115 protein-coding genes, 1 tRNA gene and 1 pseudogene (2 of these 117 only partly in view) are annotated in these 112,047 nt (G+C 64.7%); 74 read left to right on the top strand and 43 right to left on the bottom strand.

The genetic code is table 11. The annotated features are described in order from the left end of the window. Together fumC and KBY77_RS04750 are read left to right on the top strand one after the other, a co-directional pair. On the top strand, positions 1-1,137 hold the 3' portion of the coding sequence (gene fumC, locus KBY77_RS04755; RefSeq protein WP_255102416.1) for a class II fumarate hydratase. 258 nt of this gene lie to the left of the window's left edge; only the last 1,137 of its 1,395 coding nucleotides appear in the window; its start codon lies beyond the left edge, outside the window; the stop codon is at positions 1,135-1,137. 179 nt (positions 1,138-1,316) lie between these two features. Further along, entirely contained in the window at positions 1,317-1,541 is a 225-nt protein-coding gene (locus KBY77_RS04750) for a hypothetical protein (protein WP_255102415.1), read from the top strand. A 93-nt stretch (positions 1,542-1,634) separates the two neighbouring features. Here KBY77_RS04750 and KBY77_RS04745 read toward each other — a convergent pair whose 3' ends face one another. Genes KBY77_RS04745 through KBY77_RS04735 form a run of 3 tightly spaced genes read right to left on the bottom strand, consistent with a single transcriptional unit; the run spans position 1,635 to position 4,647 of the window. Beyond that, positions 1,635-2,444: a hypothetical protein gene (locus KBY77_RS04745; protein ID WP_255102414.1), complete on the bottom strand. Its 810-nt coding sequence runs from the start codon at positions 2,442-2,444 to the stop codon at positions 1,635-1,637. After that, positions 2,441-3,265, bottom strand: coding sequence for a hypothetical protein (locus KBY77_RS04740; protein ID WP_255102413.1), 825 nt, complete (start codon positions 3,263-3,265; stop codon positions 2,441-2,443). The genes KBY77_RS04745 and KBY77_RS04740 overlap by 4 nt, the downstream gene beginning before the upstream one ends. Beyond that, complete coding sequence (locus KBY77_RS04735; protein WP_255102412.1) at positions 3,265-4,647, bottom strand: PhoH family protein; 1,383 nt, start codon at positions 4,645-4,647, stop codon at positions 3,265-3,267. Before KBY77_RS04735 ends, KBY77_RS04740 begins: the two co-directional genes overlap by 1 nt. A gap of 111 nt (positions 4,648-4,758) precedes the next feature. On the opposite strand from KBY77_RS04735, the gene KBY77_RS04730 reads away from it, so the two are divergent. From KBY77_RS04730 to fba, 15 genes are all read left to right on the top strand, one after another. Next, on the top strand, positions 4,759-5,979 hold the full coding sequence (locus KBY77_RS04730; RefSeq protein ID WP_255102411.1) for a F420-0:Gamma-glutamyl ligase: 1,221 nt from the start codon (positions 4,759-4,761) through the stop codon (positions 5,977-5,979). Positions 5,980-6,092: 113 nt separating this feature from the next. Then, on the top strand, positions 6,093-7,184 hold the full coding sequence (locus KBY77_RS04725) for a hypothetical protein (protein WP_255102410.1): 1,092 nt from the start codon (positions 6,093-6,095) through the stop codon (positions 7,182-7,184). After that, positions 7,181-7,666 carry a Holliday junction resolvase RuvX gene (gene ruvX / locus KBY77_RS04720; protein WP_255102409.1) on the top strand — a complete coding sequence of 162 codons (486 nt, stop codon included), beginning with the start codon at positions 7,181-7,183 and terminating at the stop codon, positions 7,664-7,666. Before KBY77_RS04725 ends, ruvX begins: the two co-directional genes overlap by 4 nt. Before the next feature lie 19 nt (positions 7,667-7,685). Next, on the top strand, positions 7,686-8,255 hold the full coding sequence (locus KBY77_RS04715) for a DUF3727 domain-containing protein (RefSeq protein ID WP_255102408.1): 570 nt from the start codon (positions 7,686-7,688) through the stop codon (positions 8,253-8,255). A 29-nt stretch (positions 8,256-8,284) separates the two neighbouring features. Further along, positions 8,285-8,767, top strand: coding sequence for a YqeG family HAD IIIA-type phosphatase (locus tag KBY77_RS04710; protein ID WP_399212228.1), 483 nt, complete (start codon positions 8,285-8,287; stop codon positions 8,765-8,767). Continuing rightward, on the top strand, positions 8,764-9,903 hold the full coding sequence (gene proB / locus KBY77_RS04705; protein ID WP_255102406.1) for a glutamate 5-kinase: 1,140 nt from the start codon (positions 8,764-8,766) through the stop codon (positions 9,901-9,903). Before KBY77_RS04710 ends, proB begins: the two co-directional genes overlap by 4 nt. Before the next feature lie 41 nt (positions 9,904-9,944). Next, a complete protein-coding gene (lpxD, locus tag KBY77_RS04700) occupies positions 9,945-10,973 on the top strand; it encodes a UDP-3-O-(3-hydroxymyristoyl)glucosamine N-acyltransferase (RefSeq protein WP_255102405.1) in 1,029 nt (342 codons plus the stop codon). A 25-nt stretch (positions 10,974-10,998) separates the two neighbouring features. Continuing rightward, on the top strand, positions 10,999-12,072 hold the full coding sequence (gene leuB / locus KBY77_RS04695) for a 3-isopropylmalate dehydrogenase (protein WP_255102404.1): 1,074 nt from the start codon (positions 10,999-11,001) through the stop codon (positions 12,070-12,072). 57 nt (positions 12,073-12,129) lie between these two features. Next, positions 12,130-13,032 (top strand): phosphoribulokinase, encoded by a 903-nt coding sequence (locus KBY77_RS04690; RefSeq protein WP_255102403.1) that lies wholly within the window; start codon positions 12,130-12,132, stop codon positions 13,030-13,032. A gap of 112 nt (positions 13,033-13,144) precedes the next feature. Next, positions 13,145-13,441 (top strand): hypothetical protein, encoded by a 297-nt coding sequence (locus tag KBY77_RS04685; RefSeq protein ID WP_255102402.1) that lies wholly within the window; start codon positions 13,145-13,147, stop codon positions 13,439-13,441. Between the two features lie 26 nt (positions 13,442-13,467). After that, positions 13,468-14,316: an A24 family peptidase gene (locus tag KBY77_RS04680; protein ID WP_255102401.1), complete on the top strand. Its 849-nt coding sequence runs from the start codon at positions 13,468-13,470 to the stop codon at positions 14,314-14,316. Between the two features lie 33 nt (positions 14,317-14,349). Then, positions 14,350-15,225, top strand: a complete 876-nt coding sequence (accD, locus tag KBY77_RS04675) for an acetyl-CoA carboxylase, carboxyltransferase subunit beta (protein WP_255102400.1) — start codon at positions 14,350-14,352, stop codon at positions 15,223-15,225. Further along, complete coding sequence (locus KBY77_RS04670) at positions 15,222-15,620, top strand: hypothetical protein (protein WP_255102399.1); 399 nt, start codon at positions 15,222-15,224, stop codon at positions 15,618-15,620. Before accD ends, KBY77_RS04670 begins: the two co-directional genes overlap by 4 nt. Positions 15,621-15,639: 19 nt before the next feature. After that, positions 15,640-16,737 carry a Gfo/Idh/MocA family protein gene (locus KBY77_RS04665; RefSeq protein WP_255102398.1) on the top strand — a complete coding sequence of 366 codons (1,098 nt, stop codon included), beginning with the start codon at positions 15,640-15,642 and terminating at the stop codon, positions 16,735-16,737. A gap of 220 nt (positions 16,738-16,957) precedes the next feature. Further along, entirely contained in the window at positions 16,958-18,031 is a 1,074-nt protein-coding gene (gene fba, locus KBY77_RS04660; protein WP_255102397.1) for a class II fructose-bisphosphate aldolase, read from the top strand. Positions 18,032-18,107: 76 nt separating this feature from the next. Here fba and KBY77_RS04655 read toward each other — a convergent pair whose 3' ends face one another. Then, positions 18,108-21,005 carry a UPF0182 family protein gene (locus KBY77_RS04655; RefSeq protein WP_255102396.1) on the bottom strand — a complete coding sequence of 966 codons (2,898 nt, stop codon included), beginning with the start codon at positions 21,003-21,005 and terminating at the stop codon, positions 18,108-18,110. Positions 21,006-21,157: 152 nt separating this feature from the next. Between KBY77_RS04655 and thrC the strand changes: the two genes are divergently transcribed. From thrC to KBY77_RS04640, 3 genes are all read left to right on the top strand, one after another. After that, positions 21,158-22,444 carry a threonine synthase gene (gene thrC, locus KBY77_RS04650; RefSeq protein ID WP_255102395.1) on the top strand — a complete coding sequence of 429 codons (1,287 nt, stop codon included), beginning with the start codon at positions 21,158-21,160 and terminating at the stop codon, positions 22,442-22,444. Between the two features lie 62 nt (positions 22,445-22,506). Then, positions 22,507-22,782 carry a MoaD/ThiS family protein gene (locus KBY77_RS04645; protein WP_094556518.1) on the top strand — a complete coding sequence of 92 codons (276 nt, stop codon included), beginning with the start codon at positions 22,507-22,509 and terminating at the stop codon, positions 22,780-22,782. 106 nt (positions 22,783-22,888) lie between these two features. Beyond that, positions 22,889-23,749: a cupin gene (locus tag KBY77_RS04640; RefSeq protein ID WP_315856582.1), complete on the top strand. Its 861-nt coding sequence runs from the start codon at positions 22,889-22,891 to the stop codon at positions 23,747-23,749. Between the two features lie 117 nt (positions 23,750-23,866). Here the strand turns inward: KBY77_RS04640 and ftsH are convergent, their stop codons facing one another. Then, the gene (gene ftsH / locus KBY77_RS04635; protein ID WP_255102467.1) at positions 23,867-25,675 is read right to left on the bottom strand and encodes an ATP-dependent zinc metalloprotease FtsH; all 1,809 of its coding nucleotides are present in this window, start codon (positions 25,673-25,675) and stop codon (positions 23,867-23,869) included. A 204-nt stretch (positions 25,676-25,879) separates the two neighbouring features. Between ftsH and rpmF the strand changes: the two genes are divergently transcribed. Further along, entirely contained in the window at positions 25,880-26,059 is a 180-nt protein-coding gene (rpmF, locus tag KBY77_RS04630; protein ID WP_255093562.1) for a 50S ribosomal protein L32, read from the top strand. Positions 26,060-26,186: 127 nt separating this feature from the next. Here rpmF and KBY77_RS04625 read toward each other — a convergent pair whose 3' ends face one another. The 3 genes from KBY77_RS04625 to KBY77_RS04615 are packed head-to-tail and all read right to left on the bottom strand — an operon-like array spanning position 26,187 to position 28,329. Then, positions 26,187-27,215 (bottom strand): phosphoribulokinase, encoded by a 1,029-nt coding sequence (locus KBY77_RS04625; RefSeq protein WP_255102394.1) that lies wholly within the window; start codon positions 27,213-27,215, stop codon positions 26,187-26,189. Then, on the bottom strand, positions 27,212-27,556 hold the full coding sequence (locus KBY77_RS04620; RefSeq protein ID WP_255102393.1) for a DUF565 domain-containing protein: 345 nt from the start codon (positions 27,554-27,556) through the stop codon (positions 27,212-27,214). Before KBY77_RS04620 ends, KBY77_RS04625 begins: the two co-directional genes overlap by 4 nt. Then, a complete protein-coding gene (locus tag KBY77_RS04615) occupies positions 27,553-28,329 on the bottom strand; it encodes an HAD-IA family hydrolase (RefSeq protein ID WP_255102392.1) in 777 nt (258 codons plus the stop codon). The genes KBY77_RS04620 and KBY77_RS04615 overlap by 4 nt, the downstream gene beginning before the upstream one ends. A gap of 141 nt (positions 28,330-28,470) precedes the next feature. Here KBY77_RS04615 and recJ point away from each other — a divergent pair, with 141 nt between their 5' ends. Beyond that, on the top strand, positions 28,471-30,279 hold the full coding sequence (gene recJ, locus KBY77_RS04610; RefSeq protein ID WP_255102391.1) for a single-stranded-DNA-specific exonuclease RecJ: 1,809 nt from the start codon (positions 28,471-28,473) through the stop codon (positions 30,277-30,279). A gap of 6 nt (positions 30,280-30,285) precedes the next feature. Here the strand turns inward: recJ and psb30 are convergent, their stop codons facing one another. Then, positions 30,286-30,393 carry a photosystem II reaction center protein Ycf12/Psb30 gene (psb30, locus tag KBY77_RS04605; protein ID WP_006170631.1) on the bottom strand — a complete coding sequence of 36 codons (108 nt, stop codon included), beginning with the start codon at positions 30,391-30,393 and terminating at the stop codon, positions 30,286-30,288. Between the two features lie 116 nt (positions 30,394-30,509). Here psb30 and KBY77_RS04600 point away from each other — a divergent pair, with 116 nt between their 5' ends. The 11 genes from KBY77_RS04600 (at position 30,510) to KBY77_RS04550 (ending at position 40,833) form a co-directional block, all read left to right on the top strand. After that, entirely contained in the window at positions 30,510-30,914 is a 405-nt protein-coding gene (locus tag KBY77_RS04600; RefSeq protein ID WP_255102390.1) for a YkgJ family cysteine cluster protein, read from the top strand. Beyond that, positions 30,911-31,321, top strand: coding sequence for a TMEM165/GDT1 family protein (locus tag KBY77_RS04595; RefSeq protein WP_255102389.1), 411 nt, complete (start codon positions 30,911-30,913; stop codon positions 31,319-31,321). The genes KBY77_RS04600 and KBY77_RS04595 overlap by 4 nt, the downstream gene beginning before the upstream one ends. 16 nt (positions 31,322-31,337) lie before the next feature. Further along, positions 31,338-31,622, top strand: a complete 285-nt coding sequence (locus KBY77_RS04590; protein ID WP_255102388.1) for a TMEM165/GDT1 family protein — start codon at positions 31,338-31,340, stop codon at positions 31,620-31,622. Positions 31,623-31,717: 95 nt separating this feature from the next. Beyond that, positions 31,718-33,973: a ribonuclease R family protein gene (locus KBY77_RS04585; RefSeq protein ID WP_255102387.1), complete on the top strand. Its 2,256-nt coding sequence runs from the start codon at positions 31,718-31,720 to the stop codon at positions 33,971-33,973. A 3-nt stretch (positions 33,974-33,976) separates the two neighbouring features. Beyond that, a complete protein-coding gene (locus tag KBY77_RS04580; protein ID WP_255102386.1) occupies positions 33,977-34,600 on the top strand; it encodes a flavin prenyltransferase UbiX in 624 nt (207 codons plus the stop codon). Between the two features lie 38 nt (positions 34,601-34,638). Continuing rightward, positions 34,639-35,160, top strand: a complete 522-nt coding sequence (locus KBY77_RS04575; RefSeq protein WP_255102385.1) for a hypothetical protein — start codon at positions 34,639-34,641, stop codon at positions 35,158-35,160. A 76-nt stretch (positions 35,161-35,236) separates the two neighbouring features. Beyond that, entirely contained in the window at positions 35,237-35,686 is a 450-nt protein-coding gene (locus KBY77_RS04570) for a DUF2996 domain-containing protein (RefSeq protein WP_255102384.1), read from the top strand. Positions 35,687-35,792: 106 nt separating this feature from the next. Beyond that, on the top strand, positions 35,793-36,884 hold the full coding sequence (gene acsF, locus KBY77_RS04565) for a magnesium-protoporphyrin IX monomethyl ester (oxidative) cyclase (RefSeq protein WP_255102383.1): 1,092 nt from the start codon (positions 35,793-35,795) through the stop codon (positions 36,882-36,884). 41 nt (positions 36,885-36,925) lie between these two features. Then, positions 36,926-38,359, top strand: coding sequence for a TldD/PmbA family protein (locus KBY77_RS04560; RefSeq protein ID WP_255102382.1), 1,434 nt, complete (start codon positions 36,926-36,928; stop codon positions 38,357-38,359). A 2-nt stretch (positions 38,360-38,361) separates the two neighbouring features. Then, entirely contained in the window at positions 38,362-39,753 is a 1,392-nt protein-coding gene (locus tag KBY77_RS04555; RefSeq protein ID WP_255102381.1) for a TldD/PmbA family protein, read from the top strand. Positions 39,754-39,777: 24 nt separating this feature from the next. Continuing rightward, on the top strand, positions 39,778-40,833 hold the full coding sequence (locus tag KBY77_RS04550) for a methionyl-tRNA formyltransferase (RefSeq protein ID WP_255102380.1): 1,056 nt from the start codon (positions 39,778-39,780) through the stop codon (positions 40,831-40,833). Positions 40,834-41,236: 403 nt separating this feature from the next. Here KBY77_RS04550 and KBY77_RS04545 read toward each other — a convergent pair whose 3' ends face one another. Beyond that, positions 41,237-42,505, bottom strand: a complete 1,269-nt coding sequence (locus KBY77_RS04545; RefSeq protein WP_255102379.1) for a DEAD/DEAH box helicase — start codon at positions 42,503-42,505, stop codon at positions 41,237-41,239. Between the two features lie 160 nt (positions 42,506-42,665). Between KBY77_RS04545 and KBY77_RS04540 the strand changes: the two genes are divergently transcribed. Next, positions 42,666-43,136 (top strand): hypothetical protein, encoded by a 471-nt coding sequence (locus tag KBY77_RS04540; protein WP_255102378.1) that lies wholly within the window; start codon positions 42,666-42,668, stop codon positions 43,134-43,136. Between the two features lie 24 nt (positions 43,137-43,160). Here the strand turns inward: KBY77_RS04540 and KBY77_RS04535 are convergent, their stop codons facing one another. The 3 genes from KBY77_RS04535 to KBY77_RS04525 are packed head-to-tail and all read right to left on the bottom strand — an operon-like array spanning position 43,161 to position 46,020. Next, positions 43,161-44,576, bottom strand: a complete 1,416-nt coding sequence (locus KBY77_RS04535; protein ID WP_255102377.1) for an NAD(P)(+) transhydrogenase (Re/Si-specific) subunit beta — start codon at positions 44,574-44,576, stop codon at positions 43,161-43,163. Beyond that, positions 44,576-44,872 carry an NAD(P) transhydrogenase subunit alpha gene (locus KBY77_RS04530; RefSeq protein ID WP_094555566.1) on the bottom strand — a complete coding sequence of 99 codons (297 nt, stop codon included), beginning with the start codon at positions 44,870-44,872 and terminating at the stop codon, positions 44,576-44,578. Before KBY77_RS04530 ends, KBY77_RS04535 begins: the two co-directional genes overlap by 1 nt. Beyond that, positions 44,869-46,020 (bottom strand): NAD(P) transhydrogenase subunit alpha, encoded by a 1,152-nt coding sequence (locus tag KBY77_RS04525; RefSeq protein WP_255102376.1) that lies wholly within the window; start codon positions 46,018-46,020, stop codon positions 44,869-44,871. Before KBY77_RS04525 ends, KBY77_RS04530 begins: the two co-directional genes overlap by 4 nt. 221 nt (positions 46,021-46,241) lie before the next feature. Between KBY77_RS04525 and KBY77_RS04520 the strand changes: the two genes are divergently transcribed. Next, a complete protein-coding gene (locus KBY77_RS04520; RefSeq protein ID WP_185465493.1) occupies positions 46,242-46,523 on the top strand; it encodes a 2Fe-2S iron-sulfur cluster-binding protein in 282 nt (93 codons plus the stop codon). A 30-nt stretch (positions 46,524-46,553) separates the two neighbouring features. On the opposite strand, the gene KBY77_RS04515 is transcribed toward KBY77_RS04520, so the two are convergent. The 5 genes from KBY77_RS04515 to KBY77_RS04495 form a co-directional block, all read right to left on the bottom strand. Then, positions 46,554-48,212, bottom strand: coding sequence for an NAD-dependent malic enzyme (locus KBY77_RS04515; RefSeq protein ID WP_255102466.1), 1,659 nt, complete (start codon positions 48,210-48,212; stop codon positions 46,554-46,556). Positions 48,213-48,285: 73 nt separating this feature from the next. Then, entirely contained in the window at positions 48,286-48,678 is a 393-nt protein-coding gene (locus tag KBY77_RS04510) for an MAPEG family protein (RefSeq protein WP_255102375.1), read from the bottom strand. Positions 48,679-48,684: 6 nt separating this feature from the next. Continuing rightward, on the bottom strand, positions 48,685-48,876 hold the full coding sequence (locus KBY77_RS04505; RefSeq protein WP_255102374.1) for a hypothetical protein: 192 nt from the start codon (positions 48,874-48,876) through the stop codon (positions 48,685-48,687). 337 nt (positions 48,877-49,213) lie between these two features. Further along, the gene (locus KBY77_RS04500) at positions 49,214-49,756 is read right to left on the bottom strand and encodes a hypothetical protein (RefSeq protein WP_255102373.1); all 543 of its coding nucleotides are present in this window, start codon (positions 49,754-49,756) and stop codon (positions 49,214-49,216) included. A 42-nt stretch (positions 49,757-49,798) separates the two neighbouring features. Then, complete coding sequence (locus KBY77_RS04495) at positions 49,799-50,677, bottom strand: PfkB family carbohydrate kinase (protein ID WP_255102372.1); 879 nt, start codon at positions 50,675-50,677, stop codon at positions 49,799-49,801. 23 nt (positions 50,678-50,700) lie between these two features. On the opposite strand from KBY77_RS04495, the gene KBY77_RS04490 reads away from it, so the two are divergent. From KBY77_RS04490 to KBY77_RS04475, 4 genes are all read left to right on the top strand, one after another. Further along, on the top strand, positions 50,701-50,856 hold the full coding sequence (locus KBY77_RS04490; RefSeq protein WP_255102371.1) for a hypothetical protein: 156 nt from the start codon (positions 50,701-50,703) through the stop codon (positions 50,854-50,856). A 361-nt stretch (positions 50,857-51,217) separates the two neighbouring features. Further along, complete coding sequence (locus KBY77_RS04485; RefSeq protein WP_255102370.1) at positions 51,218-51,361, top strand: hypothetical protein; 144 nt, start codon at positions 51,218-51,220, stop codon at positions 51,359-51,361. Between the two features lie 125 nt (positions 51,362-51,486). Next, positions 51,487-52,008, top strand: coding sequence for a hypothetical protein (locus KBY77_RS04480; RefSeq protein WP_255102369.1), 522 nt, complete (start codon positions 51,487-51,489; stop codon positions 52,006-52,008). Between the two features lie 683 nt (positions 52,009-52,691). Further along, positions 52,692-52,976, top strand: coding sequence for a hypothetical protein (locus KBY77_RS04475; RefSeq protein WP_255102368.1), 285 nt, complete (start codon positions 52,692-52,694; stop codon positions 52,974-52,976). 42 nt (positions 52,977-53,018) lie between these two features. Here the strand turns inward: KBY77_RS04475 and KBY77_RS04470 are convergent, their stop codons facing one another. After that, a complete protein-coding gene (locus KBY77_RS04470; RefSeq protein WP_255102367.1) occupies positions 53,019-53,225 on the bottom strand; it encodes a DUF899 domain-containing protein in 207 nt (68 codons plus the stop codon). A gap of 35 nt (positions 53,226-53,260) precedes the next feature. Between KBY77_RS04470 and KBY77_RS04465 the strand changes: the two genes are divergently transcribed. Next, the gene (locus KBY77_RS04465) at positions 53,261-53,746 is read left to right on the top strand and encodes a hypothetical protein (RefSeq protein ID WP_255102366.1); all 486 of its coding nucleotides are present in this window, start codon (positions 53,261-53,263) and stop codon (positions 53,744-53,746) included. Positions 53,747-53,846: 100 nt separating this feature from the next. Here KBY77_RS04465 and KBY77_RS04460 read toward each other — a convergent pair. Then, positions 53,847-53,918, bottom strand: a tRNA-Lys gene (locus KBY77_RS04460). Positions 53,919-54,037: 119 nt separating this feature from the next. On the opposite strand from KBY77_RS04460, the gene KBY77_RS04455 reads away from it, so the two are divergent. The 6 genes from KBY77_RS04455 (at position 54,038) to KBY77_RS04430 (ending at position 58,622) form a co-directional block, all read left to right on the top strand. Continuing rightward, the gene (locus tag KBY77_RS04455) at positions 54,038-54,541 is read left to right on the top strand and encodes a gamma carbonic anhydrase family protein (RefSeq protein WP_255102365.1); all 504 of its coding nucleotides are present in this window, start codon (positions 54,038-54,040) and stop codon (positions 54,539-54,541) included. Positions 54,542-54,628: 87 nt separating this feature from the next. Continuing rightward, positions 54,629-54,751: a photosystem II protein Y gene (locus KBY77_RS04450; protein WP_094555684.1), complete on the top strand. Its 123-nt coding sequence runs from the start codon at positions 54,629-54,631 to the stop codon at positions 54,749-54,751. After that, a complete protein-coding gene (trmFO, locus tag KBY77_RS04445) occupies positions 54,751-56,112 on the top strand; it encodes an FADH(2)-oxidizing methylenetetrahydrofolate--tRNA-(uracil(54)-C(5))-methyltransferase TrmFO (RefSeq protein ID WP_255102364.1) in 1,362 nt (453 codons plus the stop codon). Before KBY77_RS04450 ends, trmFO begins: the two co-directional genes overlap by 1 nt. A 28-nt stretch (positions 56,113-56,140) precedes the next feature. Then, positions 56,141-57,706: a carotenoid isomerase gene (gene crtH / locus KBY77_RS04440; RefSeq protein ID WP_255102363.1), complete on the top strand. Its 1,566-nt coding sequence runs from the start codon at positions 56,141-56,143 to the stop codon at positions 57,704-57,706. A 107-nt stretch (positions 57,707-57,813) separates the two neighbouring features. Further along, positions 57,814-58,047: a hypothetical protein gene (locus KBY77_RS04435; protein ID WP_255102362.1), complete on the top strand. Its 234-nt coding sequence runs from the start codon at positions 57,814-57,816 to the stop codon at positions 58,045-58,047. A gap of 5 nt (positions 58,048-58,052) precedes the next feature. Beyond that, on the top strand, positions 58,053-58,622 hold the full coding sequence (locus KBY77_RS04430) for a hypothetical protein (RefSeq protein WP_255102361.1): 570 nt from the start codon (positions 58,053-58,055) through the stop codon (positions 58,620-58,622). Between the two features lie 14 nt (positions 58,623-58,636). On the opposite strand, the gene KBY77_RS04425 is transcribed toward KBY77_RS04430, so the two are convergent. Further along, entirely contained in the window at positions 58,637-59,374 is a 738-nt protein-coding gene (locus KBY77_RS04425; protein WP_255093599.1) for a response regulator transcription factor, read from the bottom strand. Between the two features lie 174 nt (positions 59,375-59,548). On the opposite strand from KBY77_RS04425, the gene KBY77_RS04420 reads away from it, so the two are divergent. Beyond that, positions 59,549-59,815, top strand: coding sequence for a DUF6761 family protein (locus KBY77_RS04420; protein WP_255093600.1), 267 nt, complete (start codon positions 59,549-59,551; stop codon positions 59,813-59,815). An 84-nt stretch (positions 59,816-59,899) separates the two neighbouring features. Here the strand turns inward: KBY77_RS04420 and grxD are convergent, their stop codons facing one another. The 4 genes from grxD to KBY77_RS04400 are packed head-to-tail and all read right to left on the bottom strand — an operon-like array spanning position 59,900 to position 61,888. After that, on the bottom strand, positions 59,900-60,223 hold the full coding sequence (gene grxD / locus KBY77_RS04415; RefSeq protein WP_094555582.1) for a Grx4 family monothiol glutaredoxin: 324 nt from the start codon (positions 60,221-60,223) through the stop codon (positions 59,900-59,902). Positions 60,224-60,268: 45 nt separating this feature from the next. Further along, a complete protein-coding gene (locus tag KBY77_RS04410) occupies positions 60,269-60,511 on the bottom strand; it encodes a BolA family protein (RefSeq protein ID WP_006170541.1) in 243 nt (80 codons plus the stop codon). A 55-nt stretch (positions 60,512-60,566) separates the two neighbouring features. Continuing rightward, positions 60,567-61,115: a hypothetical protein gene (locus KBY77_RS04405; protein ID WP_255102360.1), complete on the bottom strand. Its 549-nt coding sequence runs from the start codon at positions 61,113-61,115 to the stop codon at positions 60,567-60,569. 17 nt (positions 61,116-61,132) lie between these two features. After that, entirely contained in the window at positions 61,133-61,888 is a 756-nt protein-coding gene (locus tag KBY77_RS04400) for a 1-acyl-sn-glycerol-3-phosphate acyltransferase (RefSeq protein WP_255102359.1), read from the bottom strand. A gap of 161 nt (positions 61,889-62,049) precedes the next feature. Between KBY77_RS04400 and KBY77_RS04395 the strand changes: the two genes are divergently transcribed. Next, the gene (locus KBY77_RS04395; protein ID WP_255102358.1) at positions 62,050-62,799 is read left to right on the top strand and encodes a pyridoxine 5'-phosphate synthase; all 750 of its coding nucleotides are present in this window, start codon (positions 62,050-62,052) and stop codon (positions 62,797-62,799) included. Beyond that, positions 62,796-63,134 (top strand): MgPME-cyclase complex family protein, encoded by a 339-nt coding sequence (locus tag KBY77_RS04390; protein WP_255102357.1) that lies wholly within the window; start codon positions 62,796-62,798, stop codon positions 63,132-63,134. The genes KBY77_RS04395 and KBY77_RS04390 overlap by 4 nt, the downstream gene beginning before the upstream one ends. Before the next feature lie 27 nt (positions 63,135-63,161). Here KBY77_RS04390 and KBY77_RS04385 read toward each other — a convergent pair whose 3' ends face one another. Continuing rightward, on the bottom strand, positions 63,162-63,317 hold the full coding sequence (locus tag KBY77_RS04385) for a hypothetical protein (RefSeq protein ID WP_255102356.1): 156 nt from the start codon (positions 63,315-63,317) through the stop codon (positions 63,162-63,164). A 168-nt stretch (positions 63,318-63,485) separates the two neighbouring features. Next, positions 63,486-63,827, bottom strand: coding sequence for a hypothetical protein (locus tag KBY77_RS04380; protein ID WP_255102355.1), 342 nt, complete (start codon positions 63,825-63,827; stop codon positions 63,486-63,488). A 147-nt stretch (positions 63,828-63,974) separates the two neighbouring features. Between KBY77_RS04380 and KBY77_RS04375 the strand changes: the two genes are divergently transcribed. From KBY77_RS04375 to KBY77_RS04360, 4 genes are read left to right on the top strand one after another with little or no spacing between them, the layout of a single operon-like run. Next, complete coding sequence (locus tag KBY77_RS04375) at positions 63,975-64,661, top strand: metallophosphoesterase (protein ID WP_255102354.1); 687 nt, start codon at positions 63,975-63,977, stop codon at positions 64,659-64,661. A gap of 10 nt (positions 64,662-64,671) precedes the next feature. Then, complete coding sequence (locus KBY77_RS04370) at positions 64,672-68,004, top strand: exodeoxyribonuclease V subunit gamma (protein WP_255102353.1); 3,333 nt, start codon at positions 64,672-64,674, stop codon at positions 68,002-68,004. Then, the gene (locus KBY77_RS04365; protein ID WP_255102352.1) at positions 68,001-71,888 is read left to right on the top strand and encodes a UvrD-helicase domain-containing protein; all 3,888 of its coding nucleotides are present in this window, start codon (positions 68,001-68,003) and stop codon (positions 71,886-71,888) included. The genes KBY77_RS04370 and KBY77_RS04365 overlap by 4 nt, the downstream gene beginning before the upstream one ends. Then, entirely contained in the window at positions 71,885-73,609 is a 1,725-nt protein-coding gene (locus tag KBY77_RS04360) for an ATP-dependent RecD-like DNA helicase (protein WP_255102351.1), read from the top strand. The genes KBY77_RS04365 and KBY77_RS04360 overlap by 4 nt, the downstream gene beginning before the upstream one ends. Before the next feature lie 16 nt (positions 73,610-73,625). On the opposite strand, the gene KBY77_RS04355 is transcribed toward KBY77_RS04360, so the two are convergent. Then, positions 73,626-75,794, bottom strand: coding sequence for a glutamine synthetase III (locus KBY77_RS04355; RefSeq protein ID WP_255102350.1), 2,169 nt, complete (start codon positions 75,792-75,794; stop codon positions 73,626-73,628). A gap of 169 nt (positions 75,795-75,963) precedes the next feature. On the opposite strand from KBY77_RS04355, the gene KBY77_RS04350 reads away from it, so the two are divergent. The 4 genes from KBY77_RS04350 to KBY77_RS04335 all read left to right on the top strand — a co-directional run bounded on the left by KBY77_RS04350 (position 75,964) and on the right by KBY77_RS04335 (position 79,084). Next, complete coding sequence (locus KBY77_RS04350; RefSeq protein WP_094555592.1) at positions 75,964-76,185, top strand: hypothetical protein; 222 nt, start codon at positions 75,964-75,966, stop codon at positions 76,183-76,185. Between the two features lie 6 nt (positions 76,186-76,191). Further along, positions 76,192-76,599, top strand: coding sequence for a phosphomannose isomerase type II C-terminal cupin domain (locus KBY77_RS04345; protein WP_255102349.1), 408 nt, complete (start codon positions 76,192-76,194; stop codon positions 76,597-76,599). Positions 76,600-76,742: 143 nt separating this feature from the next. Then, the gene (locus KBY77_RS04340) at positions 76,743-78,683 is read left to right on the top strand and encodes a DEAD/DEAH box helicase (RefSeq protein WP_255102348.1); all 1,941 of its coding nucleotides are present in this window, start codon (positions 76,743-76,745) and stop codon (positions 78,681-78,683) included. Positions 78,684-78,724: 41 nt separating this feature from the next. Continuing rightward, positions 78,725-79,084: a hypothetical protein gene (locus KBY77_RS04335; RefSeq protein ID WP_255102347.1), complete on the top strand. Its 360-nt coding sequence runs from the start codon at positions 78,725-78,727 to the stop codon at positions 79,082-79,084. 40 nt (positions 79,085-79,124) lie between these two features. On the opposite strand, the gene KBY77_RS04330 is transcribed toward KBY77_RS04335, so the two are convergent. Further along, the gene (locus KBY77_RS04330) at positions 79,125-79,325 is read right to left on the bottom strand and encodes a hypothetical protein (protein ID WP_255102346.1); all 201 of its coding nucleotides are present in this window, start codon (positions 79,323-79,325) and stop codon (positions 79,125-79,127) included. A gap of 441 nt (positions 79,326-79,766) precedes the next feature. Here KBY77_RS04330 and KBY77_RS04325 point away from each other — a divergent pair, with 441 nt between their 5' ends. The 3 genes from KBY77_RS04325 (at position 79,767) to KBY77_RS04315 (ending at position 83,393) form a co-directional block, all read left to right on the top strand. Further along, positions 79,767-81,563 carry an ABC transporter ATP-binding protein gene (locus KBY77_RS04325; RefSeq protein ID WP_255102345.1) on the top strand — a complete coding sequence of 599 codons (1,797 nt, stop codon included), beginning with the start codon at positions 79,767-79,769 and terminating at the stop codon, positions 81,561-81,563. A 57-nt stretch (positions 81,564-81,620) separates the two neighbouring features. Next, positions 81,621-82,262, top strand: a complete 642-nt coding sequence (locus KBY77_RS04320; protein ID WP_255102344.1) for a ParB/Srx family N-terminal domain-containing protein — start codon at positions 81,621-81,623, stop codon at positions 82,260-82,262. 216 nt (positions 82,263-82,478) lie between these two features. Then, complete coding sequence (locus KBY77_RS04315) at positions 82,479-83,393, top strand: LCP family protein (protein WP_255102343.1); 915 nt, start codon at positions 82,479-82,481, stop codon at positions 83,391-83,393. A 3-nt stretch (positions 83,394-83,396) separates the two neighbouring features. Here KBY77_RS04315 and KBY77_RS04310 read toward each other — a convergent pair whose 3' ends face one another. Continuing rightward, entirely contained in the window at positions 83,397-84,560 is a 1,164-nt protein-coding gene (locus tag KBY77_RS04310; RefSeq protein ID WP_255102465.1) for an FAD-binding oxidoreductase, read from the bottom strand. Positions 84,561-84,573: 13 nt separating this feature from the next. Next, complete coding sequence (gene psbP, locus KBY77_RS04305; RefSeq protein WP_255102464.1) at positions 84,574-85,110, bottom strand: photosystem II reaction center PsbP; 537 nt, start codon at positions 85,108-85,110, stop codon at positions 84,574-84,576. 161 nt (positions 85,111-85,271) lie between these two features. Between psbP and recR the strand changes: the two genes are divergently transcribed. The 4 genes from recR (at position 85,272) to KBY77_RS04285 (ending at position 88,598) form a co-directional block, all read left to right on the top strand. Beyond that, complete coding sequence (gene recR, locus KBY77_RS04300) at positions 85,272-85,850, top strand: recombination mediator RecR (protein ID WP_315856459.1); 579 nt, start codon at positions 85,272-85,274, stop codon at positions 85,848-85,850. Between the two features lie 17 nt (positions 85,851-85,867). Beyond that, positions 85,868-86,770, top strand: coding sequence for a lipoyl synthase (gene lipA / locus KBY77_RS04295; protein ID WP_255102462.1), 903 nt, complete (start codon positions 85,868-85,870; stop codon positions 86,768-86,770). A gap of 432 nt (positions 86,771-87,202) precedes the next feature. Continuing rightward, positions 87,203-88,138, top strand: coding sequence for a phycobilisome rod-core linker polypeptide (locus tag KBY77_RS04290; protein ID WP_255102342.1), 936 nt, complete (start codon positions 87,203-87,205; stop codon positions 88,136-88,138). Between the two features lie 130 nt (positions 88,139-88,268). Next, complete coding sequence (locus KBY77_RS04285) at positions 88,269-88,598, top strand: hypothetical protein (protein WP_255102341.1); 330 nt, start codon at positions 88,269-88,271, stop codon at positions 88,596-88,598. Here KBY77_RS04285 and KBY77_RS04280 read toward each other — a convergent pair. Next, complete coding sequence (locus KBY77_RS04280) at positions 88,559-89,716, bottom strand: fatty acid desaturase (RefSeq protein WP_255102340.1); 1,158 nt, start codon at positions 89,714-89,716, stop codon at positions 88,559-88,561. The genes KBY77_RS04285 and KBY77_RS04280 overlap by 40 nt on opposite strands. 134 nt (positions 89,717-89,850) lie before the next feature. Here KBY77_RS04280 and KBY77_RS04275 point away from each other — a divergent pair, with 134 nt between their 5' ends. Further along, positions 89,851-90,099 (top strand): hypothetical protein, encoded by a 249-nt coding sequence (locus KBY77_RS04275; RefSeq protein ID WP_255102339.1) that lies wholly within the window; start codon positions 89,851-89,853, stop codon positions 90,097-90,099. On the opposite strand, the gene KBY77_RS04270 is transcribed toward KBY77_RS04275, so the two are convergent. Beyond that, positions 90,074-90,745 (bottom strand): HAD family phosphatase, encoded by a 672-nt coding sequence (locus tag KBY77_RS04270; RefSeq protein ID WP_255102338.1) that lies wholly within the window; start codon positions 90,743-90,745, stop codon positions 90,074-90,076. The genes KBY77_RS04275 and KBY77_RS04270 overlap by 26 nt on opposite strands. 115 nt (positions 90,746-90,860) lie before the next feature. Here KBY77_RS04270 and KBY77_RS16735 point away from each other — a divergent pair. After that, positions 90,861-91,292, top strand: a pseudogene (locus KBY77_RS16735) (GAF domain-containing protein); the annotation flags it as partial. A gap of 33 nt (positions 91,293-91,325) precedes the next feature. Further along, the gene (locus KBY77_RS04260) at positions 91,326-91,910 is read left to right on the top strand and encodes a GGDEF domain-containing protein (protein ID WP_255102336.1); all 585 of its coding nucleotides are present in this window, start codon (positions 91,326-91,328) and stop codon (positions 91,908-91,910) included. Here KBY77_RS04260 and KBY77_RS04255 read toward each other — a convergent pair. The 3 genes from KBY77_RS04255 to KBY77_RS04245 all read right to left on the bottom strand — a co-directional run bounded on the left by KBY77_RS04255 (position 91,869) and on the right by KBY77_RS04245 (position 95,902). Continuing rightward, positions 91,869-93,782, bottom strand: a complete 1,914-nt coding sequence (locus KBY77_RS04255) for a response regulator (protein WP_255102335.1) — start codon at positions 93,780-93,782, stop codon at positions 91,869-91,871. The two genes, KBY77_RS04260 and KBY77_RS04255, sit on opposite strands and share 42 nt — an antisense overlap. A gap of 127 nt (positions 93,783-93,909) precedes the next feature. After that, positions 93,910-95,547, bottom strand: a complete 1,638-nt coding sequence (locus KBY77_RS04250) for an ATP-binding protein (RefSeq protein ID WP_255102334.1) — start codon at positions 95,545-95,547, stop codon at positions 93,910-93,912. 7 nt (positions 95,548-95,554) lie between these two features. Continuing rightward, positions 95,555-95,902: a PAS domain S-box protein gene (locus tag KBY77_RS04245; protein WP_255102333.1), complete on the bottom strand. Its 348-nt coding sequence runs from the start codon at positions 95,900-95,902 to the stop codon at positions 95,555-95,557. Positions 95,903-96,070: 168 nt separating this feature from the next. On the opposite strand from KBY77_RS04245, the gene KBY77_RS04240 reads away from it, so the two are divergent. After that, the gene (locus KBY77_RS04240; RefSeq protein WP_255102332.1) at positions 96,071-96,403 is read left to right on the top strand and encodes an STAS domain-containing protein; all 333 of its coding nucleotides are present in this window, start codon (positions 96,071-96,073) and stop codon (positions 96,401-96,403) included. 23 nt (positions 96,404-96,426) lie between these two features. On the opposite strand, the gene KBY77_RS04235 is transcribed toward KBY77_RS04240, so the two are convergent. The 7 genes from KBY77_RS04235 to KBY77_RS04205 all read right to left on the bottom strand — a co-directional run bounded on the left by KBY77_RS04235 (position 96,427) and on the right by KBY77_RS04205 (position 105,549). Continuing rightward, the gene (locus KBY77_RS04235; protein ID WP_255102331.1) at positions 96,427-97,599 is read right to left on the bottom strand and encodes a PP2C family protein-serine/threonine phosphatase; all 1,173 of its coding nucleotides are present in this window, start codon (positions 97,597-97,599) and stop codon (positions 96,427-96,429) included. Positions 97,600-97,635: 36 nt separating this feature from the next. Then, a complete protein-coding gene (locus tag KBY77_RS04230) occupies positions 97,636-100,230 on the bottom strand; it encodes an ATP-binding protein (protein ID WP_255102330.1) in 2,595 nt (864 codons plus the stop codon). Between the two features lie 15 nt (positions 100,231-100,245). Further along, on the bottom strand, positions 100,246-100,869 hold the full coding sequence (locus KBY77_RS04225; protein ID WP_255102329.1) for a heme NO-binding domain-containing protein: 624 nt from the start codon (positions 100,867-100,869) through the stop codon (positions 100,246-100,248). A 117-nt stretch (positions 100,870-100,986) separates the two neighbouring features. After that, positions 100,987-102,330, bottom strand: coding sequence for an O-antigen ligase domain-containing protein (locus tag KBY77_RS04220; protein ID WP_255102328.1), 1,344 nt, complete (start codon positions 102,328-102,330; stop codon positions 100,987-100,989). A gap of 15 nt (positions 102,331-102,345) precedes the next feature. Then, positions 102,346-103,863 (bottom strand): hypothetical protein, encoded by a 1,518-nt coding sequence (locus KBY77_RS04215; RefSeq protein ID WP_255102327.1) that lies wholly within the window; start codon positions 103,861-103,863, stop codon positions 102,346-102,348. A gap of 7 nt (positions 103,864-103,870) precedes the next feature. Then, positions 103,871-104,989 carry a polysaccharide biosynthesis/export family protein gene (locus KBY77_RS04210; RefSeq protein WP_255102326.1) on the bottom strand — a complete coding sequence of 373 codons (1,119 nt, stop codon included), beginning with the start codon at positions 104,987-104,989 and terminating at the stop codon, positions 103,871-103,873. A gap of 410 nt (positions 104,990-105,399) precedes the next feature. After that, positions 105,400-105,549: a hypothetical protein gene (locus KBY77_RS04205; RefSeq protein ID WP_255102325.1), complete on the bottom strand. Its 150-nt coding sequence runs from the start codon at positions 105,547-105,549 to the stop codon at positions 105,400-105,402. Positions 105,550-106,023: 474 nt separating this feature from the next. Here KBY77_RS04205 and KBY77_RS16730 point away from each other — a divergent pair, with 474 nt between their 5' ends. The 6 genes from KBY77_RS16730 to KBY77_RS04175 all read left to right on the top strand — a co-directional run. Continuing rightward, positions 106,024-106,500, top strand: a complete 477-nt coding sequence (locus tag KBY77_RS16730) for a hypothetical protein (protein ID WP_399212197.1) — start codon at positions 106,024-106,026, stop codon at positions 106,498-106,500. Positions 106,501-106,540: 40 nt separating this feature from the next. Further along, positions 106,541-107,815, top strand: coding sequence for a lipopolysaccharide biosynthesis protein (locus KBY77_RS04195; protein WP_255102323.1), 1,275 nt, complete (start codon positions 106,541-106,543; stop codon positions 107,813-107,815). A gap of 416 nt (positions 107,816-108,231) precedes the next feature. Next, the gene (locus tag KBY77_RS04190; RefSeq protein WP_399212194.1) at positions 108,232-109,257 is read left to right on the top strand and encodes a glycosyltransferase; all 1,026 of its coding nucleotides are present in this window, start codon (positions 108,232-108,234) and stop codon (positions 109,255-109,257) included. 49 nt (positions 109,258-109,306) lie between these two features. After that, complete coding sequence (locus KBY77_RS04185; RefSeq protein WP_255102321.1) at positions 109,307-111,406, top strand: glycosyltransferase; 2,100 nt, start codon at positions 109,307-109,309, stop codon at positions 111,404-111,406. Positions 111,407-111,410: 4 nt separating this feature from the next. Then, positions 111,411-111,896 (top strand): UDP-N-acetylglucosamine transferase subunit ALG14, encoded by a 486-nt coding sequence (locus tag KBY77_RS04180; RefSeq protein WP_255102320.1) that lies wholly within the window; start codon positions 111,411-111,413, stop codon positions 111,894-111,896. Beyond that, positions 111,893-112,047 carry the beginning of a glycosyltransferase gene (locus KBY77_RS04175; protein WP_255102319.1) on the top strand. The gene runs 370 nt beyond the window's last position, so 155 of the gene's 525 nt are visible here — the first part of the coding sequence; the start codon lies at positions 111,893-111,895; its stop codon lies beyond the right edge, outside the window. Before KBY77_RS04180 ends, KBY77_RS04175 begins: the two co-directional genes overlap by 4 nt.

The raw sequence follows: 112,047 nt of genomic DNA, 5'->3' as shown, positions 1-112,047 counted from the left end.
GGGGCACTGGATGAGGAATTTCCGCTGAAGGTGTGGCAGACGGGTTCCGGCACCCAGACGAACATGAATGTGAATGAGGTGATTGCCAACCGGGCGATCGAGGCAGCGGGCGGTGTGCTTGGCAGCAAGAGCCCGGTGCACCCGAACGACCATGTGAACCTGAGCCAGTCGAGCAACGACACCTTCCCCGCAGCGCTGCATGTGGCGGTGGCGATCGAACTGGAGCAGCGGCTGATTCCAGCAGTGGAGGCGCTGATCGAAGCCCTGCGCAGCAAGGCAGAGGCGTTCGCGGCGATCATCAAGATCGGCCGCACCCATCTGCAGGACGCGGTGCCGCTGAGCCTGGGTCAGGAATTCGGTGGCTACGTGGCCCAGCTGGAGCTGGGACTGGAGAGCCTGCGCCACGCCCAGCCGCAGGTACACCAGTTGGCGATCGGCGGCACGGCGGTGGGTACCGGCCTCAATGCCCCCGCCGGCTTCGGTGAGAAGGTGGCGGAGCGGCTGAGCGAACGGACCGGCATGCCGTTCACCGCTGCACCGAACAAGTTCCAGGCCCTTGCAGGCCATGAACCCCTGGCAGCCGCCCATGGCGCGCTCACGGTGCTGGCCGGCAGCCTGTTGAAGATCGCCAACGACATCCGCTGGCTCGGCAGCGGCCCCCGCTGCGGACTGGGGGAGCTGATCCTGCCGGAGAACGAACCGGGCTCCTCGATCATGCCGGGCAAGGTGAATCCCACCCAGTGCGAGAGCCTCACGATGGTGGCGGTACAGGTGATGGGCAACAACACGGCCGTGCAGATGGCGGCCAGCCAGGGCAATTTTGAACTGAACGTGTTCAAGCCCCTGATCGCCCACAATGTGCTCGAAAGCATCGATCTGCTCGAGGGTGCCTGCAGCAGCTTCCGCACCCTCTGCATCGATGGATTGATGGCCAACGAAAGCCGCATCAGTGAACTGCTCGATCAGAGCCTGATGCTGGTCACCGCCCTCACACCGGCGATCGGCTACGACCGCGCCTGCGCCATCGCCAAACATGCCCACGAGCACCGGCTGAGCCTCAAGGAAGCGGCCCTGGTGCTCGGTGAGATCAACGCCAAAGAGTTCGATCAGTGGGTGAAACCGGAAGCGATGATTTGAGAGAACCCCATGCCGGCCTCAATACGGTGCTGTAATCACCCAGCGACGGGGTGGCCTTGAAGCGGGTATCGGTGTTGCGGCTGCGGGTCGCCACCGATCAGGTGTGTAACGAGTCCTCCTACCAACGGATCCAGCACGACTGGATTCGGACATTCCAGAATCCGTGGATCGGGCGCGAGTTGTCAAGCCTCCTGGCTGACGCCGGGGTGGGCGACATCCGCCGGGAAGGATTGTGGCTGCCCACCCACGGGTTCGCCGAGTCGGACCTGCTGTTCGAAATCGACGCCACTGCCAGGGATCTCTCAGCCGAACTCCCCGAGGCCCTCACCTGGCTCGAGGCCTACCGCCGGGGTGAGGCCTATGCGGGCGTTCTGATGCTGATCTGCTGGGGCCGCAAGCACTGACCGGACACGACTGATAGTTGGTGGAGGGCCAGCCCTAGCTCGTCATGAAGGAAGTACCGATCGCGGCCGGCAGCCAGCAGAGGCACGGAGCTCTCAGGTGTGGAACACATCGAAGTGCTGGGGCTGTCGCCTGTCTTCGATGAACACCTGCGGACGGCACATCGGCAGCTGGGAGCGGAAGCTGAGATAACCGGAGTGACCCTCCACGCTGCAACAGCCCACCCCCAGCGGCTCGATCCTCAGCGTGGCATGTGGCCGCGAGGGTGCTCCGCACTGGTCGGGTGTGACCAGCACCTCCACCGTTTCGGGGCTGCGGCAGGCATTCATGAAGTAGAGCGTGGCAATGGTGCTCGGTTCGAACCGGTGTTGGGGCGTGTACAGGAACGCCCTGCGGCGGCGGGCGAGCAGCTGGTGCTGATCGGGTCTTTCGCCAGGCCGGACAACGATGCCGCCGAAGTTTCCGTGCACGCTGGCCCATACCGATTCGGGTGTTCTCCGGTACTGGCAGTACCCCCGATGCAACCGCACATACCCAGGCTCGCTCGCCGAGTCGTAGACACTGGTGTGGATGAATGTGGCGATCTCAAGCTGGGGCATGGTCTCCTTCAGCTGGCGGAGATCGATCGTCTGGAAGTAACGGTCAGTGCGGATCTCGAGGTCGCGTAGATGCCTGCCCAGCGAATCGAAGAACCGCAACCTGTGCATCACCTCCACCGGCTCGCCGCGCAGCAGGGCCGCTGTGTTCTCGGCCACGAACCTGCTGGCGTCGATGTCGCCGCGGTAGAGGAACTGATCAGAGATCGATGTCCCGCCCAGGCCACGGGGAAAGGCGGAGTAGGGGAGGCTGTCGCGATGCAGGATCCGCCCGATCGCAGCCTTCACCGTCCGGAGGCTGGAGGTCATCGGAGCGCCGCGCTCAACCAGGTGGCCTTGATGCGCCGGCTGCCGGGCAGGCGGTCGTGGTCCCAGAACATCTCGGTGGGAGGGTGGGTGTGCTCGACGCTCATTGAGGGCGGCAGATCCGGCCGGGAGAGCGTCAGGAAGATCGGAATCCCCACCGAACCGGTGGTCCGGAACACCACCGGCCCGGCTGCGGCCGTGGCGGCATCGAACTCGATCAGGCAGCAGGTATTGCTCCGGTAGGGAACGGCTCGAATCAAGGTGCGCGCCAAGGCGTCGAAGCACTCCAGGCTGTGCACCGCGTCGTCCAGCCGCCGGCAGATGTTCACCACGCAGACCAGATTGGTTCCCACCGCCGGATCGCTCTGGAGCAGAGGATCGAAGCTCACCAGGGTGCCTCGCGACAGCTCGGCCATCCGCACTGGATATTCCCCCTGGTAAGCGCTGCTGATCCCACGCCAGGCAAAACTCAGGCTGCAGCGTTCGGCCACCGGTGAACGGTCGATCCGCTTGCTGAGCGGCAATGGCAGTTCCGTGGGGCTGGGCTCCAGCACGATGTCGCGGGCGACTGGAACGCAGACCTCAAGCTCCCCGGGGGCAAGGCCCTGGTCGGCCGAGGTCACCACCACGTCGCCCGGCGCTCCGACCGGATGGCGGCCACGCAGCTGCCAGCGGCCAGCCGACACGCCGAAGAGAGCGAGATCCACGGCGTGCTGGTGTGGAACGCGGCTGGAGCCCGCACGCTGGTTGAGGGTGTGGGAGGAGTAGGTGACGCTGGAGGTGATGCCGTGAGGCAACCCGATCAGCGGGTAGTAACAGCTCATCAGAGCAGGTTCGCCGCCAGCTCCGCCAGGGCTGAGCGTTCACCCTTGAGCAGGGTGACGTGGCCCGCCAGCCGTTGACCCTTGAAGCGCTCCACCAGCCAGGTGAGGCCGTTGCTGTCGGCATCCACGTAGGGGTTGTCGATCTGATACGGATCGCCGGTGAACACGATCTTCGTGCCCTCCCCCACCCGGGTCACGATCGTCTTCACTTCATGGGGTGTGAGGTTCTGGGCCTCATCCACCACCATGAACTGGCGTGGAATCGAGCGGCCGCGGATGTAGGTGATCGCCTCCACCTCCAGCAGACCCATGCCCTTGAGGTCCGACCAGTTGCTGCGAGGACCACGACTGGAGCGCATGCTGCCCTGTGACGAGTCCTCACCACCGAGCAGATAGTCGAGGTTGTCGATGATCGGCTGCATCCACGGACCCATCTTCTCCTGCAGATCACCAGGCAGGAAGCCGATGTCCTTGCCCAGGGGAATCACCGGCCGGGTCACCAGCAGGCGGTCGTAGAGGTGTTCATCGGCCACCTGATGCAGGCCGGCGGCAAGGGCCAGCAGGGTCTTGCCGGTGCCGGCCTTGCCCACCAGGGTCACCAGGCTGATGGCCGGATCCAACAGCAGATCGACAGCGAAGGTCTGCTCCCGGTTGCGGGGGCTCACCCGCCCGAGCTTGATCCGCGTTGCTTTCTGCAGGGGCCGCAGACCCCTGGCGGAAGCATCCACCCGCGCCAGCAACGTGTGCTGGGGTTGCAGCGCATCCACCAGGGTCACCCCTTCGTTTGCCAGCAGCGGCGCCTGGGGCGGCACACCTGGCGGAAGCTGCTCCAGGGCCAGCGATCCCTGGCTGTGCAGCTGCTCCATCTGCTCCGCCGTAACCACCCACTCGCAGAAGCCCGGGTAAAGGTCGGCGATCGCCACCTTGTCGGTGCTGTAGTCCTGGGCGATCAGGCCCACCGCATCGGCCTTGATGCGCAGGTTGGTGTCCTTGGTGACCAGCACCACGGGGGGATGGTTACCCATCACGTCCTGGAGGCGCTGCTCGAGCGCCACCGCCAGGATGTTGTTGTCGCCGTTCCCGGATTTCAGTTCCGGCGGGAGTTGGGCGAGGGTTTCGCTGCGGCAGAACACCACCTTGAGCATGCCGTGGTGCTCGGGATCGATCTCCACTCCTTCGGAGAGATTGCCCTTGTTGCGCAGCTCATCGAGCAGACGGGAGGTCTGGCGGGCGTTACGGCCCTTCTCAGAAGAATCGCGCTTGAAGCGGTCAATCTCCTCGACCACCTCGATCGGAATCACGACCGTGTTGTCTTCGAAGCGGGTGATGGCCTGGGGATCGTGCAGCAGCACGTTCGTGTCGAGAACGAAGGTCTTCTTCATCACCCACGCCGCAATGGCCAGTCCGTGAACCTAGGCCGCAGCGGTGTCCACCCCACCAGCCCCCGGCACCAGACACGACCTACGCTCCCGCAGACCCGGCGCCACTGCCCCTTGCCGACCCTGCCTCCACCGCTCTGCGCGCTGCTTCTGCTGGCGCTGCTCTTCGGCCTCACCCTGCTCTGGCTGGAGTTGCGCCACCGCCTGCGGCCGGCCTCCCCCCTTCGTCTGAGTGCGGGCCCCTGGACCACCAGCTGGAGCAACGAGGGAGCAGTGACGCTGGAGGGCAGCTTCCGGATCGACAACCCCCATGCCCGCATGGAGGTGATGGTGCCGGAACTTCAGCTGCGCCCCACCGTGCTCGGCCGCCAGGACCTCTCAAGCCTGAGGGTGAGCACCACCGTCGTCGCCGACCATCCCGATGAGCCGAGCCGGCCCGATGGCTACTGGGCGGCTTACATCGTCAAAGGGCACAAGAGCACCCAGCTCAAGGCCAAGGTGAGCATCAGCTTGCCGGCCGGAGCAAGCGGACCTGGCCCTGAAGAGCGCCACACCCTCCTGAAGGAGCTGCTGGACACCCTCTGGCTGGAGGTGATCTGGGTGAACTACGGACCATTCGGGCGCCTGGAGCGCCGCCAGGGCTTCCTGGTGCCGGTTCGCCATCCCGCACCGCTCGATCCGGCCAGCGCTGCCTGGCGCAACGGTGACGGCTGCCAGGTGCTGCCGGTGCCCACCCACCTGCTGGGGGTGCTGGATGATCCCGCTGAAGTGCTGCGCCGCTATGCCGGTCCCGTGCTGCGTCCCGGCGACATCCTCACCATCGGCGAAACGCCCCTTGCGGTGATCCAGGGGCGCTATCAACACCCGTCGATGGTGGAGCCCTCCTGCCTGGCCCGGCTGCTCTGCCGCGTCTTCCATCCCACCAGCAGCCTGGCCACGGCCTGCGGCCTGCAGAGCCTGATCGACACGGTGGGGCCGGCGCGGGTGCTCTGTGCCTGGCTGGCCGGCAGCCTGATGAAACTGGTGGGCAGCAAAGGCGGCTTCTACCGTCTCGCCGGTGACCAGGCCCGGCTGATCGACGACATCACCGGCACCACTCCCCCCTACGACCAGACGATCGTGCTCGGTCCCGATCAGCCCGAACGCAGCTGCCAGGAGCTGGCCCAGGCCCTGGGGGTGCCTGTGGCCGTGGTCGACGTCAACGATCTTGGCCGGGTCAAGGTGCTGGCTTCGAGCTCGGGCTGCGACGAGAACCTGCTGAAGCGTGCCCTGCGTCCCAACCCGGCCGGCAACGCCAACGAACGCACACCCCTGGTGCTGGTGCGACCGGCCTGAGACCTCAAGGCTCCTGTCTCGTCCCGATACAGTTGGTCATCAGCGGTTCTTCCGTGCGTCACCCCACGTCATCCCGTTCCCCGGGAGGTGATTCACCCATCGCCCCCGGAGAGGTGCAGGTTGAACCCCTGCAGGGTTGGATGCTGCCGCACCTGCAGGACGCAGCTGTCCTCGATCTGCAACCCCTGCTCCAGAAAGCCCTCCTGCTTCAGACCCCGGAGCGGCTGCTGAGCACCCTGGTGCGCCGGCCACCCCTGGCCCCTGAAGTGCTGGTGGCCCACAGCGGCGGCGATCGCCTGCTGGGCCTCAGCGTGGTGCGGCGTCTCAACCGCAGCGGCAGTTGCTGGGGAGTGGAGGAATTGCGGCTCTGCCGCGAAGCCCTCAGCGAGCCAGGCTCCCCCACCGCCAGACAGGTGGAGGGAGCCCTGCTGCGCGAGGCTCTGCACCGCTGCCCCGGGGCCTCCAGCTGGATCACCAGGGTTCCGACAGGACATCAGGATCGCCTGGCCCTGCTGCGGGAGCAGGGGTTCCAGCCGCTGCTCCAGGAAACCCTCTGGTACTGGGAGCCCGATCCGGCCAATGCAGGCACCAGCCAGCCGGCGGCTGCGCCACCCGGCGACGATCTGCAGCTGCGGCCCCTCAACCGCCGCAGCGCTCCCCTGCTCTGGCACCTGGAGCAGGCCACCTGCCCGGCCCAGTTGCGCCAGCTGCTGGATCGCCGCATCGAAGACGTGCTCGATCAGAGCGAAGGCCAGGGGCTGCTTTGGGTCGACCCCAGCCGCCAGCAGGCTGTGGCGGCTGTGCGACGGCTGCGCAGCCACCGCCTCGGTCCAGCGGAGCTGGAGGTGACCCTCCACCCCGGTTGGGCCCACCTGCATGGCCCCGCCCTGGCTCGTCTGGTGCGGCAGCAGGCGCGCGGATTTTCGCCCCTGCGCCTGCGCAGTGACACTGACGACCACGAGCGCGAGCGCTGGCTGAGCCTGCTTGGCGCGGTGGCGGAGGGGGAGGAGCTGCTGATGGCGCGCAGCGTCTGGCGACGCCAGGACTCCCGAGTTCTCAGCCGCCAGTCCTGGCGGCTCGACACCGTGCTGGACCCCTTCAAGCCCCGCCGCCGACCTGTTCCCACCCCGCTGCAGCGGGGAGTGGGAGGCCACCATGGCCCCCAATCCCTCGGTTGCCCCCAGTCCCTGGGCAGCGACCGTTGAGCCGCCAGCAGCCGCCGCCCCGCTCGGTGCTGGCGCTGGATGTGGGCCGGCGGCGGATCGGTCTGGCCGGCTGCGACCCGCTCGGCCTGACGGTCACACCATTGCCCCCCCTGGCCCGGGGCGCCTTCCCTGCTGATCTCGAGCGGCTGCGCCCCCTGGTGGCCCAGCGGCGTGTGCAGGCCCTGGTGGTGGGGCTACCCCTTGATGCCAACCAGCAGCTCACCGCCCAGGCCAGGCACTGCCGCCGCTACGGCCAGCGCCTGGCCCAGGCTCTGGCTCTGCCCCTGGCCTGGGTGGATGAACACGGCAGCAGCTGGGAGGCGGGTGAGCGGCGCGGGCTGCATGGAGATCGCAGCGGCCAGCTCGACAGTGCCGCGGCGGCCCTGCTGCTGGAGCAGTGGCTGCAGGAAGGCCCCGAAGCCCGTCCGGTCAGCCCAGCGACACCGAGACTCGACCAGCCGGCAGGCGCTACGACATTCTGATGCGAACTGCTGATTCCCCATGAGTGCCGAAGGACCGTCGATCAGCGGATCCGGTGACGTGCCCACGGTGCTTGTTCGTGATGGCCAGAACCGCCAGCTGCTCTGCTTTCTCGAGCAACTGATCCCCCTCGATGGACATGACTACGCCCTGCTGACACCGGTGGACACCCCGGTGTGCCTGGTGCGCATCGCCGAGGACGACGACGAGGAGGACGAGGTGGTCGAAGAGGTTGATGCCGCCGAGTCGATTCTCACAGTGGCCGATGTGGTGCTGCAGGAGCACGACCTGACCCTGGTGCGCTCGGCGGTGACTCTCACCGTGAGCGGTGAGCTGGAGGAACCGGACCCTGAGGACTTGGAAGACGACCTTCAGGGCGACGGCGATGGCGATGAGGAGACCGATCTCTACGAGATGCTGATCCAGTTCCGCGCCGAAGACCGGGAATACGGGCTTTACATCCCCCTTGATCCCTTCTTCGTGGTGGCCCGCATGGTGAACAATGAAGCCGTGCTGGTGGAAGGCGAGGAATTCGAGCGGGTGCAGCCGCGCATCGAGGCCGAGCTCGACGATCGGGAGAGCGTTGGGTGAAGCTCCAGCAGCTGTTGCGCCCTGACTGGATGCTGAGCACGACGCTGGCCCATATGCCGCTGGAGAACCTGCTCGATCGCGGAATCCGCGCCCTGGTTCTTGATGTGGACCGCACCCTGCTCCCCCGCCGCCAGGCCGAGATGCCCCCGCTGATGGAGGCGTGGCTGCGGCAGGCCAAGGATCGGCTGCGGCTGCATCTGTTCAGCAACAATCCCTCGCGGCGAAGGATCGGCTCGGTGGCTAAGCGCCTCGATCTGCCCTTCACCACCTCGGCGGGCAAACCTCGACGCAGCGCCCTGCGCCGGGTGCTGGCCGACCTCGACCTTCCCCCCGCGCAGGTGGCCCTGGCCGGTGATCGCCTCTTCACCGACGTCCTGGTGGGCAATCGCCTCGGTCTGTTCACCGTTCTGGTGAAACCGATCGGTCCGGAGGGTCGACCCTGTCAGCAGGATCGGGTCCAGCGACTGGAGGTGCGTCTGGCACGGCTGGTGGGCACCGAGTTGAGCCGATGACGCCTCCCACGCCCCCGACACGCCGTGTGATCAAGGTGGGCACCTCCCTGCTGCGTGGCACGGGCCAGCGCAACACCGAAGCAGTGATCGCAGGTCTGGCCGCCAGCCTCAGCCGCAGGCGCCAGCAGGGGGAGGCCATCGCCCTGGTCACCAGCGGAGCCGTGGGTCTGGGCTGCCATGCCCTGGGATTCGGGGAGCGCCCAGAAGATGTGGTGGCCCTTCAGGCGGCCGCCGCCGTGGGCCAGGGCCGGCTGATGCGCCTCTATGAAACTGCCTTCGCCCAGCACGACACCACCGTGGCCCAGGTGCTGCTCACCCGCGGCGACCTGGCCTCGCGCCGCCGATACCAGAATGCCTGCCGCACCCTGGAGCAACTGCTGAGCTGGGGCGTAGTGCCCGTGGTGAACGAGAACGACACCCTCGCCACCGATGAGCTGCGCTTCGGCGACAACGACACTCTCTCGGCACTGGTGGCGGTCGCGATCGGAGCAGATGAGCTTGTGCTTCTCACCGACGTGGATCGGCTCTATTCGGGTGATCCCCGCAGCGACAGCAGTGCCAGGCCGATCGAGGAAGTGCGTGATCTGCTGGAACTGGAGCGGCTCAGCGGCGTCGCCCAGGGTGGCGGGAGCTGGGGCACCGGCGGCATGACCACCAAGCTGGCCGCGGCCCGCATCGCCACCTCCAGCGGCATCGCCGTGCGCCTGGCCGATGGCCGCGATCCAGCGGTGCTCGAAGCCCTGCTTGCCGGCGAGCGTCTCGGCACCCTCTTCCGCCCCAGCCCCAGCCCCCTGCCCGACCGCAAGGGCTGGCTGGCCCATGCCCTCCTGCCCAAGGGGGAGCTGCTGATCGATCCGGGTGCCGAGCGGGCCCTGATCGAGCGGGGGGCGTCCCTGCTGGCGGTGGGTATCCGTGCCGTCAAAGGAGAGTTCGAGCGCCGGGATGCCGTGCGGCTGCTGTCGCTGGAGGGGCGGGAGATCGGCCGCGGTCTCTGTGCCCTCAGCAGCACTGAAGTGGCCCAGGTGCTGGGGCTGCGCAGCCAGGCGGCCGAGACCACCCTTGAGCATGGCGCCGGTGATGCAGTGGTTCACCGCGACCACCTGGTGCTCACCACGCCGGCGGCGGCCCGGGGCTGAGGAGCCGGCCTACGATCCGGCCGCCGGCCGAGATCCCTGGAATGCGCTTCAGCACCTTGCTCACCCACCTGAGCGAGTTGAGCGAGGGCAGCCCCAGGGACCTGGCCGCTGATCCCGACCTGATCACAGCGGCGGCCGTGGACCGGGCCACTGCGACGGAGCTGGCCTTTCTCGAGCCAGGCAACAGCCTGGCCACAGCCCTCGAGACCTGCTCGGCGGGCGCGCTGCTTCTGCCTCCGGATGCCGCCCTGCAGGAGCTGGCCAGTGCCCGCGGCATCGCCTGGGTGGCCCTGAAGAATCCGCGGCTGGGCTTCGCTGAAGCCCTGGAGGCCCTGTATCCACCCCGCCGCCTGCCGCCGGGCATCCATCCCAGCGCCGTGATCGCTCCAGGGGCCAGCCTGGGCCTTGATGTGCACATCGGCGCACACGTTGTGGTGGGGGAGGGCTGCGTGATCGGCGATGGCTCCACCCTCCACGCCGGTGCCGTGCTCTACGACGACGTGCAGCTTGCCGAGGGCTGTGAAATTCACGCCAATGCGGTGCTGCACCCCGGCAGCCGCCTGGGCCGTGGCTGTGTCGTGCACTCCACCGCGGTGGTGGGCTCGGAGGGGTTCGGCTTCGTGCCCACCGCCAGCGGCTGGCGCAAGATGCCCCAGACCGGCCTGGTGGTGCTGGAGGAGGCGGTGGAGGTGGGCTGTGGCACCACTATCGATCGTCCCTCTGTGGGTGAAACCCGCATCGGCGCCGGCACCAAGATCGACAACCTGGTGCAGATCGGCCATGGAGTTGTCACCGGCCGAGGCTGTGCCCTGGCTTCCCAGGTGGGCATCGCCGGCGGCGCCACCCTCGGCGATGGGGTGATCCTGGCCGGACAGGTGGGCGTGGCAAACCGGGCGAGGATCGGCGATCGCGCCATCGCCTCCTCCAAGTCGGGGATCCACGGCGAGGTGGCCGCCGGCGAAGTGGTGAGCGGCTACCCGGCCATCCCCAACCGGTTGTGGCTGCGCTGCTCCGCCGCTTTCAGCAAGCTGCCGGAAATGGCAAAGACTCTGCGCCAGCTGCAGAAGTAGCCTCGCGCCCAGCGCTTCCTCCACGATGACCAGCTACCGGATCACCCTGCTCCCCGGCGACGGCATCGGACCGGAAATCACAGCCGTGGCAAGGCGCCTGCTCGATGCGGTGAGCGCGCGCCATGGCTTCAGCCTCACCTACGACGAGCAGCCCATCGGCGGCGACGCCATCGACCGCACGGGTGTGCCGCTGCCGGAGACCACCCTGGCGGCCTGCCGCAGCTCAGACGCCGTTCTGCTGGCAGCGATCGGCAGTCCCCGCTTCGATGCCCTGCCGCGGGAGCAGCGGCCCGAAACCGGCCTGCTGGGTCTCAGGTCGGGCCTGGGCCTGTTCGCCAACCTGCGGCCGGTGAAGATCATTCCGGCACTGATCGGGGCCAGCACCCTGCGACCGGAGGTGATCACCGGGGTGGATCTGCTGGTGGTGCGTGAACTCACCGGCGGCATCTACTTCGGCACCCCCAAGGGACGGGTGGTGGCCGATGGCCACGTACGGGCCTTCAACACGATGGTCTACAGCGACTTCGAAATCGACCGGATCGCCCGGGTGGCCTTCCAGCTGGCGAGTGAGCGCAGCAGCAGACTCTGCAGCGTCGACAAGGCCAATGTGCTCGATGTCAGCCAGCTATGGCGCGACCGGGTGGAGGAGATAGCCACCGAATTCCCCCAGGTGGAGCTCAGCCACCTCTACGTCGACAACGCGGCGATGCAGCTGGTGCGCTCCCCCCGCCAGTTCGATGTGCTGCTCACCGGCAACCTCTTCGGTGACATCCTCAGCGATGAGGCGGCGATGCTCACCGGCTCGATCGGCATGCTGCCCTCCGCTTCGCTGGGTGCCGAGGGTCCCGGGCTGTTCGAGCCGGTGCACGGCTCCGCCCCAGACATCGCCGGGGCTGATCTGGCCAACCCGATGGCGATGGTGCTCTCCGCCGCAATGATGCTGAGGGTGGGCCTGAAACAGGAGAACGCTGCCAGCGAGCTGGAAGCGGCGGTCGACCGGGTGCTCAGCGCCGGCTACCGCACGGGCGACCTGATGGCGGAGGGCTGCACCCAGCTGGGTTGCGCGGCCATGGGCGAGCAGCTTCTGGCGGAGCTCTGAGCGGCTCCGGACCGGCGACCTGCCAAACTCGCGTTCGCTCTTCTTCCCCCTGCGCCGATGTCCAAGCGTCACCCGGTTGTAGCGGTCACCGGTTCCTCGGGCGCGGGGACCAGCACCGTCAAGCGTGCCTTCGAGCACATCTTCCAGCGGGAGGGGATCGAGCCAGCGGTTGTCGAAGGTGACAGCTTCCACCGCTTCGAGCGCGGCCCGATGAAGGAGCAGATGGCCCAGGCCCAGGCCTCCGGGGTCAATTTCTCCCACTTCGGCCCCGAGGCCAACCTGTTCGACAAGCTCGCCGAGCAATTCAAGTCCTACGGCGAAACCGGTGGTGGCCAGAAGCGCTACTACCTCCACTCTGTGGAGGAGGCAGCCGAGCACAACGCCCGGCTCGGTACCCAGCTGGAGCCCGGCCAGTTCACCCCATGGGAGCCGATCCCCCCAAACACCGACCTGCTCTTCTATGAAGGTCTCCACGGCGGTGTGGTGGGCGATGGCTACGACGTGGCCTCCCTGGTGGACCTGCTGATCGGCGTGGTGCCGATCGCCAACCTGGAGTGGATCCAGAAGATCAGCCGCGACAACGCCGAGCGGGGCTATTCGGCCGAGACGATCGTGGACACGATCCTGCGCCGCATGCCCGACTACATCAACCACATCTGCCCGCAGTTCAGCCGCACTGACATCAACTTCCAGCGGGTGCCCACGGTGGACACCTCCAACCCGTTCATCTGCCGCAACATCCCCACCCCGGACGAGAGCTTCGTGATCATCCACTTCCGCAAGGGAGCCCGTGAGAAATGGGGGATCGATTTCTCCTATCTGCTACGGATGATCAACGGCTCCTTCATGTCGAGCCCCACCAGCATCGTGGTCAACGGCGGCAAGATGGGCTTCGCCATGGAGCTGATCCTCACCCCGATCATTCACCGCATGATTGAGGAGAAGAACAAACTCGCCTGAGCGATTAAGCTGCAGGGGCCGATCGGAATGGCTGAGGCCGATTACCTTCGCCACACCTCCATCCTTCGACCCCGTTTCCCCGGCGGCTTCCACCGGTTCAGGGAGGCCGACCATGCCGTCCTTCGAGATCCGCGGGGCCTCCAATCCGGGCAATCCTCCGGTGCGCTGGGATCAGATCAACAGCGGTGTGGTCATCAAGCAGGCTCGGCGTGTGTATTTCCACTACGTGGAGCAATGCCCGGGGGGGGTGGAACCGATCGGGATCGTGCTCGAGACCAGTGGTGGCCTGGGCCGGGTGGTGTTTGAGGCACCCGTGCTGCTGCCGGATGAGCAGTTCGTCCCCCTGGATCTGATCCGTGGCCGCAGCGCCGGCCGACCCCGCTCGTTCCGCAGTCCCCAGCGCGGCTGAGCGAACGCCATCCGCGTCCTAGTGCCATGCCTGTGGAGCCCGACACGGCCGCCCATCTCCTGATCCCCCTGCTGGTGGCCCTGCTTGGGGCGTGCGTCGGCAGCTTTCTGAACGTGGTGGCCTGGAGGCTGCCGCGGCGGGAGTCACTGGTGCTGCCCTCCAGCCACTGCCCCCGCTGCGGAGTGCCCCTGGCCTGGTACCAGAACCTACCGGTGCTGGGCTGGCTGCTGCTGCTGGGTCGCTGCGGCAACTGCCGGGCCCCGATCTCCCCCCGTTACCCCCTGGTGGAACTGCTCTGCTCCGGGCTGTGGGTGGCGGCCCTTCAGGCAAGCCCCAGTGCCATGGCCGGGTCGCCTGCCTGGCTGCAGATCGGCGCGGGCTGGCTGCTGATCAGCTGGTTGATTCCGCTGGTGCTGATCGACTGTGACCATCTCTGGCTGCCGGAACCCCTCTGCCGCTGGGGTCTGCTGCTGGGTCTGGGAGTCACCCTCGCCGCCGGCCTCAGCCAGTCGGAGGTGGTTTGGCGGGCTCTGCTCTTCAACCACGTGCTTGCCGCCTGCCTCGGCCTGCTCGCCTTCGAAGGGCTCAGTGCCCTGGCCGAAAGGTTGATGGGCAAACCGGCCCTGGGGCTGGGCGACGCCAAGCTGACCGCCCTGCTGGGAGCGTGGCTCGGACTCACGGGCCTGGGTCTGGCGGTGGCTCTGGCGGTCTTCAGCGGAGCTGCCGTGGGAGTGCTGGGCCGCCTGAGCGGCAGGCTCGGGCCGTCCCAACCCTTTCCCTTCGGCCCCTTTCTCTCCCTTGGTGGCGTGGCGGTATGGCTGGCGGGGGAGGGCTGGTGGCTGCAGCAATGGAGCCGGTGGGGCGCCACCCTTTAATGGATTCACCGCTCCGTTGCCAGGTCCCATCCCGTGTCCCTGTTCGACTGGTTCGCCGATCGTCGCAAAGCCAATCCGGTCGTGCGCGCCACCCAGGAAGTCGACGATGGGGACGGCCTCTGGAGCAAGTGCCCGGAATGCGGGCTGGTTGTTTATCGCAAGGACCTGATTGCCAACGCCAGCGTCTGCAGTGGCTGCTCGTACCACCACCGCATCGACAGCGACGCCCGCATCCGGGTGATCGCCGATGAGGGCAGCTTCAGCGCCATCGACACCGAGCTGGCTCCCACTGATCCGCTCGCCTTCAAAGACCGTCGCAGCTACGCCGACCGTTTGCGCGATACCCAGCAATCCACCGGGCTGCGTGATGCCGTTGTCACCGGTCACTGCCGCCTGGAGGGCATGCCTCTCTCCCTCGGGGTGATGGATTTCCGCTTCATGGGGGGCTCGATGGGCTCGGTGGTGGGCGAGAAGCTCACGCGGCTGATCGAGCAGGCCACCGAACTCCGCCAGCCTCTGCTGATCGTATGCGCCTCCGGCGGCGCCCGCATGCAGGAGGGGATGCTCAGCCTGATGCAGATGGCCAAGGTCTCCGGTGCCCTGCAACGCCACCGCCAGCAGAACCTGCTTTATGTCCCCCTGCTCACCCACCCGACCACCGGCGGGGTCACGGCCAGCTTCGCCATGCTTGGTGATCTGATCCTGGCCGAGCCCAAGGCACTGATCGGCTTTGCCGGGCGCCGGGTGATCGAGCAAACCCTGCGCGAAAAACTGCCTGAAGGCTTCCAGACCGCCGAATACCTGCAGGAGCATGGGTTCGTGGATCTGATCGTGCCGCGAACCCGACTGCGCAGCACTCTCGCCAGCCTGTTGAGACTGCACGGCGTCAGCGTTCCGGTGGCGGCATGAGCGGACTGCAGCGGTTTCTGCGTGCCTCTGTGGTGGCGGTGGCGCTGCTGGTGATCGTCCTGGCGGCAAGGCCTGCCACTGCCTGGGCGGGTCCGGTGAACTGGCAGGAGGTCCCCGAGAGCCCGGCAGGCCGCCAGTGGTGGGATACGGGCAGCCTGCGCCTCAGCCGTGGCGGTGAGCTTTCGGTGCTCACCCGGTTCCAGCCGGCCTCCGAGGATCGTGGGCAGCTCTACGTGATGGAGCTCGACTGCGATCAGGGGCTCTACCGCGACACCTCAGTGAACGGCTTGCCCCGCTTCAAGGCCGAGTGGCAGCCCACCGGCGGCGATTCTCTGATCAGCGATGTGCTCGATCAGGCATGTGCGGCCGGCTCCGAGCTGCTGGCGTCCCGTTGATCCACTGAACCCCCCTCCCATGAGTCAGCCCCTCCAGGTCGCCTTGGCCGGCCTCGGCTTCGGAGAGAAGGTGCACCTGCCCGCCTTGCGGGCCTGCCCGGGCACGGAGCCGGTGGCCCTCTGGCACCCCAGGCCCGAACGCCTGGAGGCAGCCTGCCGTGCCGCTGAGCTGCCGGGCCACAGCGATTTTGCAGCGCTGCTGGCAGATCCTGCTGTGGAAGCTGTCGTGATCGCCACCCCGCCAGGTCCCCGCTTCGAGCTGGCCCGCGCCGCCCTGGAAGCCGGCAAGCACCTGCTGCTGGAGAAACCAGTTGCCCTGGAGGTGGCCCAGGTCCGGGCGCTGAGACGACTGGCGATCGAGCGGGGCCTCAGCGTGGCGGTGGATTTCGAGTACCGGGCCGTGCCGGTCTTCCAGCAGCTGAAGGCGCTGCTGACCCAGGGAGTGCTGGGGGACCCCTGGCTGGTGCGCTTCGACTGGCTGATGAGCAGCCGCGCCGATCCCGGCCGGGCCTTCAGCTGGGCGTCCCAACGCTCTGAAGGTGGCGGTGTGCTCGGCTCCCTCGGCACCCATGCCTTCGACAGCCTGGAGTGGCTGGTGGGGCCGGTGCGCCAGCTGAGCGCCAGCCTCTCCACCGCCATCCACCAGCGCCCCCTGCCCGCAACCCCGGAACGATCGGGAGTCGTCGACGCCGACGATGTGGCCCTGCTTCAACTTGAGCTCGAAACATCCACAGGGGCTTCGGTGCCAGCCCAGCTCAGCCTCTCTTCGGTCACCCGCGCCGGAAGGGGCTGCTGGCTTGAGTTCCATGGCAGCGAGGCCACGCTGATTCTTGGCAGCGACAACCAGGCCGACTATGTGCACGGCTTCCATCTCTGGCTGGCCCGGCCTGGGGAGGCGCTTCAGCCGGTACCAGCCGATCCAGCCCTGGCCTTTGGCCGCACCTGGGCCGATGGCCGCATCGCCCCGGTGGCGCGCCTGCAGGGCTGGTGGAGCGACAGCGTGCGCGAAGGACGCCCCATGATGCCGGGCCTGGCGGAAGGAGAACGCAGCCAGCTCTGCTGCGACCTGGCCCTTGAGTCAGATGCCAGCGGCATGCGCCAGAACCTCGGCAGCTGAATCCTGGGAACTCGGAGCTGGGAACTCCTAGCTGAGAACTCCGAGGTGAAAACTGAGAGCCTGGGGCTGAGCTTGAGCATTGAGCCGAGGCCGCTGGGACCTCATTTACAGGGGATCGACTAGATTCTTGCCAGCCCGCGTCAAGGTCCCGACGCCGGTGATCCGGTCCTCCGGGGCCGAACCTGACGCATCACCCACCCAACCTCCAGAGGTTTTTCCCATGGCCCTCGTTCCGCTTCGGCTGCTCCTCGACCACGCCGCTGAGAACGGCTATGGCATTCCAGCGTTCAACGTCAACAACCTGGAGCAGGTCCAGTCGATCATGGAGGCGGCCTACGAAACCGACAGCCCTGTGATCCTGCAGGCCTCCCGCGGAGCCCGCCAGTACGCCGGTGAGATCTTCCTGCGTCACCTGATCATCGCCGCCACCGAAACCTATCCCGACATCCCGGTGGTGATGCACCAGGACCACGGCAACAGCCCGGCCACCTGCTTCGGTGCCGCCGCCAATGGCTTCACCTCCGTGATGATGGATGGATCACTGGAAGCCGACGCCAAAACTCCCGCCAGCTACGAATACAACGTGGCCGTCACCAAGGAAGTGGTGGATGTGGCCCATGCCATCGGCGTGAGTGTGGAAGGCGAACTCGGTTGCCTTGGCTCGCTGGAAACCGGCAAGGGTGAAGCCGAGGACGGCCACGGCTTCGAAGGTGCCCTCTCCCGCGAACAGCTGCTCACCGATCCTGCCGAAGCCGCTGACTTCGTCGCCAAAACGAAGGTGGATGCCCTGGCTATCGCCATCGGCACCAGCCACGGCGCCTACAAGTTCACCCGCAAGCCCACCGGCGAAGTGCTGGCCATTTCCCGCATTGCCGAGATCCACAAGGCGATCCCCAATACCCACCTGGTGATGCACGGCTCCAGCTCTGTGCCCCAGGAATGGCTGGACATGATCAACAAGTACGGCGGTGCCATTCCCGAAACCTATGGCGTGCCGGTGGAAGAGATTCAGAACGGCATCAAGAACGGCGTTCGCAAGATCAACATCGACACCGACAACCGTCTGGCCTTCACCGCCGCCGTGCGTGAAGCCGCCTTCAAGGATCCCGCCAACTTCGACCCCCGCCACTTCAACAAGCCGGCCCGGGCCTACATGAAAAAGGTGTGCCTTGATCGCTACCAGCAGTTCTGGTGCGCCGGCCAGGCCAGCAAGATCAAGCAGCAGAACATCAACTACTACGCCGCTCTCTACGCCAAGGGTGCCCTCGATCCCAAGACCGCTGTGGCCGTCTGAGTCTTTCTTCAGCTCAGACCAGACACTCACTCGCGATCTGTCCAGGGAGCCCCAGGCTCCCTTTTTTCATGCCAGCTCACGGAACTGGCGTGAACGTCGACAGGCCAGGAAGCCCCAGCGGACCGGGCACAACGGGTCCGGGTCCGCCTCCGCCTGCGGGCACACCCACCGGACTCTCCTCGCCGGAGACCAGCTTCTCCAGTGCCGTGTTGAGATCCGGCTCCATCACGAACCGGCGGCCGTCGGTGACCACCACGCGTACCAGGGTGGGCAGATCGTTGTTTTTCGACTGCAGATAGATCGGCTCCACATAGAGAAGCCCCTTGCCCACAGGCAGCAGCAGCAGATTGCCTCGCACCAGCTGCGAGCCTGTGCGGTTCCACAGACCGAACTGAAAGCTGATCACCGGGTCCTGCTCGATCAGGGCCGAAATCTGCTGCGGACCCAGCAGCAGCCGCTGCTGCGGGAAGCGAACCAACACCAGTTCGCCGTAGTGGGGTGGATCGTTGCGCGCCGCCAGCCAGCCCACCAGGTTGGTGCGCCGCACCGGCGAGAAAGGCAGCAGCAGCACGAATTCCGGCCGCTTCTCTCCTGGCAGCTGCAGGGTGGCGTGATACGGCTGCAGAGGCACGTTGTTGGAGCCGTAGATCTCGAGCGGAACCGACCACACATCATCGCCGTTGTAGAAGGTGCGCACATCCGTGACGTGGTATCTCAGCAGACGCTCCGACTGGATCGCGAACTGGCTGAGCGGCACGCGGATGTGGCTGAGCAGAGCGGCCGGCATCTCCAGCAGCGGGTTGAACAGCTCGGGAAACGCCCGCTGCCAGGTGCTCAGCACCGGATCGGTGGGATCGTTCACGTAGAGCCAGAGACGCCCGTCGTGGGCGTCCACCACCGCCTTCACCGGGTTGCGGAAGTAGCGGATGCCCTTGGAATTGGCGTCGCTGTAGGGATAGCTGCGGCTGGTGGTGAACCCGTCGAGCATCCAGTACTGATGCTGGGAGGGCTCGAAGCCAGGCGAGCCCTCCACCCGCGCCGTCACCAGATAGGGCTCAGTCTCGAAGTGCAGGAACGGCGCCAGAGCCTCCAGCCGTTCATTCACCTGCCTGCGGATCAGCAGCAGCGAGTCGGGCGTGAACGAGCCGCTGAACAGCATCCGCGGTTCGCGCAGATAGACGGCTGCCTTGAACCGTTGCCAGGAAGTGTCGAGCCGGATCCCGAGCCGTCCAGAGAAATGGGTGTAGACGTTCAGTTCCCCGTCGGGGAAGTCGAACTCCTGCACCTTGGTGGGGGCGATCACATAAGGAGACCGCGCCGAGGCGTAGTAGAGGCGCGGTTGCCCCAAAGGCAGAGACTCTTCGGCGGCGGCGTCACTGATTCCCAGTTTGGGAATGCCCTGCACCCGGCCGCTGCGGCCCAGGTCCTTGACGAAGAACAGCGGCAGGCCGTCAGGGCCGAAAACGTTCACCGGCGAGACGGTGAAGCCGAAGCCGTGGGTGAAGACGAGATGGCGGTTCAGCCAGGTGCGCGAGCCTGCCGGCAGGGCGCCGCTGTCGAGTTCCCGGGCCGCAATCAACACCTGCTGCGACCCGCGGCGTAGGGGATCCCCAAGCAGCGGGTAGCGATCAACCGCAGCGGAGGGGAAGGTGTAGTACAGCCGTAACTGCTGCAGCTGCCTGTTAGCGGCCAGCAGCGGCCGGCTGTCCCACAGACGAATGTTGGCCAGGGTTCCCGGCGCCGATTCAAGATCGCCAGGGGTGAGCTTCTGCTCTGGATTGAGAGTGCCCTCCTGGATCGCCCCCAGCCCAAAGGCCTGGCGCGTGCCGCGGATGCTGCGCTCGATGTAGGGCGCCTCCATCACCAGCTCCCGCGGCTGCACCACAAAGCGCTGCACCAGAGGAGCCACCAGGAACTCTGTGATCGGTACCAGCGCCACCGTGGCCAGGAGGGGAACCAGCGCCAGCCTCCTCAGCCAGTGGCGGCGCACGGAGGCCAGCAGACCTGTGGCGGTGAGCACCAGCAGGGCGGCAAGCAGCAGCCGCAACGGCAGGCGCACGTGCAGATCGACGAATCCGGCGCCGGAAGCCACCCCGCTGCCCTGCACCATCAGATCGAAGGGGGCCAGGGCGGTGCTGAAGGCAGCAATCAGACAGAGCACCGCGAGCTGGGGCTTGAGCACTCCCTGCTGGGCACGGCTAAGACCCACGAAGCGAAGATCACTCAGGCTGGATCCCTCGGTGAAGGTGAGCCAGAGGCAGGCGGCGAACCCCACGATTCCCTGGGCCAGAAGAATGCTCAGCAGCAGATGCAGCGCCGGCAGTCGCAGCACCGTGAAGCTGATGTCGAAACCCGTGAGCGGATCCCCCTCGCCGAACGGCACCGCCAGCAGGGCGGGCAACCACAGACTCCAGCCCCGCGCCAGGGCGGTGGCTGATCCGGCCAGGGCGGCCACCAGCACCAGTTGCAGGGTCGGCAGGGGCTTGACCAGCAGCGGCAGCAGCAGTCCGGCTGCCATGGCGAGCAGCAGCGGCAGCGGCAGGTCGGCCAGCACTCGAAAGCCACTGAAGATCTCGCCACTGAAAGGGGAGCTGATCAGTCCCCACGCCTGGACGATCAGGTAAGTGAGCCCGGCGGCCAGGAGCAACTCCAGACCCGCCAACACCAGCACCATGGGCAGGGGCTCAAGCCGCAGGATCGCCTGGTTCGGCATCACCTTGGTGGCACTGGCGCTGCGCAGGCGCCAGCAGCGCTGCAGTTGCAGCAGCTGCAGGGGGACCCCCAGCCCCATCACCAGCAGGAACGCCCCGATCTGCAGCCACCAGCGGCGCCACAGCACCGATTCGAAGCCGAACTGGGCAAACCAGTCGAGCTCCAGGCCCAGCCGGGAGATCAGCACCAGCGCCAGAGGAACGAGCGCCAGCACAGCCAGGGCTGCAGGCAGCGACAGCAGGCGCGGGAGACGGGAGGCCACGGCATGAGGCTAGACAGCGGCAGGCAACCACGCCCGCTCCGCTCTTGATCGCGGGGAGCACAAGCCTGTCCCAATACCCGACCCCACGAGTCGGCTTTAATGGAGCGTTCTTTCCGGCGCTGCTAGCTTTCACCCACAGCTGTTGTCGGGCCTTGACCGCCACCCTCTCCCGCTCCACCTTCACGGGCCTGCGCTGCAAGGAATGCGGCCACCCCTATGAAGCGGGCGCCCGCCACGTCTGTGAAGACGTCTGTTTCGGCCCGCTCGAGGTCGTCTACGACTACGAAGCCATCCGCAACCGGGTCAGCCGGGCCTCGATCGAAGCCGGCCCCACCTCCATCTGGCGTTACCGCGAATTCCTGCCGATCGAGGGGGATCCGATCGATGTGGGCACCGGCTTCACCCCTCTGCTCAAGGCCAACCGGCTGGCTCGCCGCCTCGGCCTCAGGAACCTCTACATCAAGAACGACGGCGTCAACATGCCGACGCTCTCCTTCAAGGATCGGGTGGTGTCGGTCGCACTCACCCGGGCCCGCGAACTGGGCTTCACCACGGTGAGCTGCGCCTCCACCGGCAACCTGGCCAACTCCACAGCCGCCATCGCCGCCCATGCCGGCATGGAGTGCTGCGTCTTCATCCCCAGCGATCTGGAGATGGGCAAGGTGCTCGGCACCCTCATCTACAACCCCACCCTGATGGCGGTGAAGGGCAACTACGACCAGGTGAACCGCCTCTGCTCCGAGGTGGCCAACACCTACGGCTGGGGCTTCGTCAACATCAACCTGCGCCCTTATTACTCCGAGGGCTCGAAAACCCTCGGCTACGAGGTAATCGAGCAGCTGGGCTGGCAATTGCCCGACCACATCGTGGCGCCCCTGGCCTCCGGTTCCCTCTTCACCAAGATCCGCAAGGGCTTCGACGAGTTCATCAAGGTGGGGCTGGTCGACGAAAAGCCCGTGCGCTTCAGCGGCGCCCAGGCCGAAGGTTGCAGCCCGATCGCCCAGGCCTTTGCCGAGGGCCGCGACTTCATCACCCCGGTGAAGCCGAACACGATCGCCAAGTCGATCGCCATCGGCAACCCGGCCGATGGCCCTTACGCCATCGACCTGGCCAACCGCACCAAGGGCACGATCGCGGCAGTGAGTGACCAGGAGATCATCGACGGCATCAAACTGCTGGCCGAAACCGAGGGCGTCTTCACCGAAACCGCCGGAGGCACCACCATCGCGGTGCTCAAGAAGCTGGTGGAGCAGGGCAAGATCGATCCCGGCGAAACAACAGTGGCCTACATCACCGGCAACGGCCTCAAGACCACCGAAGCCGTGGCCTCCTCAGTGGGCGAACCTCACACGATCGAACCCCAGCTCGCCAGCTTCAATGCCGCCTGGGAGCGGGCCCAGTCGCTGCACCGCGCCAGCTGGGAGCCGATCGGCGCCTGAGCCATCTCTCCAGCTCCCATCCACGTCCCGTTCCCTGCGGCTAAGCCGCTCTCCCTTACGCCATGGCGATACAGGTTCTGATCCCCACTCCCCTGCAGAAGTTCACCGCGGATCAATCCAGCGTCGAGCTCGAGGCCACCAGCGTCGACGGGCTGCTTGAGGCTCTGGAAGGACGCTTCCCCGGCATCCTTGCCAGGCTCACCGATGAGAGCGGCAAGCTTCGGCGCTTCCTCAACGTCTACGTGAACAGCGAGGACATCCGCTTCCTCGACAACCAGGCCACGGCCCTCGCCGACGGCGATGAGGTGAGCATCGTACCCGCCGTGGCCGGCGGCTGATCAGGCTCCGTTCACGACAGCCCCCCCGAGCACAGGTGTGACCGCAGGCACCCAATGGGGTGGGCATCCTCCATAGGCTCAGCGCACGTTCCGTGCGGCTGTGTCCATGACCCAAGCTCCCGAAGCCCTGGTGACCTTGCGGCCTGATGAGAGCGCCGCCCTGTCGATGGCTCCGGCCGGCAAGGCCCTGCTCTTTGACTACCGTCAGGCGGCCAATCCGGTGCGACGGGGCCTCACTGAGCCGATTCCCCAAGGGCGCTGGGGACCGGAGTTGCACGCCAGCGGCCCCAGCGCCATTCTTCCTCTGGATCTGAGCCGGGAGCTGGGTTGCCGCAGTCCTGCCACCAGCCCGGCCCTGAGTGCCAACTTCATCCGCATCCTGGCTGGTGAGTCGATCAGCGCCGGGGCCAACGCCACCAGCTTCCTGTTCTACGTCTGGCGCGGCGCCGGCCGCTGCCGGCGGCCGGCGGGGGCCCTGGGCGGTGCGGTGGATCAGAACTGGAGCCAGGGGGATCTGTTCGTGCTGCCCTGCGGCGAGGCGGCTCAGCTGGAAGCCAGCGAGGAGAGCGTTCTCTACTGGGTCCATGACGCCCCGCTGCTCAGCCACCTGGGGGTGAGCGCCGATCAGCCCCGTTTCGAGGCCACCCATTACCCGGGCGAATGGCTGCGGCGGGAGCTGGCTGCCCTGGCAGCGGATCCCAGCAGCGCCCGCAGCAACCGGCTCAGCCTGCTGCTGGCCAACAGCGATCTCCCTGCCAGCCGCACGGTGACCCACACCCTCTGGGCCATGTACGGGCTGGTGCCTGCCGGGGCTGTTCAGGCCCCCCATCGGCACCAGTCGGTGGCCCTGGACCTGGTGATCGCCTGCGCCCCGGGCTGCGCCACTCTCTCGGGACCCGAGCTCAATCCTGACGGCACGATTCGCAACCCGCTGAGGATGGAGTGGGAGCCGGGCGCGGCCATGTGAACGAAAGCGGTGAGGACGCCCTGCTGCTGCCGATCCAGGACGCCGCCCTGCACACCTATCTGCGCAGCCTCGACATCCGCTTCACCTGATCAGCACTGGCCCGACTCGGTTTCTGGCTCAGGCGTGGCCAGCCACCGGCAGGGCCGCCTGGGAACCAGCCTCAGCAGGGGAAGCCCCGCTGGCTTCGAAGCTGTCAACGATGGCGCGGAAATCGTCGCCCCCGAGGGTTTCCTGCTCAATGAGGCGGTCGACCAGCTCGTCCATCAGGGCACGTCTGGGGCGCAGCAGAGCCAACGCCTGGTCCAGGGCCTGCTGGGAGAGCTGACGCACCTGAAGGTCGATCTGACTGCCGGTGGATTCGGCGTAGCTGGGGCGGGTATGGATCAGATCACGGCCCAGGAACACTTCATGGCCGTCCCCCTCCAGGGCCACCTGACCGAGGGGAGAAAAGCCATAGCGAGTCACCATCTCCCGGCTGATACGGGTGGCCATCTGCAGATCACCGGAGGCACCCTGGGTGATCTCACTCGGACCGAAGACCACCAGTTCAGCGGCGCGGCCACCCATGACCACCACCAGCCGGGCCTGCAGGTAGGCCTTGCTGATCAGTCCTGAATCGAGGATCTCCTCATCCGGCATGGTGCGGGCAAAGCCGCCGACACCACCGGAGCGGGGCAGCAGGGTCACCTTGTCGAGCTTGTCGGCGTGGGGCACCAGAGTGCTCAGCAGGGCGTGACCGATCTCGTGGTAGGCGATCAGGCGCTTCTTGGCACTGTCCTGCAGAGGGGCAACCGCCAGGCCCATGGTGATGCGCTCCAGGGCGTCGCTGAGCGCCTGGTCGTCGATGCTGCTGCGCTGGCGGCGGGCGGTGAGAATGGCACCCTCATTGAGCAGATTGGCCAGATCGGCCCCGGAAAAGCCAGGGGTGCGCGCCGCCCAGGTGCTCAGCGAGACTGAGGGATCGAGGGGGCGGCTGCGGGCATGAACCGCCAGGATCGCTTCGCGGCCCAGGCGGTCGGGCAGGTCCACCTGGATCTGGCGGTCGAAGCGTCCCGGGCGGGTGAGGGCCGCATCGAGCACATCCGGGCGGTTGGTGGCCGCAATCAGGATCACGCCCGAGTTCTGCTCGAAGCCATCCATCTCCGTGAGCAACTGGTTGAGGGTCTGCTCCCGCTCGTCGTTGCCGCCACCGATGCCGGCACCGCGCTGACGTCCCACCGCGTCCACCTCATCAATGAAAATGATGCAGGGAGCTTTCTCCTTGGCCCGTTTGAACAGATCACGCACCCGGCTGGCACCCACCCCCACGAACAGCTCCACGAACTCCGATGCGGCCATCGAGAAGAAGGGAACCCCGGCCTCGCCGGCGATCGCCTTGGCCAGCAGGGTCTTGCCGGTTCCAGGCGGTCCCACCAGGAGCACCCCCTTGGGGATCTTGGCTCCAAGGGCGGTGAACCGCTCCGGTTGACGCAGGAAGCTCACCACCTCCTGAAGTTCAGCCTTGGCCTCATTGATACCGGCCACATCTTCGAAGCGAACGCCCACGGAGCCCTCCGGCTGCAGGCGGGGCTGGCTGCGGCCGAAGCCCATAGCTTTGCTGGCCACCTGGGAGGAGCGTCGCAGCAGCAAGGTGAGTCCACCCAGCAGCAGCACCACCAGCAGAACGTTCACCAACAGCCCGGCGGTGGCGTCGTCCTGGCGGTCATCGCGCACCGTGAGCGGAACGCTGCTCTGCTCGGCCGTGCGCAGCAACAGCGAATCGTTGGCGAATACTGGCACCCGGATGCTGCGGCCGTCCTTGAACTGGACCTGCACCTCCCGCTGCCGTGGTGAGAGCTCCAGCTCCTTGATCGTGCCCCCCTTGATCAGGGTGAGCAGCTCGCTGTAAGACGGAATCGGTTCGGGCTGTCGCACCAGGCGGCCCATCAGACCCCCCTCCCTGGTGGGGGTTGGGGAGGGAGTGGCCTCCGGCTGGGCCGGTGCCGCGGCCAGGACAGCAGGGGTACCCTCTGGCCAAAGAGGGAGCACCGGACGCGGGCTGCTCACAGGGTTCTGCTTCTGGAATGAGCTTAGCGATTTGACGAAAGGCCTCACGACAACGGAAGATCGTTGTTTGGCTGATCGTGCGGGATGGCTGTTCCCAAGAAGAAAACCTCCAAGGGCAAGCGCAACCAGCGCCATGCCCACTGGAAGGCGAAGGCAACCGTTGCCGCTCGAAAGGCCATGTCTCTGGGCAAGGCAGTCTTGAGTGGCCGGGCCCAGGGCTTCGTCTATCCGATCGACGAATCCGCCGAAGACGCCGAGAGCTGAGCCCTGCTCAGATCACGCTCGCCGCACAACACACCGATCGAAGATCACTTTGATCGGGCAACGTAAGTAACACAGCGGCTGCTGGATCGACTTCACCAAAGCTGACCTGATTTGCATTGCACCTGGTTCAGTGTCCCTTGGTCCGAGATCCAGGCCACTGCGTTTGCTCCGCCGGCCCGCTCCAGATGCAGCGTCGCTGGCCATCAAGTCTGATCAAGGCGTTGGTAGCCGAGGATCCAGGCTGTGCACCGGACAGACAGTCCTGATAGAGCTCAGGGGGCAGAGCAGCCAGGGTTGCTCTCACCAACGAGGCCACTTCTGAAGCCTGGAGTGCCTGGCCGGCTGATCGGCGCTGATGTGCTTCGGCCTGAAGACGCCAGCGCAATGGCAGGCTCCAGCGGCTGGGCCTGAGCAGCCAGAGCCCATCAAGCTGATCCCAGAGCGGCTGATAGGCCTGCAACTCCCGGTCCCAGCGGGGAAGCCAGGCCAGTTCAGCAGCACTCAGGGGGCTGCTCCACTCCTGCAAAGGCCTCGCCATCGCCCTGGAGAGAGCGTTTTCCCCCAGAGCCCGGCAGCCCACCAGCCAGCCCTCCAGCACCAGCACGTCGACGGCCTCGAAGCGTTGCCAGCCGGCCCGATCCCCCTGGCCGGCTCTCAGGCGTTTGTCAAAACGGGGCAGCTGCAACGGCTCTCCCGAGCGCCAGCGCCTCAGGCACTCCAGCAACAGGGGCAGATCGTGGCTGCCGGGCGGAACGCGGCTCACCCCGAAGGGATTGCCCGCCAGCCGCTGCAGCCTCAGCTCAAAGGGGAGGTAGGCGTCATCGATCGAGACCACCGCCAGGCGCAGGCCGAGGCTGGGGGCCAGCTGCTGCAGCACCCGGCCGATGGTGGTCTTGCCTGCCCCCACCGGCCCGTTCAAACCGATCAGCAGCGGGGGGCGCCAGCCCGCCTCCCCGCCTCCAGACCTGGAGAAGCAGCAGCTGAGCAGGGGCAGGATGAGGCCCCAGAGCAGGCTGGGATGGGGCGGCCCCTGCCAGGCGCCTAGACGTTGCTGCCACTCCTGCTCCCAGGCGAGGGGATCACGCACGCCGCAGCCGCTCAGCAGCTGGCGGTGAGGCTCCGGCGGGAATCCCCAGGGCCAGGAGCGGCCGCTCACGAGCCGAGCTTGAACCCTTCCAGCACCACGGCGTAGACCACACCAATGCGCAGGTTGTCGCAGAGCACCCAGCCCAGGGAGGGTTCACCGCGCACCCAGTGGCTGCGCAGGCGAGCCACCAGTTCCACCAGCACCACCAGCAGCAGCACCGCCAGGGGGCGTGGTCCGAACTGGTAGAGCACAAATGAGGTGACGTTGTTGCCGGCAAACAAGCCGAGCAGGAGCGCGAGCAGCGCCAGGCTGCGGTGGCGCCAGTTGCCACGCCATCCGGAAAGGGCCGTGCGGCCGCTGCTCTCCAGGGCCTGCTGCAGGCGGGTGGATTGCACGGGCAACGGGCTCATGGCACTGGTGGCAACTGCTCCAGGTAGGAGAGCGTGATCAGGCCGCCGGCACAAGCGGGGCCACGCAGCACCCTCGCGGGCGCCGTGACCTCACCCAGGCCATCGGTGAGGCTGGAGGCGGCGCTGAACACCGAGGCTGAGGCCTGGCTGGACGCGGCACTGAGGGTCACCAGGCAGCGCAGACCGGCTGCCGCGGCCGCCGCCAGGCCTGCAGGGGAATCCTCAAGGGCCACCGCCTGGGCAGGGTCCAGCCCCAGACGCTGCAAAGCCAGGGCATAGGCCTCGGGATCGGGCTTCTTGGTGCGCACTTCGTCTCCACAGATCCGCAGCGGCAGCAGCCGGCTCTGCTCCCTGAGCTGGTTCTCCAGCAGAGCCGCCACCGCCTCGCGACCGCTGGTGGTGACGATCGCCTGCTGAAGGCCGGCCGCCGCCGCCGCCTCGATCAGGCGCCGCACCCCTGGCCGCAGCCGCACCTCGCCAGCCACCACAAGCTCGCGGTAGTGACCCTGCTTACTTTTGTGCAACGCTTCCAGCAACGACTCCTCAGGCTCCCTTCCCTGCTGCTGCAGGAAAAACCAGCGCATGCGCTCACGCCCGCCGCTGATCGCCAGCAGCTCGATGTAGGTGGAGCGGTCCCACTGCCAGGGGAGACCCAGCTCCGCAAAGGCCCGGTTGAAGGCGACCCGGTGGCCGTCAAGTTCAGTTTCAGCCAGCGTGCCGTCCACGTCCCAGAGCAGGGCACGCAGGGAACCCTGGGCGGCACGGACTTGCATCGACCCAGGCTAGGAGCTGGGGCCAGCCGATCAGAATGAGTCCCGATCCCCGAGGTTCCCCTGCCCTTCACTCCGCCCGAGCAACGCTGGCAACTGCCAGCACCCCTGCCGACCATCGAGGATGAAGCCCAGGCCAGGGGGATGGCGGCCTTGGGCCTGCCGCCGGAACTGCTGGCGGTGCTGCGCCGGCGGGGTTTCGACAGCCCAGAAGCGATCGCCGAACTGCTGGAGCCCCCCGCCGCTCCCGATCCCCGGCTGCACTTCGCCGATCTGACCGTGGCGGTGCAGCGGCTGGTGCGAGCCTGCGCCGTGGCGGAGCCGGTGGCGATCTGCGGCGATTACGACGCCGACGGCATGACCAGCACGGCACTGCTGGTGGGGGTACTGGAGCGACTGGGGGCCCGGCCACAAGCCGCCATCCCCAGCCGCCAGGAGGAGGGTTACGGCCTCAATGCCGGCATGGTGGAACGCCTCTGGGGGGAGGGGGTGCGCCTGCTGGTCACGGTCGACAACGGCATAGCCGCCCGGGAGGCCCTCGATCGAGCCCGGGATCTTGGGCTTGAGGTGATCCTCACCGATCACCACAGCCTGCCCGCCGAGCCCCCGCCTTATCTGGCGTTGCTTCATCCCGCCTGCACCCCTGTGGGCTCCCCCTACCGGGGCCTGGCAGGGGTCGGGCTGGCCTATCTGCTGGCGATGGTGCTGGCCACGGAACTGGGTCGCGCCGACGCCACCGCCATGGCCCTGGATCTGTTCTGCATCGGCACGGTGGCCGACATGGCTCCTCTGCTGGGGGTCAACCGGCGCTGGCTGCGGGATGGCCTCAGGCATCTGCATGCATCACCTCTGCCCGGCCTGCAGGCGCTGCAACGGCTGGCGGGGCTGGGGGAGGAGCCCCTCGATGCCACGGCGGTGGCCTTCAAACTGGCGCCGCGTATCAATGCGGTGGGGAGGCTTGGCGATCCGGCGCTCGTGGTGGATCTGCTCACCACCGCCGACCGCGAGCGCGCCATGGCCCTGGCCCAGGACTGCGAGGCCCTCAACCGTCAGCGGCGAGAGCTCTGTGAGGCAATCGAGGCGGAGGCGGTGGCCCTGGTGGAGGCCGATGGCCCCGAGCCCAGCCCTTTTGTCCTTCTCGCCCAGACCCACTGGCATCACGGAGTGATCGGCATCGTGGCCGCCAGGCTCGTGGAGCGTTACGGCTTGCCCGTGGCCCTGCTCGCCGGTGAAGGGGGCGGCAGGCTGAGGGCTTCGGTGCGGGCACCCAGGGGGTTTGCTGTCGATCAGGCCCTGACCCATTGCGGCGCCTTGCTGGAGCGCCATGGTGGCCATCCCGCCGCCGGCGGCTTCACGGTGAAAGCCGAACGGCTGGCGGATCTGCATGAACAGCTCAACGGCCTGGCGGCCAGCTGGCTTGGCGACCGGGGCGGTGGCTCGCCGGTGGAGCCGGAAGCCTGCCTGGCCCTGAACCGAATCAGCCGTGGCTTCTGGCGCGACCTTCAGCGGCTGGAGCCCCTGGGGGCGGGGCTGCCGACACCAACGTTCTGGAGCAACTCCTGCCGGGTGATCAGCCAGCGGCTGCTGCGTGGCGGCCACCTTCAACTGGAGCTGGAGCAACAGGGCAGCCGCCTGCGGGCGATTGCCTGGCGCTGGCAGGGAGAGGGCACTGTGCCGGAATTGGTGGATGTGGCCTACCGCCTGCGTAGCGACAGCTGGCAGGGAGAGGAGCGCCTGCAACTGGACCTGGTGGGATTGCGCGGCAGTGGTGGCGGCGATGTCCTGCTCAGACGGCGCCAGCGTTCCTACTGGTGCCGGCGTCAGGGGGATGGCGTGTTGATCCGCAATCAAGAAGGCCGGGAACTCCAAGTGGAGCTCCCGGCGCTGGATCAGCCTGCTTATGTGCGGGCACTGATCGATGAGGCAGCCCTGGCCCTTGGGCTTCAGGCCTGAGCCCGATCAGAGGGCGCCGCGTTTGTAGAAGAGAATGAAGATCACGGCCGGGCCCGCCAGGGTGATCAGGGCCAGCGCCAGGAAGTTGGCGATCAGATGGAAATCGATTCCCATGGATGCGGCGCTCGGATAAAGGAATTCGAGGAATCAGCGTACGGGTCGCCCAGGCCCCCGGCAGCGCCGTCCCCATGCCACTGTGACGCCTTGTCACAGCCGTTGGAGCAGATCGGATGGGCGCAGGATCCCACTGGAGCTGCATCAGCGGCTGCGGCGCCTGCTGCCGTCTTGACCCGGAGCAACGGGGCGAAGCGCTCGACGCCCTCAGTGAGGAGCAGCGCCAGCTCTACCTCTCGATGGTGGGGGCCGACGGCTGGTGCCGCCACTTCAACACGGGCTCGAGAACCTGCCGCATCTACGCCGATCGGCCCGAGTTCTGCCGGGTGGGCGCCCTCGCCCAGCTGTTCGCCATACCGCTCGAGCAGGGGGAAGCCTTTGCGATCGCCTGCTGCCAGCAGCAGATCCGCGAGGAATATGGGGGTCGCTCGGTTGTGATGCGTCGCTTCGAGCGGGCCACCCGTCAGCCTGGTGGCCACCCTGCGGCCCCGATCCCCAGCGAGCTCCAGAACCAGACATGAGCGACCCCGTCGATCCCGATTCCAGCGCCAGCCCGGAGGCCAGCGGCAGCCCCGAGGCCAGCGCCAACCATGAAATTGAGACCCCGGAGTCGTCAGATTTTGTGGCGGTGGCCGCCACCACCTTCACCACGGTTTTTCTCGCCGAGCTGGGCGACAAGACCCAGCTGGCGGCGCTTTTGCTCTCCGCTGAGTCCGGTCGGCCCGGCGTGGTGTTCGCCGGGGCCGCCCTGGCCCTGATCTGTTCCAGCCTGGCGGGGGTGCTGTTGGGACGCTGGCTTGCGGCGGTGCTGCCGGCCCAGCGTCTGGAGCGGATCTCCGGGGTGTTGATGGTGTCCCTTGGCCTCTGGCTGGGGGGTCAGGCCACCTTCGGCCTGCTCCAGCCCGTCCTCGATCTTTCGACTCCCTGAGCCCCCGCGGCAAGCCATGCAGCTCCCTCTCCTTGCCTCCACCTTCCTGACCGTGTTCGTGGCCGAACTTGGTGACAAGACCCAGCTCACGATCGTGACGATCAGCGGTACCTCCAACAACACGCTGGCCGTCTTCCTGGGCAGTGCTGGCGCCCTGGTGCTCGCCAGCCTGCTGGGGGCCCTGGCGGGAGGCTCCCTGTCCACTGTGATTCCCGCCGATGCCCTGCAGCTGGCTGCCTCCCTGGGCTTCCTGGTGATCGGCCTGAGGCTGATCCTGCGCTCAGGAACCGACGCTCCGTAAAGTTATCGACGGAGACATCGATGCCCCGGGGCTTCGCTGCACGCCCCTGCCGGCATCATGCCGCGCGCCTCACCTCCAACTCCGCGTTGCCATTAATGAAGTTCACGGTCGCCCATCTGCTCGACCAGCTCCCTGCCGCCGATGCCCTGCCGGTGGCCAAGCTCGAGAAAGCGCTGGGCCTGAGCCTCAAGCCGGACAAGTCGCAGCTGCGCATCGCCCTGGAGGGCCTGAGCCGGCTGGGGGTGCTGGTGGAAACAGAGGACGGCATCCAGCGGCGGCAGGACGACACCCTGATCGAAGCTCGCCTGCGCTGCTCCAGCAAGGGTTTCTGTTTCGCCCTGCGCGAAGACGGTGGTGAGGACATCTACATCCGCGATCACCAGCTCAACCACGCCTGGAACGGCGATCGGGTGCTGGTGCGCATCACCCGGGAGGGTGGCCGCCGCCGCTCCCCGGAGGGTGGCGTTCAATGCATCCTGGAGCGGGCCACCACCCACCTCCTGGCCCAGGTGGAGCAGCAGGACGAACGGCTCCTGGCCGTGCCCCTGGACGACCGTCTGCTGACCTCGGTGGAGCTGCCAAGCTCCGACGCCAGCTACCTCGACCCCGAGAAGCAGTCGGTGGTGGAAGTGCTGCTCGACCGCTATCCAGTGGCGCAGTTCCCGCCCCTGGGCCACGTGGAGCGGCGCCTGCCCATCAACGGCGGCGAGGAAGCCGACCTGGATCTGCTGCTCACCAAGCATGGTCTGCGCCAGCGGCCGGCAGCGCCGCGCTCCAGCCTCAAGGCCCCCAGTGAGAAGGAGCGCACCGACCTGACGGCTCTGCCGACCCTCGTGATCAATTGCTGGAGCGGCGCCGACGCCCCGATCCTGCCCGCCATCTCCCTGGAGGACGGCGATGAGGGCTTGCGCCTGTGGATTCACGTGCCGGCACTGGCGGAACGCTTCACCACCGGCGGCAGCCTCGACCTCTGGCTACGGGAGCAGGGGGAGTCGATCTGCCTGGGCCGCCGCTGGCTGCCCCTGCTCAGCCCGGCCTTGAGCAAGGCCGCTGCGTTCAAACCCGGTGAAGCTCAGGCCGCTGTCTCGGTGGGGCTGCGCTGCAACGAACAAGGTGAGCTGAGCGACTATCGATTTGCGCTCACTCGCATCCAGGTTGACGCCGTTGTCGATGGGAGCGCCCTGCAGGCCCTGGCGGAGCGCAAGCCCAAGTCCCGAACCGTGCCGGCGGCGCTCAAGCCCCTCAAGGATCAGCTGCCCCAGCTTGAGCGGCTGCTGGAAGTCGCGGCCCTGCTGCGCCAGCAGCGACTGGAGCGCGGCTCCCTTGAACTGGATCTGCCGCGGCCCAGCCTCGACTCCCTAGGCGACCTCAGCATCCCCGCTCCTGAGGAACGTCGCCAGGGCTGGATGGTGCAGCTGCCCGACCACCAGCCCACCGCCTTGCTGCGGGAGCTGGTGATCCTGGCGAATCGCGCTCTCGGCGCCCATCTCTTTGCCCTGGGGCTGCCGGCCCTGTTTGCGGTCAACCCGCCGGCCGATGGCACCGAGATCAACGAGGTGGCCAAGGCGGCCCTGGGCCTCGACATCCCAGTCGAGCTCAGCGACGACGGCAATGCCCCCGCCCCGAGTGAGCTGGCAGCCACGTTCGCTGCCACCGATCGCAGCCGCGTGCTGCAGCGCCAGCTCAGTGAGGTGACCTCCCCGATCCAGCTGAGCGCCAGCGCCGAGGTCCACGTGCTGGCTGGCGAACCGACGGCTTACGCACCCTGGTGCCTGCCCTCGCTGCACTACGCCGATCTCTGGAATCAGCAGCTGCTGGTGCTGCTGCTCACAGAGGGCAAGGACCGGCCCAGCGTTCGACACAAGACCCGGGTCGACCTGGCTAGCGCCAGCTGCCACGGTGCCATCGACTGGCCCCTGCTCACCCCCACCCAGCTCTCCGAGCTGCAGCAGGGGCGCAGTGATTCGATGCTGCAGCGGCTGAACGGCCGGGTCCGTTTTGTCGCCGAGGTGGAGTCCGACCTGCTGGCCATGGCCCAGGCCCGGGCGGCAGAACCCCTGGTGGGTCAGACCCTCACCGGTGTGATCAGCGGCGTACAGAGCTACGGGTTCTTCGTGGAGATTCCCCCCTCCCAGGTGGAGGGGCTGGTGCACGTGAGTTCACTCAAGGACGACTGGTACGAATACCGCTCGCGCCAGAACCGCCTGGTGGGCCGCAAGAACCGCCGCACTTACATGCTTGGCGATCAGGTGGACGTGCAGATCCAGAACGTCGATGCGCTGCGCCATCAGATCGATCTGGTGGTGCTCCTGCCTGAGCTCGACGAGGAGAGCGGCGAGGGGGAGGCCTGAGCGATGGATCCGGTGGTACTGGCGGTAACGGGTGCCTCCGCCATGCCGCTGGCGGAGCGGGGTCTGCAGTTGCTGCTGGAGGCCGGTGAAACGGTTGAGCTGGTGGCCAGTCGCGGTGCCTTGGGGGTCTGGCTGGCAGAGCAGGGGGTTCGCATTCCAGCCGAACCCGACCTCCAGGCCCGCTTCTGGCGGGATCGCACTGGCGTGGCAACAGGCCAGCTGCGCTGTCACCGCTGGAACGATCAGGCGGCGGCGATCGCCAGTGGCAGCTTTCGCACCCGCGGCATGGTGATCCTGCCGGCGAGCATGGGAACGGTGGGGCGGATCGCCAGCGGCGTGGCCCTCGATCTGGTGGAGCGGGTGGCCGATGTACACCTCAAGGAGGGACGGCCCCTGGTGATCTCCCCCCGGGAAATGCCCTGGAGCCTGGTTCACCTGCGCAACCTCACGGCCCTGGCGGAGGCGGGTGCACGCATCGCTCCACCGATTCCCGCCTGGTATCACCGCCCCACCACCCTGGAGGAGATGGTCGACTTTCTGGTGATCCGGGTGTTCGATGGCCTGGGCTACGACCTCGGCTCCCTGCGCCGCTGGGATGGCCCGGTGGCCGCCGCGGCCAGCCTCTGAGCCCGCCCGCCGGTCTGATTCCCGGACTGATCCCCGCCGTGCTGCAACGCCTCCTGCTCCTGCCTCTGCTGGCCCCGCTGCTGGTCGTTCTGCTGGTGGCGGCCCTGAACCCCACCCCCGCAAACCGCCTGCGGCTGTTGATCTGGACCTCCCCGGCCCTGCCGATCGGGGTCTGGATGGCTCTGGCCGCCAGCGGCGGAGCCGCCGTGAGCGCCGGACTCACGGCCCTGGCCCTGCAGCAACCGGGGGATCAGCTGCTGAGGCGTCGATCAGTTGAGAGTTTCGGCGCCGGCGACCGGCGTGAACCGGAACCCTGGGAGGGAATGCCTGAGCCACGGGCCAGGCCTGCGCGGCAGGAAGCCCCCGCTTGGTACGCGGGCCCCGAGCGCGCGCCCCAGGACCCACCTCCCACCCTCTCGGTGCCCTTCAGGATCCTGCGCACCGGCAGTGGTGAAGCTGCACCGGCCGCAGCGGCTGGACCAGCAGCAGCGGCCGCAACGCCCAGCCCCGGCAACGGCGACGCCGAGGGCTGGGACACACCTTCAAGCGACGACTGGTGAAGCTGGGTAACTGGACAGATCCGCAACAGGAGATGCCTAAAGTCGTCTGCAGTGTTTCGAGCTGAGGCTCCAGCCCGTGAGCGATTCCGCCAGCCCCGAACCGAATCCCACCAAGGCCGACGCCGCCAGCAATCCAGCCCCGGCGGCCGTCAAGGTCAAGCCACCGGCTCCAGAAGACAAGCCGTTCGGCGAATTCATCCCCCAGCTGTTCCTTCCGGCCCTGATCAAGGAGATCAATGCTTTCGGCGGAGACGCCCCCCAGCTGAGCTTTGAGCAGGGGCCGATGCCGGTGGTGGGCAGCCCCTGCTGGATGGTGCTGGGAACCTTCCCTGGTGGCCGGCGTTTCTGGCTCTGTTTCACCGAGGCCGGCATCAGCTCAGCCAAGACCTTCGCCCTGGCGGAGACGGGCAGCGATCCCAGCCTGCTGGAGTCGTTCCTGATCGACGAGAAGAAGACGACCCTGGCCCTGCTGGTCTCGCGTGTGGTCTCCAGGCTCAACAGCCAGAAGTGGCTTGGCCCTAACTGAACTGCTCACCTCAAGCGCAACGACCTGCCTGCGGGGGCTTTACATCCAGGCCGGGTGCGCGGAAAGCCCACCTACGATGGGCTGACCAATCCACTGTCCTGCACGCATGGTGCCCCCCGTCGCTGCGCCCACCGCCACCCGTGGCACCAATGCCGCCGAGGCCAAGGCCTTCAAGGAGCCGGTGAAGGACACGATCCTCACCCCGCGCTTCTACACCACGGATTTCGAGGCGATGGCCGCCATGGATCTGCGGCCCAACGAGCAGGAGCTTGAAGCGATCTGCGAGGAGTTCCGCAAGGACTACAACCGCCACCACTTCGTGCGCAACGAGGAGTTCGAGGGCGCCGCCGACAAGCTGGATCCCGACACCCGCAAGGTGTTCGTTGAGTTCCTCGAGCAGAGCTGCACCTCCGAGTTCTCTGGATTCCTCCTCTACAAGGAGCTGAGCCGCCGGATCAAGGAAAAGAATCCGCTGCTGGCTGAGTGCTTTGCCCACATGGCCCGCGATGAAGCCCGCCATGCCGGCTTCCTGAACAAGGCGATGGGTGATTTCGGCCTGCAGTTGGATCTCGGCTTCCTCACAGCCAACAAGTCATACACCTTCTTCAAGCCCAAGTTCATCTTCTACGCCACCTACCTCTCGGAGAAGATTGGCTACTGGCGCTACATCGCCATCTATCGCCACCTGCAGAAGCATCCGGAGAGCAAGATCTTCCCGATCTTCAACTTCTTCGAGAACTGGTGCCAGGACGAGAACCGCCACGGCGACTTCTTCGATGCCCTGATGAAGGCCCAGCCAGACACCGTCCGTGGACTGCAGGCCAGGCTGTGGTGCCGCTTCTTCCTGCTGGCAGTGTTCGCCACCATGTATGTGCGCGATGTGGCCCGCAAGGAGTTCTACGAGGCACTCGGCCTGGATGCACGCGAGTACGACAAGATGGTGATCGCCAAGACCAACGAAACATCGGCGCGCGTGTTTCCTGTGGTGCTCAACGTGGAGCATCCCAAGTTCTATACGCGCCTCGAGCGGATCGTCACCAACAACGCCGCCCTCAGTGATGCCGATGCGAGCGGCGGCCCGGCACCGATCAGGGCCCTGCGCAAGCTCCCCTACTGGATGGCCAATGGGCTGGAGATGGCCAAGCTGTTCCTGATGGCACCGATCCGCAGCGAGCAGTTCCAACCCGCCGTGCGTTGAGGCTCTGCCTGGCTAGCCTGGCACCCCTCACTTAACCCGTCTTGCTCGCCACTCCAACCACGTCCCTGACAGGCGACAGCCTCGATCAACGCTGGCGTGACCGGCTTGAAACAGTGCTGGCCGCAGGGGCGGCCGCCGGAGCCAGTCTGGTGGAGGTGTTCATCGAGAGCACCGACCACATCGGGCTGCTGGCTGAGCAGGAGCGGATCACCAACGTCAGTCCGGCTTTCGGTCGCGGTGTTGGCCTGCGGGTTTTCCTGGGCGACAAAGACGGCTTCGTCTCCACCAACGACCTGAGTGAGGCCGGCCTGCTGCAAGCCCTGGATCAAGCCCTGGGCATGCTCGGCCTCACTCGCGCCAACTTCGGCGCCCATGGCTTCGCCGGCCTGGCCGCCCTGCGCGACCACGGGGCAAGCAAGGAGAACTGGTTACGCAACTGCCCAGGCCTGGATGAATCCACGGCACGGCTGCTGGAGGCCACGGCCCTGCTCAATCGCCACGGAGATCATCTCCAGGCCCGCCGCGGCAGCTATGCCCGCGACTGGCAGGAGGTGCTGGTGGCCGCCAGCGACGGCACCTTCGCCCGTGACATCCGGCTGCACCAGTCGGTGGGGATCAACGCTCTGGCGGCCGATGGCGATCATCGCGCCAGCCTGGGTCGCCGCTACGGCAGCTCCGGCCGTCCGGACGATCTGCGCCAGTGGGATGCGGAAGCCTCGGCGATCGATCTCTGCAGCAGCGCCCGCTCGATGCTCTACGCCGACTACGTGGAGGCCGGCAACTACCCCGTGGTACTCGCCAACCGCTTCGGTGGGGTGATCTTCCACGAAGCCTGCGGCCACCTGCTGGAAACCACCCAGGTGGAGCGGGGCACCACCCCCTTCGCCGACAAGGTGGGCGACACCATCGCCCATGAGGCGGTCACCGCCGTGGATGAAGGCCTGAGTGACGGGGCCTTCGGCAGCCTCTCGATGGACGACGAGGGCATGGAGCCCCAGCGCACGGTGCTGATCGAGAACGGCGTGCTGCAGCGGTTCATCTCCGACCGCGCCGGCGAGCTGCGCACCGGCCATGCCCGCACCGGCAGCGGGCGGCGCCAGAGCCATAACTTCGCCGCCGCCAGCCGTATGCGCAACACCTTCATCGCCGCCGGCCCCCATACCCCCGAGCAGCTGATCGGCTCGGTGGACCGTGGGCTCTACTGCAAGTCGATGGGGGGAGGCAGCGTGGGGCCCACCGGCCAGTTCAACTTCGCCGTGGAAGAGGGCTACCTGATCGAAGACGGCCAGCTCACCAAACCGGTGAAGGGGGCCACCCTGATCGGCGAGGCCAAGGAGGTGATGCCTCGCATCTCGATGTGCGCCAACGATCTGGAGCTGGCCGCGGGCTTCTGCGGTTCGGTAAGCGGCAGCATCTTCGTGACCGTCGGCCAGCCCCACATCAAGGTGGACACCATCACCGTGGGGGGCCGCTGATCATGGGAGCCAACATCATCACCGCCCGCCCCAGCGCCCTTCATGCCAGTGATCTGGCCGGACAGTTGCAATCCCTGGCCAAGGAACTGGGAGTGAGCCGCTGGGACCTGGGCGCGGCCTGCAGCACCGACACCTCCGTGCAGGTGGACCGGGGTGAAGCCAAGCAGCTCAAGGGAGCCCAGCGCAGCTCGATCACCGTCAGGGCCTGGAACAGCGACGGTCTGGTGGGCATCACCAGCACCTCCGATCTCTCCCCCGCTGGCCTGGCCCGCGCCCTGGCAGGTGCCAGTGAGGCAAGCACCTATGGCAATCCCGACGACAGCCCCGGTTTTTCGCCCCTGGCCACGGCTCCCCTGGCCCAGCTGGAGCAGCCCATCAGTGAACCCAGGGGCATCCTGGAGCTGCTGGACACCCTCAAGCAAGCCGAAGCAGATCTGCTGGGCCGCCATCCCGCCATCAGCACCGTTCCGTATAACGGTCTGGCCCAGCGCAGCAGCCAGCGGATCTACCTCAACAGCGAGGGGGCCTGTCGCGAGCAGCAGCTGAGCACGGCCAGCCTCTACCTTTACGCCCGCGCCGAGGAAGACGGCCGCAAACCCCGCAGCAGTGGCGCCGTCAGGCTGGCCTACGGCGCCGAGCAGCTGGACGTGGCCGGCTGCATCGAAGAGGCGGCGGAACGCACGATCCAGCATCTCGATTACGCCCCGATCGCCACCGGCCGCTACACCTGCGTGTTCAGCCCAGAGGCCTTCCTCGATCTGGTCGGCGCCTTCAGCGGTCTGTTCAATGCCCGCGCCGTGCTCGATGGCGTCAGCCTCAGCCAGCGCGACTCCCTCGGCAGCCAGCTGGCAGTGCCCTTCCTCTCCATCCACGACAACGGTCTGCACCCCGGCAACATCGGCGCCACAAGCTTCGATGGTGAGGGCACACCCGTGGCACGGCTGCCTCTGGTGGAGGGCGGCATCCTGCGGCACTTCCTGCATTCGGAAGCCACCGCCCGCGCCTTCGGTGTGCCCCCCACCGGCCATGCCGGCCTGGGTGCCAAGGTGTCGGTGGGACCGCACTGGTTCGAGATCGGCCCGGCGGGCAGCACAGGCGAGCTGGCGGGAGCGGCCAACCTCGATCGCTTCAGCCAGGACGGCATCGTCTGGATTGATTCCCTCTCGGCCCTGCACGCCGGCGTCAAGGCCAGTCAGGGATCGTTCTCCCTTCCCTTCGATGGCTGGTTGATCCAGGGTGGTGAAGCCCGCTCGATCGAAGCAGCCACCGTGGCAGGCGACATTCGCGCCGTGCTCAAGGGCCTGGTGGGCTTCGAGGGGCAAGCCAAGGTCACCCCCGATGGGATCTGCCCACTGGTGTGGGTGGACGAACTCTCGATCACCGGCGACGCCTGAGGGCTGAGGCCTGAGGATCAGGGGATGAAGATCCTGTTCTGGGGCACCCCGGCCTACGCGGTGCCAAGCCTTGAGGCGCTGGTGGCGGCGGGCAATGAGCTGGTGGGGGTGGTGAGCCAGCCCGATCGCCGCCGGGGGCGCGGCGCGGCCCTGATGCCCTCGGCGGTGAAGGCCCGGGCCCTGGAGCTGGGGGTGCCGGTGTTCACCCCCAGCAGGATCCGGCGTGAACCCGAGCTGCAGGCCAAGCTGGCGGCCCTGGGGGCAGAGGCCTCAGTGGTGGTGGCCTTCGGACAACTGCTGCCCCCCGAAGTGCTGGCCGTGCCGCCGCTGGGCTGCTGGAACGGGCATGGTTCGCTGCTGCCCCGCTGGCGCGGCGCCGCCCCGATTCAGTGGTGCCTGATCGAAGGCGACGCTGAGACCGGCGTGGGGATCATGGCCATGGAGGAAGGCCTCGACACAGGACCGGTGCTGCTGGAGCGGCGTCTGACGATCGGCCTGCTCGAGAACGCGACGCAACTGGGGGCGCGTCTGAGCCAGCTAACCGCTCAGTTGATGGTGGAGGCCATGCCCCTGATTGCCGCGGCCGGTCCTGGCCCTGAGGCGGAGCGCTGGCGGCGGCTTGGCCTGGATCCCCAGCCGCAGGTGGGCTTCACCCATGCCCGGCTACTGCAGAAGGACGACTATGCGATCAGCTGGAACGCTCCGTGCCTGGCCATCCATCGGCGGGTGATGGGACTGCATCCCGGCGCGCACACCACCTGGAGAGGCAAGCGGCTCAAGCTGCTGGCCACCGAACCCCTGGTTCGGCGACTGGCCGATCAGCTCAGCCCCGAAGGAGCCGCATTAGCGGAGCGCTGGGGCCTGCCGGCGGAGGCTGCCTCTGGTGGCGAGGCTTCAGCTGATAGCGCGGCAGTTGCGCCCGGCACGGTGCTGGAGCTGGTTGAACGGACTGGCGTGGTGGTGGCCACGGCCGGTTGCCCGCTGCTGATCCGCGGGGCCCAGCTTGAGGGGAAGGGGGCCAGCGAGGGGCAGGCGTTTCTCCAACAGCTGAGTGCATCTGTAGGGGAGAGGCTGGGTTGAAACTGAGCTGCGTAGGAGCTGAAGACTGCATCGGCGCTGAGGAGGGTGTGGTCCTCGCTGATCGCCTGGGCGATGAGCAGGCGGTCGAAAGGATCGCGGTGGTGGGGTGGCGGCAGGCCCTACAGGCAGAAATCGATCAGCTCTCGGCTGATCGGACCAAACCGTGCGTCGTCCGCTATTGCCAAGAGGAAGGCATGGGTGTCCAGCAAGATCCGTATCAGGGCTGTTCGAACAGGTCGAGAATCAGCGGACTGTCGTCGTCGATTGAGGCCGGCACACTAAAACTCCCCTTGGCGAAGCTGATGCCGGGCACCGGGAGAAATCGGGCTGGTCAATCAGCTCAGATCTGGGGAGTCTGCCAACCCTCAGAAAGTTGCTGGAGTCAGTCAGATCCACCCCCTGATCAGCCCCGACCCCGGGGCCGGCTTTCGCGCGAGAGGGGCTGACTGCGGGGAGAGCCGCTGCGGGGACTGTTGCGTCTGGGGGCTGGGGATCCGGAACCACGACGGCCGCCGCCCTTGCCGCGACCGCCGCTGAGGTCGAGGGGGGGGGCTGACAGGATGGTGGGCTCGAAGCCGGGGATCTCCGCCCGGGGCAGAGCGTTGCCGATCACTTTCTCGATCGCCCGCAGCAGTTCGTGTTCCTCGGCAGCCACCAGGGAGAGGGCATGGCCGCTCTGGCCGGCCCGCCCGGTGCGTCCGATGCGGTGCACGTAGTCCTCGGCCACGTTGGGAAGATCCAGGTTCACCACATGGGGCAGCTGCTCGATGTCGAGGCCGCGAGCGGCAAGATCGGTGGCCACCAGCACCCGCAGCTCACCGCTCTTGAAGCTGGCCAGGGCCCGGGTGCGGGCACCCTGGCTCTTGTTGCCGTGGATGGCCATAGCGGCCACGCCCTCCTGGCTCAGGCGTTCCGCCAGCCGGTTGGCGCCGTGCTTGGTGCGCGAGAACACCAACACCTGCTGCCAGTCGTTGCTGCGGATCAGGTGGGAGAGCAGATCGCCCTTGCGCGCCATGTCACAGGGGTGCATCACCTGCTCCACAAGGGGGGCCGCCCTGTTCTCGGGTGTGGCCTGGAGCTGTACGGGCTGGTGGAGCAGGCCGTGGGCGAGCTTGCGGATCGAGGGGTTGAAGGTGGCGGAGAACAGCAGGTTCTGGCGCTTGGGCGGCAGCAGGGCCAGGATCTTCTGGATGTCGCGGATGAAGCCCATGTCGAGCATGCGATCGGCTTCATCAAGCACCAGGATCTCGAGCCGGTCGAAGCGGATCGCGTTCTGCTGGTAGAGGTCCATCAGGCGGCCGGGGGTGGCCACCAGCACATCGGCGCCGCGGCGCAGCCGCTGCATCTGGGGGTTGACCTTGACGCCGCCGAACACCACATCGCCACGCAGGTCGAGGAAGCGGCCATAGGCCTGGACGCTCTCCGCAACCTGGGCCGCCAGCTCGCGAGTGGGAGTGAGCACAAGGGCGCGCACCTGATTGTTGCGGGCATGGGGCCCGTGGCGCAGGCGCTCCAGCATCGGCAACGTGAACCCGGCCGTCTTGCCGGTGCCGGTCTGGGCGGCGGCCATCACATCACGGCCGCTGAGCACAGCCGGAATCGACTGCACCTGGATCGGCGACGGGCAGGTGTAGCCCTTGAGCGCGATGGCCTTGAGCAGTGGCTCGGACAACCCGAAGGAGGCGAAATCCTGGACCGGGCTTCCGGAGGCGGCTGGATCGGCCCCTGAAACGGTCGGGCTGATCTGCTCCTCTCCCGGAGCTGGGTGGGTCAGACGGGAAATCGGAGCAGTCCTCGGAAGAGCCCTACCCTAAGAGAACGGGGCTGTGACGATGAGAACAGCGACCAGGCCCTGGGATCCATGTCTTGATGCGGCGATGATTCCCACCTTCTCCAGCCGTGGTCGTCCGGGCACTGCAGAGGCGGCCTACTGGCGGCGGCATCCGCCAACGTCCTGGAAAGCCAGCCAGGCCCTGCTGACCACGGGAGTTGTGATTGAAGTGGGAGCGGAGAGTTCGATGGTTCCTCGACCAGTTCAGGATTCAGAAGTTCAGGCGACAGCTGTTCTGCCGACACCCGCACCGGCCAGGCAGCCACAGCTGAGCGAAGACACCGGCAGAGAGTTGCTCATGCTGCTGGTCTGGGCTGCGGTCGTGCTGATCGATGCGGCCATGGCCCTGAAGGAACTGGCTGAGCCTTGGGCTGCACTCCTGCAAGACAAAGCCCCGTGGAGCCGCTGGCAAAGGCGGACCCACGGGGCAATCAGAGGGAGCTGGCAGGCCCAGGCGGCCGGCCTGCCCTGAGTCCAGAGGCGAAGTGCCTCCCGCTCAGCGTGCACTGCCAGAGCCGACAGCAACCTTGCCCACTCCAAGGGAGCGCAGCTCCTGGAGCAGGCTCTGAAGCACCTGCTTGGCGTCCCCGAACACCATTGAGGTCTGGGGCAGCTCGAATAGATCGTTGCGGATGCCGGCGTATCCGGAGCCGAGGCTGCGCTTGACCACAAACACCGTGCGGGCCTGATCCACCTCCAGGACGGGCATGCCGTAGAGAGGGCTGGCCGGGTCGCTCTTGGCTCGAGGGTTGACCACATCATTGGCCCCCAGCACGATCACCACATCGGTGCGCGGGAAGTCAGGGTTGATGTCATCCATCTCCACCAGCTGGTCGTAAGGCACATCGGCCTCAGCCAGCAGCACGTTCATGTGCCCTGGCATCCGGCCGGCCACAGGGTGGATGGCGTAGCGCACCTCGATGCCGTGCTGCTCGAGCAGGCGGGCGAGCTCCTTGAGGCTGTGCTGGGCCTGAGCTACGGCGAGTCCATAGCCGGGCACGAAGATTACCCGCTCAGCAGCTTCGAGGGTGAGGGCACATTCCTCGGGGCTGCAGGAGGTGACGTTGGTGTACTCCTCGCGTCCGCCGGCGCCATCACCGGCCTCGCTCGAGCCAGCGCCCAGGGCTCCGCCGAACAGCACCGAAGTGAGTGAGCGGTTCATGGCCGTGCACATCACCTGGGTGAGAATCAGACCGGCCGCTCCAACCATGGCGCCTGCCACGATCAGCAGCTCACTGCCCACCACGAAACCAGCGGCAGCCGCAGCCACCCCCGAATAGGAATTGAGCAGGGAGATCACCACCGGCATGTCGGCGCCGCCAACTGGAAGGGTGAGGCCCACTCCGAGGAGCAGTGACAGCACGGTGAGGGGAATCAGGGTCACCGCCATTCCCTTGAGGACCAGGACGCAGCAGACCAGGCAGGCCACTGCCAGCATGATGTTCACTGCATGGCGCTGGGGCCTCAGGGTCCAGCCGGGTGTGCCCAGCCACTCCTGAAGCTTGCCCATCGCCACAAGCGAGCCACTGAACGTGATCGCACCCACCAGGACCGACACCAGCACCGACACCTGGCCAACCAGGTTCAGGGGTGTGGGCAGCTGCACCGCACCGATCGCCACCAGAAGCGACGACATGCCGCCGCAGCCATTGAAGAGTGCCACCGTTTCGGGCATCGATGTCATCGCCACCCTCAGGGCAAGCACAGCCCCGAGGCCTCCGCCGATGCCCAGCCCCAGCAGCATCCAGGGCCAGCCGTCCAGACCCTGCTGCAGCAGCAGTCCGACAACCGCCAGGCCGATGGCCAGGGCTGCGAGGCCGTTGGCTGTGCGGGCCGTACGGATCTTGGCCAGGCCCTTGAGCCCGAAGGCCAGCAGCAGCACTGAGCCCAGTTCGATCGAGAGTTCAACCATCAGTTCGCCTCCCTGCGACGGAACATCGCCAGCATCCGGTCAGTCACGAGAAAGCCGCCCACCACGTTGAAGAGGGCAAAACCCAGGGCCACCGCACCGATCAGCTTCAGGGCCGGGGTGGGGGCTTCACCGATCAGGGCCAGGGCTGCCAGCAGCGTGATGCCACTGATGGCATTGGCTCCGGACATCAACGGAGTGTGGAGGGTGGGGGGCACCTTGCCGATCAGTTCAAGCCCCAGCAGGCTGCCGAGCACCAGCACCCAGAGGGCGGAGGTGCCACTGAGAGGAACGCTCATGCCGTCACCTCCTCGAGGCTGGGCCACAGTTCAGGTCGGCGGCAGGCGCCCTGATGGGAAATCAGGCAGGGGTCAAGCAATGGGTCCTCGGGGTTGAGTTGGAGGCCGTCATCGGAAAACAGGGGCTCGAGGAAGGCCGCCAGGTTGCGCGCGTAGAGGGCGCTGGCGTGGTGGGGCACCGAAGCGGGCAGGTTGGAGGAGCCGATGATGCGCACTCCGCCGATCTCTACCGTGCGATCAGGCTGGCTGCCGGCGCAGTTTCCTCCGGTCGACACGGCCAGATCGACCACCACCGATCCGGGGCGCAGCGCCTTGAGCATCTCCTCGGTGATCAGCAGTGGCGCCGGCCGCCCAGGCACCTGGGCGGTGGTGATCACCGCGTCGGCTTCGGACAGGTGTGTGGTGAGCTGCTGGCGCTGAGCCTCCAGGAAGGCGGCGCCGGCCTCGCGGGCATAGCCGCCGGTTTCACCTGGGGCTTCACGGCTGGGGGGATCGATGAAGCGCGCGCCCAGGGATTCCACCTGTTCCTTCGCGGCCGCCCGCACATCGCTCACCTTCACCATCGCGCCGAGGCGGCGGGCTGTGGCGACGGCCTGCAGACCGGCCACACCGGCCCCGAGCACCAACACCTTTGCGGGCTGAACCGTGCCGGCGGCGGTCATCAGCATCGGGAAGAAGCGATCCAGTTCAGCGGCCGCCAGGAGCACCGCCTTGTAGCCGGCGATGTTGGCCTGGGAAGAGAGAACATCCATCGACTGGGCGCGGCTGATGCGCGGCAGCAGCTCAAGGGCCAGGGTCGAGAGCCCACGGCTGTTGAGGCGCTCGATCAGGGCCCGGTTCAGGTAGGGATCCAGCAGACCCACCAGCAGGGAGCCGGACGCCAGCCGCTCGAGCCCGCCACTGCCGCCTTCAGTGTCCTGAAGGGGCGGTTGCACGCAGAGCACCACTTCGGCGGCGCTCCAGGTGTCTGAGCAGCCCTTGACCACGATCGAGGCGCCGGCTTCGATGAAGACCTCGTCGTTGAATCCGGCCTCCAGGCCGGCGCCCGATTCGATGAACACCTCGGAGTTCTTCGCCACCAGGCGGCGCACCGTCTCCGGTGTGGCGGCGACACGCCTCTCCCCTCCCCGGCTTTCCGCAGGAACCAAGACCCTGACCACAGACGACTCCGGCGATCCTCACTATCCCCATTGATGGACAGAGCGCGGGAGGGGCGCAAGTCAGCACTGAACGTTGTGTTCAAGCCACCACACAGACGCTGGTTCGGACCCGTCTGCCGTGGCGATGGCAGCCCACTGTCACGAGGGCTACCCCAAAGCGGGCACGCGTTGCCTAGCAAGTGTGGGCAATCCTGCGCTGATCCCCAGCCATGGCCTCCTTCACCATCACCCTGGAAGACGGCAAGTCGTTCAGTTGCCCCGACGATCAGTACATCCTCGATGCCGCCGAGGAGCAGTCAATCGATCTGCCCTACTCCTGCCGCGCCGGGGCCTGCAGCACCTGCGCCGGCAAGATCCTCTCCGGCAGCGTTGATCAATCCGATCAGAGCTTCCTCGATGACGAGCAGATCGCCGAGGGCTTTGCGCTGCTTTGCGTCAGCTACCCCCTCTCCGACTGCACGATCAAGCCCAACGTCGAGGACGACCTCTGAAGCCGGCACGGGGGCGCGGCCCCCATGCCTTCAGAGCGCTTCCAGCTCCCTGTAGACCGCCATCCAGGTGGCCTGATCGAGCCGCTCGATCGCCTCCTCGGCGCTGGCGGCTCGGCTGGCGAGGCCTTCGTGCACTGCCGCCAGCGCCACCGCTTCCGCCACCGCCCGCGACACCGACTGCACCTGGGTGAGCTCAGGCATCAAGGGAGCATCCGGATCCCGGTAAGCCGGAATTCGGTCGGCCAGGGCATCAAGTCCCGCATCGATCATTCCCTCGCTCACCTGGGTGGCTCCCACCGCCACGCTGGCGAAGCCCAGGCCGGGGAACAGGAAGCAGTTGTTGCACTGCCCGATCCGGCGCAGGCTGCCCTGCCAGCTCACCGGCTCGAACGGGCTGCCGCTGGCCACCAGGGCCTTTCCGCCTGTCCAGGCATAGAGATCGGCGGGAGTGGCCTCCGCCAGACTGGTGGGATTGGAGAGGGGCAGGATGATCGGCCGATCCACCGTCGCAGCCATCGTTTCCACCACCTCGCGACTGAAGGCCCCCGCCACGGTGGAGGTGCCGATCAGCACGGTGGGTCGCACCGTCCGCACCACCTGCAGCAGGCCGATCCGGCCCTGCACGTCGGGCTCGAATGCCGAGCGCTCGGAAGGATCCCTGGCCAGGGCCTGGGCCATGGGGGAAAGATCGGGCTGATCGGCCAGCACCAGGCCCTCCCGATCGATCGCCCAGATACGGCGGCGCGCCTCTGGCTCGCTCAAGCCTGCCCTGGTGAGCAGGCGCACCAGACCTTCGGCGATGCCACAACCCGCGGTGCCCGCCCCGAAAACCACGATGCGGTGGTCTTCCAGAGGCAGGCCAGCACCGTGGGAGGCCGCCTGCACCACCGCGCAAGCCACTCCGCGGGTGCCCTGGATGTCGTCGTTGAAGCTGGGCACGCGCTCGCGGTACTCCGCCAGCAGCTGGTGGGCATGGCCGGTGCCGAAGTCTTCCCAGTGCAGCAGCGCTCCCGGGAACTGGCGCTGCAGGGCCTCCACGGTTCTGGCCAGGAAGTAATCATAGTCGGGGCCATCGAGGCGCGGGTGGCGCCAACCGGGGTAGAGAGGGTCGTCCAGCAGCTGCGGGCGGTCAGTGCCCACATCAAGCACCAAGGGCAGCACCCGGGAGGGATCCAGCCCGGCGCAGAGGGTGTACACCGCCAGCTTGCCAAGACAGATCTCGATTCCGCCGATGCCCTGATCGCCGATGCCGAGGATTCCCTGCGAATCAGTGATCAGGATCAGATCCACCGGCCCGGTCGCCGCCTGGCTCAGCACCGAATCGATCCGCTCCAGATCCGGTGCCGCCAGGAACACACCGCCTGAGGGGGTGCGGTAATCGAGGCTGAAGCGCTGGATCGCCGCCCCCACCGTGGGGGTGTAGACGATCGGCATCACCGCCTCGATGTGATCGGCCAGGAAGCGATGGAACAGGGTGAGATTCGCCTGGCGCAGGGCCGCAGCGAAGCGGAACTTCTCCAGGTCGCTCCCCAGAGTGAGGAATGCCTGCCAGTGGCGCTCCACCTGGGTATCCAGGCTCTCCACGGCGTGGGGCAGAAGGCCATCGAGCCCGAACGCCTGGCGTTCCTGGCGGCTGAAGGCCGTGCCCTTGTTGAGGCAGGGATCGGCGAGAAGATCGCGGCCCCGCAGGCGGGTGCTCTGGGGAAACGTTGGGCTGGCCAGGAGGATTCAGCAACCTGGCAGCGGAGCGTAGGCCAGGGGCTCAGAGCAGACGCATCACGCTGCCCACCAGGGCCATCACCAGCAGCACCGTCGTAGCGATGAAGCTGATGGCGAATCCCAATCCCCGCTGCTCAGGAGCTCGCAGATAGCCGACCGCATAGAGCACCCGACCCAGCACCCAGACAGCCCCCAGCACCGAGGCCGCAGTGGCGTTGGAGAACAGCACTGCCAGCCAGAAGGCTGGCAGGAACACCACGATCTGCTCCAGGGTGTTCTGCTGCACCCGCATGGCCCGCTCAAAGGCCGGCGGACCGCTCATCAGCGGTGGCTTCACCCCGTAGCGCATGCGCGCCCGACCCACCTGCATGGCGGTGGCCTGAAAGGTGATCACAGCCAGCAGGGTGATGAGCCCGGCAAGGGGGGCGATCGTCACGGCAAGTCAGCCCAATGGCCCACCATGACCCATGGAGGCCACCCCGGTCAGCACACCCACGGCGGCGATCAGGGCTGCGACAGCCCAGGAGACATGGTGACGGGCCTCCTCGGCCGATTCACGGCCATGGATCGGCACCTCCTGGGCATAGAGGTTGTCGTGGTTTTCAAGATCATGGGTATGCATGAGTGGGTTCATCGGCTGCCTCCAGCGTGGCCGCGGCCGACGAGTCACGCCTCAGGCAGCAGGGAGATGTGACAGAGCTTCGCCAATGTTGACCTGCCCGACATCAACCCGAAATCAAGAACACCAAAAGCGAATCAGCCAGGGACCATGGCGCGGGCGTTGCCTCAGCGCAGGGTGCTGATCAGCCCGCGACGCCGCAGTTCCCGGGCGAATTCACTGGCGAGTCGGTTCCTGGCCCGAAAGGCATGCCAGCGGCCGTACCAGTCGAGGCAACGGAACAGCACCCAGGTGAGGAACAGAACCTGCAGGAAGGGTTTCAGGGTCGGGAGGACCGGGCTCTGAATTGAATTTAGGCAGCCCCATGGGCTCTGTCATCAGAGGGATCGATGGTCCAGAGCGCCAGACCCCCGCCACGGCCCCTGGCCGCCAGCCAGCCATGGCTGGCCCCGCCACCGATCAGGGCGAAGAAGGGCAGCTCCCCGGCCCGTTGCTGGCCAAACGGAAGCGGCTGGGGTAGTGGGCGATCGAGGGGCCGCCAGGCGCCCAGTGCCAGATACAGACGCTCAAAACGAAACAGCAGCAGGGGCCGCTTGCCCTCGAGCCTGGCCTGGCCAGCAAATGTGAGCCCAAGTTCCCCGAGCTGCACGCTGTTGCGGATCACCAGCTCCTCGCCCTCCCCCCCAGGGGCTTCGATCACCAGCCTTGCGCCCAGGGCCCGCAGGAGTCCACTGACCAGCTCAGCCGGCCGCTGGGATCCCCGCGGCCAGGTGCGCTGCAGACGCCAGCTGCCGATCAGCTGGGCAGCCTCAACAGCACCTCCATGCTTGCGGACGATCGCCTCCATCCGGAGCAGGTCCGCCCCGTCGGGAGTGCCAGGGAGTGTCGGGTCCATCTGAAAGCGCTGTGCGGGGACTGGAGCGGAACCCAGCCTGGCTCAGAGGGGCTGTGGCACACCCCACTGGGAGGCATAGGCGCCGCGGCCATCAAGGGCAGAGGCGCCGCAGCGGCAGGCCAGCGCCAGGGCGTCTGGGCGCTCCCAGCCGGCCGCCAGGCCCGCTGTGAAGCCGGCAGCAAAGCTGTCGCCAGCCCCGTAAGCATCCACCGGGGGGTGGCGTCGCTCGATCGCTCTGAAGCGACCTCCAGGGACAGTGAATCCCCCCTGCTCGGCCTCCGTGGCCACATAAATGCGAGGTGCGGGAAAGAGATCCCCATCCCGGAATTTCTCCCCGGGGTCGCGGGCACTACCGATCAGTGCGTCAAGCTCCACGGCGGCCGCCTGCAGAACCGGCAAACGGACCCGGGGCGTAGCCGCCAGCACTCGCGCCCGACGGGCCAGCCGCAGGGCGGCTTCATCGGCGGCGGTCACGAACACCCCGTCGCAGCCAGCCAGCTCGGCCCAGGGCAAAGGATCGCTGGCGGCAGGAGAGAGCCTTTCGCCAATCACCGTGATGGTGCGCTCCCCGCTCGCCTCCACGAAGGTGATCGCCCGACGGGTGGGGCTCTCTCGCCAGGCCACATGCAGTTCCAGCCCCATGGCCCGCAGCTCGGCAGCCGCCCGCTCTCCGAGGGCATCGCGGCCCAGGGCTGTGTAGAAGGCCACCGGCTGATTTGTGAGCCGGCTGAACTGGGCTGCCACCACAGCGCCGCCACCGGCGGGTTGCTCCAGGGTTTCGAGCGCGTGCTGGATCTGACCGGCAGACGGCAGCCGCTCCACCATCACGAAGCTGACCCACTCCACGTGACCCACCACTGCCAGGCGCAGCGGGGGCAAGGGAGGCGGACCTGGCAGCTCAGCTGGGGCAGCAGCAGACATCCAGGCTGAGCGGGTGCTCCAGGATGACGGCTCACGTCAGCTTCGCCGCTGCCATGGCCCCCAAGGAACGGTCCGCCACCACCGTGAAACTCCAGATCGCCGGTGCGGTGTTGCTGCCGCTGCTGCTGCTGGGGATATGGCTGAATTCGCTTGGATTCTTCAGTGCACCGCCAGGCTGAAGAAACCGGCCTTGAGTACTCAGCCAGCTGGATCAGCCGCATCCAGGGAGGCGAGGTATCGCTTGCGTTGAGCAGAGGCGCCGGGCTCGTCGCGGCGGTGGCTGGGAATGTTGCCCCGTTGGCTGGGTTCTTCAGGTTCAAGCCAATGGGTGATCTCGGGAAGGGACTGTGCTTCAGGCATTTCTGAATCGTAGGGGGTCTGCGCGTCCTGCAAAAGCTGCCTCAAGCGCTGTGAGCAACGGATTGAGCGGCTGCTCTGGCAGTTCTGCCCGTCACGATCCTGCCGGTGATCACGACCTGGCAAACGGAGGCCCTCCGTTAGCGCGTTGGCATCGTCCAGAAGTTCTTCAGTCAGCCCTCCATGAATTCAGGCCTACTTGAATTGCTGATCTCACCGATCGATGCCGCCCGGCTGGACGACCATGCCGGCAAGGTCCTGCTCGAGAGCCGCGATCTGGATCAGCTCATGCAGACACTGATGGGGGACCAGGGCGCCGGGGACTAGCCGCTGGCATCAGTTACCGAGACTTCAGTTGATGAAGGAATAAGCGATCCCGTCGCGGCCTGACGGGAAACATGCTGGTACGTTGAAAGAAGGTTGATTGCAGCTCTTCGCGTCCTTCGACCCTGATGTCACCACGACGGCAATCACGCTTCATGTCATTACGTCACCATCTGCTGCACGGCGGCCTTGCCATAGCGACAGCCACCTCCTTGGTCGTTCTGAACGCCGGTGGGGGCAAAAGCGAGGTTATGTACACCCTCACCACCCAGTGCAGCCTCAATGGCGAGCCCGCCAAAGCCTGCATCGTCGAAGCGGTCAATGAGGGTCAATCAACCCTGTACCGCCACAAGATCGGCGGTGACGTAATGACTGTCCGGGTAAGAGATCAACCCGTTCGCATGGACCTCTGGTCCAAGGAATTGAAAGCCTGGACATCTCTGAAGCGAGCCGAAGCCCGTTTCTCCACCAACACGGTTTGCTTCAACGGCACGGATCTGTGTGTCGTCAACCCCAACTATCTCAACAGCGTCCTTCAGAACCAGACATCTGCCATGAAGGGCCGTGACCACGTGATGGTCCACTTCGGCAGCGACGGCCGCGTCGATGCCAGCTGCTACGACGAAGGCTGCGACGTGGTGCGCAAATGAAAGGAATCCCTGGATTAAGCCTATTACTCTCCGGCGTGCTCGCCTTCCCGGCAAGCTCAGCACTGGCACTGGACAGATGGCCTGGAGACAGCCAGAACCCCATCACCACTGAGCTGCTGGCCAGGGGAGGAGGCGGTGGAAGCCGTGGCGGCGGCAGTCGTGGTGGCGGTGGGAGCCGTGGCGGTGGCGGTAGCCGTGGCGGTGGTGGAAGCAACCGTGTTCGCACAGGCATGAGCGGCGGAGGCGCGAGCCTGAACCGCGGCAACAGCCGACCCAATGGCGGCTGGAGCAACAGGGTGTCGTCACCCTCAGCGCGGCCATCAATCCAACGGCCCTCCGGATCGAACAACATCAGCCGCGATCTCAATCGCAGCGGCAACCGCGACTTCAATAGAAGCGGAAATTTCGACGGCAACAGGTCCATCAACCGGGACGTGAATCGGGATGTGAACCGGAACATCAATCGGGATATAAATAGGAATATCAGTCGGGACGTGAATAGAAATATCAACCGAAACGTGAATTGGAATACGAATCGGCGCGTCAACATCGGCAATGTGAATGTCAGCCCAGGCTGGGCTCGTCCGGGCTGGGGGGTGGCCCGGCCATGGAATGCCGGCTGGTATGGCGGCTGGTCCTCTCCCTCCTGGGGATGGTGGGGGGCAAGAGCCGCAACTTGGGGTGTGGCCTCCCTGGCCACTGCAGCCGTCATCAACAATGCTGTCGACAATGCAATCAGCAGCAACGCCACCTACATCGTTGTTCCCAACACCGACTACCAGCTGCTCTACGGCTCGATTCAGCCCTCCGGCTCCCAGGGAGTCAGCTTCGCCGTCACTAGCGATGGCAGCACTTACCAGCTCTCGGCCGATTGCAACCAGGGCCTTCTGGATGGCCGCGAACCAAGCAATGCTGCTGAAGCAGAGCTGGTGAATGCAGCCTGTCAGGTGGCCTTCGGCTCCGTCTGAACTCCACAGCGTGGGGTAGCTCCTGAAGGAGACTCAACTCGGTCAGGGTTCTGCCTCGGACAGCGTGGCGTCAATCTGCTCCGCCAGCAGCAGACAGGCGTCCATCTCGGCCCAGAGCAACTTCCGCCTCTGAGCCTCGACAGCGTAGGAGCGCCGGTGTAGATCCCGACCCAGATAGCGCAGGGCATCACGGATCCGCCGCCAGTCCTCGTTGCTGCAGTTGGGCGCCTGAGGGACGCTGTCATCCATGGAGGCCGAGTGAGCCAAGGGTTCAGCCATGCAGCATGAAATCAATGCAGTTTCCGACTGTACCGTTGAGTTTCAGACGCCATTCAGTCATGGGAAACTCACCTGGGTTGCGCAGATGGTTCAGCTGGACCGCAGCTTCGTCGCTGGGACTGGCCAAACTGCTGCTGGCTGACCTGGCCATTGCTGCACCCTTCAGCTACGACCCTGTCTCGTTCACAAGCTTTGCCAACAGCCGCATGAAAGCTCAGGGTAAAGATGTGGTCTTCCGCAACCTCGCCCTGTGCCGGCGTGATGGGTCAAGTGGCTATCGATGCCTGCAGGGAGAAGTGCTCCGGCGGGAAGCCGGCAAGCCAGGGCGCGAGCTCTGTGGATTGCGCTCAGTTGGCTATCATCCGGCCACTCGCAGCATCAACTACCTGACCCAGAATTGCATCAGAAAAACAGACCAGCAACGGCTGCGTGAGCAATCTGAAAAGCTGTTGCGCAAGGGCCTGGATGCGCTGGAAAACATCAATCCATGATCAGCTCTTCAGCGCCTGCGGATCCCTAGCTGGATCAGCTCAATCGGTCCTGGCTCAGCCGGCAGGGGTGTGGCGTCGGCCAGCCGGATAGGAGAGGGTATGGGTCGCCTGAGATTCGAACTCAGGACCAATCGGTTAAAAGCCGAGTGCTCTACCGCTGAGCTAGCGACCCGCCCTGGTGGGCTGCCCTCGCGGGCACCCCTGGAACGTATCACCCAGGGGGCACCTCCTCCAAGAGAGCATGGTTGAGTCATCAGGGGGTGCTGATCCCCCGGTTGCCCGCGCGCTGCCATGTCCTCCTCCCCCTGGCCCGAGCCCAGCGTTCACCCCGCAGCCTGGGTGGCCCCCTCGGCCGTGGTGATCGGGGATGTGGCCATCAGCGCCGGAGCGAGCATCTGGCCGCTGGCCGTGGCCCGGGGCGATCTCTGCAGCATCCAGATCGGGGCCAACAGCAACGTCCAGGACGGGGCCGTGCTGCACGGGGATCCAGGCCAGCCGGTGCTGATCGGCGCGGGGGTGACCATCGGCCACCGGGCTGTGGTGCATGGGGCCACCCTTGAGGATGGCTGCCTGATCGGCATCGGCGCCATCGTTCTCAATGGGGTGCGGGTTGGGGAGGGCGCCCTGGTGGCGGCAGGGGCGGTGGTGACTCGGGACGTGCCGGCCCGCACTCTGGTGGCGGGCATCCCTGCACAGGCGAAGCGAACGCTCAGCGAGCAAGAGGCCGCCGAGCAGATCCAGCACGCCTTGCGCTACAGCCAGCTGGCCGCCTCCCATGCCGGCCGCGGTGGCTGAATGCTGCGATTTGGATCAACCGGCTCAGGAGCACTTCTGGGCAGGCGTGTGGTGTCCGTAAGATTGGCAAACGATGATTCTTCCTCGATGGACGCTCGGCTGCTGCTGGTTACTGCTCCCATCCTGCTCGCCGTTGCCTGGGCTGTGTTCAACATCGGCCGGGCGGCCGTAGGTCAGTTGCAACTGATGCTCAAGCGTTCCCGCGCCTGATGGTCCTGGTGATCGGTGCCGGCCTGGCCGGCACTGAAGCGGCCTGGCAGATAGCCCAGGCAGGTCTGCCGGTGCGGCTGGTGGAGATGCGGCCCGTGCGGCCCTCTCCTGCTCACCACAGCGCTGAATTCGCCGAACTGGTCTGCAGCAACAGCTTCGGTGCCCTCTCCAGTGATCGGGCTGCCGGTCTGCTGCAGGAGGAACTGCGCCAGCTGGGTTCACTGGTGATCAGCACAGCCGACGGCCACGCGGTTCCGGCCGGAGGTGCGCTGGCGGTGGATCGCGGCCAGTTCAGCGCCACACTCACCCGCACCCTTGAAACCCATCCTCTGATCCAGGTGGAGCGGGCGGAGCTGCTGCGTCTGCCCGAGCCAGGAGAGATCACCGTCCTGGCCACGGGACCCCTCACCAGTGATGCCCTGGCCGAGGATCTGCGCCGTTTCACCGGCCGTGACGACTGCCATTTCTTTGATGCAGCCAGTCCGATCGTGGCGGGCGAGAGCATCGACCTGGAGGTGGCCTTCCGCGCCAGCCGCTACGACAAGGGCGACGCCGACTACATCAACTGCCCCATGAACCGGGAGCAGTACGAGCTGTTCCGGGAGGCACTGCTGGCGGCGGAGCAGGCCGAGCTCAAGGATTTCGAGCAGGAGAGTGCCAGCTTCTTCGAGGGCTGCCTGCCGATCGAGGAGCTGGCCCGTCGCGGCGACGACACCATGCGCTACGGCCCGCTCAAGCCAATCGGCCTCTGGGATCCGCGCTGGGGCGACCTGCAGGACCGCGACGTGCGCCGCGCCAGAAGGGCCCATGCCGTGGTGCAGCTGCGCCAGGAAGATAAAGGCGGCCGTCTCTGGAACCTGGTGGGCTTCCAGACCAACCTGAAGTGGAGTGAGCAGAAACGGGTGCTGCGTCTGATTCCAGGCCTGGAGAGCGCCGAGTTCGTGCGCTTCGGAGTGATGCACCGCAACACCTTCCTGCAGTCGCCACAGCTGCTGGATCCCACCCTGCAGTTCCGGCAGCGGCCCAGCCTGCTGGCGGCGGGCCAGATCACCGGCACCGAGGGCTATGCCGCCGCCGTCGCCGGGGGCTGGCTGGCAGGCACCAACGCCGCCCGGCTCGCCCATGGCCAGAGCCCGATCGTCCTGCCGCCCACCACCATGATCGGCGCCCTCACCCACTTCATCGCCGAAGCCACCAGCGCGAAGTTCCAGCCGATGCCCCCCAACTTCGGCCTGATGCCCGAGCTGAGCGTGCGGGTCCGGGAGAAGCGGGCCCGCTACGGCGCCTACCGCGACCGTGCCCTGGCTGATCTGGCACCGTTCAGGCCTGCAGCCCGCAGTGCTGCCCTGACCTTTGCCTAGGGTCAAGCCTGCCAGCAGGCCCACCCCCGTGAGCGTCATCTCCAGCCCCGCCAATGCGGCAGCCACCAGCCAGGCGTCCTCCCAGGACTGGGACGCCGTGGTGATCGGCTCCGGGATCGGCGGTCTGGTGACGGCCACCCAGCTCGCCGCAAAGGGGGCGCGGGTGCTGGTGCTGGAGAGCTACCTGATCCCGGGCGGTTCGGGCGGGAGCTTCAAGCGTGAGGGCTACACCTTCGACGTGGGCGCCTCGATGATCTTCGGCTTCGGCGAGAAAGGGCACACCAACCTGCTGACCCGCGCCCTGGCCGATGTGGGCGAGCGCCAGGAGACCATCCCCGATCCGGCCCAGCTCGAGTACCACCTCCCCGGCGGTCTGACCGTGGCGGTCGACCGTGACTACGACAGCTTCATCGACCGGCTTTCGGCTCTGTTCCCCCATGAGGCCACCGGCATCCGTCGCTTCTACGACACCTGCTGGAGCGTCTTTCGATGTCTCGACGCGATGCCCTTGCTCTCGCTCGAGGATCCGGCCTACCTGGCGAAGGTGTTTGTGCGGGCACCACTGGCCTGCCTTGGCCTGGCCCGCTGGCTGCCGGTGAATGTGGGCGATGTGGCCCGCCGGCATATCAAGGATCCTGCGCTGCTGAAGTTCATCGACATGGAGTGCTTCTGCTGGTCGGTGATGCCAGCGGACCTGACGCCGATGATCAACGCCGGCATGGTCTTCTCCGACCGTCATGCCGGCGGCATCAACTACCCCCGCGGAGGTGTGGGCTCAATCGCGCGCCACCTGGTTCGGGGCCTGGAACGCCACGGCGGCACGATCCGCTACCGCTCCCGGGTGACCCGGGTGCTGATCGAGGGAGGCAAGGCTGTGGGGGTCGAGCTGGCGGCCGGCGAAACGATCCGTGCCAGCCGGGTGATCTCCAACGCCACCCGCTGGGACACTTTCGGCGGGCTGGTGGCGGAGGCCCAGGTGCCGGCAGCCGAGCACACCTGGCGGCGGCGCTACAAGCCCTCGCCCTCCTTCCTTTCACTGCATCTGGGAGTGAAGGCTGAGGCCATTCCTGCCGGCAGCCACTGCCACCACCTGCTGCTGGAGGAGTGGAGCGCCATGGAGGCGGAGCAGGGCACGGTTTTCGTCTCGATTCCCACCCTGCTCGATCCGGACCTGGCGCCGGAGGGCAGGCACATCGTCCATGCCTTCACCCCATCGACCCTGGAGGCCTGGCAGGGACTCTCCCCCAGCGACTACCGCACGACAAAGCAAGCCGCAGCCGATCGCCTGATCCACCGGCTGGAGCAGATCCTGCCCGGCCTGAGTGGAGCGATCGTCCATCGGGAGGTGGGCACCCCCCGCAGTCATCGACGCTTCCTCGGCCGTCACCAGGGCAGCTATGGCCCGGTGCCAGCCATGCGCCTGCCGGGGCTGCTGCCGATGCCCTTCAACCGCAGCGGCATCCCCGGGCTGTACCTCGTGGGTGATTCCTGCTTCCCGGGTCAGGGGTTGAACGCGGTGGCCTTCAGCGGCTTCGCCTGCGCCCATCGGGTGGGTGCAGACCTGGGCCTGAACCCCTGGGCCCTGCCCGCGTGAGCCACCACGAAGGCCCCGCCAAGGCGCCGAGCGGTAACCCGACCCCGGCATCCTCGCGCCCATCGTTCACGCTCCATAGGGTGAGCGCCATTGATGGTCATGTCCCCATGGGTCCCGTCCCCACCCCGAACCACGAGGATCTAGCTCGCTACCTGGAGCAGAACGACGCTCTCAGCAAGCCCTGGCTGATGCTGCAATTGCGTATGAGCCGTCTCAAGGAAGAGAAGGATTCGCTTGGTCCCGATGAGTATCTGCGCCGGGTGCAGGATGCCCACAACGACCTGATGCGACTGGGCAGCTTCTGGCGTGGCCGTGAAGCAGAACTGTTCGGCCTGAGCTGAGCCCCATGGCCTCCAATCCGCCTGTAGCGGCACCGGATCAGCCCCAGACCTACCCGGTGGCACCATTGATTCGCTTCACCCTGCTGGGGCTTTATCTCTCCCTGGTTCTGCCCCTGCCGCTGCTGGCCACACCAACGCTGCGTCCGTGGCTGATCGCTGCCCTGCCGGTCGGATTTGTGCTGGTGGCCGCCTTGCTGAGTGAGCGGGTCAGGCTCGATCAAGATGGCATCACGGTGGGCCATCCCCGCTGGTGCGCCTGGCTGCTGCGCCGGGGCTGGCAGCTTCCCTGGAAGCAGGTGGAGGGTCTCACCAGCCTGGGTACGAGCCAGGGCGGGCGTGTCTACTACCTTCATGCTCAGGATGGCCGCCGACTGCTGCTGCCGCAGCGGGTGGACCGCTTCCCTTCCTTCCTGCTGCAGGTGCAACGCACCACCGGCCTGGATCTATCAACAGTCGGCCGTCTATCCCCGCCATGGACCTACTGGGCCCTGGCGGCTCTCACCCTGGCCATGCTTCTGGGGGAGCTGGTCGTGCTCTCGGCCTTGCCCACAGTCAGTGTCCCAGGCCTGAACTGAGCAGAACCGGTTCTTCAGCTGGCGCTCGCGCTCTGGGGACGGACACCGCCAGCCGGGCTTAGGGAAGGCTCAGGCGCTTCGGGAAGAGTTTCCAGGCTGAAGCGGTATCCCTGCTGGCGCACCGTTTCGATGCCACCGCCCTCGCCAAGGCCAGCCAGTTCAAGCTTGCGGCGCAGGGTGAGTACCTGGGTGTCGACCGAGCGGGGACCCCCACTGAACGGAGGCCAGGCCATGCGCAGCAGCTCCTGGCGACTGCGAACCATCCCCGGTGGCATCAGCAGGGCACAGAGCAGGGCGAATTCACGGGGGCTGAGCTCCACTGGCTGATCGCGCAGGGTCACCTGGCGCAGCAGCAGGTGCACCTCCAGCGGACCAACGCAGACCCGCTCCTGCAGGCCGGTGCCGCTGCGACGCAGCAGGCTGCGACAGCGGGCAGCCAGTTCCTCCAGACCGAAGGGCTTGCGCAGGACGTCGTCGGCGCCAGCATCAAGCAGGGCCACCAACGAATCAGCACCGGTGCGGGCCGTGAGCACCATCACCGGGGAACGCAGATGGGCCGCCAGGCGCAGGGCCGTGCTCTCCTCTAGCAGTTCGGCGCTCACCAGCAGGTCGGGAGTCTGGTCGTCGCAGAGCTGGAGGGCTTCAGCAGCCGTGGCCACGGCTGCTGCCAGATATCCATCCTGACGGAGGCGCTGGGCCAGGACCGTTCGCAGGGTCGGATGGGGATCGACGACCAGAACCCGCTTCAGCATGGAGGCCCCGCCGGTACGTGGCTCAAGCGTCAGCTTGGCGGGGGTTGGATCAACGGAATCCGGCTTGGGTGTGAGCTCCACACGCGGCCACGGGTGAGTCTCTAGGCTACCTGATACACGCCGGGAGCAGTCGGTATCCATCGATGCCACGCCCGCCCAGACAGCCTGTGCCCCATGACCGCGCTGCAGAATCCTGACGCCATCCGTCACTTCCAGTCAATCTGTGACGCCTGCCAGGATCTGGCCAGCCGCTACCACAGCCCCTCGGAACTCAGGCTCTATGCGGATGGCTACCTGCATGCCCTACGCCGCGGTTCCGTGCTGCAACCTCTGGATCAACGTCGCCTTGAAGACCTGATCGAGCGTTGGATCATGGATCCCTCCAGCTTCATCGGGCCGGACGGCAATGTCAGCACCCTGTTCGAGAACAGCCGCAACTGAATTCCAGACGAGCCGCAACTTATCAGGAAAAACGGCCGGGCACCGACTGGATGGAATATCTGAAGAAGGCGTCCGTCTGGATCCCTAGCTGGCCAGGGCCACCGTGAGGGTTTCACGCAGCTCGCCGGAGTTGTACATCTCGATCAGGATGTCTGAGCCACCGATGAACTCGCCATTCACATACACCTGGGGAATGGTGGGCCATTCCGAAAACTCCTTGATGCCCTGACGAATCTCCGGATCGGAGAGCACATCAAAAGTTTCGAACGGCATGCCCAGGGAATTGAGGATCTGAACCACGTTGTTGGAAAACCCACACTGGGGCATCAGCTTCGAGCCCTTCATGAACACCACGATCGGGCTGCTGCTCAGAAGGCTGTCGATGCGTTGCTTGACGGCGCTGTCCATGGATGCCAGGGGTAAAACGATTGAAGGGGGGAAGGAGCGGCAAAATCAGCCCACACCAACGGGGGTTGTGGTCTGCAATGCGAGGGCATGGATGGCCTCACTGGCCAGCTCACGGCGCAGGGCCGCGTAAACCAACTGGTGCTGCTTGATCCTCGAGAGACCGGCAAAGGCTGAGGACACCACTTTCACCTGGAGATGGTCGCCACCACCGGTGAGATCCTCGACCTCCACCTCGGCATCGGGAAGGCTGGCGCAGATCGCTTCTTTCACCTGCTCCGATTGCACCATGTCCGAGATTCCATCCACTCAGGACGGAATCTAGAAGCCGGAACGTCCAGCTGCCTTACGGCGATGCCGGGGCATCGCTCACGGCGGTGTAAGGGATGGTGGCGAAGCCGAGTTCCACCAGAGTCTGGTAAGCGCGGCGTCCTTCCTCACGGGTCGGGGTCATCACCTTCACCACCTCCACCAGCAGGGGGACGGCCACCTCAGGCTGGTTCTGGCGGCGGAGCAGGGCTGCCAGACGGAGATTGGACTGGGCGAGCAGTTCCAGCGACTCACGGCCTTTCTGATCCATCTCCCTGGGAATGCGCGCATCAAGGCCGCGGAAGGATCCGCTCAGATCCCGGTAGAAGCCGAGCAGGCGCAGGCTGGCATCCCTGGCCTGGTCATAGTCCTTGCGGGCGGCAGCCAGATCACCGCGGGCCACGGCCGCATCACCACGGCTCAGCAGATCCTTGACGGCCTGGAGGTTGAAGGTTCCAGCCGAACCCTCAAGCACCTTCGGGGGCTCACCCTGGGCCTGAAGGGGCAGGATCGGGGCAGCAGACAGCAGGGTTGCCGCCAGGGCAAGCCCGAGGGCTAGGTGGGGCCGGCGCACGGGGGACAACACAGAAATGCAGTTGGACTCTACGGGGGAGTGATGGGACGGCCCACTGCGAGGCGGGCCGCTTCCTCAGCTGATTGCATCGCCACCGCCAGCCGGTCGTTGAGCGCCCGGACCTCGGAGCGGCCGCCATCTCCATCCACGGCCATGGCGGGGGCAAAGACCAGAGCAGCCCGGCCCCGGCAGCGCGGGGGCCCCTGGCTGTAGCCGATCCCGATCGGAACCACTCGCACATCAACGCCCTGGCTGGCAGCAAGGACCGCCAGCCGTCCCAGGCCCTGATGCACCCGAATCGGCCCATCCTGACGGCGGATCTGGCCCTCCGGAAACACCACCAGCTGCTCCGAGGCGGCCAGCAGGTCGACGGCGTAGCGAAGGGAACTGGTGCCCGGCCGTCCCTGGTCGATCGGGAAGCAGCCGAGGCGGTCGAGAAACCAGCCCTGAATTCCCTTCATCTCCGTGACGGTGACCATGAAGCGGCAATCGCGGCCACTGATACGGCGGCCGGCGGCATGGGGCAGGAGCAGGGCGTCCCAGCGGGCCCGGTGGGTGGGGGCCAGCAACACCGGCCCCTGCAGAGGCAGGTGCTCCGATCCCAGCACCTCGATCGAGCTGAAGAAGCCGGGCAGGGCGAGGTCCTGGGTCACCAGCATCGCCAGCGGGGACAGAACGGGACTGATGCCGCGACAGACACTGCTCTCCCTGGCCACCAGGTTGGAGCTGGGCTTCGGCTCGGTCCTCGCTGGTCCCTCGATCACTTGCGTCGTCTCGGCCGTCACCTGAAGCCGCATTCGCCAATCGATGCAAGCTAGAGGGAGCGGCAGTGCTTCGTTTCAGGGCACGGGCAGTTGCCTCTGCGGTTGAGCGCGACCCTGCCAAGTCCCCTGTTGGGCCTGAGCTGATCCATAGGATCAAAGGCCAACGAGTCCCTGCGCGAGCCATGGCCAGCCTTGGCGTGAATATCGATCACATCGCCAACGTGCGTCAGGCCCGCCGGGCGCTCGAACCCGATCCGGTCACCCTGGCGCTGCTGGCTGAGCTGGGGGGCGCCGATGGAATCACCGTTCACCTGCGCGAGGACCGGCGCCACATCCAGGAGCGTGACGTGGAGTTACTGCGAGCCACCGTGCGCAGCCGCCTCAACCTGGAGATGGCGGCCACCTCTGAGATGGAGGCGATCGCCCTGCGGATCCGCCCGGACATGGTGACCCTGGTGCCGGAACATCGCCAGGAAGTCACCACCGAAGGAGGGCTCGACGTGTTGAGCCAGCTCAGCACGCTGCAGGGACTGGTGGGCCGACTGCAGGGCTCAGGCATTCCCGTCAGCCTGTTCGTGGACCCGGAGGTCTCTCAGCTGGAGGCCAGCCGTGCCAGCGGCGCCCGCTGGGTGGAGCTGCACACCGGCGCCTACGCCGAAGCCCACTGGGATGGGCAACCACGGGAACTGGCCCGCCTCGAGGAAGGCAGCTTCGTGGCCCGCTCCCTGGGGCTGAGGGTCAATGCCGGCCATGGCCTCACGTATCAGAACGTGGAGCCGATCGCCGCGATCGAGGGGATGGAGGAGCTGAACATCGGCCACACGATCGTGGCCAGAGCCCTTGCGGTGGGATTGCAGAGCGCGGTGAGGGAGATGCGCGCCCTGATTCAGAATCCACGTCGCGACCCCCTGTTCAGCGGCAGCACCCCATGAGCGCCTCCCCGTCCACCACGTATCACTTCATCGCCGCCAGTGAGCAATTTCTGACAGTGGAGGAACCCCTTGAGGAGGTTCTGCGCGAGCGGGTGCGCAACTACGGCGAGGTGGGCAAAGCGATCGATTTCTGGCTGCTCAAGCGCCCGGCCTTTCTGAACGCTCCCGAGCTCTCGGCCCTGGCCACCACGGTGCCAAACCCAGCTGCAGCCGTGGTGTCGACCGACCCGAAATTCATCGATTTTCTGAAGCTACGGCTGGAATTTGTAGCCAAGGGAAGCTTTCAAGCCCCCAGCAGCACCATTGAGGATCCACTGGCTCAGCAGACTATCTGAACCGATCAGGCCGACTGCTCCTGCTTGTCAGGCCGCCTGTTTCTGCTTGGTGAGCATCCAGCCATCAAGTAATTGAACCTGCACTGGATTGAGGGCGGCATCAGCGAGAAGCCGTTCCCTCAGACGAGCGAGATCCTCAGGATGCAGCTCTCCATTCTTTTGCCAGTGGAGATCCGTGGTCATCAAGGTGTTGAGGTGCTGACGTCTTTCTTGGTCCATGGTGTCAGTTGGCACCCGCCCTAACCCGGCTGAAATCCGATGATTTCCTTGAGAGATCCCTGGACAGAGACTGCAGATCGCTTGGGCTTCCGCCTCTGGCCGGGCCCTTTCGACCTGCCAGCGAGCTCTGGTTCAGAACAGCCCTAGAAAGCGGCGGCGGGGTTGCGTTTCTGCCTCGCTGGCCTTCGGGGCACGCCCCCGGCCTCCGTCCTGGTGATAGCGGGGAACGTTGTCACCGACGGTGAGCAGCGCTTCCTTGTTCTTCCACCAGATCCAGTCGCGGATGGGCGGTGTCGCCAAGAGATCATCGCGGCTGAGCCCCAGACCAAGCTTGCGCGAGGCATCCACCAGCACCTCGATCATCGCTTCACCGTCACTACAGCGAGCAAGCGCTTCATTGGTGCGCTTTGCCCCGTTCAGGGCCTTCACCAGCGCCTGAACTCTCTGGGACACCGGAAGGGAAGCAGGATTCATCAGACCCCAGCCGCATGAGTCGGACCGTACCAGTCCGAGGCTGCAGGTGAAGGCTCTGCGCCAGGACTGATCGCGATCGGGCTGACAGAAGTGGAGATCAGAGGCCACACTGGTCGTAGCGCAGTTCCACTTCGGCGCATCCTTTGCATGGCGTCCACACCGCAGCCCCCCCGTCACTGGGTGATCGGTGACGTTCATGGCTGCGCCACGGCTCTCCAGGACCTGATCACCCGACTGCCGCTCAGCGACCGTTTGATCTTCTGTGGTGATCTGATCAATCGAGGACCCCAGATCGAGCGCACCTTGATCCTGGCCTGGGATCTGGTCGGACAGGGTCGGGCCGTATGGCTTCGGGGCAACCACGAGCAGAGCCTGCTCAAGGCTCTCAGCAGGCGGCGCGGCACCAGCACCAGCGACCCTGCCCTGGAGGGGTCCGACACCTACCGGCAGCTGGGCAGCCGTCAATGCCGCCTCTGGCGGGAGCGCCTGGAGGGCCTGCCCCTGGCCTACTGGGGGGAAGACTGGGTCGCCACCCATGCTGGCTTCGATCCCAGCACCTGGTTGCCCCATCTCTCCATCCGCCAGCCCTTCTGGAGCCAGTACGACGGCCGCTTCGGGGATGTGATCATCGGGCACACCCCCGTGGCCCGGGTCGAGCGCAGTGCCAACGGCATCGTCAAGATCGATACCGGTGCCTGTTACGGCGGTCGGCTCAGTGCCTACTGCCCGGAAACCGCCGAGTTGATCAGCGTCCCCGGCCTGCGCAGCATCCACTCCCAGCTGCCGGCCCTGAGCCGACGGCGTTCTGGCAAAGCGGTGGCCGGCTCCTGCTGAGAGCAGCTCGATGCTGACGGTCTATCGCAGCAACAGGGCCGACCTGCTCGCCCAGCTCCTGGGACAACACCTGCTTCTGGCCCCTCCAGACCTCTTTGAAACGGTCTCGGTGGTGGTGAACACCTGGCCCACCAGCCGATGGCTGGGGGAGCAGCTGGCCCTCGAGCTGGGGGGAATCGCCGCCAACATCCGCTTCCCCTTTCCAGGCAGCCAGCTGCGCACCATTGTCCAGCAGCTGCTGGGAGACAGCAACGAGGACAGCGACCCATGGCGAGCCAGCGACCTGGTCTGGCCTGTGCTGGAGTTGCTGCCCCAGCTGGTGGAGGCCCCTGAAGCCGCGCCGCTGCGGCGCTGGCTGGAGCACCGCGACGACGCGGGCGAGCTGGATACCCCTCTCTGGCAACTGGCCCGCGCCATCGCCGATGGCCTCGACGACCTCTGCCTCTACAGGCCCGCCATGGCCCTGGCCTGGTGGCAGGGCGGCTGTGGCGACAACCGCGGCAACCCCCTGCCGGAGTCGCTGGCCTGGCAGCCCCTGCTGGTTCAGCGCCTGCGGGATCGGCTGGGACGGAAACCCTTCGGGCTCCAGGCCCTGGAGTTGATCGAGCGTCTGCGCCAGGGCCGCATCAACGTCGAAGCGATCCCCTCCCCCCTGCGCCTCTTCGGCCTCAGCAGCGCCCCGCCCGTGCAGGTGCAGCTGCTCCAGGCCCTGGCCCTGGTGGTCACCGTGGACCTCTACCTGCTCACCCCCTGCGCCGACCTCTGGCAGCGCTGCATCGAGCGCCGCCGCGAGCTGCAGGACGCTCTGGCCCTGGAGCAGCCCTTCGGCCTCGACTGGTTGCTGCAGACCCCTGGACTCGAGGCTCGCTTTGGCCGCCTGGGCGGGGAATTCCAGCAGTTGCTGGAGGGCACCGGGGAGTCGGAGCTGGGCGAGGCCCAGGAGCGGGATCTGTTTCTGTTGCCGGCCACGGCAGCGTCTAGCAGCCAGCGCAGCCCCACCCTGCTGGAGCAGCTCCAGGAGCAGCTTGCCCAGCCGGCGGAAGGCAATCCCCTGCAGCGCGCTCCGGAGGACCACTCCCTGGAGTTCCACCCCTGTCCGGGAAAGCTGCGGCAGGTGCAGATCGTGCGTGATCGCTTGCTGCAGCTGCTGGCCGCTGACCCCAGCCTCGAGCCGCGCCACATCCTGGTGATGACTCCCCAGGTGGACCAGCTGGCACCTCTCCTGGCCTCGGTCTTCTCCGACAGCGACGCCACAGGCGTTGAACTGCCCTGGCGGCTCACCGACCGCAGCCAGCTCGATGACGCCGGCATTGCCCAGTCCCTGTTGCAGTTGCTGCGCCTGGCCGGAGAGCGCCTGACGGCCTCGGGACTGGAGGGCCTGCTGGAAAGCACTGCCCTGCAGGAGCACCATCAACTGGAGCCCCAGGAGGCGGCCGCCATCACCAGGGCGCTCCAGGCCAGTGGCTTCCGCTGGGGGCTGGACGGGGCCGAGCGGGGCGGCAGCGAGCAACACAGCCTGAGCTGGGCGATCGACCGACTTTTACTGGGCCTGGTGCTCCCCGACCAGCCCGGACTGGCCATCGGCGCCTGCGCGCCCCATCGCCTTTCCGGCACGCCGGAGAGCCAGGGGCGCTGGATCCTGCTGCTCACCCGCATCAAGCGGTGGTTGATCCAGCTACGCCGCAGCCGCCGCGCCGAAGACTGGGGCCCGTGCCTCAGGGAACTGCTCGAGGATCTGTTCGGCGACGGCGGCGAGAGGGCCTGGGAGCTGATCTCAATTCACCAGGCCATCGCCGAGTGGACAGCCGGGGCAGCCGGGTGCAGCCTGACGATCCCGGCCACGGTGCTGGCAGCGGTGCTGCAGGAGCGGCTGGCCGCAGACAGCGGCCGCTTCGGCCACCGCAGCGGCGCCCTGACGATCAGCGCCCTCGAACCGATGCGGGCCATCCCCTACCGGGTGATCGTGCTGATGGGCCTCGACGCGGAGGTGTTCCCGCGCCGGCGCCAGCGGCCCAACTTCCATCCGATGGAGCACCAGCGCCTGCTGGGGGACCCCGATCCGGCCGACCAGGATCGCTATGTGCTGCTTGAGGCCCTGCTCTCGGCCCGCGATCATCTGCTGGTCAGCTGGAGCAGCCGGGACGAGCGCAGGGGCGACCCCCTGCCACCGCCGGCCCCGGTCAGCCAGTGGCTGGATCAGCTCCGGGCGGAGCTCGGCGCGGAGGGCTTCGAGGGGCTGGTGGTGGACCACCCCGTCAGTCCGCTCGATCGCCGCAATTTCCTGGCGGCAGGTCAGCGACCGCCCCCCAGCTGTGACCAGCGCCTGCGCCAGGCCCGCCAGCGCCTCGAGGATCCGGCCATGGCAGCGCGACCACTTCAACCCCTCGCCCGACGGGAGCCAGCTGAGCCCGGGGCTGCGGCCGGCACCACAGGATGGGCGCGGGAGTCCTGCAACGATCCTTTTGAGGATCTGCGCCGCTGGTTGATGGCGCCCCAGGAGAGCTGGCTGCAGCAACTGGGCCTGAGGCCGCGGGAATGGTCCGAGCCGCTGGAGGACCTCGAAGACCTCAGCCTCGATGAGCTGCGGCGCTCCCGGCTGCTGCGGGATCAGCTCGCCCGCGGCGGCCATGAGCCCGCCCCGCCCGACTGGCCCTGGCTGTGGCGGGGGCGGGGCCTGGCGCCTCCACTGACTGCTGGGGTGCTGGAGGCTGACGCCCTCAGCCAGCGCTGGTCGTCGCTGCAGCAGCTCCTCGAGCGACTGGGGGAACCCCGGCGTCAGCGGCACCGGTGGCAGGAGCGGCAGGACCCAGGTCTGGGCTGGGACCTGGAGGCTGATCTCGACTGGCGCGACGATCTGCTGGTGCTGGTGCACACCGCCCGGGCCCGCATCCCCCACCGTCTCGATCTCTGGCTGCGGCTGTTGCTGGCGGCTGCCAGCGGCCAGGCCCCGCGGCAGGCCGTCCTGATCGCCCGCGACAAGAACCATTTCGTGGTGGCGCAGCGGCTGCAGGCGATCGCAGCGGGGGCCGCGGCAGAGCAGCTCCAGCAGTTGCTCCGCTGGCGGCAGATCCACCGCCACCACTGCTGGCCGGTGCCACCTGAAACCGGCTGGGCCTATGCCCAGGCAGAGCACAAACGCCCCGGCGATGGCTCCACCAAGGCGTTGCAGTGCTGGGAGGGGGCTCCCCCCTGGACCGATGGCGAACGGGAGCAGGAGGCGATGGCCCTCTGTTTCGGTCGCGACTGCCCGGCCGAATCCCTCCTCCGGGGCGATTTCGGAGCTTTCTCCGCCCTGGCCATGGCCCTGCATGAACCGCTGCTGCTTCAGCAGCTGAAGCCATGAGTGTCACCAAAACCCAGTCAGCGGCAGCGGCTGGGGAGCTGGCGGCCAACGGATTCCCGCTGGATCCAGGGGTGCACCTGATTGAAGCCAGTGCCGGCACCGGCAAGACCTTCACCCTCGCCCATCTGGTGCTGCGGCTGGTGGGGGAGCGGCAGCTGTCGCTGCGATCGCTGCTGGTGGTCACCTTCACCAAGGCTGCCGCCGCCGAGCTCAGGGACCGGATCGGCCGGCGGCTGCAGCAGGCCCAGCAGTTGCTGCAGACCCCAGATCCTGCCCGCCATGAGGGACTTGATCAGGAACTGAAGGATTGGCTTGGGACCATCCTCCCGGAGGACTGCGAACGGTTGCGCGCCCAACTGCTGCTGGCCCTTGAGGAGCTTGACGCCGCCGACATCACCACGATCCACGGGTTCTGCCACCGCAGCCTGCAGCGTCAGGCCCTGGAAGCGGGCCTGGCCCCTGAGGTGGAACTGGAGGAGGACGGTGCGCTCCTGCAGGAACAGGTGGTGCACGACTACTGGCAGCAGCAGGTGTTGCCCCTGCCGGCCCATGCCCTGCGGGGACTGATCAGCCGGGGTGTCGAGATCAAAGGACTGCAAACCCTGCTGGCCAGCCTGGAGGGGGATCCGACCCTGGCAAGCCCGGATCTGCCACCCGGCTGGGACCCTGAGCAGCCCCTGCCCCCCCAGTGGCTCGGCCAGTGGGAGACCGACTGGCTCCGTTTCCAGGCCCTCTGGGAGCAGGAGGGTGAGGGCCTGGAACAGGCTCTCCGCGCGGCAGCGGCAGAGCGCAAGCAGGCAGGCATCAAGAGCAAGGGGCCCTACAGCGCCAAGCCCCGCCACAATCGCGTCGAGCTGCTCAGCGCCTGGCTGCAGGCACAGCCGTGCCCGGGCTCCTACGCAGAGCTGCTGGAGGACAGGACCAGCTGGATTCCCGACTACTTCCACCCAGGGCCGATCAGCCAGGCGACGGCACTGGCGGGGCCGGTGCCGCGGCTGCCCCAACCCCGATTGCTGGCAGCGGCGGCGGCCCTGGTGGACGCTCCTGCCGAGGCGGTGCTCAGCCATTTCTGCCACTGGGCCCGGGCGGAACTGGCGCGGCGACGGCAGCGCGGAGGACGCATGAGCTATGGCGACCTGCTGAGCAGCCTCGATCCCGGTGCCGACGGCAGCCAGCGTCCAACTCTGATCGAGGCCCTCTCCCAGCGCTACGAGGCCGCGCTGATCGATGAGTTCCAGGACACCGATCCCCTGCAGTGGCGCATCCTCCAGCGGGTCTTCCCGGCCGGTGATGGCAGGCCCCGGCAGCTGTTGGTGCTGGTGGGAGATCCCAAGCAGGCCATTTACCGCTTCCGGGGCGGCGATCTCGACACCTACCGCGCCGCCAGCAGGACCGCCACAGCCAGCCACCGGCTCATGCGCAACTTCCGCTCCTCACCTCCCCTGCTGGAGGCGCTGAACCGACTGATGGCCCCGGGCCTGCCTCGCTCTGCCCTGCCGGTGCCGCCCCTGCGGTCCGCCCGGCCGGATGGGGGGGAGCCGTTGATCCTGCCGGCGGGGCAGCAGCCCCTGCAGCTGCTCTGGCTCGGAAACGATCGCGCCGCTGGCGAAGCTCCCCCCAGTCGCAGCGAACTGGAGAGCCGAACGGCTGATCGGGTGGCGGCCCTGGTCCTGGATCTGCTGCTGAGCGGATGGCGGATGGGCGGAGCAGAGCTGAGCCGGCCCCTGCAACCCGCCGACATCTGCCTGTTGGTGGACCGGCACCAGCAAGCCGAACAACTGCGCGAGGCACTGGAGCGCCGCGGCCTGCCCAGCCGCCTGCTCAGCCAGGGGGATGTGTTCGCCGGCGAGGGGGCCGCCCTGCTGCAGCGGTTGCTCGATGCCCTGGCGGAGCCCGGCAGCGGCGCACGCCTGCGGCTGCTGGCCGCCTCCCCCCTGATGGGCTGGAGTCCGCGCCAGCTGGCGGAAGCCGGCAGCCAGGAGTGGGATCGCCTGTCCGGCCAGCTGGCCCGCCTGGCCGAGCGCCTGCCCAGCGACGGCTTGCTCGCCACCCTGGGGCAGATGCTGCGCAGTGAGGAGCTGGCACAGCTCTCCCTGCAAGGTCGCTGGCTGGCCGACCTCCAGCAGTGCGCGGAGCTGGTACAGGAGCGGCTGCACCAGCAGAGGCTCGGGGCGGCCGCCAGCGCCGACTGGTTGAGGCGGCGGCGATTGCACCCGCCCGAAACCGTGCCGGAGAACCAGTTGCCCCACAGCGATGCGGTGACATCCGCCGTGGGGGTGGTGACGGTGCATCGCAGCAAGGGACTGGAATTCCCCGTGGTGATCTGCCCCTATTTCTGGCAGGGGGTGAGCAATGCCAGCCGCCGGGGCAGCCGCCGAATCGGGCGTCGCTGGACCTCGGAGCACGCCGGCGGGCCGCAGCTGGATGTGCATCTCGATCAGCGCTGGGGGCCGGGGCAGGTGGCGGCGGAGCAGGAGCAGGCCGCGCTGGCGGCAGAGCGGGAACGGCTGGCCTACGTGGCCCTCACCCGCGCGCGGGAGCTGCTGGTGCTCGGCTTCGGTCCGGCCCTGGGCCAGGCGAGCAATCCCCTGATCCCGTGGCTGTTCAGCAGGCACCCCCTGCCGCCCCTTGGCCCCAACAACGACGAGGACGACCTTTACACCGCTTGCTCCGATCAGGAGTGGCTTGACCATCTCGACTCAGAGATCCAGCGGCGAGCCCTGCCGATCACCTTGATCAGCGGCGAGCCCTGGCAGCAGAACTCCGTGCGCTGGCAAACCCCTGCAGAGGCCGGAGATCTGGACACCGGTCCGGTGCCCCGCTGGCCCCTGCTGTCGGGCTGGGGGCGCAGCAGCTACTCCAGCTGGACCCAGGGTGCCCACGGGGAACCCCTGGCGCCGGAGGCGATGGAAGAGGGCCGCGAAACCGATGGCATCGATCGTGCCGCCGTCGATGCGGACGACTCTGATCCTCAGGCCACTGGGCCCGTCAGCCCGGAGCAGGGACCGGATGCCTGGGGTCCCCGCAGCGGACCTCTGGCGATGTTTCCCCGCGGCGCCGCTGCCGGGGATTGCCTGCACCGCATCCTGGAGCGGATCGATCACCGCCAGCCCGGCGACGACCCGCTCCACCAGAAGCTGGTGGAGCTGGAGCTGGAGCGGGCTGGACTGGATCTGGAGCATGCCCAGGCCACCCTCAAGTTCCTCGAGCAGCTGCGTCACACACCCATGGGAGGGGCACTGGGGAATGTGTCTCTGGCCCAGCTGAATCCGCGCCGACAGCTGCGCGAAATGCCCTTCGATCTGCCCCTGGCCCTGGGAGCGGAGACCTCAACTGGGCGTGCTCTGGTGAGGGCCCAGGGGTTGGCCGAGGTGTTCAGCCGGCATCCACAGGGGTGCTTCGGCGGGGCTTACGCCCAACGGCTGGCGCAACTGAACGTGGCCAGCCGCGGCTTCCTCACCGGCTCGATCGATCTGGTCTTCACCGCACCGGGGCCGGACGGGCGGGAGCGTTGGTGGGTGGCGGACTGGAAAAGCAACTGGCTGGGACAGCGTGACCCCCAGGGCCAACCCCTCGCCTGTGGCCCTCTCGACTACGGACAAGCCGAGATGGCAGCACTGATGGAAAGCCACCATTACCCGCTCCAGGCCCACCTCTATCTGGTGGCCCTGCACCGCTATCTGGGCTGGCGTCTGCCGGGGTACACCCCCCAGCGCGATCTCGGCGGCTACCTGTATGTGTTCCTGCGGGGCGTCCCCGGTGCCGTCAGCCCGCCGCCGGGCCTGGCCATGGCGGAGCCGTCTGTGCCCGGGATGTTCGTGGAGCCAGCACCGCTGGATCGCCTCCTGGCCCTTGATGCTCTGCTGCGGGAGGGCCAGCGATGACTCTGCGGATGACTCCCCAGCCGCCCGCCCTCAGCCCGCTGGGGCGAGCCCTGGCGGAAGCCCTGCCCAGGCTCTACGGCATCAAGAGCGATCCGTTGCTGGCCGAGCTGATCGAGGCGCTGAGTGCCGCCCTGGTGCGCGGTGAGTTGCACCTGCCCCTGGACGGACCAGTTCCCGAGGGCATCGTCAGCTTGGAGCACTGGCCTGAAGGCCACCGCCAGGCCCTGATGCGCTGCGGCTGGATCCAGGGCCCGCAGCAGCCGGCGCCGCCAGCGGACGACTCCCCGCCCCCGCTGATGCTCAGCGAACGGGGTGTGGGCTGGCGGCGCTGGCTGTTGCTGCTGGAGAGCACGATGGCCGAGCTGGAGCAGCGGGCCACAGCTTGCGTCCAGCCACCCCTGAGCCCAAAGCGCCTGGAGGCCGCTGCGCTGCTGGCCCAGCGGCGGGGTGGGCTGGATTCCCATCAGCAGGCAGCGGTGGCGGCCTTGCTCAGGCAGGGCCTGGTGCTGCTCGGAGGCGGACCCGGCACCGGCAAAACCAGCACGATCGTGCAGATGCTCGCAGCGGTGCTGGAGGAACGCCCTGGTTGGCGGCTGCACCTGGCGGCACCCACCGGCAAGGCCGCCGCCCGCCTGCGCCAGGCCATCGCCGCCGGAGGCTCCACCCTGTCGCCGGATCTGGCCGCTCAGCTGACGGCCAGTCCCTGCACCACCCTGCATCGCCTGCTGGAGAGCCGCGGCGAGGGGTTCGGACGCAACCGGGAGCGGCCCCTGGAGCTGGATCTGCTGGTGGTGGATGAGGTGTCGATGCTGGATCTCCCCCTGATGGCCGCCCTGCTGGAGGCCTTGCCGGCCGAAGCCCAGCTGCTGCTGGTTGGAGATCCCGATCAGCTGGCACCAGTGGGCCCAGGGGCTGTGCTGCAGGAACTGCAGGCCCCGGCCAGGCGCCATGCCCTGGGTGACGCGTCGATCGAGCTGAGCACCACCTATCGCAATGACGGGGCCGTGGCCCTGGCTGCCGGCCGGTTGCGGCGTGGTGACACCCCTGGATTTCTGCAACAGCTCAGCCTGCTCGAGGCCTCCGACAACCTCAGCTGGTGGCGCTGCGCACCAGGACGATTACCAGTCGAGTTACTGGCGCGGCTCAGGGCCCATCAGCAGCAGCTGGCTCAGCTGGCCGCCCGCTGGAGTGAGGATTCTGAGGGCCTGACCATGGAGCTGCTGGAGGAGGTGGAGCGCTGCGTGGTGCTGGCCCCCACCAGGCGCGGACGCTGGGGTGTGGAATCACTGAACCAGCGGCTGCTCGGAGCTGACTGGAGCCGGGGACCCGCCGGCTGGCCCCCCGGCACTCCCGTGCTGTGTCAGCGCAACCTGCCGGAGCAGGGGCTCGCCAATGGCGATGTGGGGGTGGTGGTGATGGTGGAGGGCCAGCGCAGGCTGCTGTTCTGGGGAAGCCAGGATCCTGGCGAGGAAAGCAGTGGCGGCAACGGCGCCGCCGGCGGAAGGTCGCGGCTGGTCCATCCCAGCCGCATGGCCGCAGCAGAGGCGGCTTTCGCGATCACCATCCACAAGTCGCAAGGCAGCCAGTACCAACAGGTGCTGGTCCTGATGCCGGAGAGGGAAGGCCACTGGGACCAGCGGCTTCTCTACACAGCATTGACAAGGGCCCGGCAGCAGGCGGTGCTGATCACCCCCGAAGGCCAGGGCTGGCTCCCCGCCTGATGACTGCCGCGGAGACTCAGCGGACGAAGAGCATCTCCTGGTAGGTGGGCAGCGGCCAGGTTTTGTCGTCCACCAGGGTCTCCAGTCCGTCGACGGCCTCACGGATCTTGTGCATCAGTGGCAGCAGGGTGTCTGCACAGTGGCGCATGTGGGCCACGGGGCCGTGGGGTGGATTCTTCACGGCCGCCTCCAGTGCCGTGCAGTTGGCCAGGAGCTCCTGGTTGAGGCTGGCGATACGGCCAGCCATGGCGCGATCGGGGGGAAGGCCCAGATCTTCCTGATAGCGCAGGGAATTGGCCAGACCGCCGAGATACTCCATGACCGCGGGATAAACCTGAGTGCGGGCGATCTGCAGGGCCAGCTTGGCCTCCACTTCCACCGCGAGAACGTACTGCTCGGCGTACACCTCAAAGCGGCTCTGCAGTTCCACCGGGGTGAGCACCCCCATGCGCGCAAACAGGTCCTTGACGTTGTCCCGTTCGAGCACGAGCAGGGCATCGGCGGTTGTGGGCAGGTTCTCCAGCCCCCGCTCGTTGACGGCCATCTGGTGCCACTCGCTGGAGTAGCCGTCTCCGCCGAAGACGACGTCACCGTGCTGCTCCATGATCGACTTGAGCACCGCGGTGGCAGCATCCTGAAGAGTGGCTCCGGCAGCCATCTTCGCCTCCATCTCATCGCAGATGTATTGGAGCGAGTCCGCCAGCATCGTGTTCATGGCCACCAGCGGACCGGCCACCGACTGGTTCGAACCCACTGCCCTGAACTCAAAGCGATTGCCGGTGAAGGCAAAGGGGGAGGTGCGGTTGCGATCGCCGGGATCCTTGGGGAACTCCGGCAGGGTGTCGACACCCAGTTGCATCAGACCACCGTGATCGGTGCTGCCGAGGTTGCCGTTCTTGATCATCGTGTACACCTCTTCCAGCTGGCTGCCGAGGTAGACGGAGATGATCGCCGGAGGGGCTTCGTTGGCACCCAGGCGGTGATCATTGCCAGCCGTGGCCACCACGGCACGCAGCAGCGGCCCGTAGAGATGAACGCCACGGATCACCGCACCGCAGAACAGCAGGAACTGCATGTTCTCCTCGGGGCTGCTGCCGGGATCCAGCAGGTTGCCCTGGGTGGCGTTACCCACCGACCAGTTCACGTGCTTGCCGGAGCCGTTGATGCCCTCGAAAGGCTTCTCATGCAGCAGGCAATTCATGCCGTGCTTGCGAGCAGTGTTCTTGAGCAGCGTCATGGTCAGCTGCTGGTGATCGGTGGCCACGTTGGCCGCCTCGAAGAAGGGGGCCAACTCGAACTGGCCGGGCGCCACTTCGTTGTGACGGGTCTTGGCAGGGATGCCCAACCGGTACATCTGGTGCTCCACGTCCTGCATGAAGACCTGGACCCGCTGGGGGATGGCACCGAAATAATGGTCGTCGAACTGCTGACCCTTGGGTGACGGGTTGCCGAACAGGGTGCGGCCCGAGAGCAGCAGGTCGGGGCGCAGGCTCACGAAAGCGCTGTCCACCAGGAAATACTCCTGCTCAGCGCCGCAGCTGGAGTTCACCGGAGCCACGTCGGTGTTGCCGAGAAGCCTGAGCAGACGCTGGGCCTGCTTGTTCATGGCCGCGTTGGAGCGCAGCAGAGGCGTTTTCTTGTCGAGGGCCTCACCTGTCCACGACACGAAAACCGTGGGGATGCAGAGGGTGACGCCATTGGGCGTCGACATCAGGAAGGCCGGACTGGTGATGTCCCAGGCGGTGTAGCCGCGGGCCTCGAAGGTGGAGCGGATGCCGCCGTTGGGAAAGGAGGAACCATCCGGTTCACCCTGCACCAGCACCTTGCCGGTGAATTCGCAGATGGCGGATCCGTCGCTCTGGGTGGAGATGAAACCGTCGTGCTTCTCAGCGGTGGAGTTGGTGAGCGGGTAGAAGACGTGGGCGTAGTACAGGGCACCGCGGCCCACGGCCCAGTCCTTCATCGCCTGAGCCACCACGTTGGCGACGGTGACGTCGAGCTTGCCTCCCTCCTGGACGGTTTTCTGAACCGACTTGAAGATGTCCTTGGGCAAGGACGACTTCATCTTGGAGAGGTTGAAGACGTCCGCAGCCCAGATCTCATCAAGGGAAGCGATGGGGGCAGTGACCGCCGCTGGGCGTTCCTGGGTGCGCTGAATGGCGGCGAGACGGTTGGGGCTGGGCATGAAGAACCATGTTTCTGGCAGTCATCCAAGTAGGCAGGCATCCCCTTAGATGAAGCCGTTGCTACAGAGGCGCCAGGCGTCCGTTGCTGCGGAGCGTTGAGCCAGGCACCTCGACACTCACACCCCCGCCGCCATGAGACAGACTGGAACTGTCCCAAGCCCGGTCCGGATGATCCGCTACTACCTTCTGTTGCCGGGACCCCAGGGAGAGGAGCCGACTCTGGGCCGCATGCTCGATGACCGCAGCGAAGCCTGCTTCGACGCCAGCACCACCCCACCCACCTGGCAGGGCTGCACCAACCAGATTCAGCGCCGTCTGCACGCCCACGACAAGATCGCAGAAATCAGCCAGGCCAGAGCTCAGGCCTGGAAACCAGCCGCCTTTGGCTGATCAGCGATGACCGAATCCGGCGCAGGAGGCGAGCTACGCAGCGAACGCCCCTGGGGCTGGTTCGAAACCCTCGCCACTGCCCAGGGTTACCTGATCAAGCGACTGTGGCTGAATCCCTCCAGCCGCATCAGTCTTCAACGCCATCACCACCGCAGCGAACACTGGGTGGTCGTCGAGGGTGACGGAATCCTGGAATGCGAGGGCAATCAGCTGAACGCTGCTCCAGGCGTCAGCCTGACGATCCCCACCCTGGCCATGCACCGGGCCAGCGCCGGAGACCTGGGGCTGATGATCGTGGAAGTGCAACGGGGCATCGACCTCACTGACGAGGACATCGAGCGCTTCGCGGATGACTACGGGCGATCGGTTGAACACCTGGTTGATCACCTGGTCGAGCACCCGCCTCGAATGTGAGCTTCCAGGCGTGGTGTTACGATAACTACTCACCCTTTGATAAAGGGCAAGGCAGTCTTTTTTCAGGCCCTGTGGCCGCGAGATACGGGTACCTGCCGGCCTGCGTTGAAGGAACTCCCAGGCCAAGGCCCCATCAACTCATCGTGACCCAGTACTACGCGAGCGAGAGCTTTGCGTGCTCCATCGACCTGAGCGACCATCCCGCCCAATCCCCAATCCGACCCATCGCGAGCGATCCCATCACCACAACCCCTTCCATCCAACCCAGCCCACTCTCCAGCTGTGTCGATCTGAGTGCCCTCGAAGGGCAACCGTCAGCCGAAGCCACTGCCGTCGAATCGACCTTGATCGGCCCGCTCGATCAGCCCGACGAAGCTGCTGAGGAGGCACCGGCCACTGGTGGGTTCGCCGGATTTGGCCTGGGAGCTGAACTTCTGAGTGCCATCGCCGAGTGCGGCTACAGCAACCCTTCTCCCATTCAGAAGGCCGCGATTCCTGAGCTGATGCTCGGCCGCGACCTGGTGGGCCAGGCCCAGACCGGCACCGGCAAGACAGCCGCCTTCGCCCTGCCTCTGCTGGCGCGACTCGATCCCCAGCAGCGCACCCCTCAGGTGCTGGTGCTCACCCCCACCCGTGAACTGGCGCTTCAGGTGGCAGAAGCCTTCAACGGCTACGCCGCCAAGCTCCCCCAGGTGCGGGTGCTGCCGATCTACGGCGGTGCTGATTTCCGTGACCAGATCGTTCGCCTCAAGCGGGGCGTGCAGATCGTGGTGGGCACCCCGGGGAGGGTGATGGATCACATGCGCCAGGGAACTCTGGATCTCTCCGGACTGCGCTGCCTGGTGCTCGACGAGGCCGATGAAATGCTGCGCATGGGCTTCATCGATGACGTTGAGTGGGTGCTTGAGCAGCTGCCGGAGCAGCGGCAGGTTGTGCTCTTCTCAGCCACCATGCCTTCTGAGATCCGCAGACTCTCGCGCAAGTATCTGCAGAACCCCGCTGAAGTCACCATCCAGCAGAAGGGTGCGGAAAACAGCACAATCCGCCAGCGCCATCTGGTGGTGCATGGCGCCCAGAAGCTGGAGGCCCTCACGCGAGTGCTGGAGGCTGAGAGCAGCGAAGGGGTGATCATTTTCGCCCGCACCAAGGCGATCACCCTCACCGTCTCCGAGGCTCTCGAGCAGCAGGGCTACGACGTGGCCGTGCTCAACGGGGATGTGCCCCAGAACCAGCGGGAGCGCACGGTGGAGCGGCTGCGCAGCGGTCAGGTGAACGTGCTCGTGGCCACTGACGTGGCTGCCCGGGGGCTGGATGTGGATCGGATCACTCTGGTGATCAACTACGACATCCCCTTCGACACCGAAGCCTATGTCCACCGCATCGGCCGCACCGGCCGTGCGGGCCGCAAGGGGGACGCGATCCTCTTCCTCACCCCCCGGGAGCGCCGTTTCCTGGGCGGACTGGAGCGGGCCGTGGGCAAAGCCATCACCCCCATGGAGGTGCCCACCAACTCCGACATCAACCAGAGCCGGCTCGACCGCCTGCGCGAGCGCCTTACCGCCCTGGTGGCAACACCTCGCTCCGAGGAGCAGGAACTGGCCCTTCTCAGCGAGATCCTGCAGCGAGTGGGCAGCGAGATCAGCGCCACCCCCGAGCAGCTGGCCCTGGCCGCCCTGCAACTGGCCGTGGGCGACCGCCCCTTGCTGGTGCAAGGCACCGAAACCTGGCGCCAACCCACCCCCAGCCGGGAACGCCAGCGCAGCGGCGAAGACGACCGCCACGGTGATCGCCGCTCACCATCCCGTGCTGGCGGCAGCCGCATGGAAGCCTCCACACCTCCGGATGCCGACATGGAGAGGTTCCGGATTGAGGTGGGCTGGCAAGACAGGGTCAAGCCCGGCAACATCGTTGGTGCCATCGCCAACGAAGCTGGCCTGAACGGCCGCAGCATCGGCCGCATCCAGATCTTCGACACGCACAGCACTGTGGATCTTCCCAGTGGGATGCCCGAGGATGTCTTCAGCGCTCTGCGCTGCCTGCGTGTGATGAACAAAGAGCTTCAGATCACCCGGCACAACGCCTGAGCAAGGCCCGCACGTCGATCCGGCGTTCTCTTTGCCCCTCCATGTCATTGATCTCCAGCACTGCGGCCAACGGCCAGCGCACTCTCTCCAGCTCAATCGGGATGATGTCGCGTCTGGCCAGCCTCGCCCTCGCAGGTCTGGTCGATCTGACCCTCGCGGGGGCTGTGGGGGCTGAGACGCTGCTTAAGGCCTCTGCCAGCAGCGGCCAGAAGGATGAGCAGGTAAGCAAATTCTGTCTGGCCACCGTCAGTGCCGCCTTTCAGGCCGCACGCAAAGTTCCCCCGCCAGGGCTTGGCACCTTCGCCTGCTCCTGTTTCGTGGATCAGGTCAACCAGGGTGCTGGCCTTGATGTGGCCCAGAGCACCTGCCGCCAGCGCACCATGGCTCGCTACAGCCTCTGAGGTCCGACAAAGATCCAGCCTCAGGAACCCGGATCCAGGCTCAGGAGCACAGACCGGTGACTCCATCGGTCCCCAGAACGCTCACCTGCTGCAAGGAGAGCGTCTCGATGGCGCTGATCAGACTGAGTTGAACCTCCGGGGTCTCGCAGAGCACCAGGGTCTGCAGGAGATCGAAGCGATCTTGGGGAGCGAGCTCACCGTCCTCACACCAGGCGAGGCTCCAGGGAATGGGGGCAGCCATTGCTTCGGGATCATTTCGTCTTGATTTCATGACATTGGGTCATCCCACCATGCCCAGCTCCATCCCTTGGATTTGCTTCCACTTCACTTCACGCTTCGCCATCAAGACCTGATCACCCATCACCAGGCCAAAGGGGCTGCAGCGCAAGCCTCAACCTGTGTCCTGGACCACAGCACTGCAATGGAGACAGCGTTTGTGGGTGTCTCACCGATGTATCATCTCCGCCCATTCGAGGCTTCAGGGCATACAACCCTCAGCCCCGTGGGACCCGCATCCGATCCACTCCGGAGCGGGGCAGTCCCTGAAAAGCCCAAGGCATTGACGTCGGCGATCACTCCTTCCTTCCAAGCCGCACGGAAGGGATGGGTCCCATCAATTCGGGCGGCTGGCCCCTTTTAATGGCCTCTGGCCCTTCCGGCCGCCGCCCAGCCGCCTGAATTCATGGCCCACCAGAGTGTGCGCACACCGATCAGCCGCCTTCTGCAGGCCCTGAGGCCCCACCGCCGGCTCATCTGGCTGGCCTCAAGCTGCTCGGTGCTGAACAAACTGTTCGATCTGGCCCCACCGGTGCTGATCGGCCTGGCAGTGGATGTGGTGGTACGTCAGCAGACCTCCTGGCTGGCGGACCTGGGGCTCAGGACGGTCCCCTCCCAGCTCACGGCCCTGGCGGTGGCCTCCTTTGTGATCTGGAGCGCCGAATCTCTGTTCGAGTACCTCTACGGGGTGCTCTGGCGCAACCTTGCCCAGACCATGCAACACGAGCTGAGGTTGGAGACCTATGGCCACCTGCAGCAGTTGGAGATGGCGTTCTTCGAGGCCGGCAGCAGCGGCCGGCTGATGGCAGTCCTGAACGACGACATCAATCAACTCGAGCGTTTTCTCGACCACGGCGCCAACGAACTGCTGCAGCTGATCACCACGGTGCTGGCCGTTGGTGGTGTGATGACGGCCATCTCTCCTGGTGTGGCAGGTGTGGCCTTTCTGCCCATTCCAGTGATTCTCTGGGGCTCGATTCTGTTCCAGAAACGCTTGGCTCCCCGCTACCGCGACGTCCGCGAACGAGCTGGCGATCTCAACAGCAGCCTCTCTAACAATCTCGGCGGCATGCTCACGATCAAGAGTTATGCCGCCGAGGCCTGGGAACTGGAGAGAATCCGGGGCCAGAGTGCGGCCTACAGAATAAGCAACCAGCGGGCCATCCGTCTGTCGGCTGCCTTCATTCCCCTGATCCGATTCGCCATACTTTTCGCCTTCCTGGCGATCCTGGTGATTGGTGGACTTCAGGCCTGGAGGGGCACAATCGCCGTAGGTTCCTACAGCTTTCTGGTGTTCATCACCCAGCGGCTGTTGTGGCCCCTCACCACCCTGGGCCGCACGCTTGACGACTATCAGCGGGCCATGGCCTCAAGCAACCGGGTGATGGATCTGCTGGAAACCCCGATCACGATCCCAGGCGGCGAGAGGCCCCTCCCCCTGGCCGGCGTGCGCGGCGCCATCGAGTTCCGCTCGGTGAGCTTTGGCTACGCGGGCCGGGAGCCCCTGCTGGTCAACTTCTCCCTGGCGGTTCCAGCTGGAAACACGGTGGGCATCGTCGGTGCCACCGGCTCCGGGAAGAGCACCCTGGTGAAACTGCTGTTGCGGCTTTATGACGTGCAGCAGGGCGAGATCCTGCTGGATGAGCAGCCGATTCAGGAGCTGCAGCTGGGCGACCTGCGCCATGCCATCGGCCTGGTGAGCCAGGAGGTGTTCCTCTTTCACGGCACCGTGAGAGAGAACATCGCCTACGGCAGTTTTGCCGCCAGCCACACCGCGATTGCGCGAGCCGCGGCCCTGGCCGAAGCCAGTGGCTTCATCGAAGCGCTTCCCCAGGGGTACGACACCGTGGTGGGGGAGCGGGGGCAGAGGCTCTCGGGAGGCCAACGCCAACGCATCGCCCTGGCCCGGGCCATTCTCAAGAATCCGCCCGTCCTGATCCTCGATGAAGCCACCGCCGCCGTCGACAACGAAACGGAGGCGGCGATCCAGCGCTCACTGGAACTGATCACCGCTGAGCGCACCACCCTGGTGATCGCCCACCGACTCAGCACCGTGCGTCACGCCGATCAAATCGTGGTGATGGAGCAAGGCCGGATCGTCGAGCAAGGTCGCCACGACGAGCTGCTGCGACGCGGCGGAGCCTACGCCCGGCTCTGGCGGGTCCAGGCCGGCCTCCGTGAAGACGAGGCACTCCTGGCCTGAATGCACCAGCATGGGGTGAATTGATTTCAGGTCGCCAGCGGCGGCGGGCCCTCGCCCATGGCCCAGACATCCGGTCCCTTCGAGTTGCCGCCGCTGGCCCGGCAGGATCTGCTGGAGCTGCCGATCAGCAGGCTGCAGCCCACCCAGCTCTGCCTTGGTCTGGCGGAAGTACGCTCCAGGGCCAGGGATTTCGCCAGGGAAACGGCGGCAGAGCGGCTCCGCTACCTGCGCACCCGGCCAGTGCCTGTGGCGGTCAGCAGTGCCGGGGAGTACTGGATGATCGATCGTCACCACCGGCTGCGGGCCCTGGTTGAAGTGGATTCCTGCTCCACGGCCTTCTGCTCGGTCGTGCTGGAACTGGAGGGAGCCAGTCGCACCCACTGTCTGGAGGAACTGAACCGCCGCGGTTGGCTCTATCTGCGTGACAGCGAAGGCCGGGGGCCCCTGCCGCCCGAGCGCCTGCCGATGGACCTGGGCGGCCTGCAGGACGACCCCTTCCGCAGCCTGGTCTGGAAACTGAAGCAGGAGGGGCTGATCCGCGCCCAGCCCCAGGTGCCCTTCCTCGAGTTCCATTGGGGCAGCTGGTTGCGTCGCCAGAATCTGCCCGCCTTCGGTTCCATGGACCTGAGCCCCGCCCTGCCCGAGGCAAGACGGCTCGTGCGCGGCCAGACTGGCCAGGGGGGACCGCCCGCGACCTGAGCTCTTCCAGCCAGGAAACTGGAACAAGCCGCCCTGGGGCAAAAGAGATCCGATCGGCCAAGATGAAATAAGGTTTCATCAACGTGACAAAGGGCCTTCCCCTTCGTCGCCAACGTTCATGCCCTGCGCTTCAGACCACGCCCCCAACCGGCTCCCCGTCGTCTCAACGACAGTTTCGCCGCTGTGATCTTGAAGCGCCAACACCCTTCGGTCCCGATGACCTCCAGCCAACGATCCCGCCCTCTGCCCATCGTTCTGGCGATGCTGCTGGGTCTGGGAGGCGGTCTGGCCCTCTCCGGCCCTTTGGCTTCGTTCCTGCCCGATGACTGGGCCTCCCATACCGCCAAGCTCACCGGCCAGCTCAGCAATCCCTTCGCCGCCTGGGGGGCACCGGGAACCGATGTTCTGGTGCTTGGCAGCGACGTTGGCGGCGGCAACACCGATGTGATGTTCTCGATCCGCATCGAGAACGGGGTCACTCATGTCACCCAGGTGCCGAGAGACACCTACATCGACTCAGCTCGTTACGGCGGCATCAAAGCCAACGCCCTTTACGCCTACGGGGGAGCCGATGCGGTCAAGCAGGAACTCTCTGAGCGCCTGGGACGTCCGATCAACCATCACCTGGTGGTGAATCTGGGGGCGATCCGCCGCATGGGCGATGTGCTCGGCGGTGTCGAGGTGAACGTGCCCAAGCGCATGTACTACGTCGACAACAGCCAGGGCCTCTACATCGACCTTCAGCCGGGCCTGCAGACCCTCAAGGGCCGCGATCTGGAGGGCTTCCTGCGCTGGCGCCACGATGAGGAGGGTGACATCGGCCGGATCGATCGCCAGAAGCTCGTGCTGACCGCCCTGTTCAGCAAACTGACGCGCCCCGAGAACCTGGTGCGTCTGCCCAGCCTGATCGCAGCTGCCGGCCAGGACCTCCAAACGGATCTGGGGCCGATGGAGATCGGCGGGCTGATCACGGCCATGGCCACCACCCGCTTCGATGCGGAGCGCCTGAGCGGCCGGCCCTTCGATCTGAACGGCATCAGCTACTGGGAGGCTGACTGGCCACCCGGCGATGTGGAAGCGATCAACGCCACGCCGGTTGAAAGCCAGGGCCGCCAGCGCTTCCTGTTCTGAGTCTCAGTCCCAGCCGGGATTGGCCTCCTCTGTGGCCCCCGGCAGCCGCTCAAGCGCCCCAGGATCGCCGCTGAGGGCTTCCGCCAGCACCCCAGCCAGGCCAGGTGCCAGGGCGAAGGGGCTGCTCAGACCGGCGAACAACCAGAGGCCAGCGGCCCCCGCCACTGGCCCAGCCAGTGGCGATCCGCTGCTGCTGAAGCTCACTGGCACCTGATGGAAGCTGGCTGGCACCTGGCCAAGTCGGGGATCGATCCGTCCCAGAGCCTGGCGCAGCCCCAGCTCCAGTGATGCCGCCTGAGGCGAGGCACCACAGGCCGTTCCCGGCCTGATCAGGCTGGTCTGCCCCAGCAGCAGCCCCTCACCGCAGGGGGCCAGGCCCGCATCGACGACCCATTCCGGCCGCTCGATCTGATCAGCCCGTTGCTCGAGACCCTGACGCTGGGCGAAGAGCGGCATGAGGATGTCGTTGGGCTGGGTAAGCGCGGAGGTGTTCAGCAGCTCGCGGCTGAGTGAGCCGTCATCCAGCTGCAGCACCCCGGCCCAGCTCACCCTCAGCCGATCCGGCAAGGCCGGCCAGAGGGCCCGGCAGCCGGCCCCGGCGGCCAGCACCACCTGACTTGCTGGCAGCTTTCCGGCCTGCAGCGGCTCGCAACGGCCCCATCGCCGCCGCACCCCGGCCCGCTCCAGGGCCTGGGGCAGGGTCAGCGACAGCTGGCGGCTGTCGATGCGGCCGTAGTCCAGCCGCAGCACCCTCCGCCCCCCCGAGGCAGGCGAGGCCTCCAGCCGCTCCACCTGGTCGGCCCCCAGATGGCGGCGCGCCAGAGCCTCCACCCGGGCCAGGGTCTGATCCAGCCCTGAATTAGCGAAAGCCACTTCCCCTGCAGCCGCCGCTGCTTCGGTTTCGGCATCGCTCCAGTGCAGCCGCAGCGAACAAGGGCTCCAGCCCAGGGGACCATGGCGCTGCTCCAAGTGCCGCCAGGCCGCTGGGGCTGAAGCCATCAGCTGGTCCATCGGGCCTGGGGCTCCGGCCCACCAGGGCACTCCGCCATAGCTCAGGTTGGTGGCAGAACACCCTTGACCTGGATCCAGCAGCTCCACAGCTGCACCTCGATCGGCCAGGGCCAGGGCCACCAGGGAGCCGGCCAGGCCAGCGCCGATCACCAGCACATCGGCCAAGGCGTCAGATCTGCAGGGTGAAGGAGGTGATCACATTGCGGAAAAGGTCCTTCACTTTCGGCCAGCGCAGTTCATTGGTGCTTGCCGCGAGCGTGTAGAGGCGACCGCGGTCGACCACCACAGTGGCCAGCTCATGGCGGTCGCGGTCGGAGAGGTGAACCGCATATTCGAGGTCATAGAAGGTATGGCCGCCGTCCTCGCGCTCGCTTGCCTCCACAAGCTCGGCCTCACGGCCGCTGCCCTCCGGGGCGATCACGATGCGACCGAGCTTCTCGCCCACCGCAACGGCACTTCCTAGAGATTCCAGTTCGTTGGTGGCGTTCACGTCCGAGATCACCAGGCTGAGGGTCTCATCGCTGTTGATCAGATCGTGAAACACGACCTGGGGGCCGTTGCTCACCGCCACCCGGGTCCAGCCGGTTGGATAGAGGAAGGCATAGCGCCCGTCCGGGCTCTGAAAGGAGTTCAGCCCGGCCGCCGCCGCGCTGCAACCGCTCAGGCCACCCAGCAGCAGCAGGGTTCCCAGCAGCAGGCCGAGCATGCCCCGTTGCGCAGAGAGAAGCCAGGAGAACGAAGGGCGCTGCGCCATGGGGTACCGAGCAAGCGGGAAGGGTGGGATCACACCGCAACCATTGTTGCCGGTGGCCTCGCTCCTAGATTGCACTTACTTGCGGCGGATTCCTGAGCGGCTTCACCAGGCCCCTGGCGCGGCTGATCGATCAGTTCGAGCGCCTGCCTGGGATCGGTCCGCGCACCGCCCAGCGCCTGGCCCTGCATCTGCTGCGCCAGCCCGAAGAACAGGTGCACGCCTTCGCCGACGCCCTGATCGCGGCCCGCCGCCAGGTGGGTCAATGCAGCCGCTGCTTCCACCTTTCGGCCGAGCAGCTCTGTGACATCTGCCGCAATGAGGAAAGGCGCAATGGCCAGCTCTGTGTGGTGTCCGACTCCCGCGACCTGCTGGCCCTGGAGCGCACCCGCGAATACAAGGGGAGCTACCACGTGCTCGGCGGGCTGATTTCGCCGATGGATGGCATCGGGCCTGAACTGCTGCAGATCCAACCCCTGGTGAACCGGGTGGACCAGGAGACGACGACGGAGGTGATCCTGGCCCTGCCGCCGAGCGTGGAAGGAGACACCACCAGCCTCTATCTGGCCCGGCTGCTGCGTCCGTTCTGTCTGGTGAGCCGCATCGCCTATGGGCTGCCGGTGGGCAGCGAGCTGGAGTACGCCGATGAAGTCACTCTGGCGCGGGCCCTCGAGGGCCGGCGCCGGATGGAGTGAGCGCCATGGTTCGCCCGATCAGCCGTTACAGCCAGGTCGCCCCCGCTGAGCGGCTGCCCGCCTGGTTGCGCCGTCCGATCGGCAATGCCTCAGCCCTGGAAACGGTGCAGGCCGTGGTCAAGGGGCAGCGGCTGCATACCATCTGCGAGGAGGGGCGCTGCCCCAACCGAGGTGAGTGCTACGCCGCCGGCACCGCCACCTTTCTGCTGGGCGGACCGGTCTGCACCCGCAGCTGCGCCTTCTGTCAGGTGGAGAAGGGCCGCGCGCCCGCGCCGCTTGATGCCCAGGAAGCGGAGCGGGTGGCTGAGGCGGTAGAGCAGCTCGGCCTGCGCTACGTGGTGCTCACCGCTGTGGCCCGCGACGATCTGGCCGACCACGGCGCCGGGCTGTTCACCGGCACCATGGCGGCGATCAGACGTCGCAACCCTCTGATCGCGATTGAGGTGCTGACCCCGGATTTCTGGGGTGGTCATGCCCTCCGGACTGAGGGCGAAGCCGCCCAGCGCCATCGGCTCGCCACCGTGCTGGCCGCCGAGCCGGTCTGCTTCAACCACAATCTCGAGACGGTGCAACGGCTGCAGGGGGAAGTGCGGCGGGGCGCCACCTATGAACGCTCGCTGGCCCTGCTGGCGGCGGCCCGGGAGCTGGCCCCCCACATCCCGACGAAATCCGGGCTGATGCTGGGGCTGGGCGAAACCGTTGAGGAGGTGGTGGCCGCCCTGGCAGACCTGCGGCGGGCCGACTGCCAGCGCCTCACCCTCGGCCAGTACATGCGTCCATCTCTGGCCCACCTGCCGGTGGCCCGGTATTGGGAGCCCGCCGAATTCGAGCGTTTCGGGGCGATCGCGAGGGAACTCGGCTTCCGCCAGGTACGCAGTGGCCCCCTGGTGCGCAGCAGTTATCACGCCGCAGAGGAGTGATATCCAGGCAGGCTGGTCCTGCCCCTCACCAGGGAATCCACTCAGGCTCCGTGGAGCAGTAGCGACAGCAGAAAAGCAGATCTTGGCTATACATCCCCTCATCAACATACGGTAATTTCGGGCCTGATAAGTTCAGCCTTGATGCCCTGAAAGAGGTGATCAATCAGGCAAGACCCATGGATTGCCATGGATTGCAGCAACCCGCCAGACGTGACGCGGAGCGATGGCCACAGGCCGCTCCATATCGTGAAGAGATCTTGCGATGGTTGAAGGCTTATGGAGTAATGCGCGGAAACGCTAACTCAGCGTAGAGTCTGCCAGGCACCAAGAACTAAGGGCTCGTCATTCAAGCCTCGATTCCCAGCATGTCGACTGGCTTCGGTTTCTACTGGTCGCCCTTCTCTTCCTCCTGTCCCACTCGAATTCCTACCCATGGCACTGGTCCAGGCGTCCGCCTTAGGTATTGATCGCTTCGCCAATGATCGCAACAGGGAAAGCTGGTCATACGGCTCCGAACAGGACACCAAAGCGATCGTTCGGGCTGTTTATCAGCAGGTGCTCGGTCAGCAGTATGTGATGGCCAGTGAGCGGCTCAATGGGGCTGAGTCCCTTTTCCGCAACGGCGTTCTCAACGTCCGGGAACTGGTGCGGACCGTGGCCAAGAGTGGCCTCTATCGATCCAGATTCTTTGAGAACTGCAATCCCTATCGCTTCATTGAACTGAATCACAAGCATCTGCTGGGTCGGGCACCCCAGAACAAGGCGGAGATGCTGCATCACTTCACGATCCTGCAGGAGCAGGGTTACGACGCAGAGATCGACTCCTACATCGACAGCGACGAATACCAGGAACGCTTCGGTCTTGATGTTGTGCCGTACCTGCACGGCTGGGATTACTCCAAAGGCCATGAGGGACGTCAGTTCTCCTGGTTGATGCAGCTCGCTCGCGGAGCTGCGGCCTCGGTGAAGGGAGATTCCAGCGGCACCCAGTTCCGCCTGGGCAAGGCGCTCCACCAGGACAAAGCGGTACCTGTTCGTGGTGCCGGTGGCCGGGTGGTGATCGTCTCCACCGAAGGACCGTTCAAGGCGCTGGTGAGCAACGAGACGGGGATTTCCTCCGAGTTCGCCCCGGAGGCACCCCTGCGCGCTCCCTCCCAGGAGCACCGGGTCGACGCCCTGCGCGTGTCGGCCGGTGAGAGCAGCAGCGGCAGTGGCCGGGTGGTCACCATCTCCGCCACGGGCCTGGTCAACAACGACTACGTCCGCAGTGGCGCCTATGTGATGCGCGTGCCCTTCAGCCGCATGAATGAGGCCCTGCAACGGGTCAACCGCCTAGGTGGACGGGTCACGAACGTGGTGGTGAGCTGAAGACTGCCAAAGGGTTCCCCTGGCCATCAATCTTCAGAAAGATGGAAATCCTGGGGAACCCCCCTGCTCTTCACATAGTTTTAGTACCAGGCTGATGAGGTGGCGTGTCGTCTGTTGCAAGAGGAAGTACATGGCTGTGAGGATCGATCGCGAAACCTTTCTGAAGCGGGCGATGGAACGGTTTGGCCATCACTACAGCTACGAGGAGATTGATTACCGCAGCTATCGCACCCCGGTGAAGATCCGCTGCACTGAACATCCCGTTCGCCTGATCGTGATCACCCCGGAGCGTCATCTGCAGACCACTGGCGGCTGCAAATACTGCCTGCGTCGCTATCGCCAGCAGACAATTGAGGCGTCAGTGACAGTGGCCTCGGTGACGGTGGCTGCGGTCCAGAAGACCCAGCAGCCGAGCTCAGTTCAGGCTGAAGGTTCGGTGGCAGCAACCGGGGCCTGGTAATAGAACCCAGCCCCTGAGCCCTCCTGGCTCACCACGGCACAGCCGCTGGCGATGCGCCACAGCGCCCGGTGAATGGGAGTGGGATCGAAACGGACCAGATCGGGGTACTGGCGGCTGAGCAACGCCGTGCCCCGCCAGGCGTTGTAGTGGGGAATCCTGGGGTTGACGTGATGGCAGACGTGGGTGGAGCCGATGCCATGGTGCAGCAGGTTGAGCAGGGGTCCGTAGGGCCGGTCGACCGTCTGCAGAGCGCCTTTGGCCCAGGTCCACTCGGCCGTTGCAAAGTGGGGAATAGTGGTGTCGGTGTGCTGCAGCCAGGTGTAACCCACCAGCCAGGCGTTGATCACCAGATAGGGCAACCCATAGACGGCGAGCACCCGGGCCAGGGAGGTGTGATGCGCGGCCAGAGCAAGGGCCAGCAACATCAGCACCAGGCCGAGATTGGAGTGCAGCATCCCGCGGCGGCTGGAGTCGGGGAAAAGGAGCCGGCGGCCGTTGCGGAACGGGGCACCGTGCCAGAAGTGAGAGGTGGGGGCGCCATGGTCCTCGCCACCGGCCACGCCGAATAGGAGATAAAGCGGCCAGCCCAGGAGCAGGTGGGTGACCAGGGAGAACACCCCGTAGACCATGGGGCCCAAGCCAGTAGCCCATCGCTGCACCACCTGGCCAACGGCTGAGCCAGCGCGAGGGGGCACATGGGTTTCGCCACCCTCGAGGTGGTTGCAGTTGGCATGGTGCACCGCATGGCTGCGCTGCCAGCTGAAGTAAGGCACCAAAAGCAGGCTGTGCAGCACGAATCCCACCGCTGCCTCCAGCTGTCGGTTGGGGTGAAAGGCCTGGTGGCCACACTCGTGGGCAATCACCCAGCAGCCACCGGCCACGGTGCCGGTGACCAGGGCGTAGAGCAGCCAGAGCGGGGCCGCGTTCGGCTGAAGAGGAAGCTGGGTGCCAACCGCGTAGGCCAGCAGAGAGAAGCCGAGGGAGAAGGCGAGGCTGCCCCAGGCCTTGGTGGTGTCGATCTTGAGCAGCTCAGGTGGCAGGCAGGCCAGCAGCTCGGCTTTGGACGGATAACCGGGCTCTTGCAGGGAAACCGTCTCCAGAGGACGGGCGGGACTCAATGCGAGTGGGAAGGGCTTGGGGGAGGTGGAACGAATCAAGGAAGCTGACGCACAACAGGAGAGAACGGGCCAAGGGCGCCAGAAGCGGCGCGACCCTAACCAGATCGCCCTGGCCAGACGGCGGGAGCAGGAGAATGCCGCTGGTGTTCCGCGGCGCTGCAATGACCGGCAACCTCCAGGCCATTGGCTTCATGATCAGCTGGGTGCTGGGTTGGGGGATCGGTGGTTCGCTGATCGATGCCGGCTTCATCCATGCCGGGGTGTACTCGATCGAGACCAACCAGCTGGGCACCCTGGCAACCTTCACGGTCTGGACGCTGCTGTGGGGAGGGCTGGGCTTTCGCCTCTACCAGCGCTTCACCGGCTCAGGCCAGGACCGCTGAGCTCCAGCTCAGCCAGAGAGCGCAGACAGCGCACCTCCTCGGGGTAATGCTCCCGCCCGAGGCCGTCGGGGAGCAGCACGTGCACCAGGGCACCCGCCGCCAGAGCCGCCTGGGCGCCGGCGATGGAATCCTCGAAGGCCCAGCAGGCGCTAGCGGCCACCCCCAGCCGGCGGGCCGCCAGCAGAAAGATGTCAGGGGCTGGCTTGCCGGCCGCCAGCTCGGGATCGTCACCGCAGACGATCAGCTCGATCAGCTCCAGCCAGGGGTGGGGAGCGCACTTGATCCCCACCGAGTCGTGGCTGCTACTGGTGGCCAGGGCCATGGGGATCGCCAGCTCCTGGCAGCGCCGCACCAGCTCAGGCGCCCCGGGCATCGCCCTTGCTCCGGGCAGGAGCTGCCTGGCGATCGGCTGCTGCACCGCCAGCAACTGCTCACTGGTGGGGGGCTGACGGCCAGCCGCCCCAATCCAGCCAATCACGCGGCTGGCGTTGTCGAGCCGCCGGCGCCCGCGCAGCGCCAGCAGCTGCTGATCACTGAGCTCGAGGCCGAACTCCCGGGCCGCCTGCCGCCAGGCACGGCCATGCAGAGGCTCAGTGTCCAGCAACAGACCATCGAGGTCGAACAGACAGGCCGCAGGACGGGACATTGCCGCATCCTCTCAGCCGGAGGCAACGCCTCACGCCTAGGGTTGGAATCAGAGGAATTGGACACCGTCTGCATGTCGTGCCTGAAGGGTCATCCATGCTGATCAGTAGCGGCCCATGGGCACAGTCCAGTTCCCTGAACCTGCGATGAGTTCCTATCCCGTTCCAGAGGACGAGGCTGAGCGTCAAGATGAGCTGGATTCGTTCCACATTCTCGACTCAGAGCCAGACGAGGACTTTGATCGCATTACCCGGATCGCGAGCCAGATGCTGGGAATGCCGATAGCACTGGTCTCCCTCGTCGATCACAATCGCCAGTGGTTTCTCTCCCGTGTGGGTCTGCAGGCGAGTGAAACGGCACGGGAGGTTGCTTTCTGTGCTCACACCATCTGTTCCGATAAAGTGATGGTCGTCAGTGATGCCCAGGCTGATGATCGCTTCCGGGACAATCCTCTGGTCAAAGGGGATCCCCACATTCGCTTTTACGCAGGGGCTCCGCTGCGCACCCGGGAAGGACATGCTCTCGGGACGCTCTGTGTGATCGGTCCAGAGCCCAGGCGCCTCCAGGAGCATGAGCGCCAGTTGCTCGAGGAACTCGCCGGCATGGTGATCCACACCCTTGAATCACGGCGCGACCGTTATCTCTGCCCTCTAACTGGGCTCCACAACCGACGGCCCTTCTTCGAATCTGGCCAGCGGGAGTTTCAACAGTCACTCCTCCACCAGGAGCCTCTCACGCTTCTGCTGATCGGGCTTGATGACTTCACCAACCTGAACGAGCGTTTCGCTGATGGCCAAGGGGATCGGCTGATTCAGGACGTTGCAGTCGCTATCCGGTCGGAACTCGGGAACGGTGATCTTGCTGCTCGGGTGGCAAGTGCGGAGTTTGCAGTGATGCTCTACAGACAGGACGTCCAGGCCGCCTTGGCGGTTGCGGAGCGGATCCGCTGCCAAATCGCACAGCAGGGGGTGATCGTGGATGGTTCACGTCACGTTCTGAGCATCAGTGCCGGGGTCTCAAGCCGGGATGCGCAGGACATTGGATTCACCGATCTGTACCAGCGTGCCGATACGGCACTGAGGCAAGCCTGGATGTCGGGACGCAATCGGACGGTCGCGAACGATCTATCCGATCTTGATCGCTGCGTGGGCCCGCAACAGGACTGAACGGAGCCGTTCGGCCTGGATTGGCTTGCTGACAAAGTCGTTCATACCACTATTCAAAGCTGTCTCACGATCGCTTTCCCGTACATTGGCGGTAATCGCCACGATCCACGGACGAAGTTCGTTACCGCGAATGGCACGGATTCTGCGTGTAGCCTCCAGCCCATCAAGTTTCGGCATGCGCAGATCCATCAAGATGAGATCAGGGTCGAGGCTCCGCTGCTGGTTAATGGCATCCTCTCCGTCAAAGGCCACACTCACGCCATAGCCAAGGCGGCTCAGCATCAGCTCGCAGACGCGTACATTCACGGGATTATCATCTGCCAGCAAAATACGTAGGGGGTGAAAGGCCGCAAAATCGTCGGTGCTTTCAGAGGGCGTAACGGCAGGCGCCAAAGAGCTGGATTCAGGCTCGGACGAAGGCTCTACAGGGATCATGACCTGGAACGTCGAGCCTTTGCCGAGCTCGCTCTCCACATGAATAGTGCCTCCCAGAGACGTAACCAGTCCGCGGGAGATGGCCAGACCCAGGCCCAGGCCACTATGGACACTGGTACTGGAGGAGTCGCCCATTATGAATGGCTGGAAGAGGTTCTGGATCTGGCACGCGCTGAGACCGGGGCCCGAATCCCGGACCGTGAAGACTAGGTGAAACTTCCCGTCCGGGTAGGGAGCCTGGGGCGAAACTGACACGCTCACATCTCCACTGGAGGTGAACTTGATCGCGTTACCAACCAGATTGATGAGAATCTGCCGGAGGTGGAATTGGTCGGTAAGCACAGTATCAGGTACTTCGGCAGACAAATCAAATGAAAGCCGCAATGATTTCGACTCAGCCAACGACGCGAACAGATCTACGACCTCCTGAACCAATTGCCAGATACGAACAGGGGTGTGGTCCACGACAATTGAACCACTTTCAAGAGCAGCGAAGTCAAGAAGCTGGTTGAGCGAGAGCAGCAGGGACTCACCAGCATTCTTCACAGTTCGCAGGCACTGGATCTGCTCGGAAGTTAGATTGGTTGATAACAGGATGTTGGTGAGCCCAATCACACCATTGAGCGGCGTACGAATCTCATGGCCCATCGTCGTGAAAAAAGTGCTCTTGGCGCGGCTGGCTGCTTCTGAATCTGCGGCCGCACGTTGGGCCAGATCACTGGCTCGAAGAATCTGCTCGATCGCTTGGCCTCGTAATCGCTGGGAGCGCCACACGAGACTGGCGACGAGAGTGGAGAGAAGGCCAGTCCCAGCCAGAGACAGCCCAAGGCTCAGACGCAGCGGGAAAAGCTGGCGGCTGAGTGAGGCAAGGGATAGATCAACTCCAACCAGACCAATGGTCTTGCCATCTGCGCCACGAATGGGCGCGAAGCTGCTCAGAAATGATCCCCATTCATCGGTATAGGGAGTTTCACTAACAGCGACACGACCTGTTCGAGCGGCCAGAAACGCAGCAGGCGGAGCATCAACGTAGCGCTGGCCAGTGGATGCAACGACGGTCTCGTCGCCATGATTCTTGATGTAGTATGAGCTATCCAGAACGAAATGAAGATCTTTTTGCCGCATCCTGAGAGTATAAGCATAAAAGATATCGGGCACTGACTTACGCAATCGAAGCAGTGGTTCCGAGGCTTGGCGGTAGGCCATGCTGCCCGTCTGACTGGATGCCGCGATCGTGGAATGCAGATCAGGATTTATCTCTGACGCCGTGATCACTGCCACATCCCTTAGGCGATCCCTGATTGTGCTCAGCAACAGATCATGGGCTGCCCGATAGGTGAAGATCAGGGCCGTACTGGAGATCGCGAAGACGGCTATTCCAATGACACCCGCATCACGAATTGGCTTGCCAAAGGACATACCCACCGCCTTGCTCATCTGGTCTCCCCGGGGCGGTTCATCTCGGCCCATGCTGTAGCTGTGATAACTCGACCATCTCGGTTGTCCCATCAATAAACGCTAGCCTCAGTCGGGGACAATTCCGCAAGACGAAGATCGATAGTGGTCATGTGAGACCATCATCCTGCCTGCGGCGGTAGTCCCGAAAACGGCTGAGTGCGGCAGAGAGGTCGTCATGACGAAGCGGCTTTGCAAGAAAGTCGTTCATCCCAGCAGCCTCACAATCCTGACGATGAGAGCTGTAAGAATATGCTGTCAAAGCGATAATATATACTTCAAGGAAGCCATCAGAACGCAGCAGCCGTGTCGCCGCCAGCCCGTCGAGCTTAGGCATTTCGACGTCCATAAAGACCAGATCGATTCCTCCGCACTCAATCCGATCAAGGGCCGCCTGGCCATCTCCCACCACCTCCGCCTTGAGGCCCAACCTGGCCAGCATCAACTCCAGAACCCGTTGATTCACACGGCTGTCATCAGCAACGAGAATCTGAATATTGTCTGCGACAGCCGCCTCACGATCAGCGCCGGAGTCCACTAGGGGCACTGCCTGGGCAGGCTCCTGGGTTAACCCGAAGGGGAGATGGACCGAGAAGCAACTGCCCTGGCCGACTCTCGATTCCACGGAGATCTCGCCACCCATCAGGTGACTGAGACGATGGCAGATCGCCAGTCCTAGACCTGCACTCTGAGTGGTCTGCGAAGGATCGGAATATCTGGTGAATTCCTCGAAGATTGTTGGGAGAACATCGACGGGTATGCCGATACCTGTGTCGACAACACGAAAGTGCAACGTCACGTTGTTCCCATCCCCCACCACAGGCTCGACCGAGAGACAGATCGACCCTTCGTTTGTATATTTGCAGGCATTGCCCAACAGATTGAAGAGAATCTGTCGTAGCTTCAGGTCATCACCATTCAGCCATTTCGGCACGCCCGCAGGAACATACACCTCCATTTTGAGATTCCTGGCAGTAGCCTGGTTCTGAAAAAGAATCTTGCAGTCGTCGAGCAAAGCAAGAAGGTTGAATGCTCTGACATTCAGATGAATACGGCCAGTCTCGATCTGTGATATGTCAAGTATGTCGTTGATGACGCTGAGGAGATGCTCACCGCTGCTTTGAATCGTGCTAACCATCTCCCTCTGTCTGGGCTCCAATGGGCTGTCTAGTAACAGCTCAGTCATCCCGATCACCGCATTCATGGGTGTTCGGATCTCATGGCTCATACTTGCCAGAAATCTGGTTTTAGACTGGTTGGCAGCCATTGCCTGGTCACGTGCCTGCTTGAGCTCGTCTGTACGCTGATCCACTTTCAGCTCGAGCTGATCGCGAGCCTCGGTCAAGGCGTCCTGCGACTGAACGATCTCGCTCTGATCGCGGAAGGTAAAGACCAGAGATGGCTTGCCTGGCACATTGACCATCGCCCAGGACACTGCGACGACCCGCCGCGGAGGCAGAGGGGACAGGTCCCAGGTAGCCTTTCCTGGCCCGCTTCTGGCCCAGAACAACAGACAGTCTGACGTTTCGGGACGGCCGGCTTGGTAACGCGTAGGTAGAAGCCGTGGCAGAGAGACACCAAGACACTGCAAACGAGATCGTCCAACGAATCGATCAAAGGACGCATTCGTCCATTCAACAATTCCTTCGAGATCAGTGAAGGCAAGGGCTTCGTCGACGGCGCCGAGTGCCGCCTCCAACCTGCCTAGGGTGGTCCGCAGCTGGGTGACGAGCTTCAGATCGTCCATCCACAGGTCACGACAGAGGGCGCAGCGTTGCTGCGAAAACCCAGCTGTCACCACTGCGTTCAGCAACAATGAAATGCTCGGAGTTGATTTCTCTCTGATCTTTGCAGATTGTCATCAGTTCAAGCGGATGATTGAGAATCTGGGATTCACCAAAAATACGAAATCGAGAGAACCCCAGATGGTGGGCGTCCTTAAAGGAATCCGGAAGGATCATGGATAGCGACTGGCCTCTCAGGTCAGCCAACGTCCAACCGTAGACAGACTCGAACAACCCGTTGATCTCTACGATCAACCCTTCCTTGTCTGCGGCGACAAAGGGCAACGATCTCTGACGAAGCTCTTCAATCGTGACCATACACGTCATCCACTAACCACCAACCTAGCGAAGGGCTGGGGGTCGGCAATGCCATGTCCATCACGTCGGCTCAGCCCGCACGACCAGCAACCCTCTCCAAACTCATGGATTCAGCGATGTGCGTGCCCATACCAGGTGGTAAGATCACAGAATTTGTAAGCACACTAAATGGATGATCTCTACATCCTTAGGCCCAGAGGTTTCATTGACGCCCAGAACGGAGGAGACTTGAGGGCCCAGATTTGTTCCGTTCTTGCCGAGAAGCCCAAGGACTTTCTGATTGATTGTCAGGATGTCGAATTCATGGACAGCAGCGGGTTCGGCGCCCTGGTGTCGACGCTTAAGCGAGTAAGAGAACATGGAAGGCAGCTATACCTGTGCAGCCTCAACAGCCAGTTACGGCTAGTTCTTGAACTCACCGGTACCGACCGGGTTTTCACCATCTTTCCCAGCAGCCATGAATGTTTTACGATTATCTCAGAGCGATCGTCCAAAGCCTAAATACACAGGCACCATTAGCTGATTCATGGGAAAATTGCTCGGATCACCGAGTAGTCGTCAGTGAAACGAGCATTAGCATTGATAGTTTTTATGCGTGCCAACAGACGATCCAGACCATCTTCGGCACGGAGAAGTTCTCGGCAGTCCTCAACCACATCCACGAATTCAGGCAGTGACCACATCGGTGCATCCTGCCTTGCCACTTCATAAAGCCCATCGCTGTAGACCAACAGGCAGGCTCCATGATCCACAGCATGGCTCTCCGTGATGTAGATCGAGTCTTCGAACAGGCCAACGGCCATGCCCTGTCCCTTCAGCCAGCTGGTAGGAGTGCATCCATCTTCCGACCAGATCAGAGCAGGGGGATGGCCCGCACTGGCGAACCGAAGTGTCCGGGAAGAGGATTGATACACTCCGTACCACATGGTCAGATAGCGCCCCTGCTGACGCTCCATCTGAAATCCAGAATTCAGGGCTTTAAGAACCTCTGCCGGATCATGAAGATCAACGCTCAGCGAGCGGGAACGTAGCTGGTTATGAAGTGAGATCGAAGGGAATGCCGCCGCAAGGCCATGGCCGGAAGCGTCGGCAAGATAAATCACGAAGTGATCATCGTCCAACCAGAAGTAGTCGAACGAATCTCCACCCAGCTCATGGGAAGGAACGAAACGCGAATCGACCACCACCGTGCCTCTGACTTCCACCGGCAGAAGGGTCCGCACATAACAGGCCGCCTCCGCCAACTCCTGATCCATTCGCTCCTTCTGCCTGCGAAGCTCTTCGGCCAGAAGCTTCAGGCGTTCATTGGCCTGGTTCAGTCGAATGCCGGAGCGGACACGTGCCAGTAGCTCGTCGGGATCGACCGGCTTGCTGAGAAAATCATCTGCTCCGCAATCCAGCCCAATCACGCGATCCTCCACCCGGGATCGTGACGTCAGCAGAATGAAATGGGTCGCCTCAAGAGCAGGATCCTCCTTGATTGCCCGGCAGACTTCCAGACCATCCATGCCATCCATCAGCCAATCGCAGAGAATCAGGTTGGGAGGGCTCTGACGCGCCTGCTCCAGAGCACTTTCACCTGAATGGGCAATCAGGACCTGGTAGCCCTGTCCCTTGAGACGGGCCTCAAGGATGCGGGGATGGATGCGATCGTCATCCACGAGCAGGATCGTGATCAGGGTGGAACACAGGTCCATGGCAGATAGCGGAGCGATACGCAAATGAATCAGGAATCAGGACTCCAAGGGGCGTCGACTACGCAGGGCTTCGCTCACCCTGCCGGCCTCAACGAGCAAGCGATCGACCGTCTCCTGGGGCCAGTGGAAAGGATCGGATCGCAGAGATTCCTCAACCTCTCCACAGTGTGAGGCCAACAGCTGCGCACCGAGGCTGGCACTGGGAGACCGCAGGGCATGGGCTGCCGTGATCATCCCCTGCGAATCCTGGAGCTGATGGGCCATCACGATCAAGGAAACCAGTCGCATGGCATCCTGCATGTACAGATCGATCAGCTCTCTGAGCACTTCATCCCCATCCGCTCCTAGAACCTGCTGGAGCTCCTGCCAGGCGGCCTCATCGATCGGATCGGCACCGTCCCCGAAAATGGCCTGGCTTGACTGAGGACTCCCACTCATCGGCTCACCATCAAGGATCGTCTGATTCTGGCGGGGTTGATAGTGCTCCAGGGCATGGACCAAGTCAGATGGAACGATCGGTTTGCCGAGAAAATCATCCATGCCGGCACTCTGACAACTCTTCCGGTCCTCAGGGCTGACATGGGCGGTCATGGCGATGATCCAGGGTTGCACCACCGGCAGGGGCAACCTGCGGATGGCCCTCGTTGCCTCGTAGCCGTCGAGTCCGGGCATCTGAACGTCCATGAAGAGCACGTCGAAGGGGTGCTCCTGAACGGCCCGCACCGCCTCAGCACCTGAAGGAACAGCGTCGGCCCGGTAGCCGAGGCGATCCAGCAACTTGAGCGCCAGCTTGCGGTTCACTGGAATGTCATCAACCACAAGGATTCGCAGTGGAAGGCGGTCGGCCAGACGGCTAACACTGTCTACAGAGGCGGACCAGGGGGGAAGAGGAGGCTTCAGCGCAGAGGAAGGGACGCTCGCCTTCACCGGATCTGACGGGCCTTGAAGCTGACGTACGAGGGCAGAGCAGAGCTGATCGAACCTCACGGGCTTGCCGATCACCACAGGGATTCTGTCGGGGAAAAGCCCCGGCTCCAGCTCCTCATGTCTGTAGGCCAGGACGATCCAGGGATACCGGCTCAGGAGCGGCAGCTGCCAGAGGTGCGGGTGATTCGAAGCATGGGCAGCAGCAAGTAACCGAGCATCAATGACAACCACCACACGGCTCAACCGATCAAGACTTGGAAGTTGGGCCCACCAGCCATCCTGAGAAGCATCAGGGGCAGTCACGTCAAAGCCCAGTTGACCCAGCTGCCGGGCCAAGACCTGACGCAGACTGGCATTGGGGATCAGGAGCAAGATCGACGCAGCCGAGAAGGGGAACGAGACGGTGCCATCAACCCCGACAGGGACTGCAGGTGCGGCAGGGTCCAGTCGCAGCAACAGGTTGAAGGTGAACGCGCTGCCTTCTCCTTCGGCGCTGGCCACCTCGATCGTGCCCCCCATCAGTTCGCACAACCGTCGGGTGATGGCCAGACCGAGCCCCGTCCCGCCAAAGCGTCGAGCCATCGACGGGTCGGCCTGGCGAAAGGGTTCGAAAAGCTGGGAGATCAGCTCAGATGGGATCCCGATACCGCTGTCACGGATCTGAATCGTGAATCGGCACCGGGTGGGGAGGCCAGGTTCAGCGTCTAGAACCTCGGCGGAACCCACAACGACGATCTCACCAGCGGAGGTGAACTTGACAGCATTGCTGAGCAGGTTCCAGAGAATCTGACGCAGACGGGTGAGATCACCGATGACCGCGCTGGGGAATCCGGGTTCGAGATCCAGGATCAAATCCAGATCCTTGCCGACCATCCGGGACCCGATCAGATCAAGTGCCTCTTCTATGCAGATGCGAAGATCAAAGTGCTGCTCGTCGAGATGCATCGCCCCCGACTCAATCTTCGAAAAGTCGAGGATGTCATTGATAATAGTCAGGAGTGAGTCCGTGCTGCTGTTGATGATCTCTACATAGTCGCTCTCTACAGGCCCAAGCTGAGATTCCTGGAGGAGACCGGCCATCCCCATGATGGCGTTCATCGGAGTTCTGATCTCATGGCTCATCGTGGCCAGGAAGGTATCCTTGGCGGAGTTGGCATCCTCAGCCGCCCGCTTGGCAGCTTCCAGCTCCTCATTAAGCGCGGACAGGCGCTGGGTGCTTTGCCGCAACTCGCGACGCTGTGAAATTAGAACTTCATTCAGCTTCTGGCTCTCTTCAAGAGCAACATTCCGAGCCTGTAACAGAAAGAGATAGTCAACGAGAGAATCCTGAAAAGGAAAGTCGTTGATCTTCAGACCTAAGGAGCTGAGATCATCCAGCTTCAGCACCCAGGGGGTCCCCACGACGAGCAGCCGCTCATGTTCAACCAGACAGCAGATCTGACACTTGAGTTGAAGCGCGATCGAGTGCGATTCCAGCATCACCAGCTGATCGGTGGATCGGCGCAGGCCGGCGAAGCTTAAGGGGCCTTCAGGACGCTTCAGCCGAAAGTGTTGTTGCAGCGGATCACCAAGCAGGGACTCTCTCTGCAGAATCCGCTCCAAAACAGATCCTGCCGCAAGAATACGAAGCTCAGCATCGAGTATGAGATAAAAGGGGAATAGCCGGTTGAAATGCTCAACCGATAGCTCAAGTGATGAGGCCATCACCTCGATGCAGGGTCATGAGATACCACCGTCGGAATCAGCCTCTGAATTGGTTTCAGAAGATAGCGGGAGATCAGAATATCGTACATGGAAGAGATCTCTGGCGTCTCCCCGATCCCGGGACGCTGTCTGAACCACCGTGACGGAAGTGCGGAATCTCTTGCCCAGACCATGCAGAAGCCCTATCACCATGGGGGCAAGCCCATAGCGCTTGGAGCGATACTCCAGATCCATCGACTGGTCGGCAGCATGCTCACAGCGGAACGATGGCGGTTGCAACTGCGGAAAGGAAAGCCCTGCCCTGGCATGGAGATTGTCCAGATGATCAAGGAATTCCGGCAATGTCTCACCGGTGCTCTCCAGTAGCTGTTCATAGCCTTCCGAAGCGGTATAGGTAATCCAGTACTCCCCAAAGGCCTGCATGATCTGGTCGCCGGATAAGCCAAGCTCTTCTGAGGCAGCGGCAACCAGTCGATGCGTCACATCGTCGGGATAGGCCTGGAAAGTGGAGAAAAAATCCAGGTCTTCCAGATCTGCCTTCTCCTTGATCCGTCTCCAGACATCGTCTCCATGATGCGAGGTGACCATCTGCTGGATGGCACGGTTGACAAGCCCGTACATGAGGAAAACTCGCTGCAATCAAAAATCTAGCCAAGCCAGCCAGTTCAGGTGAACACAGCGCCTGAAGCCTTCATCTCCAACCACGCGGGCCACTCCATCGCCCAGCCGAGACTCCAGCTGAGAGGCCAAGGCATTTCAAGTGGAGGGCAGATGGAGCTGGGCTCCCCCAGAGCCAAGCGGCAATGGGGCCTTGGGCTCCTGTAAGGCCAACCCCATCATGATCATTCCTGGCCAATAGAGATAGACCAGAATTTCGAGGTTTTCACCAAAGGTATAGAGAAGAAGAATCACGATCATGCTGAGGCCCACCGAACCCAACTTATAGCGGGGATTGGAAGCTCGTAGGATCAGGGTGATGATCGTGGCTGCCATTGGCACGATCAGGGCCAACATGCCAACAAGCCCCTTCACAAACAGCAGCCCAGCCCAGGTGTGGTGAGACCCGATCGGCATAAACTCAACCAGGTGTGGGCCGGATTCCACGATGCCATGCCCCCAGATGGGTGCCTCCTCCTCCCAACGGCGAAAAGCGATGCGCTTGAGAGCAAAGCGCACCCGAGTTGAGTCGGCACGTGCGCCCTTGAAATCTTCCCAGAAGTTGCTGGCCGCCGTCAGCAGCATTGGCGCAAAGATGCCACCCAGATAGGAGACAAACCCAAGGCAAATCAGTGTAAGTGGGCGGCGAATCCTGGCAATCACGGTGACAACCAGAGGGATGAGGACAATACAGACTTGAGCCAGTCGCGACTTGCAAACAAAGCACATCACGATGGAGCCCGCTAAGCCAATAAGCTTCCAGTTCCGATCCCTTTCCTGCAGGCAAAGCATGAAGTTCACGTTGCCCACAAAGCCGAGGGCAGGCCCCCAAGGAGTGAACAGACGCCAGCGCAGATCTCCAGTCGTGTGATCAATCTCATAAAGTGGAACATCAAAGAAAGAATCACCCGGGCCGCCGATAGCTCGCAAAGGCGAAACATAAAGAATCTCAGGCAGATGAAGATATGGCGTAACAAGAAGAACTGGAACAACGATGAGGGTGTGGAGTCCCACAATGCAGACAGCCCTGCTTATGATGCCGCTACGAATCTTCAGGCAACCTGCCAAGGGATAGAGGGCCAGACCCGCCCAACCCTTGGCCCAGCCAATCGACGACTTAATGATCATCCCTGTGCCGAGATTAAAATCCACATGGCCTGCAATCAGGGCAACCTCCATCAGAAGCATGCCCACAATCCAAAGCCAGATGACAGGTGAAATCACGATTGGATCAAACTCATCCGGATGGTCAGTTCTCGCCAGGATCATCACGATCAGGCATCCCAGCAGCAACCAGCCCAGAACAGAGCCCACCACATAGAGCCCACCGAACAGCCAGACAAAATAGGTACTTATAATCGACCACCACACCAAACGCTCCGGCCAGTTTTCAGGCTGGAGATCGGAAGGTTCTCGCCGCATTTTCCAGAACTTGATCCCCATCGCCGACTGCGCCGCCTAGGTGGAGATCATGTTGGCGATCCGCTTAATCCAGGGCTTGCGGATCCAGAGAATCCACAGTCCTGCTGTGGTGAGGATCGATCCGATAGCAGAACCGGCCAGCACGAGGCCCCTCTTGGGGAAGGTGGCCCTCTCAGCCAGACTCGGCTCCACAGCAATCTGCACAAGCGGAAAGGCAGCGAACAGATCTCCCTGGCCAAGATCCAGCTTCGCGAGGGTGGAAGCGAACACAGCCTGGGCGATCTGCTCGTCCCGCTGGAGGCTCTCCAGAGTTGACTGCCGCTGGGACATCCAGCGCAGCCGATCCTCAAGGGAGGCGATCTGCTGATCCAGCTTGCGCACCTTAGCGGCAGCGCCGGAAGCCGTGGACTGATCCGTCACCAGGGACTGGAAAAGAGCGTCGCGACCAGAGCCACTGGAGCCGAGGGCAAGGCGAGTGAGGATGCTGGCCAGAGGTGGACGGCCGAGCAGCTGACTGGCACGACTCTGCAGGGCTTGCTGGGCTGCCTGCTGACGCTTCACCTCCTTACGGATGCGAGGGTTGTTGGGACCGAACTTTGAGCTTTCAACCTTGAGGATTGCAGTGGCCTCGCTGTAGTCTTTAAGATTCTGCTGGAAGATCTGATCCACCTGTAGCTTGAAGGCATCGGCCGCCTCAGCAGCTGTGATACCAAGGCTGCTGCTTAGCTTCTGCACCTTCCCATCGGCCTGGGCCTGTTGGGAGGCGAACTGAGCACGATCTCGACGGAGTTGCTCGATGTTCGTGGAGAGAGCCTCCACTTGCTCGATCGAATTGATTCCGGATTTGAGCTTGTAGGCCGAAACCTTTCTCTGAGCGGCAGCCAGCTTGGCCTGAGTATCACGAAGAATGGTCTGGGTGGGAACTTCCCTCTGTTGGATCTCACTAGCACGGAGCTCGTTGAGCCGCTGCCGTAGGGCATCGTAGAGGGCATAGGACTTACGGCGGGCCTCTTCTGGCGCTGGACCAGTGACCTCAATTTGCATGATTGTAGTGTTATCAATGTTTTTTATTCGAGGCTCATCAAATTTTTTAAACGGAAGTTGGGCATTTTTAGCCGCCTGACGAATCACCTGCTCACTGGTAAAGATATATTCATAGTTGGCACGTGGATCAAAACTGGAACTGGCACCACCGGATGATCCGCTGGAGGCGGATGCCTGACCAATCTCAGGAAGGTTCAAACTCACTGCATTGATGTTGCCAGGTAGGATCAGCGCCCAGGAGCTTGTATAAACTGGTTTAGCCGTCGCCAGAAAGAGAAGGCTCGAACCCCAGATCAATCCATTCGTCGCTCCACTCACCATGAAATAGCGGCTCCAGCGGAGTTTGTCCGTTCTACTCAGGGAACTCCACCATGCCTTTGGATGGGCAAGTCTCGGCAGAGGGATATTCTGAAATTGGTCAGTCAACAGGCGTGCGCCTTTGGCAATCGGCACAGACAATGGCGAAATCAATGTGCGGGCACGATCACGCAATGTGGGCTGGAACTTCACTGGGCCCTCAGGGTGTGAAGCGGTCGTAGAGGAGAACCCCTGGGCCTATGATCTCCGAGAATATTCTGAGAACGTCTCTGACGTTGGTCACAGCAGAATCATAACAAGCTACCGCATCATTCGGCATGAGATAGGGATTGTTCTCGCTGCTGCTGGAGCGTCGCAGCAGTTGCTCCACGCCCTTGTCGAGGGTGGTGGTCTTGCCGGTGGTGGCATCCACCCTCACCAACACGGCACGGCGATAGGCATTGGTGATCACTGTGCCACCAGCGCAGTTGCCCGAAACTACAGCATGGGAGAAGCGGGATCCATAGGGGAAGGAGGTGGCATCCCTGCCAATTGCAGAGGTGGCATTGCTGGTAGCCGGTACGGTGAGATTGGAAATGTAGATTTTCACCCCCACAGGTGTGATCTGGGAAGGTCGAATGATCAGAGGATTGACCTGGCCGGTATCGGGCACGATGACCCGATCGCCAGCAACAAGAGGAATATCCTTGAAGGGCTCACCGGTAAAGGCCCCACTAAGATCAACCACTAGTCGCTCCTGGTTTCGGATCATCTCAACCGCCGTCACATCAGCTGTAGGTAGCAAGCCGCCTGCAGAACGGATCGCGGCTGAGAGAAAGCGATTGAAGGCGCCCTGACCGCCTTGGGCCACAGGCGCAAGGGTCTGTTCTGCGGGGGTCCATTCATTGATCAACACTCGACCAGGCGCGAAGGTTGACCCGCTGACAAATACCTCCACTGGAGCCCACTGGATCACGTTGACACTGACTTTGAGATAGGAGGGCTGAAAATAACCACCCTTTACCAGTGCCTGATAGATACGATCTTGTAGCTGATAGGGCTCGAGTCCAGTAACCGGAATCCCGCGAATGTAGGGTAGCTCTAGCTCCCCATTCAGATTTACCTCAAATATCCCGCTGAATTCTTCACCCTCCGGAATTGTGACCTTCACCCGATCGCCAGGCGAAAGGGGGAGAGCCTTCACACCAGCCGCTGGAAGGAACAGAATCAAGAGCAGCAGCAAGCTGTTGATCAGACCTCTCGACATGCGAGCGATCTGCCAGGCATGAATGCCAGTTTGCGGGGTCTTCGGCACACGTCTCGATTGAGGAATCTGCACGATGCCTCGTAGTTTCATACCCTAGCGCAGCCTGCAATGGTTCACCATGCTAGCCACACGATTGAATCAGTTCCCCTTCGAAGTGAGATGGCCGTGCAGGCACGGCTTAGCAATTCGGCTCTGATGCCTAGGGATCTAGGATCTATGTCTTGGGCGCCACCGCTTCAGCCGATATTGATCCACTCATTGAGCACGCTCAATTCACGCTGCTTTGGGACGAAGCTGCTTTGGGACGAATTGAACAGCCATGAGTGGCCTCACCCAATTTGGGCATGTGGCTCGGCTTCGCCAAGCTGACTGCCCACCATGGATCGTCACATCGTCCGGAGCCTAAACCGACTCCTCAAGGTGGATGACAATATTCCCGATACTCACTTGGCGACAAGTCTCAAGCCACAGACGCACAGGTCCTAGAGAGTGAGAAAATCCCCAAGTACGTTGATATCATCTGCCATCACCGTGATGCCACCGGCTAACATAAGGGTCGACATCGCCAGTTGACCGGGCTCAACAGCAAGAAAATCAGCATGCTTCGACATGTCCCAGACAAATTTGCCCATCTTGAGGACATCGGATGCAATTAGAGTTAGCAGGATTACCTAGTGCCGCTATGCTCAGATTGAACCCAGCCTCAAAGGCTCAAGGACCACACCCCGCTTGATCTTCCGGCTTTGATCTGAGCCTCTCTTTCTCCATTGCCATACATGATGAAACAGCACTTTATCTACACCGAAGCCAGAAGTGGCAGCAACTTCTTGGTAGACTTATTCAACCAACACCCCCACTTGGTAAACTATGGAGAGGTGCTCGGAGACTGGACAAAGCCCCACAAGATATTTCGGGCACTCACCAGAAGAAGACCAAGCAAAGCCTATCTTAACTTCATATACTCAAGTCGTTTATTCTTTTACTTTTCTCAGTTATACTACGCCTACCAGAACCTCCTACGACATAAGCCAATTCAATTCAAACGATACTCTCAGATCCGCTCCGTTGGCGTCAAGGACTTCCACCACACCATGCTGAAGTATCATTTGCTGGATTTTTTCCGGGATCACCCCGACCTTCACATCATTTACCTTTATCGCGAGAATCACCTCAAGCAGCACATATCTCTGGAGCTGATGCGAAAAACCCGAATTGTATCCTCGGAAATGACTCAGGATGGAAAGTTAGTTACACAAACGCGGCAATCAAGAATTCGAGTCGATCTTCCAGAAATTCTTGAAATGCTGACCAACGCCGAAAAGGAGGTCATGCAGCAACAAGAGATTCTAAGTCACGTAGATACTGACCACCTATTGAGCATTTCCTATGAGGAACTGTTTTCCTCTCCAGAGTCTCAAGCACATTTCCGGCAACAAGCTTTTGAGTTCTTAGGCGTTGAAGCGATTCCCATCACTAGTCGTCAGCGCAAGCTCTCCTCCGATAATTTGCAAGATTTGGTTGAGAACTATGATGAGTTACACCAAGAATTAACTCACACTCCTTATGCCAAGTTCTTAAGCTAATTCTCCAACTATTCATGATTTAGATTCTTCCGTAAATTCAATGCCGTTCAGTTGGATCAAGGGAAAGCTAAAGGCTGCCGATAGCCCATTTTTACGCAATGTGGGCTGGCTGGGAGGGTCAACGGCGTTGATTCGCATTTCTCGCCTCTTAGCCACTATCATTCTAGCTCGGTTTCTGACCAAATCAGACTACGGCTTGGCAGCCTTGGTGATCACAATAAATGAATTCATTTTGGTTTTTACTCGCAACGGAGTGGGAACTAAACTGATTCAGGCTGATGCGGATCATGTGGATATCTTATCGCGGGAAGCCTATTGGCTGAATTGGCTATTTTTTATAGGGTTGTTCTTAGCCCAGATTCTGACGGCATTTGGGGTCAGCTGGATCTATCATGATCAACGGCTAATATTGCCAATTTGCGTACTTGGATTGGTGTTACTGATAATGCCAATCGGGCTGGTGCAAGCAGCATTAATCCAACGAGAAGGTCGCTTCAAAGTCATCGCCCTGGCCCAACTTGCTCAAGTGTCCACCGACAACATCCTTTCAGCCTTGTTTGCGATTGCTGGACTAGGCCTTTGGGCCATCGTGCTGCCGAAAGTATTAGTCGCACCAATATGGCTTTTCTTGATGTTAAAAAACCATTCGTGGAGACCACAAGGAAAGTTGACCTCAAAGCACTGGGGCGAGCTCATGGGTTTTGGCAGCTCAATCCTTGGGGTAGAACTATTGCAAACCCTGCGCAATAACCTCGATTATTTGATAGTAGGTCGCTTTCTCAGTCTTGAATCCCTAGGGGTTTACTATTTTGCCTTCAACGCAGGCGCTGGAATCAGCCTGGGCATTATCAACTCAACCAAAGCATCAATTCTGTCTCATTTAAGTGAGGCACGTGACAACATCAGGCAGTTCAGAAATCGCTATTTCCAGAGCCTTAGAGTGATGGGCTCATTGATCGTGCCTCTTGTCTTAGTGCAGTCCACATTGGCGCCACTTTATGTACCGATTGTCTTTGGAGAAAGATGGACCAGCGCCATACCTATCCTGATTCTGATCTGCCTATCAGTCATTCCCCGTCCCTTTGCTGATTCAGCATCCCAACTGCTCATCGCCATTAACAAGACCAATTGGGATTTGGCCTGGAATATTCTTTTCACCTCTATTTTTGCTGCTGCCCTTTTTATTGGAGTGCAGTGGCAAGCCCTCGGCGTTGCGATCGCCGTATTGGTCAGTCACTGGCTCTGCCTGCCCCTCTTTACGCTTTTTTCCTCTCGCTTTGCCTTCAAGCACCTCGCCCAAACCCAGAGCCCATAACCATTTGCGTTGTCCCTGGCTCCCTGGCGGAGAATTTCTGATGCCGAATCCTTTAATGTTTCGTATTGCGTCCGCGGTTTGCGGAGCACACCACCTCGCGGTTTCGTGAGACCATTTAGGAGTGGGAATCGCGATCTGCACCTGATATCGTCTCTGTTCCCGTACCTGGGTTTTGTTGCCGTGAACCTGGAGTGGAGCGCAGATCCGCGTACGCACACCCAGAGCGAGCAGGCTGACCTTGCGAACGTTCCAACCTGTCCGGTTGTCGCGTTGCTGTGGAGATGGTCCAGGCTGGCCAAGCTGCGCAGCGCAAACCTCATCCTTCCCAGAGCTGAACGGCCTTGCACCGTTCATCAACTGGGATGCTTTATGGCGACTCTGATGCCGCGGCCCACCCTCAATGCACCGACCTGATCATGAGGGTGCTCCATGTTCTTGCTGCCGGAGGCGCAGGAGGGATCTGCGGGATTCGGCCCAGCCTGCAGATGCTTTCTGACTCTCCCCTGGCTGAACGGCACAGCTTTGCAATGGTAGGTCCGGAGGAACTCAACAGCACCCTGTTGGACTGGAATCCAGATCTGCTGGTCTGGCACAGAGCCTGCTCCTGGAAGGGGTTACCGAGCCTGCTGCGCCATCGGGGTCAGAGGCAAATTCTGTTTGAGCACCACTACTGCGCAGGCTTTGAGCGGCACAACGTGCCCTCTACGTTCCGCTTCCGCGCCATGCTGAAACTCTCCTACGCCGCCATGGAACGGGTGGTGGCCGTCTCCCGTGCCCAGCGCAGCTGGATTGAGGAAGCCCAGCTGATACCCCCTTCCAGAACTCGTGTTCTGCTCTCCTCCCGCACGGTCGACGACTTCCTGGTTATTCCCGCACCAGCTCCTGCAGGCGGCAGGCCTCTCACCCTGCTGGCCTACGGCCGGCTCACCCCTCAGAAGGGGTTCGACCGTCTGCTGCTGGCCTTGCGCCACCTGCCCCGGGCCAGGCTGCGACTGCTGCTGGTTGGTAGTGGTCCCCAGCAAAGGGAGCTTGAAGCACTGGCCGCTGCCGACCCGCGGGTCGAACTCGTGGGAGCCAGCAGGGACATCCCCGCCCTTCTTGCCCAGGTCGATGCAGTGGTGATTCCCTCCCGCTGGGAACCCTGGGGGAATGTCTGTCTGGAGGCACGGGCGGCTGGGAGACCAGTGATTGTGAGCGAAGTGGATGGCCTGCCCGAACAGGTGGTGGCTTCGGAGAACGGAGCCGCAGCCCCGCACCATGGACCATGCGGCCTGGTGGTTAACGGTGATTCGGACTCCGCCCTGGCCGCCGCCCTTGAAGCTCTGCTGAGCAGCTCGGACCAGCAGCGCAGGTCCTGGTCCGAGGAGGGTCGAAGCTCCGCGCGGAGCGCCTGGAGTGACTACGTGGACGCCTGGAGCCAGCTGCTGGAGGAAGTCCCGTGAGCTTTACCTGCGTCCATGCCGAGCCCCTGAGCAGAACCGGGAGCGCACGATGGCCGAGTTGCAGCCGACGGAAACCGTGAATGCCCCGGAGCCGCTGATCTCGGTGGTGATGCCGATCTACAACGCCGCGGCCCACCTGAGCGGCACCCTGCAGACGGTGCTGGAGCAGAGCCTGACGGCCTGGGAGCTGATTGCCGTTGACGATGGCTCCACCGACGCCAGTGCCCGGATCGTGGTGGAGCTGGCCGAGCGGGATCCACGACTGCGGCTGCTGCGCCAGCCCAACGCAGGCGTTTCTGTGGCCCGCAACCGTGGAGTGGCCGCCGGCCGTGCCCCGCTGATCGCCTTCCTCGACTCGGACGACCTCTGGCATCCGGACAAACTGCTTTGCCATGTGGAGCGACACCGGAGCGATACCGGGCTGGGGGTCAGCTTTGCGCGGGTGGAGTTTCTCAGCCCCGAAGGAAGGCACACAGGGACCATCGCTTCCCATTCCTGCCGAGCCCTCACCCCCGCGGACTTCCTTTACGAGAACCCCACCATCACCACCTCCAACTGGGTGCTGCGACGGGAGGTGTTCGAGGCGGTGGGCGGCTTCATCCCGGAGATGAGCTATTCGGAGGATCTGGAGTGGCTGCTGCGAGTGGCCTGCCAGGGGAGTTGGCGGATCGAGCTCATCAATCGGGTGCTCACCTACTACCGCACCAGCGATGGAGGGCTCTCGGCCAGACTGGAGCGAATGGAAAGTGGCTGGCTGCGGCTGGTGGAGGAAGCTCGCCGCTATGCGCCGTCTCTGGTGGAGGAGCATTTCGCCAGGGCCCAGGCAACGCATCTGCGTTATCTGGCTCGCCGTTCCCTGCGGTTGAAGATTCCGCCGGAGATGGGCAGCGCGTTCATGGCCCGGTCCCTGCGCTCGGATCCGTGGCTGCTGCTGCGCGAACCACGGCGCACCGGCCTCACGGCGCTCGGGGTCTTCGGCCGTTCCATCCTGGAACCACTGCGACGGCGCCGGACCGGCAGCCATGCCGCCCCGCCTGCCCTTGCTGCCGAACCGCTCGCCGTGCACACTGCCGATTCCTCCACCGAACCCCTGGTGTCGGTGGTCATCCCGCTCTACAACTCGGCCAGCACCGTGGCCGCCAGCCTGGACTCGGTCCTGGCGCAGACCTATCCCAACATCGAGATCCTGGTGGTGGACGACGGTTCAACGGACGATGGGGTGGGACTCTGCCGCCAGTACAACGATGCTCGCCTTCGAATCGTCCAGCAGAAGAATCGGGGCCTGGCGGGTGCTCGGAACACCGGCATCCGACACGCCACCGGGTCGATTCTGGCCTTTCTCGACAGTGACGATCTCTGGCTGCCTGAAAAGGTCGAGCGGCATGTGCAGCACCTGCAGGCCAATCCAGTGGTGGGGGTGAGCTATTCGCGCTCGGCTTTCATCGACGCCGCCGGACGACCGCTGGGCATCTACCAGACCCCACCGCTGGACGGGATCACCCCGGAGCTGATCCTCTGCCGCAATCCGATCAGCAACGGGTCGTGCGTGGTGATGCGTCGGGAGGTGCTCGACGGGATCCGCTTCGAGGCCAACCTCTACGGCAGTCCCGAGAGCTACTGGTTCGACGACAGCTTTCGCCAGTCGGAGGACATCGAATGCTGGCTGCGCATCGCCCTGCTGACCCAGTGGCGGATCGAGGGCATCCCCGAGGCGCTAACCCTCTATCGGGTGAGCAGTGGCGGACTCTCGGCCAACATCGAGAAGCAGTTCGCCAGCTGGCAACGCGTGCTCGACAAGACGGCGCACTACGCCCCGGAGCTGATCCGCCGCCAGGGCGAGAGGGCCTTGGGCTACCAACTGCGCTATCTGGCCCGCCGCTCCATCCGCGAAGGCCAGCCACGCCTCGGAGTGAAGCTTGCCCATCAGGCACTGAACCACTACCCACGCCTGTGGCGCGAGGAACCGATCCGCACCGTGATCACCCTGTCGGCAGCGCATCTCGGGGTACTGCTGCCTCAGAGTCTCTACAGACTTCTGGAGAAGCTGATGATGAAGATCACCGGTCTGATGCAGCGCCTGAAGATGGGGCTCCAGGCCCGTGCACTGTCACCCCTCTCAGGCTCGCTGGCGGAATCAGGAGAGAAGTGAGCTGATGCGTCTGCTGCTCGTGTGCTCCTCCGGTGGTCACTTCAAGGGTCTTCTCCAGCTGCAACCGTTCTGGAGCCAGCACCAGCGCAGCTGGGTGACCTTTGACACGGCTACCACCCGGGCAGCCCTGGAGGGGGAACCCGTGATCTGGGCCCACAGCCCCACCAACCGCAACATTCCCAACCTCATCCGCAACGCCCTGCTCTCCTGGCAGGTGCTGCAGCGACCCAGGCCCGACGTGGTCCTCTCCACAGGTGCCGGGGTGGGCGTTCCCTTCCTGATCCTCGGCAAGCTCCTGGGCTGCCGCACGGTGTTCGTTGAATCGATCACCCGCATCGAGACGCTCAGCCTCTCGGCCCGGCTGGCTCTGCCCTTCCTCGATGTGCTCTACGTGCACTGGCCCCAGCTGCAGATCCGCTACCCACGAGCGGAGCTGATCAGCGCTGCGTCAGAGGTGCAGCCGGCCGGTGCCGGGGAGGACTCCCGATGATCCTGATCACGGTGGGCACAGAAAAGTTTCCCTTCAACCGCCTGATGCGCTGGGTGGATCTGCTTCTTCAGCACGATCTGATCGGCGACGAGGAGGTGGTCGTGCAGTACGGCACCTGCACCTTCCTGCCGGGCGGCGCGAGGGTCTATCG

Origin of the sequence: Synechococcus sp. Cruz-7E5 (genome assembly GCF_024345995.1) — a bacterium.
GTDB lineage: Bacteria > Cyanobacteriota > Cyanobacteriia > PCC-6307 > Cyanobiaceae > Regnicoccus_A.
Note: the sequence above shows the minus strand (reverse complement) of the source record. Positions and strands in the feature narration are given on the sequence as shown.

Bases quoted from the DNA above. Each gene is read 5' to 3' on its own strand.
- KBY77_RS04745 (WP_255102414.1), bottom strand. From the start codon at position 2,444: ATGACCTCCAGCCTCCGGACGGTGAAGGCTGCGATCGGGCGGATCCTG.
- KBY77_RS04740 (WP_255102413.1), bottom strand. From the start codon at position 3,265: ATGAGCTGTTACTACCCGCTGATCGGGTTGCCTCACGGCATCACCTCC.
- KBY77_RS04735 (WP_255102412.1), bottom strand. From the start codon at position 4,647: ATGAAGAAGACCTTCGTTCTCGACACGAACGTGCTGCTGCACGATCCC.
- KBY77_RS04715 (WP_255102408.1), top strand. From the start codon at position 7,686: ATGAGTGCCGAAGGACCGTCGATCAGCGGATCCGGTGACGTGCCCACG.
- KBY77_RS04710 (WP_399212228.1), top strand. From the start codon at position 8,285: ATGCTGAGCACGACGCTGGCCCATATGCCGCTGGAGAACCTGCTCGAT.
- proB (WP_255102406.1), top strand. From the start codon at position 8,764: ATGACGCCTCCCACGCCCCCGACACGCCGTGTGATCAAGGTGGGCACC.
- lpxD (WP_255102405.1), top strand. From the start codon at position 9,945: ATGCGCTTCAGCACCTTGCTCACCCACCTGAGCGAGTTGAGCGAGGGC.
- leuB (WP_255102404.1), top strand. From the start codon at position 10,999: ATGACCAGCTACCGGATCACCCTGCTCCCCGGCGACGGCATCGGACCG.
- KBY77_RS04690 (WP_255102403.1), top strand. From the start codon at position 12,130: ATGTCCAAGCGTCACCCGGTTGTAGCGGTCACCGGTTCCTCGGGCGCG.
- KBY77_RS04685 (WP_255102402.1), top strand. From the start codon at position 13,145: ATGCCGTCCTTCGAGATCCGCGGGGCCTCCAATCCGGGCAATCCTCCG.
- KBY77_RS04680 (WP_255102401.1), top strand. From the start codon at position 13,468: ATGCCTGTGGAGCCCGACACGGCCGCCCATCTCCTGATCCCCCTGCTG.
- KBY77_RS04670 (WP_255102399.1), top strand. From the start codon at position 15,222: ATGAGCGGACTGCAGCGGTTTCTGCGTGCCTCTGTGGTGGCGGTGGCG.
- KBY77_RS04665 (WP_255102398.1), top strand. From the start codon at position 15,640: ATGAGTCAGCCCCTCCAGGTCGCCTTGGCCGGCCTCGGCTTCGGAGAG.
- fba (WP_255102397.1), top strand. From the start codon at position 16,958: ATGGCCCTCGTTCCGCTTCGGCTGCTCCTCGACCACGCCGCTGAGAAC.
- KBY77_RS04645 (WP_094556518.1), top strand. From the start codon at position 22,507: ATGGCGATACAGGTTCTGATCCCCACTCCCCTGCAGAAGTTCACCGCG.
- KBY77_RS04640 (WP_315856582.1), top strand. From the start codon at position 22,889: ATGACCCAAGCTCCCGAAGCCCTGGTGACCTTGCGGCCTGATGAGAGC.
- ftsH (WP_255102467.1), bottom strand. From the start codon at position 25,675: ATGGGCCGCCTGGTGCGACAGCCCGAACCGATTCCGTCTTACAGCGAG.
- rpmF (WP_255093562.1), top strand. From the start codon at position 25,880: ATGGCTGTTCCCAAGAAGAAAACCTCCAAGGGCAAGCGCAACCAGCGC.
- KBY77_RS04620 (WP_255102393.1), bottom strand. From the start codon at position 27,556: ATGAGCCCGTTGCCCGTGCAATCCACCCGCCTGCAGCAGGCCCTGGAG.
- KBY77_RS04615 (WP_255102392.1), bottom strand. From the start codon at position 28,329: ATGCAAGTCCGTGCCGCCCAGGGTTCCCTGCGTGCCCTGCTCTGGGAC.
- recJ (WP_255102391.1), top strand. From the start codon at position 28,471: ATGGCGGCCTTGGGCCTGCCGCCGGAACTGCTGGCGGTGCTGCGCCGG.
- psb30 (WP_006170631.1), bottom strand. From the start codon at position 30,393: ATGGGAATCGATTTCCATCTGATCGCCAACTTCCTGGCGCTGGCCCTG.
- KBY77_RS04600 (WP_255102390.1), top strand. From the start codon at position 30,510: ATGGGCGCAGGATCCCACTGGAGCTGCATCAGCGGCTGCGGCGCCTGC.
- KBY77_RS04595 (WP_255102389.1), top strand. From the start codon at position 30,911: ATGAGCGACCCCGTCGATCCCGATTCCAGCGCCAGCCCGGAGGCCAGC.
- KBY77_RS04590 (WP_255102388.1), top strand. From the start codon at position 31,338: ATGCAGCTCCCTCTCCTTGCCTCCACCTTCCTGACCGTGTTCGTGGCC.
- KBY77_RS04585 (WP_255102387.1), top strand. From the start codon at position 31,718: ATGAAGTTCACGGTCGCCCATCTGCTCGACCAGCTCCCTGCCGCCGAT.
- KBY77_RS04580 (WP_255102386.1), top strand. From the start codon at position 33,977: ATGGATCCGGTGGTACTGGCGGTAACGGGTGCCTCCGCCATGCCGCTG.
- acsF (WP_255102383.1), top strand. From the start codon at position 35,793: ATGGTGCCCCCCGTCGCTGCGCCCACCGCCACCCGTGGCACCAATGCC.
- KBY77_RS04555 (WP_255102381.1), top strand. From the start codon at position 38,362: ATGGGAGCCAACATCATCACCGCCCGCCCCAGCGCCCTTCATGCCAGT.
- KBY77_RS04550 (WP_255102380.1), top strand. From the start codon at position 39,778: ATGAAGATCCTGTTCTGGGGCACCCCGGCCTACGCGGTGCCAAGCCTT.
- KBY77_RS04540 (WP_255102378.1), top strand. From the start codon at position 42,666: ATGAGAACAGCGACCAGGCCCTGGGATCCATGTCTTGATGCGGCGATG.
- KBY77_RS04535 (WP_255102377.1), bottom strand. From the start codon at position 44,576: ATGGTTGAACTCTCGATCGAACTGGGCTCAGTGCTGCTGCTGGCCTTC.
- KBY77_RS04530 (WP_094555566.1), bottom strand. From the start codon at position 44,872: ATGAGCGTTCCTCTCAGTGGCACCTCCGCCCTCTGGGTGCTGGTGCTC.
- KBY77_RS04520 (WP_185465493.1), top strand. From the start codon at position 46,242: ATGGCCTCCTTCACCATCACCCTGGAAGACGGCAAGTCGTTCAGTTGC.
- KBY77_RS04505 (WP_255102374.1), bottom strand. From the start codon at position 48,876: ATGAACCCACTCATGCATACCCATGATCTTGAAAACCACGACAACCTC.
- KBY77_RS04500 (WP_255102373.1), bottom strand. From the start codon at position 49,756: ATGGACCCGACACTCCCTGGCACTCCCGACGGGGCGGACCTGCTCCGG.
- KBY77_RS04495 (WP_255102372.1), bottom strand. From the start codon at position 50,677: ATGTCTGCTGCTGCCCCAGCTGAGCTGCCAGGTCCGCCTCCCTTGCCC.
- KBY77_RS04490 (WP_255102371.1), top strand. From the start codon at position 50,701: ATGACGGCTCACGTCAGCTTCGCCGCTGCCATGGCCCCCAAGGAACGG.
- KBY77_RS04485 (WP_255102370.1), top strand. From the start codon at position 51,218: ATGAATTCAGGCCTACTTGAATTGCTGATCTCACCGATCGATGCCGCC.
- KBY77_RS04480 (WP_255102369.1), top strand. From the start codon at position 51,487: ATGTCACCACGACGGCAATCACGCTTCATGTCATTACGTCACCATCTG.
- KBY77_RS04470 (WP_255102367.1), bottom strand. From the start codon at position 53,225: ATGGATGACAGCGTCCCTCAGGCGCCCAACTGCAGCAACGAGGACTGG.
- KBY77_RS04465 (WP_255102366.1), top strand. From the start codon at position 53,261: ATGAAATCAATGCAGTTTCCGACTGTACCGTTGAGTTTCAGACGCCAT.
- KBY77_RS04455 (WP_255102365.1), top strand. From the start codon at position 54,038: ATGTCCTCCTCCCCCTGGCCCGAGCCCAGCGTTCACCCCGCAGCCTGG.
- KBY77_RS04450 (WP_094555684.1), top strand. From the start codon at position 54,629: ATGGACGCTCGGCTGCTGCTGGTTACTGCTCCCATCCTGCTCGCCGTT.
- trmFO (WP_255102364.1), top strand. From the start codon at position 54,751: ATGGTCCTGGTGATCGGTGCCGGCCTGGCCGGCACTGAAGCGGCCTGG.
- KBY77_RS04435 (WP_255102362.1), top strand. From the start codon at position 57,814: ATGGGTCCCGTCCCCACCCCGAACCACGAGGATCTAGCTCGCTACCTG.
- KBY77_RS04430 (WP_255102361.1), top strand. From the start codon at position 58,053: ATGGCCTCCAATCCGCCTGTAGCGGCACCGGATCAGCCCCAGACCTAC.
- KBY77_RS04425 (WP_255093599.1), bottom strand. From the start codon at position 59,374: ATGCTGAAGCGGGTTCTGGTCGTCGATCCCCATCCGACCCTGCGAACG.
- KBY77_RS04420 (WP_255093600.1), top strand. From the start codon at position 59,549: ATGACCGCGCTGCAGAATCCTGACGCCATCCGTCACTTCCAGTCAATC.
- grxD (WP_094555582.1), bottom strand. From the start codon at position 60,223: ATGGACAGCGCCGTCAAGCAACGCATCGACAGCCTTCTGAGCAGCAGC.
- KBY77_RS04410 (WP_006170541.1), bottom strand. From the start codon at position 60,511: ATGGTGCAATCGGAGCAGGTGAAAGAAGCGATCTGCGCCAGCCTTCCC.
- KBY77_RS04395 (WP_255102358.1), top strand. From the start codon at position 62,050: ATGGCCAGCCTTGGCGTGAATATCGATCACATCGCCAACGTGCGTCAG.
- KBY77_RS04390 (WP_255102357.1), top strand. From the start codon at position 62,796: ATGAGCGCCTCCCCGTCCACCACGTATCACTTCATCGCCGCCAGTGAG.
- KBY77_RS04385 (WP_255102356.1), bottom strand. From the start codon at position 63,317: ATGACCACGGATCTCCACTGGCAAAAGAATGGAGAGCTGCATCCTGAG.
- KBY77_RS04380 (WP_255102355.1), bottom strand. From the start codon at position 63,827: ATGAATCCTGCTTCCCTTCCGGTGTCCCAGAGAGTTCAGGCGCTGGTG.
- KBY77_RS04375 (WP_255102354.1), top strand. From the start codon at position 63,975: ATGGCGTCCACACCGCAGCCCCCCCGTCACTGGGTGATCGGTGACGTT.
- KBY77_RS04370 (WP_255102353.1), top strand. From the start codon at position 64,672: ATGCTGACGGTCTATCGCAGCAACAGGGCCGACCTGCTCGCCCAGCTC.
- KBY77_RS04365 (WP_255102352.1), top strand. From the start codon at position 68,001: ATGAGTGTCACCAAAACCCAGTCAGCGGCAGCGGCTGGGGAGCTGGCG.
- KBY77_RS04360 (WP_255102351.1), top strand. From the start codon at position 71,885: ATGACTCTGCGGATGACTCCCCAGCCGCCCGCCCTCAGCCCGCTGGGG.
- KBY77_RS04355 (WP_255102350.1), bottom strand. From the start codon at position 75,794: ATGCCCAGCCCCAACCGTCTCGCCGCCATTCAGCGCACCCAGGAACGC.
- KBY77_RS04350 (WP_094555592.1), top strand. From the start codon at position 75,964: ATGATCCGCTACTACCTTCTGTTGCCGGGACCCCAGGGAGAGGAGCCG.
- KBY77_RS04345 (WP_255102349.1), top strand. From the start codon at position 76,192: ATGACCGAATCCGGCGCAGGAGGCGAGCTACGCAGCGAACGCCCCTGG.
- KBY77_RS04335 (WP_255102347.1), top strand. From the start codon at position 78,725: ATGTCATTGATCTCCAGCACTGCGGCCAACGGCCAGCGCACTCTCTCC.
- KBY77_RS04330 (WP_255102346.1), bottom strand. From the start codon at position 79,325: ATGGCTGCCCCCATTCCCTGGAGCCTCGCCTGGTGTGAGGACGGTGAG.
- KBY77_RS04325 (WP_255102345.1), top strand. From the start codon at position 79,767: ATGGCCCACCAGAGTGTGCGCACACCGATCAGCCGCCTTCTGCAGGCC.
- KBY77_RS04320 (WP_255102344.1), top strand. From the start codon at position 81,621: ATGGCCCAGACATCCGGTCCCTTCGAGTTGCCGCCGCTGGCCCGGCAG.
- KBY77_RS04315 (WP_255102343.1), top strand. From the start codon at position 82,479: ATGACCTCCAGCCAACGATCCCGCCCTCTGCCCATCGTTCTGGCGATG.
- psbP (WP_255102464.1), bottom strand. From the start codon at position 85,110: ATGCTCGGCCTGCTGCTGGGAACCCTGCTGCTGCTGGGTGGCCTGAGC.
- KBY77_RS04290 (WP_255102342.1), top strand. From the start codon at position 87,203: ATGGCACTGGTCCAGGCGTCCGCCTTAGGTATTGATCGCTTCGCCAAT.
- KBY77_RS04285 (WP_255102341.1), top strand. From the start codon at position 88,269: ATGGCTGTGAGGATCGATCGCGAAACCTTTCTGAAGCGGGCGATGGAA.
- KBY77_RS04275 (WP_255102339.1), top strand. From the start codon at position 89,851: ATGCCGCTGGTGTTCCGCGGCGCTGCAATGACCGGCAACCTCCAGGCC.
- KBY77_RS04270 (WP_255102338.1), bottom strand. From the start codon at position 90,745: ATGTCCCGTCCTGCGGCCTGTCTGTTCGACCTCGATGGTCTGTTGCTG.
- KBY77_RS04255 (WP_255102335.1), bottom strand. From the start codon at position 93,782: ATGAGCAAGGCGGTGGGTATGTCCTTTGGCAAGCCAATTCGTGATGCG.
- KBY77_RS04250 (WP_255102334.1), bottom strand. From the start codon at position 95,547: ATGGACGATCTGAAGCTCGTCACCCAGCTGCGGACCACCCTAGGCAGG.
- KBY77_RS04245 (WP_255102333.1), bottom strand. From the start codon at position 95,902: ATGGTCACGATTGAAGAGCTTCGTCAGAGATCGTTGCCCTTTGTCGCC.
- KBY77_RS04240 (WP_255102332.1), top strand. From the start codon at position 96,071: ATGGATGATCTCTACATCCTTAGGCCCAGAGGTTTCATTGACGCCCAG.
- KBY77_RS04235 (WP_255102331.1), bottom strand. From the start codon at position 97,599: ATGGACCTGTGTTCCACCCTGATCACGATCCTGCTCGTGGATGACGAT.
- KBY77_RS04230 (WP_255102330.1), bottom strand. From the start codon at position 100,230: ATGGCCTCATCACTTGAGCTATCGGTTGAGCATTTCAACCGGCTATTC.
- KBY77_RS04220 (WP_255102328.1), bottom strand. From the start codon at position 102,330: ATGGGGATCAAGTTCTGGAAAATGCGGCGAGAACCTTCCGATCTCCAG.
- KBY77_RS04205 (WP_255102325.1), bottom strand. From the start codon at position 105,549: ATGGGCAAATTTGTCTGGGACATGTCGAAGCATGCTGATTTTCTTGCT.
- KBY77_RS04195 (WP_255102323.1), top strand. From the start codon at position 106,541: ATGCCGTTCAGTTGGATCAAGGGAAAGCTAAAGGCTGCCGATAGCCCA.
- KBY77_RS04190 (WP_399212194.1), top strand. From the start codon at position 108,232: ATGAGGGTGCTCCATGTTCTTGCTGCCGGAGGCGCAGGAGGGATCTGC.
- KBY77_RS04185 (WP_255102321.1), top strand. From the start codon at position 109,307: ATGGCCGAGTTGCAGCCGACGGAAACCGTGAATGCCCCGGAGCCGCTG.
- KBY77_RS04180 (WP_255102320.1), top strand. From the start codon at position 111,411: ATGCGTCTGCTGCTCGTGTGCTCCTCCGGTGGTCACTTCAAGGGTCTT.